Below are 115,343 nucleotides of genomic sequence, written 5' to 3'. Positions count from 1 at the left end.
ATAGTCCAGCGACCAGAGCTAAGAATACTAATACGAGTACACTACACCAAACGAAAGTTTTAATTCTGCCATGATCTTTTTGTTGATGTATGACCTCCGAACGAGAAAATTGACTTGGTGTACCACATTGAGTACAAAAAGCTTCACTAGACTGTAACGCATTTTTACATGTTGTACAGTATTTCCCCATATTCCTTCCTCCAATAAATCTTTTTCACAATTCAATTATATTTAAAACTTTGATAATTTTCTACATAAAACGTTTTAAGAAACTGTAAAGTTGTTAAAGAAAACTAAAAAAGTACCTCAGTTACCCTGAAGTACTTCAAAGTTTCACGTAAAACATAATACGATGACTAGTTCATTTTAATAATGATACGTCCCGCATCACCATTTGCGAGTTCGTCAAATCCTTCATTAATCTCATCTAAAGTTAATGTTTTACTTATTAATGGATCGATATTTAAACGTCCTTTTTGATAAAGATTAGTAAAACGTGGTATATCTCTATCTGGAACACAACTGCCAACATAAGATCCTTTAATTGTTCTTTCTTCAGCAGCTAGCGTTACTTGTGGAAAGGCGAATTGTTGACTTGGATCTGGCAATCCTGTCGTAACAGTTGTGCCTCCACGTTTAGTAATAGCGTATGCAGTTTCCATTGCTAGTGTGACTCCTGCTGTTTCAAATGCATATTCTACACCGCCATCCACATATGATTTTATTTTATCTACTATATCTTCATCTTTAGAATTAAATACTGCTGTCGCGCCTAATTCTTTAGCAATATCAAATTTGTTTTCATTAATATCCAAAGCAATAATCTCATTAGCGCCTGCAAGTCTAGCTCCAATAATAGCATTTAAACCAATACCACCGAGTCCAACAATCGCGACGTTACTGCCTGGTCTGATTTGCGCTGTGTTCATAACAGCACCTATTCCTGTAATTACTGCACAACCAAAGACTGCCGCACGTTCAAACGGAATCTCTTTGTCTATTTTGACGATTGAGTTTTCAGAGACAACTGCGTATTCTGCGAAGCCTGAAACCCCTAAGTGATGGTGAACTTCACCTTGGTTGTTAGATAAACGAATACCACCCTCTAACATTTCACCTTTTTCATTCGATTCTGCACCGTTCTCACACAATGCTGGTCTTCCTTCACGACACGGGAGACAATGTCCGCAACTTGGTATGAAGACGCAAACGACATGGTCTCCTTTTTCGAAGCCAAGCACATCACTGCCAGTTTGTATAACTTCTCCAGCAGCTTCATGTCCCAACGCCATTGGCATAGGTCTAGGGCGACTGCCATTAATCACTGATAAATCCGAATGACATAGACCCGCAGCATGAATTTTTATAAGTACTTCGTGTGCACGAGGTTCGTCTAGTTCAAGTTCTTCAACTTTCAGTGGTTGCGATTGACTATAAGGCTGCTCACTTCCCATTTCATATAATACCGCTGCTCTTGTTTTCATAACTAACATCCCCTCTTTCTATTTCTCTCTACCCCCTTAGTACATTTTTTATACTTAACGCCTCCTTATACTCCCTGTAGTTACGCATTTATCAAATAAAAAAAGCTTCAATCGGAACTAAAACAAATAAAAAACGTTATCTCCGAATAAGCTTCAGAGATAACGTGAAAAGGTTATAAAATATGATTAATGATATCGAACTATAAGTTAATAATTATGCTCTGCTGTTGATGTAGCTGTCTGGGTTCACACTGTATTGGTTACCTACGCCACCTTGCATGCGTTGGAAGTGTAAGTGTGGTGCAGTTGAGTTACCAGTGCTACCTGATAAACCGATTTGGTCACCAGCGCTAACATCTTGTCCTTGTTGTACATTTAAGCTGTTCATGTGCATATACCATTGATAGTTATTGCTGTTTTTCTCTTGGATTGTAACTTGGTTACCGCCACCATAGTTACTCCAGCCAGCTTGTGTTACTGTACCGTCTGTTAATGAGTAAACAGGTGTGTTTTCAGGCATACCATAGTCTACACCATAGTGAGCGCCGCCACCGTGATATTGACCATATGGTTGGATTTTAGGATGTTTAGTTAACCAACCTGCATCTTGTGCTGTTGCACCGTCTGCTTGGTTAGAAGGTGCACTGTCACCAGATGTTTGTGCTGCTTGGTCAGAACCTTGTGTTGAGCCGCCGCCTTGTTGTCCTTGAGCTGCAGCATTAGCTTGTGTTGTTTGTGGTGCTGGTGCTTGTGTAGCTTCAACATTTTGTGCTGTACCTGCATCAGATGTAGCGTTTTGTGCAGGTGCATATGTTGTATTATCTTGTGATTGGTTATATGTGTTTTCGTATTGTGCGTTTGATGTATTGTTGTTATAAGTTGCGTTATTTTCTGAAGCTTTGTTTGGATTGTTTGCGATATCTTCTGCTGATGGTGCTTCATTTACGTCATAACCATTTGCTTGAACATCTGAATTTGATGCATTTGCTGAATAGTTATTGTCATCGTATTGGTAGCTAGGGTTTAATAAACTTTGTGGGAAATAGAAATAGTGTGTTGCCCCTGCTTCATCTACGATAGTGAATTGATATTCTTTATTATCAAACATTGATTGGTCCCAATTGCCATCTAATGTGTGGTGGTAATTACCTTGTGTATCTTTCGTGAAGTATGATCCATATGAATAACCTTTAGTCTGATCTGCTGTCTGTTGTGCTTGTTGTGTTTGTTGCGGTGCAACTTGGTTATTTTCAGCTGCGTCTGCGTGGTGACTGATAAATCCTACTGAAGAAACTCCCAAACCTACAATAGTAGCTGTTACTAATTTATTCATCATGTAAACTCCCGTCCTTAAAAATTTTATTGATTCGTTAATACGTTTTTCGTTTTTCTCTCAATCAAAATTACAAGACTAAAGGTAACACGGGAAGTACACTAAATAAAGGCGTATAATTGTTTTGTAAACAAATGTATTTTGCATGTAATATAGTTACTGAAATATTACTACCTTGTAAGTACTGTGAAGACGGGGTTAAAACGTCGTTCTTCTTTTCCTTTGTTATCTCTTTATTACTAAATTGAAATGTTTGAAACCCTTGATTTCCGGATATTTTAATAATGATTCTTGTGCGCAAAAGCCTTATAACCCCTGGGTTTGCCTTACATTTTCAATTTCAAAACCGCTTCTCTTCCATCCTCTATCACACTAACTACATACTCTTATTGTTTTCTTTACTTTGTTGATAATATCGAAATATAAAATACAAACCAGCTAAAAAGAATAGGAAAAGTACGCCATTACCTATAACTTTCGCAATAATATATGTCATTAAGATAAAGGAAAGAAACGCTAAAGTAATAGAAATAATTAAAACCAACCATCTTGTACTATCACTATTTTCTCTTCCAAGAAACACTCGACTTAAATGCGTCTTATAAAAATCTATCAATTTCAGATACAACTTCAGCATCGCTCCAACTGCTACTATAAAATAAACACCCAAAACTATGATTTTTAAAATGTTCCATATGAAACCGAACAGTTCATTCATGATGATAATCTCCTTTATATTTCTATCACCTGTAATGCATGACGCATTTCTTTATCAATATCTTTTGTCCGCCACTCTCTGAAGTAGCCTAATGAAACACAACTATAATGGATATTATCCTTTGTGATACTTCCTCTGAAATGAACATGTCCCATCAAACTATAGCGTATGGGATAGTTTTGATATAACTTCATAAAATCAGAAGTTCCGATAAATGCGTTGAAGTAATCGAAAATACGATGCGGCATTGGTACTTTAAAACTAGGGTCCGTCACCACATGTGTAATCAAAATAATATTTCTACCTTGAACCTTTTTCATATCCGCTTCTGCCAGTTCAGCAGCTTTACGAGATACTTCTCTATCCGGCATTCCCCAATCAACATGTACTTTATCTTGCCACGTTGCACCTTTAAAGCGTCTGCGCTCTAAATAATCAAGGCTATATTTAGGATTTGCGTAACTATAGTCATACCAACCGCTATTTCCGACAATTGCCCATTCATCATTAATAATGTAAGGATTGCCCATCAATTGTTCCGGCTTACTCATAAAGAAATCATGAATCACTTGTGTAGACGTACCATCTGTTGACCAATAATCATGATTGCCCGGAATAAAACGTACATCTATACCTGTTAATGCTTCCATTTGTTGGATGAAGATATATGATTGTTGATGATCATTCGAAATATCTCCAGCAATCACTAACAAATCTAATTGTTCTTGTTTAACAAGCTGCGCTAAATGTTCTGTATATTGTGCTTCAGTATAATCAGAAGGGCGATCGATATGTAAATCTGAAATGACTCCTATTTTCATTTGTTTGATCCTTCCTCTTTATTGAACGTTTATGTATTATTTTAGACTAATTAAAAAGGAGCACAAGCATTACATGCTCATCCTCCTTTATACTTACTACTATATAAATAGGAACTTAGTCTATCGTATTGAGTTGGATTAAGATTTTTTCTTGCGACTTATCTTGAATCAATTTTTCAAAACCATCTTCTTTAATATGGTCTAAAGTGATTTTGCTAGTAATGATAGGTTCTGACGCTAATGTACCGGAAGCTAATTCATTCATAACTTGATTGTATGTGTCATTACCATATCCAACAGAACCCATAATATTTACACCCGTAAACAATAAGTTTTGCGGTACATTGAATTCTAAACTTTGCGTGTGGAAACTTACAATCATGACTGTGCCTCTTACGCGTGTAGATTGAATAGATTGTGTAAATGTATCTGCCACACCGGCTGCTTCTATACTTACATCTGCACCTTCTGGATACATTTTTCTAATGGTCTCTACTGGATTTGTTTTTGTAGAATCAATCGTTGTATCTGCACCCATTGCTTCAGCTATTTTCAAACGTTCTTCAGCAATATCAATTGCGATTACTTGCTTTGCGCCTTGTGCTTTTGCGGCCGCAATAGAGAACAGACCGATTGGCCCAGCACCATAGACAGTCACAATATCCCCTTCTTTAATTCCAGCATCTTTAACAGCTTGATACGCAACAGATGCCGGCTCTACCAATGCTGCTCGTTCTAATGATAACTCTTCTGGTACTTTGAATACAGAATTCTGTGGAATGATTGTATATTCAGCAAATCCTCCATCAATCTGTGCACCAACCGCATCTAAAGTAACAAAGCGTTCATATAATGCATTCTCTTGATTTTCGAACATCATTGGATAAATACAAACACGATCGCCTTTTTTAAGCTCTGTAACATCTGAACCTACTTCTTCTACTACACCTGAAAATTCATGTCCAAGCACAGTTCCTCTCTCCATCGGTACTGAGTCTGGATGCAAATATGCGTGCAAGTCTGAACCACAAATACCTGCCCAAGCTACTTTCACTTTGACATCATCACTGCTCAGTTCTTTTAATTGTCTCTCTTGAACTCTAATATCTTTTTCGCCATACCAAACGGCTGCTTTCATTATGAATTCCTCCCTTTTTCTTTTGAAATTACGTTATAATGAAAACTTGTAATCTCAACTATAGACTGGTTATATGAGGGAATGAATTCTAAAGCAGAACTTTACTCGAAAGTTCTGCACACTTATATACAATTTGTGCAGAAAGAGGATAAACATGGATAAAAGAACAAAGTATACAATGGAACAAATTAAATCTACTTTATTAGACCTCTTAGATACACACTCCTTTGAAACCATCACTGTAACTATGATTTGTGAACAAACAAGTATTAGTAGACGTACATTCTACAATCATTTTTCAGACAAATTTGAAGTAATAGATGATATTATGAATGACTATACCCAAGCAATGCGCCAAGCCGCTTCAGAAAGTACGCCTGAAAACTTCAAACAAGGCATACTGAATGGCTTTAACTTTATTCATAAAAATAAGGTTGTTTTTATAAAACTTTATAAAAGTCCAGTCTCTAATCTATTTCTTACACGACTAGGTTCTGTCATTACTGAACTAGTAGAGCCTAAACTTAATCATGCTTACTTACAAATGCACAACATCTCAGTTCAAACTATCTTAGTTTTCTTAACGAGTGCAGTTTTAGGTATTGTTATTGAATCAGTTACTAAAAATGTTGAGGATTATACAACTAAAGTTGAAGAAATAGCCACACTAGTCAAACCTTATTTCAAAACTAAAACAATATAATTATAAGTAGAATTTTAAATGAAAAGGTTATTTTCAAATTAATAATAATAAAAATGGGTATCCGTATATTGGAGAGATTTGTGCAAACAGGCCTCTTCCGCTAAGCCCTATAATCCATACTTATATCGATGCAGAAAGGGTGATATAGTGGAACAATTTGAAGCTTCTGATAGTGCAGTAGATCTTGAGGATATTAATTTCGCTTGGGATCAACTTATTACTGACGAAGACGAATTGGTGGAGGCTGGCTATCCTCAAGGTCTGCTCGAAGAGTGGATAGAGGATGGTGTTATCAAGCCTTTCTCTCCCAAAGGCAATAAAAGGCACTTTTATTCAAAAGATGTCTTCGTTGCAACTGTTCATCATGTCTTACGAACATAGCATGGTGGGAAGCAATGGATCGACCAATGGTTGATCCGCTTCCTTTTATATAGATCATACATAACAAAAAAACTGCCAGTTTTTACACTGACAGCTTATACTTCTTATTTAGAACGATAATTGGATATATCTATGAAATCATTCATCAAGCTTTCTTTTTGTTCTTCTCTTTCTTTCTCTATATATTTATCAAATAACTTATAATCGATATTAGCAATCTCTTTTAAAAATTCTGGTTCTACCTGTAAATTATCCAACAACTTTTGTGGTGTAATAACTTTCTTTTTAAATAGTAAATCTAACAAACTATTCATTTTCACTGGATGCATAAGTTTAATTTCATCATCTAAAGGTTCCATCACTTTATAATTCTTCTTATAAATTGAACTCCAAAAATAACGATATTGCGAACTCGTAATCAAATCTAAATAATAGGCACGCATTCCCATCGCTTGAATAGAGACATACCATTTTTCTTTTAATACTTTAAAGTAATCTGGATTAGATTTTTTGGGTATCTTTCCAAAATCTTCTTTAAAATCTTGTTCTGGCAATAAAAATTCTGAAGCAAAAATATTAGCTTCATTTTCAATCTCTTTATGTTCTTCGTGCGTTAATAAGTCAAATTGAATATGCTTATGCAAGAGTAAATGTCCCAATTCATGAGCAATATCAAAATTTCTTCTTACTGCAACACCTTTATTACTACCCAAAATAATATAAGGGACGCCTGCTTCCGACCAAAAACTAAATGCATCTGCATCTTTATCTATACTTTTCTCATATATAATAACCCCTGCTTTTTCTAAAGTAAAAAGCAATTCCTGATTATATTTATCTTTTAAAAGTAATTCTCGAGCCTTTTGAGCAACACGTTTAATTATCACTCTGTTAGTAACATCTTGTTTAGTAATTTTCTCTACCTCATCTACCACATCTACAATATACATATAAGGCGACTTAATGAATGAAAATAGATAATCTGTAAGGTTTGTAAGATAAATCGCTTGATAAAATTGTTTGTTTAAATGTTTAGTTGATACATACTGATTACTTGCTCTAAATGCAATTGCATGTTTATCTACACTTTCTTTATGAAATTCTTCTTTTGGTTCGGTTAAAAAATATGAGGTTTTAACATTAAATTCTCTAGATAGATCATAAATTTTATTGATTTCAGGCATCATATTTTTAACTTCGTATTGCCAAACTGCCTGTTCACTAATTTGAATACTTTCAGCTAAATTTTTTCTGCTAAGCCCCTTTAGCAATCTAATATTTTCTAAGTTTTTACCTATAAACATTTTTTCACCTTTTCTTAATCAGAAGACTCTTCATCCTCGCCTTCATCATCAACTTCAAATCCGAATATATGTTGAGCATCTACTAACTCTTCTTCTTTATCATTAATTTGTTGAAGAACTTGTAACTCCTCATCTGAAATCAAGTAGTCTTCTTCCTCTTTAACTACCTTTTCTAATATAGGCGTTAAATCTTCCAATAAAACCGCTTTATTATTATGCGGGTTCGGTACCCATATTTTAATAGCAATGAGTTGTTTGGATTCAGCATCAATATCATAAGTAATTATATCAAAAGAAGGGCTAGTATTAATATCTCTGTTTTTCTCAAAATTAAATAATTCCAGCTGATGATCTCTACCTATTTCATCTTGTAATCTTTCAAAATCTACATTTTTATTCTGATCAATTAGCTCTCTTAAATATTTCTTTTCGCTATTTCCTGAATCATTTAAAGCTGTTTTTCCAAAAGTTACATTATCTTTATTAAAATATTGTTCATTTTTTATTATGAAGTACCAACCTTCTTTATTATTTATCCTCCCAGAATAAAATTTTAAATACTCCCATGTAGGACCAGCTTTTTGCTTGGTATGACCCTCAATAAGATTTTTGGTTTTTTTGCCACTTGGTCCTCAATATGATTACCTTTTATATATGCGTATCCACCACTAATAACCAGTGTCTGAAATGCTTCTTTCCTAACCTCAATATAATTCTTATAACCAGATACTACACCTTTTACAATTTCTTCTTTTAATTCTGTACTAAAACCCATCAAATGCCCCCTAATGTGAATTTACTTTATTTTAACTAAGTTTTTCTGTAAAATCAAAGAATTTTATAAAGTGTAAGGGTCTTTTTTGGTACATCTTTAAATAACTAACCAAGGGTTTATCCGCTTCCTTTTATATAGATCATACATAACAAAAAAACTGCCAGTTTTTACACTGACAGCTTATACTTCCTTATTGGAACTCAACAAATTTTTCATTTGGCATTCTAAATGAATCACGTGGTGCTTTAGCTTGTTTACCGATTGCGATAATCATTACAGGTACATAACGTTCTAATGGATAGCCTAGGACTTCACCAATTTGATTCGCTTCAAATCCACCAATCGGATTCGTATCATAACCATGTTGTTTCGCAATTAACATCAATTGCATAGCCATTAAACTACTATCGATTTTGACAATGTCACTCATTTGTTCTCGCGTTAAACTTTTATAACCGTTCTTTGCGAGTGGCAGGATTTGGTCTCTGACTTCTTGTGGCATCATACCTTTTTCAACTGCACTATCATAGATATATTCTGCATTCTCATAGCATTGCAAGTCGCCAAAGATAACGAGCATCGCAGAGGATGTGTCGTTCTGGTTCGTATTGAATTGAACGAGTGGTCTTAATTTCGCTTTAGCTTCATCACTTTCAACCACAGCAACTCTCCATGGCTGCATATTCACTGAAGAAGGTGCTGTCGCAGCTTTTTCCAATATCTCATTCATTTCTTCTTTTGAAATTTTAAACTCCGGATCGAACCCTTTTACAGACTTTCTACTATTTAGAATATCAGTAAAGTTTTCCATACTTTCACCTCATATATATTTTCTATACAATAGACTACAGGTTAAACTATGGTTTAAGGGAAGTGATTTGTTTGAAAAAGTACTCCATTCAAGAAGTTTCTGAGATGAAACATATCTCTAAGAGTAAATTGCGTTATTATGAAAAGCATGGTTTATTGATGAATATTGAAAGAAATGCAAATAATCAACGTGTATATTCTGAAACAGACATAGAAATTATCAGCTTAATTCAATGCTTAAGTTTACTCAATATGCCACTCAAGAAAATTAAGTATTACGTTGAACAACTTAACGAGAATAAAGCACAGATTTCAGATGTTTTAGAAGCACACCTTAAAGTACTTAAAGCAGAAAAAGATATAATCGAAATGCGTATTGATGTCATTGAAGAAAGATTACATCGCACTAAAAAAACAATTTAGTTATTCAAGTATGGAATCTTTCTTCAAGCATACTTATATAAAAACACCCCCTTACTCTATCGTGTGTAAGGGGGTATTCGTCTACTGACTCTATTTTTTTCTTTTATGTAGCTGTCTTGTCCATAAAAGATAACTTATGAATGGCTACCTTGCATCAATTGTATTTCGTTCTCTGCTTCTCTTCTTACTCTTGTTTTATCTGCTTCAACCCAACCTGGAATTAAGAACGCATCCACAATCACCCAAATCAACGTTGGAATACCAAATGTAAACCAAGCTGTTAATAATGTTAATGCAATCATCCCAATAGCTGATCCCGTTTTACCGAAATAGAAACGGTGTCCTCCTAAGCTTCCAAAGAAAAACCATAATACATAAGCAATCGCAGGTTGTTTTGCTTTGCTTGCGATTTGTGATTCAATAAAACTTTTTTCTTGTAAATTCATCAATGTTCCACCTTTCTGTATACTTCAATCAATCCTAATAAAAACTTAATAAATCTTACTATACACATCTAGGTGGTCAATTATTGTCCAGTAATGCAATCTTTTTTGTTTTTCCAAAATAATAACTTTTAAATCTTCATTTTATTTAACTTTCTTGCTTACCGTTTACTTACCTTTGTTTTTGTTTACTCATAGCAACTTTTGATTTGATTAATACGCTCAATAAAACTATCAATGTACTTTTGAGGTTCTAAAATACGTGCTAAAGGTGCCATTTGATAAGCAATATAGTATGCATCTAATTCCGTACAAGCGACTTTCACTATGATTTTTCCGTCCTGCGTACGGTCTAGTACCTCAACAATCTTATATTGTTGGCGGAACAATGCCATTTTCGATTCATCAATTTCAACCGTGACGAGTTCTTTGCTTTTGACTTCATCAAACTTATGATTGGAAAACATAAAATTTTCAATCAGGCGGACGCGCTCGTTATAAACTGTTTTTTCATATTCATAAGTAAACCAATAGTCATAATGCATGTACATCGTTGATAATGGTTTCACTTCAATATTACGTCCTTTGAATTTCATCCATACTAAGTATTTTTGACTAATCGCTTTTTCGATTAACATTAGAGTTTCACCTGGAAATGTTTCATCCCGGTTATTGAAATGATCCAACATTTCACTTAAAACTTTTCTATCTTCAATACGCATGCCCTGTATTTCTCTTCTGAATAAGTTATACACATCTACATGCAAGATAGGTGTTAAGCTTTTAATTTTTACCATAAGCCCTAACAGTGCTAAACCGCTTAAACTGTTAGAATGCGTGATTAATTCATAGCCGCCCTTTTTATGTACTACCTCAGTATTTCTATTATTCCAATATTCACTTTCATAGAAAAAATCATTAATCGTTCTAATATCCCTTTGAATCGACTTCGTACTTACATTCCCAAAATCAGAGAGATCTGATTTTCTAACTGTTTCCCCATTCAACAAACGTGTGAAGATATTCAAGACTCTTGTTGATTTATCCATGTTTACCATCTCCTACAGTTCAATATACAGTTATAAGTGGACAATCTTTGTCCATTACACAATCTTCTATGTTATTTATCAAATAACTCACTTTATTATTATGAATAATTACCTGTCTTACCCCATTGATAAACCATTATGAGCAAAACTGTTTATTTTTCTCTCAAAATATTGTTAAATGTAATTATAATAGTTACATTAAGAAGGTGAACACTGTGAACTTAGAATTTAATATTGCGGTACATGTGCTGGCTTTCTTAACGAAACATGCAGATGAACGTTTCTCAAGTAAAGCTTTGTCTGAGTTAGTTTGTATTAATCCCGTACAATTACGGCGTGTGACAGGAAAGTTAGTGGAACAAGGCTATATTGATACAGTTCGCGGTAAATATGGTGGCTATCAAGCTAATGTTAAAACAGCCAAAGCTGATTTAGCAGATTTGTTTCAATTATTTACTGCTGAACGGACACAAGGTCGTCTTTTTACAGGAAATTCTGCCAGTCATTGTGAGATTTCTCGAAAAATCGGGAATACTATGGCTAAACATCATGCGAAGGAACACGAACTGCTGATGCAGTATTATCGTGGTTTCACAATTGAAGAAGTTTTACGTGAAACATTAACAGCAATTTAAGAATTTGGAGGAAGATTTCATGACACATTATGATTTAGTGATTATTGGATTTGGTAAAGCAGGTAAAACGTTAGCTAAGTTTGCGGCGAGTGAAGGTAAAGCCGTCGCAATGATAGAGAAAGATCAGAAAATGTATGGCGGTACATGTATCAACGTCGGATGTATTCCGTCAAAAACATTAATACATGATAGTTTAGAAGGCAGTTCTTTTGCGAGTGCGTTTGATCGTAAACGTGAAGTTGTAGACGCATTAAATAACAAAAACTATCACATGTTGGCAGATACACCAGGGATTGATGTGATTAATGCTACAGCGCAATTTAAATCTAATAAAGAAATCGTATTATTAGATGAAGCAGGCCAAGAATTAGATGTCTTAACTGCTGAAGATATTTTAATCAATACAGGTTCTACACCGGTTATCCCAAACATAGAAGGTATTGGAGACTCAAAACACCTTTATGATTCTGCAGGAATTATGGACTTACCATTTAAACCTGAACATTTAGTGATTGTCGGTGCAGGTTATATCGCGTTAGAATTTGCGTCACTCTTCGCACGTTTCGGCGTTAAAGTGACAATGTTTGTACATCACGATACATTGTTGCCAAAAGAAGACCGTGAAATTGTTGAACTTATTGAAGAAGATTTGATTCAAGACGGTGTAAACATTGTCTATAATGTAGAAACACAACGCTTTGAAGATCAAGAACGCAGTACAATTGTGCATACATCACAAGGCGAATTTGAAGCAGATGCTGTTTTACTTGCGACAGGTCGTCATCCAAATACTTCAGACCTTGGTTTAAACCATACAGATATCGAAGTCGGCAAATGCGGTGAAATAGAAGTTAACGAACACCTACAAACAGCTGTACCAAACATTTATGCAGCAGGTGACGTTACTGGCGGCTTACAATTCACATATATCTCACTCGATGACTTCAGAATTATTAAAGACAATATCTTTGGTGAAGGTAAACGTACGACAGAAAATCGCGGCGTGGTACCATATTCTATGTTCATTAACCCACCTTTCTCTCGTGTCGGTATGACTAAAGATGAAGCACAAGCTGCAGGTTATGAAGTACACGAAACAAATCTTGCGGTTAAAAATATCCCACGTCATAAAGTAAATAATGATGCACGTGGTATGTTGAAAGCAGTCATAGATGCACAATCAGGTTTAGTACTTGGTGCAACACTGTATTGTCGTAACTCTGAGGAAATTATCAACCTTGTTAAACTAGCGATTGATCAAAACATCCCAGCAGAAGTATTAGCCAACAATATTTATACACACCCTACAATGGCTGAAGCCTTTAATAATATCTTTCAAGTTTAAGTTATAACGAAAGAAAGTGATGCATACTTTGTGTACGCATCACTTTTTTATGTTTATATAAGGTTGTTTTGTTTATCTATTTGATTGTTTCAGCTTATTGTCTTGTTTTGGAAATATACGTAGATGGTTTATCTTTGTCGTAAATTGTCAAACCTGTAATATCTTTCGTATATTTAGCAGGTACGAATAGACTCACAATGTATCCGAATAAGAATGCGATGAAGAATGAAATAATTGATACATAGAATGGTGAGTTCGCGCCACCGATACCTTTTAATAGGTAAGCGACAATAACACCTGTGAATAATCCGACTAAGACACCGAATGTATTCGCACGTTTTGTGAAGATACCAACCGCAAAGATACCTGCTAAAGGTACACCGAATAATCCAGTAACTAATAAGAATAAATCCCATAAGTTGTTAGAATCCGCAGCGATTAAGTAAATCGCAATACCATAGCTTAATAAACCTGCGATAATGATTGTCCAACGTGCAAAGCGAACGTTGCCTTTATCTGTACCTTTACTGAAGAAACGATCTTTAATATCTTCAGAAATACACGCAGAAATCGAGTTCAAACTTGAAGAAATCGTAGATTGCGCTGCCGCAAAGATAGCTGCGATTAATAATCCACCTACAAATGGCGGCATTTGAGTCAAGATAAAGAATGGTACCACTGAAGACGTGTTGAAATCTTGTGGTAACGCTGCTTCGTGTTCATAGAATGAATACATCATTGTACCCATTCCATAGAAGATCGGCGCTGAGATTAACGCTAATAAACCGTTAATCCATAATGATTTTTTCGTTTCATCAATAGAGTCTGATGCTTGATAACGTTGTACTACATCTTGACTGGCTGTATATTGATGTAAGTTGTTAAAGATGTTTCCTAGGAAGATGATCGGCAAGGCTGCCGCTGTTGTATTCAACTTCCAGTTATCTACACTCAATAACTTTTTCTCAGCTAATGCATCATGAAGAATTGTGCCGAAACCGCCTTTGATTTCCATCGCACCAATTACGATAATCATGAGGGCACCGCCTAAAAGGATAACACCTTGGATAAAGTCACTCCATACCACCCCTTCGAAACCGCCGAGGAAAGTATAAAGAATACATAAAATCCCTACTAAACTTGCGACTAAATAAGGATTAATGTCAGTAACGGCTGTAATCGCAAGTGTCGGTAAGTAAATAACGATTGCGATACGACCTAAGTGGAACACTACGAAGAGTAATGAACCGAGAACACGGACACTTGGACCGAAACGTGCTTCAAGATATTCGTAAGCTGACGTTACGCGAAGCTTCTTGAAGAACGGTACGTAGAATGCGATTAAAGCCGGGATAATTGCGACAATCGCGATATTCCCTGCGATATACGACCAGTCAGTTAAAAATGCTTTTTCTGGTGTAGACATAAATGTAATCGCACTTAACGTTGTTGCATAGATTGAGAAACCGATGGCCCACGAAGGAAGGCGTCCACTGGCTGTAAAGAAACTATCTGTGCTTTGACCTGCGCGCTTAGTAAAGTACGCTCCAATTATTAACATGACTACTAGATAGGTAATGACCGCTACCCAGTTCCATGTGCCAAAACCCACTTGTTGCATAAACAACACCCCTTAACGTTTTATGTCGGTATTACAAGTTGTATTTATCAATAAGATTATTTAACGCTTCTCTGTTTGATTCATTGAAAGGCGCAAATGGACGTTTCGGCACACCGCCGTCGATACCACGTGATTTTAAAATCTCTTTAAGTGTTGGGTATAAGCCCATGCTTAAAACACCTTCAATAATGTCATTTGTATCATGTTGAATTTGGTAAGCTTCATCAATTTTGCCTTCTTTAGCTAAATCGAAGATTTGACGTGCACGCACACCGTTCACATTATAAGTAGAACCGATGGCACCATCCACGCCTGAAATCGCAGCTTGAACTAACATTTCATCAAACCCTGATAAGATCAGTTTGTCTGGATATGCTTTTCTGATACGTTCTAATAAGAAGAAGTTTGGCGCAGTGTATTTCACACCAACAATTTTCTCGTGATTGAACAACTCACCGAATTGTTCGATACTGATGTTGACACCTGTTAAATCAGGAATCGCATAAATAATCATATTATTTTGAGTTGCTTCGATTAAATCGAAATAATATTGTTTAATCTCTTCGAATGAGAAAGGATAATAGAAAGGTGTTACTGCTGAAATGGCATCATAACCAAGTTCAGTCGCGTATTTACCTAATTCAATCGCTTCATTTAAATCTAATGAGCCTACTTGTGCGATTAATTTCACATCATCGCCGACTGCTTCTTTCGCAAGTCTGAAGATTTGTTTTTTCTGTTCTGTGTTGATTAAGAAGTTTTCACCAGAGCTGCCATTGACATATAAACCGTCTAATTTTTCATGTTCAATCGCGTTTCTCGCTATTTGTTTGAGGCCTTCTTCTTTCACTTGTCCTTGTTCATCAAATGGAACAAGTAACGCAGCATATAAGCCTTTTAATTTTTCTTCCATATCTAAATCCTCCAAGTTAAGTATTAATAGCACAATGGCTATCCTAAACATCCAACAATGTCCCTTGTTTATACTATATTTACACTTTCAATTGTAAACGCTATCATAACCCTACACAACTGGTTTTGAAAGATTGTAACAAAATATGGACAAAATAATGAAAATAATTTTCAAAATTGGATTTACACTTCCTAGTTGAAGTATGCTCTATATATAATGAAGTGGAAGCAGAGGAGGAATCATCTTATGAACCAGATCGCAATAGATATCGGAGGCACAAACATCAAGGCAGCCCTCATCAATGAAAATCAAGAAATTAAAGATTATAAGAAAATCTCAACACCCGATAATGTGCAAACACTGATTATCGATGAAGTGTATCAATTAGCACATGAACTTATTACCAAACATAAGCTAGAAAAACCCCATATCGGCATTTCCAGTGCAGGTGTTGTCGATTCAGAATTAGGAGAAATTGTTTATACTGGTCCAACTATTAAAAACTTTGATGGTACGAATTTTCGTCGTTCTTTAAAAGACTTATATTCATCAATGACCGTACACAATGATGTGGATGCAGCCCTACTTGGAGAATTATCACTCAATGATTATGAAGAGGATAATATTTTTTGTTTAACTTTAGGCACAGGCATCGGCGGTGCATTTTATAATCAACAATTAGGTGTTTATGGTGGTGCACGTTATCGTGCGAATGAAATCGGCTATTTATTATATCGAGACACTGATCAAAAAACGTTTGAACAACGTGCTTCAACGTCAGCCCTCAAAGCTTTGATGCAAGAACGCGATTTTCAATATGGTACTGATGTGCCGAAGTTATTTGAACTCGCACAAACAAATGATAAACAGGCACAAGCTATCTTAGAAGAATGGGCAACTTATGTCGCAGAGGGTATTGCGCAAATTCAAATCATTTATGATCCAGGCTTGATTTTAATCGGCGGTGGCATCTCATCACAAGGTGAAAATCTTATCCAATACATTGAACCTAAAATCAATCAATTCTTGCCGCCAAACTATGGACACGCACCTATCCAAACAACAAAAACTGAAAATCACGCTGCGTTATTTGGCGCAATTACCGAAGGTTAAAGAAAAACCGCGCACTATCTCAGAAGGTCTTAAACCCTTGATAGTACGCGGTTTATTTAGTGTTCCGTATGTCTTACAGCAGACAACCGTTAGCCTTACTTGTCTTCACCTTTCTCTAATACTGTGCGACGTGTACGTTGATAAAGTTGATTCATATAATCATTGTTCAATAATAAGTAACAGATAATGTCCATCAAAAATGTAGTCGCAGTTTGTGTATTAATAAAGCGTGCATCATTGACGTTCGACTTCGCAGAAGTAATCAAAACTAAGTCTGCATGTTTCGTAATCAGACTGCCTTTATAATTTGTGACCACAGCCACAAAGGCACCTTGTTCATGTGCAATCTTAGCCGCATCTGCCAATTCTTGAGTTTCACCGCTATTAGAAATACCGACAAACATATCTTGTGAAGATAACAATGAAGCTGAAATTTTCATTTGATGCGCATCCGTTGAGACATTACCTCGAATACCCATACGCATCGTACGGTAATAAAACTCACTCGCAGTTAAGCCAGAACTTCCTAGTCCTGCATAACTGACTTGTCTGCTGGTCTTTAAGTAATGCGCAAACCGTTTAATCTTCTCTTCTGAGATAAACTCTCCCGTTTGTTGAATAATATTTTGATGATAACGGTGTATCAATTGAACTAAAGGTGCATTCTCCACAACTTTCTCTGATTTTTCATGTTGTAAATTGAATTTCATATCTTGGAAATTATGATATTCCAACTTATTACTAAATCTAGTAATAGTAGCCGGAGAGGTGCCTATCGCATGTGCTAAAGAATTAATCGTTGAGAAACGATCATCTAATTCATTGGTACGGATAAACTCAATAATCTTCTTATCCATTTTAGTCAGTAAATGGCGGCTACGTTGAACACGATTTTCAAACTTCATGCCTCTTCACTCCCCTTAAGGTATTACATTTACTCTATTATATATGAAAATATTTTTCAAATGATAGTAAAGAATTGAATATAAATTTCATTGTGTTATGATATGAGTAACTTAACCGACAACCTTTGAACTACTATATTTACAAATTAACAATATTTTGGAGTGTGTGCTTATGTTACCACAAGGTTTAATCGTTTCTTGTCAGGCTTTGCCTGATGAACCGTTACATTCATCATTTATTATGTCGAAAATGGCACTAGCTGCGTACCAAGCCGGTGCAGTCGGTATTCGCGCAAACAGTAAAGAAGATATCATCGCAATTAAAGAAGAAGTACCGTTACCTGTTATCGGTATCGTTAAAAGAGATTATCCAGGTTCAAAAGTATATATTACTGCGACTTCAAAAGAAGTCGATGAACTGATTGAAAGTAAATGTGAGGTCATCGCGCTAGATGCGACAAAACAAGAACGTCCGAAAGAAACGTTAGAAGAACTTGTTGCTTATATTCGTGAAAAAGCACCAAACGTTGAAATCATGGCTGATATTTCCACAATTGAAGAAGCAAAACATGCAGATGAGCTTGGCTTTGATTACGTAGGTACAACATTACGCGGATATACAGACTATACTCAAGGTCATATCCTATATGAAAACAACTTCGCATTCTTAAGAGAAGTCTTAGATCAAGTAAATGCGAAAGTCATCGCTGAAGGTAATGTGATTACACCAGAAATGTATAAAGAAGTCAGTGATTTAGGTGTACACTGTACGGTTGTCGGCGGTGCGATTACACGTCCGAAACAAATTACAGAACGTTTTATTAACGCCGTAAAAGAATAGTCATACTACTTGGAGGATTAGAAATGCAACTCTACAACTTAAGAAATAAACAACTTGCCAGTCAATATGTCGCAATCGAATTCTTGAAACAAATTAAAGCACGCCCTGACGCTGTCTTAGGACTAGCTACAGGCTCGACGATGACAGATTTATATACTCAGCTCTCAGATTTATTAAATGCGAATCACGTCGATGTCAGTGGTGTCAGAACGTTCAACTTAGATGAATACGTTGGTGCAGGTCCAAAAGATCTGCATAGCTATTATGCGTACATGCATCAACGTTTCTTTAACCAAAATGAACAATGGAATGAAGATAATATCTATATTCCGAGCGGTGTAGCTGAAGACTTAGATCAAGAAGCAAAACATTACGAAGATGCGCTTAAAGCTGTCGGTCAACCTGACATCCAAATTTTAGGTATCGGTGAAAATGGTCATATCGGTTTCAACGAACCCGGTACGCCTTTCGATAGCCAAACAAGAGTCGTAGACCTTACACCTTCTACGATGCATGCGAACAGTGTCCATTTCAAACACTCAGAAGATGTACCGAAACAAGCACTGTCTATGGGTCTTTCTTCTATCATGCGCGCAAAACGTATTATCTTACTCGCATTCGGAGATAAGAAAATCGATGCGATACAACGACTCGTTAACGGTGAAACTACAGAAGATTTACCTGCGTCTATCCTTCACAACCACGATAATGTAGAAATCATTGTAGATGACGTCATTTATCAAGCGATTAAATAATGACTTACTATATTAAAATGCCTTTGAAGACAAAATGAATGTCCTCAAAGGCATTTTATAGTTAGAACCACTTTTTCTTCTTAAAGATTAACAACAATACCACTACGATAATGATAGAAAATGCGATGAAAATAAAGTAGTTGTACTGACCATGCAGCTCTGGCATGTTTGTGAAATTCATGCCATACCAACCCGCTAAGAAAGATAACGGGAAGAAGATGGATGAAATAATTGTCAGCACATTAATCACTGAATTAATACGACTTGAATGATAAGACTGATTATTGTCTTTAATATCATCCGTCAATGCTTCACAAGATTCTAATGTTGCATTTTGATGTTTCAAATGGTTATAAATTTGATGATACAAACGTGCTTTATCTTGACCGCTGTCATAAATATCTAATGTCTGAATCGCATTGACCATTTGTTCCATCGGCAGTAATATCCGCTTCAACTTAATAATCTCAGACCGTATCTCATACACTTGCTTCATAAATGCACGTCGTTGTTTACGATTCTCTTCTTCGTATTGAAAAGAAAACACCTGATCTTCAATCGCATTGACATAAGAGAAATAAGACTCTACAATCCCGTTCAATAACTTCAATGCGATTAATCCAGCATCTCGTTTTACTTTATTTGTCTTAACAGCATCAAACAACTGTGTCACCGTTTGAAGTTCAGCATCATGAACCGTAATCACATGATTACCATCTATCGTAATCCCTAATGGTTCCGCTTCAAAGTCCTTTCCATCTATCGCATGCATCAATAAATGTTCAACATCATTTTGAGCATCATGGTAGAGGTTCGGCCGTCTTAATGTATATATAGAAGCTGTAATCTCTTGAATATTCAATTCAAATGTTGTTGCGAGAAAATGCGTTTCTTCTTTCGTCGGCTGGATACAATCATACCAAGTAAACACACTTTCTTTTGGCACTTCTTCAACTTTATCTGTCGCAATAACTTCATGATCTGGTGTCACATATATACAACGTATCGCCATAGTGTACGCTCCTTTCTCTTTCTTATTTTGTATTTTAATTACCCTAATGAAAGAAAAGTTTCATATACCTACAAAAACACTATCTTCCCTGATGATTCAAAAGAAGATAGTGTCTGCCTACATTCATTTTATACATTTCTGCGTTTTTGATTTGCTATAAATAACACCAATGGTAAGACAACATAACCAATTACCATCGCAGTAATCGCGAAGTAATTCGGCTCAATATGATGTGGTGTCACAATAGAGAATTGACTTTTCCAATCAAACTTAACAAGTAACACTACGGTTAAAATTAGTGCGATAATTGGTAAAATCACATCTGTAAATTTATTTTTATAGACATTCGGTAATACTTCCCCTCGTGAACGATTATAATAAAACATCATCACACCGATAGGGACTACAATGAATTGAATAAAGCGTGAAATTGAACTTAATACAATGATACTCACCATATTATATTGAAAGGCCATCGGAATAATTAATGCGACTAAGAACGTCGTAATGAACGCATTGAACGGAAAATCATATTTCGTTCTTTGTTTAAACCATGCGGGTACTTGGTTTTCATTCGCAATTGCTTCTAAAATTCTCGGTGTTGAGAATGATCCTGCGATACTAATACCTACCATAGAGATTAAAGCACCATACAAAATAATATTCGAAATAATAGGTGATTCAAACACAGTAACTAAAGATACGACATGTTTGCTGGTTAATACTGCGGTCGGATTAATCATCATAATAACCGCAATAATACTAATATAAATCACCGCGATAATTAAAATGGCCAATGGAATCGCACGTGGCAAATTCTTTTCTGGTGCTTTCATATCCTCCGCACCACTTGCGACACTCTCAAAGCCCACAAAGGCATAAAATGCTGCAATAACTGCCATCACAAAAGTTGATGTATTTAATTGAGAAACATCGACTAATTGATTAATGTCATTAAAGTGAGAATGACCAGTCATCATAACGACGATAAAACCAACAATAATCGTTGTGATTAAGGCAGCGAGCTTACCAATTGTAGCTAAGTTATTGAAAAAGGCAAATACTTTATTACCTGTCACATTCACCAGTAATAACACCACCATTAAAATCAATAACCCGATAGTCACTGATACAAAATCTTGGGTGTTACCACCGAAAATTGCGAGTGTGGTTTTCACTACTGCGGTCGCAATGACCCCCCAAGCAATACTTGCCGCAACAAAGCGTGTAATTCCTACATAGAAACCTACATTTTCACCAAATGCTGCTGTGGCATAAGCATAAGATGCCCCGCTTTTATTCACATATTTCGCTGCGGTTGCGAAAGTAATCGCTAATACTGCCGCAAAGATTGCAGCGGCGGCATAAACTACTAAAGTATACTTACCTGCTTTTTGAATAACCGCTCCAGGTGATAAGAAAATACCTGAACCGATAATAGAGTTAATCGCTAAAAGGACAATAGACCAAAATCCTAGTTTTTTCATGCTGTCATCTTCTTTCAATTTGATCCACAAAATCTTTAAATAGAGCATCCATACTGTTTTCATGCCACAACATTTCAGGGTGCCACTGAATACCGACCATATATGGATATGATTCTGATTCAAAGGCTTCAATCACCCCATCATTAGATTGTGCCATGACTCTGAAGCCTTCTGCGAGTTGATTAACGACTTGGTGATGGAAAGAGTTCACATAGAATCGACCTTCAGGAAATAACGCACTTAGACGTGTGTTCGGAAAGACTCTGATTTCATGTGTCTTCTCAGTCGGGTTTGTTGGTTGCCAATGTCTGAGTGATTGTATTTGACGATATGACGTATCTTGGAATAAAGAACCACCGTGGAAAACATTTAAGACTTGTGCACCACGACAAATCCCTAGAATTGGTATAAAGCGTTCTTTCGCTTTCTCTATCAATTTAAAATCAAACACATCTCTCGCAAGTAATGTTTCACCTAATTTGACTTGCGGGTCTTCATTGTATAGTTGTGGACTGACATCTTGTCCTCCACTTAAAAGTAAAGCATCTACTTGTCTGATTTGTGCTTCTATAATGTCATCGTTATCTGTTATAGGAATAACCATCGGCACAGCGCCTTGTTTCACAATCGAGCGGATATAATCCTGATTGACATAACAACGCTTATAGCCTGGAAACATTCCTGCTTGATCCGTTAATATATTTGCGGAAATACCTATCGTTTTCATGATGTCTGCCTCCTGTTGTTGAATAATTTTAATTATAGTGAGACCGTCGGAATTGTCAATGTGAATTCATAATTTTCAGATATCATCCCAATAAAAAAGACAACCTCCAATTGGAAGTTGCCTTTTAGAATCTATAAATTAAATGATTTTTTGTAACTTTATTAATGCGTTTCTGATTTCTACAAGCTCTTCATATGAGAAAGTATCTGCGCATTTTTTACTAAAATCATGAATATAATCATTAATACTCTCTTTATATTCTAGTCCTTTTTCACCTAGACCAATGATGGATGAACGTTTATCATGGTCATCTTTATACAGATAGATATAATCTTTTTGTTTCAACTTTTGAAGTTGTTGGCTGATGGCACTTTTAGAGACATCTAAACGTTGTGCTAATTCACTTGGTTTCATATCTTGGTTTTCTACTAAGATGGTCATAATCACATGTTGCTGATTGTTTAATTTAAAATGTGAATACTCTCGTTCTTGCTGCATGTATTCTATCGCAATCTCTTCGTTAATTTTGGTGATTTCCTGAGCGACATGTTCAATTTGCGTTAGGTTTGATTGTGTCATGTTTACGACTTCCTTTTTTCACTGTTTTTAATTCAATAACTGTTGTTTGATCTGCTTGTGTTTCATTATAAGGGGCTTCTGTTGCGTTCTCAACGTTCACTTCAGTTGCTTCTGTGACTACAGTTTCTTTTTTCTTGAACCAGTTTTTCGGGTTTAATTTGCTTTTGTATTTTTTAACGACTTGTTTACCAAGCAATACGATTGATACTAAAATATTAACTTCTCCAAATACTAAGACACTGCCGATAATAATTCCTTTAAGTTTTAACGCAATCGGTAAGAATCCGATAAGTGCTGCAACACCGTACATCGCTGCTCCAATAATTAAAAGTGTAATTCCTATTTTAAATTTTTTCGATTTATTTTTAAGCATAATAACCGCCTACCTTTTCCTTGTTTTATTTAATTAGTTTAGTTAACTTAACTAAATTATAAGTGGTGTTTTAAAATTTGTAAACCCCTAAGCTCAACTTTTTTTAAATTTTTTGATTTGCTTCATATCAATACGCTTTAAAGCCTTGTCACTAAAGAATTTCTTTTAAAAATAAATATAAAAAAATCCTCTTTCATTAATGAGATACTCACATGAAAGAGGATGAAAAAGACTAATTTCATTTGTATTAAGTTAAAAGTTTACTTTGAGCCGCTTCGCCAAATTAATAATCAGCACGATAAACAACACTGTCAAAATAATACTGCCTTCGATACCCATCGTACCGCCAGTCAGTATGTTATCCGTATGATATTTCGTTTTAAACAAACTGAAATTCAGTTCATTTCCACTGACATTAATCCCATAAATACAACCTTGTACGAAGTTCCATATAATATGGAACCCAGCAACTGTCCAAATCGTACCGTCGATTCTGTAGATTAAAGACAAGACAATACCGACTAAGAATATATTCGTCACACCGACAATGGAAATATTAGGGTTCATCCCATGGAGTAAGGTGAAGACCACTGCTGAACACACAATCGCAAAACGATCACCATATCGCTGTGTTAAACGTGTTTGGAGATATCCACGCATCAAAAGTTCTTCTGCGCTTGCTTGAATACAAAATCCAATAAATGCTAAACCGATACCTAATAACACCGTTTGATTCAGCGTATTACCGACAATTGAAATATTTCCAAATAACACTAAAATTAAAATCACTACAGAGAAGACGATAAAGCCGAATAAGCCTCCGATACCTAGCTTTCTAAAAGCATATGTACGGTAAATACCGACTGAACTTAACGGAAGGTGCTCTCTGTTATGTACATACCAAAAGAGAATTAATATTGAAAATATAAATGGGACAGGAAGTAGAATGACTTCTTGAAGGGGATGATTTCTGACCATTAAATAAAAAGGTCCCGTAAATAACCCGCCACCTAGCATCATCAAGATGGATAAGAGTGAAAACTTAAGCCAACTTCCCTTATAATGTTGTGTAAATTGATTTTCCATAAGTTGTTCTCCATTATATAATTAGTATAGTTTATCTATTTAATTTTCTCACAATCGGATATCTACCGCAAATATTATTTTTTAACTTCATTAATCAAAGGACGTGACATCTATGACGCTATTTAACATCATCTTAGTACTTATCATGTTTTTAGCTATTGACTATTTGGCTAATCTCGGTAAAAAGAAAAACGCATTCCTACAAACAGCACTCTTAAGTACACTCTTAATCTTTACCGCTTTTATTGCTTTACTGCTAGGTGTATCTATTATCTTATTAATAAGTGCTGTCATTGACTTGGGTAATGATTTATTCATAACGGGACTCTTAATGATTTTAACAAGTGGAATTATTGAATTTTTCTTACTTCGTTATTTCATCAAACGTTGGTTCAATGATGTATGGACCTTAACTGTCGTTGAATATTTCATCCAATGGTTATTAGTCTATCTCACCCTCTATCAAGTAATGACACAGTCATTATCTAGAATTAAATTAGAAGTCGACATCCATACGCTGTTTCATATCTTGAATATCGAAGCTTTGAATTTAACGTTACTGCCTGTGCTTTTAATCAGTTGGATCTCCCTCATCATGCATAAGATTAATCTCAGACAATGAAAAAAACCTATCCTCGCATATATGGATAGGTTTTTGAAGTTCGTTTAATATTCAATGTCTTTTGCGAATGGGATAGAGATTTGCGCCCCTGCTTTTTGAACTGTATAAGATGCTGCTTTATTCGCAAAATCAATCGCAGTTTCTAAATTCATTTGTTTCACGTCAAACGCACTGACAAATGCGCCGATAAAAGTATCTCCGGCTGCTGTTGTATCCACAACATCAACTTTATATGCTTTGACTAAGCCAGAGTTGCCTTTGACTGCGTAATATGTTCCTTGTGCACCGATAGTAATTAATACTACTTTAATTCCTAAGCTTAAGAAATAGTCTGCGTTTTGAGCCATTGATTTTTCATCCGTCACTGGAATACCAGATAAGATTTCCGCTTCAAACTCATTCGGAATAATCACATCTATAAGCCCTAATAATTCTTCAGGTAATTTGCTCGCTGGCGCTGGATTTAAAATCGTTGTAATACCATGCTTACGCGCAATTTCAAACGCACGGATAATCGCCGGTATAGGAACTTCTAATTGTGCCACTACATAATCCGCTTCTTTAATCACTGCTTCAGCTTGTGCCACATCTTCAGGTGTAATATCCATGTTCGCACCGCCATAGACGTAGATGGTATTACTGCCGTCTTTATCTACTGTAATAAATGCTTGGCCCGTATCTGCTGTTTCTGATTCTGTAATATACTCGGTATTCATTCCTGCTTCTTTGAAACCTTCAAACATAAAGTCAGCTAAACCATCTTTACCGACTTTTGAAATAAACGTGGTATCTGCGTTCATACGTGCTGTCGCAATCGCTTGATTCGCACCTTTACCCCCGCCGTATTTCTTTTGTCCTTCTTTGACATGCAAGGTTTCACCAGGTTTCGCATAACGCTCAACAGTTAAGAACTGATCCACATTCGTTGAACCTAAAATTACTACTTTATTCGTCATACTGTATCTCTCCTCGCTTAAAATGTCACATTAGATTCTAAAATAATATTTGAAAATGGTGTGATTTCACCTGTACGTACATTGCCTTTATTTAATGGATGACTTAAGTAGGCTTTCATTTCTGTATGTGGAATAAATTCAATCTCTACATCATCCTCTAACAGTGCTTTAATTTGTTTTAGCTGCGCTGGGTTATGTGTTTTAATTTCTTCAGCTAAATAGATTTTTTGAATTTTCATTTCTGTTAAGACTGTTTCTAGTACATCGATAAAGCGCGGCAACTCTTTTGTGACCGCTAAATCAATTCTACGTGCATCATTTGGAATCGGCATACCCGCATCATTAATGGTTAATAAATCAAAGTGGCCGATTGTCGCAATGGCTTGTGAAACATGACTATTTAATACAGGGGTTTTCTTCATTTCTATTCCCTCCAAAATTATTTAATAAAGACTGTGACTGTTGCGGCAGCTAAAATTAACACTAAACCAACCATCGTAATCAACATTTCTTTCTTCGTCTTACGTTGATTTAAGAAATAAATACCTGTTAACGTCGCAAGAACCACTGACGTTTGAGATAAAATAAAGCCTGTCGCAAGACCGTTCATATCTGGTTGTGCTGAAATTAAGTAAGTTAACGCCGCAAATGCGAAGAAGAAACCTGAAATGATTTGAAGCCATGTAATCTTATTCTTAAATGGATTGTCTTTCTTCATCATTGTTAAACCATAGATTACTGCGACGAGAACCATACCCATAGCTTGAGGTAAGAAGGCTGCTTTTCCTCCGATATCTGTCGCTTGTGGTGCAGCTGAATATAGCCAATATCCAATTTCACCAATCAGCAAGATAACCACTGCTTTCTTTAAGTTACCGCTGCTTTGTTCCTCAGGATGTTCACTCCATACTGTCATACGTGCACCGATTAAAATCACAATTAACGCCACAAAACCGATGATTTTATTGCTTAGTCCTGGCCAGTTACCTAAGGCAAAGACACCCCATAATGAAGCACCAAGCAATTGGAAAGCTGTTGTGACTGGCATTGCTCTTGAAGAACCGATGAGTTCAAAGGCTTTGAATGTTAAAATTTGGCCGAAACACCAACCTGCCCCAGAAAGCAACGCAAACATTAAGTTCATACCTGTCGGGAAGTGTTGGGCTGTCAATCCCGCAAAGACTAACGCAAAGATTAATGTCCCTACCGTCGTTCCGATAATTTGATGGACTGGTTTACCTCCGAACTTTGACGCAATCGTCGGGAATAAACCCCAACCAAGCAATGGACCTAAACCAATAAGTAAAGCGACTAGATTCATGAATAACACCTCTATTTTTTTCTAAGTGGATTTAGTAAAACGTTTTACTTTACTCACATACTAGCACTTTTCATTTATTTTGTATACGTTTTCATATAGATTTAAGATTTTCGACACAATAAAAAACGAGTACACTTATCAAGGAATAAGCGCCCCGTCTTTGATGAATGATTATTGATTTAATTGTTGTGTTGTTTCTCTGACCACGAGTTCATTCGGCAATTCAATACGTTCTACCCCTTGGTCAGTCTCCGTAATTTTCTTCACGATTAATCTCAATGCTGTTTCACCAATTAACGCAATGGGTTGGGCTACTGTCGTTAATGCCGGTGTCATATATTGTGAGAAACTGATGTTGTCATAACCTACGACTGAAATTTCTTCAGGCACAGCTTTACCACGTTCTTTTAGACCTCGTATGATTCCGATTGCCATTTCATCGTTAATCGCAAAAACCGCAGTCACTTGACTATCGATGATTTGATCAACGATTTGTTTACCGCCTGAAGGTGACAGTTCTGTTTCTATCTTCAACGGTTTTTGAACATCATGGGATTCGCAGTAATCTTCAAAACCTTTCACACGTGCCTGCATATTCGACATCATTTCATACGGTTGTACAACGGCAATATGTTGATGATTTAAATCAATAAGATGTGCTGCCGCTAAAGCACCGCCTGTCTGTTCATCTGTTCGGATGATATCGGTATACCCATTATCTTCACTTTGGTCTAACACGACATAAGGAACATTGTGTCTCTCTAAATAATTATTCATACTTTCAGGTTGATCGATTAATCGCGCAATGACTAAACCGTCCATGCCTCTTTCAACTAGATGCTTGATGTTATGTTCTAGATGGTCACCTGAAGTACTTAAGAAGAATAAATCCACATAGTCCGGCTTATGTTGTTCCATACTCTGCATAATCGCTGAGAAGAAAGGGTTCGTTAAACTGGGGACTAAAACCCCGATTAATTTAATCGTATGTCCTCTTAATTGTTGGGCATTTTTATTTGGAATATAACCTAATTTATCTTTAGCTGTTAACACTTTATCAATTGTCGCTTGCGAAAAGCGTTCTTGTTTATGATTTAAAATGTGCGAAACCGTTGTTAAGGATACACCTGCTTCTTTTGCGACATCTTTAATTGAAACTTTCTTCATGAGTGCTTAATCCCCTTACGTTGACAGACTCGCTTACGCAAATGTGCCACCTTTTTATCTCTTTCATCATATCATCTCTGATTTCGTTTGTAGAGTTCAATTCAATACAAACAGCCTATATTGCGACATACAATACAGGCTGTTGTTTAAAATACTATGATTTTATATGACTCGCATTTTGAGCGTCTTGTTTTTTAAGTTCCTCGCAAATACTGTGATAGATACGTGCACAGTTCTGATGATCGATATGGTCGAAAATCAAGCTACGGTCATAGTGTTGCGGTTCATTGTGTTTTACTTTGTCGGTAATTTTACTGATTAATTCATTTTCTGAATACGTAATATCACCGATAAATGTTTCATTAATCGGTCTTAGAATGCCTTTTCTAAAGAACTTGTTCACATCAAAGTGATAGAAAATCACAGGTTTATCCATATAGTTAAAGTCCGTGCTGACTGTACTGAAGTCTGTAATCAGTAAATCATGTTCAATCAATAAGTCTTGAACAGTTTTCGTCCCAAGCTCTATAAAGTTCACATGTTTCAATTCATGTTCACTTAAGTAATCTTGGAAGAATTGTTGTGCTCTATAGTGCGGATAGAAGTTGATTTCTACACCATATTGTTCACTTAAAGCTTTTAATTCAGGATTGTTCAAGAAACTGATATAACGTCTTAAGTATTCACTTTTTTCAAAGGCTTCATTACTGTTCAACCAATCACGCCATGTCGGCATAATTAAGACTTTCTTCATTTGTGGTTTAGGTTCTAGCGGCAATCTATCATAACGTGCTAAGCCAGTCACTGCGATTTCTTCAGGTTCATATCCCATTTCATCAACTACGATATCGTATTTCTCATGATGACTAGAGACGTTGAATAAATCGAATGGGTCATCATAGAACTTCTTATGATATTCGACATTCTTTCTGCCGAGTACTCCGTGTTGTAAGAAAATTTTAATCGTTTCATCATAACCGAAGAATTGTGGTGCTGCTTTATATGGCATAATATTTTCAATATCATGTGTACTCATGACCACTTTCGCTTGTGGGGCGATACGTAAATGTTCATCTGAACCAAAGACTAAGACATTCTCCATATCTTTGATTTTTTCATAGTCTTTAGATTCGCCATCAATGACGTAATAAACATCCGCATCGGCATGTTCATAAAGCCACTCAAAGAGCTGAATGCCGCTTTCTTGTGCTGTATCCGTACGTTCTCCGACCATCCAGATATTCGGATTTTTATGATTGTGGTCATTTAAAATTTGAAGTTGACGTTCTGTCATTGTAAACGTTTCAAATTTGATGTTTTTAAATGGCGTCAATGTCAACATAAAGAACGTCGTGAGACCATTCTCTTCAACTGTTTTTAACGTATGGATGCCGTCTTTCTTATAGACCCCTTGACGGTATTTGATTTTTTCTTTTCTGATTAATGTATCTTCATCATAAATTGTGATGAAGACATCGATAATCGATTTATTTTCTGTCAATAACGTATTCAATTGGCCATAATCAATTGAGATATCATAAACGCCTCTCGCAATCGGTAAATGATATTGATTGCCTGAGATACGTTCTTCAAAGGTTAAATAATATCTGCAATGTTGATATAGCGGATGTGGCTGGAAGTACATATTCAAACTCTCTTCTGCCACTTGATTAATCCCTAATTTAAATTTAGGTTTACGGTGTGTAATGGTTAAACCGTATCGATTGCGGATTTGAAGCTGGTAAATTTCATGATCGATTTGATGTAAGGCATCAAACGGTCTTGTTTTACCTTGTAGTAAATAACAATGACCATTAATCTCAATAAATAATTTCTTCTTAATCGTTGTTTCTAAATGATCTAAAGCTAATTTAACTGTGACTTTATTACCCATCATCACTTGTGTCGGTAAGTAAACTGCGTTTTCGTAATCGACATCAATTAAACCTACTCGGATTTTATCCGTCTCATCAAAGCTGCCTTTGATGAAGAATGAAAGGTTGATATCTTCTGTGTTCATTAACTGAGTCATATAAACTTGGTCTACTGCGTAATACATACGATCAATCGAGAGTTGTTCATCCGTCCAGTCACATTCCATAAAGTAATGATGCACGATTTCTGGAGATTCAATTTTAGCTGGATACATCGTCGTCCCTTGTATCACATGTACTTTATAATTTTCTTTTTTCAAACGATCTTGGATATACGTGTAGTTAATCTTGTTATCTCTAAGATCTAGTACTTTCATATTTTGATCGTTAATTAAAAACACACTGTCTATGGGTGTTGAACTCGAAACTTCAATTGTGTCAGGACCTGCGCTTGTTAACGCGATAGGTAAAGCTTCGTTCACAAACTTGAAGCCTGTTTTAACTGGTTTAATCGTAATAGATTGATTAACAATCAGTTCGAAAATACCGTGATCCATATAGTATGTACGTCTTAATTCCGGTGCACGTGTCAGCCATAGGGCTTTTTGACCGTAATAGAATTTTATCGTTTGTGCAGGTTCAGCATGTGTAATAAAGTCGCTTTTAATTGCGACGGTTAATTCATTTTTTTGATGTGATAAGATGTCGAACGTAATTTCTTGTTCGTCTAAAGTAATCGAAAAGTTGCGTGTATTAAAATAGATGAAATTTTCGTGACTGCATTTAAAGATAATGGTCCCTGGTTCTTTAATAATGTCACGAATCATAAATTGTCTAGTTAATTTATATCTGATTTTTTCAAGCACTATTTAGATGACTCCCTTCAACTAATTTTCTTCATCATTCATCCCTTGCGTCTCTTTTACATCTTCAGGTGTTTCAATATCCACTTCTGAAAATGCTTGATGGCGTTGTTTTAAGAGACGTTTCCAAAACCATCCTAGTATCACTACAGGAAACAACCACAGGATGTTCTTCCTCATATCCCTCACCTCTATTTCTCATAAATTATAACATGGTACATTAAAAATATAACAAAATTTTTCGCATTATCTTTTTTAATGTGAAAAAAGATAATTAAAAACAACTAAAAAAGTTACTTTAAACCATTTCGGTATTAAAAAACACAGACTACAACTTTAACTTTTCATAAATTTTATTTCTGAGATAGATAAATGAACACTCAGTTCGTTTTGATTGCCTAAATCTTTTAATCTTTTTAGACTAGTACTGAGGTTAAAGAGAGGAGGCATCACCATGAATCATTGGGATGAAAAATTTGATTCCGACACATATATTTATGGTAAAGAAGCGAATCAATATGTTAAAAGCGTCTTTTTAGAAAAAGTAGATACACCAAAGAAAGTATTGATGTTAGCTGAAGGTGAAGGACGTAACGCAGTTTATCTTGCGACATTAGGCTATGATGTCACAACGTATGATTTATCTAAAGTCGGCATTGAGAAAGAATTAAAACTTGCGGAAGAAGCAGGTGTTACAGTCGATGCGAACTATGGTGATATCACTGCGTCTGATTTAACTGCAGAAAATGCCTATGATTATAGCGTGAATATCTTCGGACATGTTCCTCCAGAAGGTAAACGCGGGATGTTCAATAACTTAATCAAACCTTTAAAATCAGAAGGTCATAGTTACTTTGAACTTTATTCAACAGAACAACTCGAAAATAAAACAGGTGGCCCACCAAACAAAGCCATGCTTTATGAAGTAGATGAAATCAAAGGTTATCTTGAAGACCTTCCTGTTAAAATCCATAGTCTAGAAAAAAGAGATATTGAACGTAAAGAAGGCACTGCACACACAGGACATGCGAGCGTCATTCAAGGACATATTGAAAAGCTATAATAAATAAATGAAAAGCTGAGACATGTATTAAAGCATACTTTGTCTCAGCTTTTATTTGTCTTTTGAAATATTAATGATGTTTTGCGTGAAGCGAATGCGATTGTGATGAGCTCACACTTGTATTAGCAACCTTTTCAGCAACTATCGCTACTTTCTTTCATTTTCTAACACTTCGATTGACTGCTTATCTCTTAATACTTCATCAACATCGCTAGAAGGATATTCAAGACCTATTGGTAGCCCTGTTGGTAGTTTTTCAACTACTGATTTCCAATCAATAATACCTTTATCTAAGGATGTAACGATAAACTTACCGTCTTGTTCTGCTAGGTTTTTCAAGTGAATATAGGTAACATATGAACCTAATGTGTCAGCCGCATCAACTTCACTTTCTTGAACATATCGGAAATTACCCAAATCAAATGTATAACCTATATTTAATTTAGCTTTTTTAGCATCTTGTAAGAATTGATTAATTTTATTAATCGTTCCTGACTGTTGTGTTTGATCATTTTCAACCGTAAAGTTAAATGGTTGATCATTAATAAAATTCAGTTGTTTTAATTGACTAAAATGTCGATAATTTCCAATCGACATCTTGACGTTAGCCACATTAAGACGTTTAGCTTCTTCAAAATATTCGAAAATTTTAGGGTTTAATTCACCGTCATCTAAAAATATATAATCAGGCACGCTATAAAATAGCGTAATGTTTTTACTCTCCGCTGCTTTGCGCATCTCAGGAATTTCTTTGTCGATGTCCACGAAGTACTCTCTTCTAGGTTCAATGTTATTGAAACCTAAAGATAAAATATCATCAAAAAGTTCAACTTGCTTCAAACCACTGTTAATTTTTGCTTGAAATACTAAGGTATTAAATACTAAGTTGTTGTTCATTGTTGTTCAGTCCTTTACATAAATTAGTAAACCCATTTATCATTCTCATCCATATCATAAACTGGTTTACTCAAAATGTCGACGCTTTCATTTTTTATATTCAATGATTAAGACAAAAAAACAGACCTCTCTAAAGAAGAAGTCTGCTTGTTATCATAAGTCGTGTGTATAGAATGTGTTAGTTATTTAATACGTCCGCATATTCTGGTGTTTTATCAAAGACACTTTTCGCAAATGGACATAATGGAACGATTTTCATATTATTTTCTCTTGCATAATTGACTGCTGCTTCTACCATCGCATAGCCTACACGTTGGCCGCGTAATGCTTCTGATACTTCTGTATGATCAATAATAAATAGGTCTGGACCTGTTGGGACATATGTCATCTGTGCTTGATAGTTATTTTCGTCTTGGCCTACATAAAATTTATTGTGTCCGTGTTTTACTTCTGTCATTGAGATCACTTCCCTCTTTTTATTAATTTGATATTACCTTGTGCACCTCTTAAAAGCAAGAATATTAACTTATCTTACAATACTGATTACGATTCTCGATAGTATAACGGGTTATATTAATTTTAAACAACTTATTTGTGTGCTATATTGAACTTAAGTATTTGGCATAATATGAGGAGTGATAAAATGAGAAAGACTTATACTAGTGAAACAATTGATGTCTCTTTTGAACCTGCGCGTTGTATTCATGCAGCTGAATGTGTGAAAGGATTACCACAAGTTTTTGATACAAAGAAACGCCCTTGGATTGACCCTGCGAATGCGACAGCTGATCAAATCGCAGAAGTCGTAGAACGTTGTCCAAGCGGTGCGTTGGAATATCATCGTAAAGACGGTAAACCAAATGAACACCACGAACACACAGAAATCTCAATCGGCAAAGATAACCAAATTATTATTAAAGGTGAATTTACGTTAAACCATAATGGTGAAGTCATTGAATTAAACCGTGCGATTTTAAAAGGCGGTCCGAATGTTTCGGATAATCCGTTCTATACTTTAGGTTAATCATCATATTAACTACACTTCTCGACTTGTTTATAAAAGAGTTAGAAGTGTAGTTTTATTAAGTTTATGCTTTATTAATAAATCTTATTTAAATCTTGTTGAATACAGTATTCTCTTATAGTAACGTAAGAGTATATTATCTTATAAAAGGATGGCCATACATTGTGAAAAGAGTTATAAGCATCATTGTGTCAGTTATGTTCTTAATGAATATACTGATTGCACCTACCGCTCACGCTGAACGGACGCCAATAGACGTTGCGAAAGAAAACCATCAAACGATTCAAAAACAGTTTGATCCTAAAAGTGCCTATGTGACTACCGAACAGGGACAAATTTTGTATGATTATCACGGCACACGTAACATCGACCCTGCTTCTACCGCAAAGTTGATGACCATATACTTAATATTAGAAGACATCAAACAAGGTGACGCTCACCTGTCAGATAAAGTTAAAATCACACCAACTTATGAACAAATGTCTCAACTCCCGAATTTGACGACATTTCCTTTAAAAAATAAACAAACCTATACTGTAGACCAATTGTTGAAACAAGCCATGTTAGAGTCTAGTAACGCTGCGACATTAGTACTTGCACACCATGTGGATGGTGATATTTCTAAATTCACAGACCGCATGAACCACAAAGCGAAACAATTAGGGATGCATCATACACATTTTACTAATCCAAGTGGTGCGAATAACCAATTGATTCATCAATTTATCCCAAAGGCTTATAAAAGTGAAACAACTTCTCAAAGTACAGCACAAGACATGGCAATACTTTCTCAAGCAATCTTGAAACAGTATCCTGAGGTACTCAATTACTCAAAGTTAGAAACCGACAAACAGTATGGTAAAACACTAAAAAATACAAACTTATCGTTACCGCATGGTCCAGATGCATTAAAAATTGTAAATGCTGACGGTCTAAAAACAGGTACGAGTGAAAATGGCTACAATTTAGTATTAACAGCCAAACAAAAAGAACTACGTATCAACACAGTTGTTATGAATGTACAACCTTATCCTAATGAAGCTGCGAAACATGCACGCCAAAAGCTTGCGAATGCTTTAACGGAAGAAGCTTTCAAAAACTATGAATACCGTAAAGTTATCTCTAAAGGTGAACATGAAATTGATGGTAAGACGTATGAAGTAAAAAAAGATTTATATGATCTGGTGCCTAAAGATAAGGCTAAATATGACTTGAAAATTATTGAAGATGAACAATTAAAAGTAGACTATCCTAGAAAATTCCTTAAAGGTTATCATGCACCTTCTGTTGAAGTTGAGCCAGTAACGCACTGGGGTACTTTGATTTTAGGTGCGCTTGTCATGATTGGCGGTGTCATATTACTGACTGCAATCATCTATATTATTGTGAAACGACGTAGATAATCATTCTATATATAAAAATGAGCGGAATCTCACAGGTTCCGCTCATTTTTTCGAATCTATTTTGTTTTACGTGTAACATCTAGTTCTGTTTCATATTTAGGTAATGCTTTCTTGAACAAGTATTCACCATGACGTACAGACGCCAGGCAGTCTGAGCGACGTCTTTGTGCTTCAAATACTGTTGGCGCATCTACTACGATAAAGTTAGCAGGTTTGCCTTCATCTAAACCGTATTCATCTTCAATGCGCATTAATTGTGCACCGTTGTAAGTGATTAAATCAAAGTTGCGTGGGAAGTCTTGTTCACGCATTAATTGTGTCGCATGCAGACCATTATCTAAGATATTCATCAAGTTACCTGAACCTGCTGGATACCATAGGTCTACGATAGAGTCTTGACCAAATGCGACATTGATATCGTTATCTACAAATTCTTTTACGCGTGTTAAACCACGTCGCTTAGGATACGTATCTTGACGTCCTTGTAAGAATAAGTTCTCTGTTGGGCATGAAACAAAGTTCAAGCCAGATTGACGGAATAAGCCCATCATACGGAATGCATACGCATCATCTGCTGAACCGAATGAACAAGTGTGAGAAGCTGTCGTATAAGGGCCATAGCCTTGTTTCATTGCTTCTGCGTTCAATTGTTCAAGATAACGTGCTTCTGCATCATCTGTTTCATCACAGTGTACATCAATCAATTTGTCATATTTAATCGCAAGACGTACGATTTCTTTCACTGATTCTGCACCGTCTTCAGGACTCCATTCGTTATGTGGAATACCTCCGACACAGTCAGCACCTAGTTTCAATGCTTCTTCTACTAAGTCGCGGCCTGTTTTACCGTCTTCTTCGAATGAATACATACCGTTTTGTGGGAATGCGACTACTTGAATTGTGATATTGTCTTTCAATTCGTCTCTGACTTCAATTGCCGCTTTAATCCCTGTTAAGTTAGGGTCTGTACAGTCTGTTTGTGCACGGATATATTGTGTTCCGTAACTTGCGACATCATTGACTGCTTTACGCATACGTTCTTTCATTTCTTCTTTTGTCGTACCTTTTTTATAATCATTCCATAAATCAATCGCTTCAAATAGCGTACCTGATTCATTTTTGATTTTAGGATCTTGTCCTGTAAAGTAGTAATCTAAATGCAAGTGTGAATCTACATAAGGTGGTAGAACTAAACGCCCTTGTAAATCGATGACTTCATCAGCGTCACCTAAATCATTACCGAACGCCACAAACTTGCCGTTCTCTACTAAGATTTCAGATGCATCATCATGTTTATAAATCGATGCGTTAATAAATTTTTTGCTCATTTCCATTCCTCCATCTCTCTTACCTTCACAAACAAAAAATTATTCAGTATTCCAAAAATGTTACGTCTCAATTTTATCAACTTAAGATTCAATAAAGAAACTTAACGCATTGAGTTTTACCACTTCGAAGCTATTTTAACCATATGTTCAAGCCGACGCTCATATCAATATGTAAAAATTATTTTATATTTTATTTACTTTTATTTTATAATTTTTACATTATATAAATACAATATAAAGAACTAAACAAGCTGGAACTTACTTAGCCTTTAATAAAGGCTCACAATGGATCTTGTGAAACTCTAACGAACCTAAATGGTTAGTTAACTTCTGACTTAATTGTCCGTTAGTACAGAAGTTATTTTTTCCATCTTATTGATAGCTCCTTTTAGTAAAAAAGTCACTAAAACAACGGAACATACATTTTCAAAATTCAAATGAATTTCTATTGGTGTAATATCCATACTATCACCTCCCCCGATAACTCCATTTAAGGCTCGAGGCGGCTTCACATGCTTCTATCTATTTCATGCTAGGTTCTTTACCCTAGGATATCATGCCATATTTATCTATAAATTACTTTTATAATTTTTAAATGTAATATTTTTTCTCATAAAGTAAAAAAAGGGCTGAAACAGCTAAAACTGTCCCAACTCTTCATTTTCTTTTACATTTGCTTGAACTATTCGGACATGCGGTATGGATGATGCCAATTCAATTAATAAGACCTTAAAATCATAATATCATTTAACTTACGACTGTCCTTATTTTGACTAAATATCACTTGTAACAAATTTTCTACAGCTTTTATATACACAACTAATTCTCCTTTGATTGATATACAATAGTAATATATTGATAATTACAACAAAGGAGCATCAGTGTGGAAAAGCCAAAGACAATTCAAATGTTTGTTGAGAAGATGAATGAAAAAGCAGCTAGTATTAGTATGTCTCGTTCTATGTTTAAAAATCCTACGGGTTTAACGGAAAAGTATCAACTATCAACGAGTTATGATCTGTCATTGTTAACACTACATGCGAGTGCGAATGTGGATATTGTGAGAATTTGGAAGAAGAAGCATTATTCATTCTGGGTTAAGGGTCCTAATGCAAGACGTATGGATCTCACAACAAGAGTAGATAATGAAAAACTGAATCAATATTACGATATTTTAGGCGGCAAAACTGGAACTGTGGGCTTTATAAAAAACCTATGTCTTTTAATCTATGATGGTGAGACTGTCTATATCGTAACCTTGCTTAAAGCGAGAGGTAATCGATTCCATCAAGCTAAGTTACTTATTGATTATCTTTTAAATAAAGGTTCTCTAGATGGTGTAGATACAACAGCTTATACAGTTTTAAAATACCCGTCATGTAATCCTTATTTATTCACACGTTTCAAACCAGAAATTCTTATTTCTAAAAACGGTAATGCGCGCAATAACCCCGCAAGCCTAACTAAGCTATTGACGTTGTTGACCGCTTTAGATTATCCACTGGATTTAAATAAAAATTTAACTGTTAAGGCTGAAGACATGGCTGAAGATAACCTCAACGACATTAGAGAAGGAGATATTATCAGCTTAGATGATGCCTTACATTTAATATTACTGAGATCTTCAAATATTATGGCTAACATGCTTAGTAGATATGTCTCAGAGCACTATCTTTAACGCTTAAATACTTATATAAAAGTTACTAAATTAGCCTTATTTACGATAACCTTATTGCTCTCAATATTAATATAATAGTATTGATTAAGTAAGGAGGTTTTCTAAATGAAAGCAATCGTAGTAGGTAAAGATCATCAACCCCAAGTTACTGAGAGAACATTACGCCCTTTGAAATACGGTGAAGCATTATTAGACATGGAATGTTGTGGTGTGTGTCATACAGACTTACATGTTGCCCATGCTGATTTTGGCGATGTAACTGGCACTATTTTAGGTCATGAAGGTATCGGTATTGTAAAAGAAGTCGCTGAAGGTGTTACAAGCTTAAAAGTAGGAGATCGTGCAAGTGTGGCATGGTTCTTTGAAGGATGCGGCCACTGTGAATATTGTACTACAGGTCGTGAAACACTATGTCGTGAAGTTAAAAACGCTGGTTATTCTGTAGATGGCGGTATGGCACAAGAATGTATCGTTACTGCAGACTATTCTGTTAAAGTTCCAGATGGTTTATCATCAGAAGCTGCCAGCAGTATCACATGTGCAGGTGTCACAACATACAAAGCAATTAAAGAATCAGGCGTACGCGCTGGTGAATGGCTTGTCTTATTCGGTTTAGGTGGACTTGGAAACCTAGCTTTACAATATGCGAAAAAAGTATTTAACGCTAAAGTTATCGCAGTAGACATCAATGACAGTCAACTTGAATTTGCGAAACAATACGATGCAGATGTCACTTTAAACCCTAAAGAAGTGGATGTCGCAAAATACATTCAAGAACATGTAGGCGGTGCACATGCGGCAGTTGTTACAGCAGTTGCTAAACAAGCCTTCAACGCAGCTGTTGAATCTGTACGTGCTGGCGGTACTGTAGTCGCAGTCGGCTTACCAACAGAATCTATGGACTTATCAATTCCACGTTTAGTATTAGACGGTATTCGTGTTGTAGGTTCACTAGTAGGTACACGTGAAGACTTAAAAGAAGCTTTCCAATTTGGTGCTGAAGGTCTAGTCGTACCAAAAACACAATTACGTCCAATGGAAGATGTTCAAGATACCTTCAAAGAAATGGAAGAAGGTAAAATCAACGGCCGTATGGTTATTGATTTACGCCATTAATCATAATCTTAAAACACAACCAGTTTAAATAACACTTGATTAAAAATAGATAGAAGCTCTGAAGGAAATCTAATGAATGATATCTTTCAGAGCTTCTTAGTTTTTGTTCAATAAATATATTCAAATTAATCGTTTGTTATTCAACTTCTGCATCTTGTGCTAATGGATTATTTGAAACAACTTTACTACTTCCGCCATCACCGTAATTATTCGGTGCTTTGTCCCCTGGCAGTACCAATAAGTAGATGATATAAAGTGTAACTAAACCAGCAACCACAATACCGAAGACACCTGCGAATGCTGTGGCACCTAGTACCCAACCTTCGCTCGCATTCGCTGCCAAGACAACGCCAAAGAAGAAAACAAGTGTTCCAACTGAAGCGATAAAACCGCTGATATATGAAATAATCGCAAATAACATTGTACGGTTTGTATCATGTAAACGTCTAACCATCACAGTGAAAGATGGGATGATAATCGCAATGCCAAAGATACTGCTTAATAAGCCTCCTGAAAGTGCCCCTAACACAGTTGAAATTAAAAAGTTAATCCAAAATGGATGCCAATAATCCGCTCGATCTGAACGTCCATTCACATCTAAAAAGCGAATCCAAAATTGTTTATAGCTTTCAATAATTTGATTCGATTGATTCTCCATCGTATGCCTCCCCTTTATTTGTTAGGGTCATTATACCCACAACCAATTGAATATCTCAAATTAATTTTAAGTAAATAATTTGTTAATTCATATAAAGTGTTGCGTTCTTTAAGATAAACAAAAGTATAAAAAGAGACCTGAAATCAAAATTGACTTCAGGTCCTTTATTTACTGTGTGTATGTTGTTTTATCTTATTCTAAGACATCACTTTCTTCTGCTTTCTCTGACACTTTTCTCATAATCGGATCTGTGATTGGTTTAAAGATAATACCGATAATAAAGAATGCGATGCCAAAGATCAGAAGAATCACTAGTTTTTTGGTTAAAATTTCAGGCACAAAGCCACCGACCGCTTCTCTCATCACATCAATCGCATACGCAAACGGCAAGTATGGATGAATCGCTTGGAAGAAATGCGGTGTGACCTCAATTGGGAACGTACCGCCCCCACCTGCGATTTGTAGGACTAACAAGATAATCGCTAAGGCTTTACCAGGGTTTCCAAGTAATGATACCAGTGTATAAACTATCGTCACAAAGACGAGTGAGATAATTACAGATAACCCGATAAACCATGCGACATGTTCAACTTGAGCTTTCAAAATTACAATATCTCCAATAGAGACAATTAACGATTGAAGAATACCGATAATATAAAACAGACCAAGTTTTCCTAAGTAAGTTTCTCTAGTAGTAATACCCGGCAAGTCCGCAACATGCTTATTATCTGTCGTCAATAAGCTCACCATCAATAACGCACCAACCCAAATAGACAATGCTGTGTAGAATGGTGTACTTGCTGAACCGTAGTCTTTGACTGGGAAGATATCTTTTTCATGAATCTTAATCGGATTCGCAATGACATCTGCTTGTTTCTTCAAGTCATTTTTCAGTAAATCGACTAACTTATCTACTGCGTCATCATCTTCTACTTCATCAAAGAGCTTATTGGCTTTCGCTAAATCTTTCTCAAGATCTGGCAAGTCGTTTCTGATAAATTCAGCTAACTTATGCAGATCTTCTTTCGCTTGTGGTTGATTTTCATCTAACAATTGCACAATACGGTCATAACGATCAAACAGTGTCGGCAGATTCGCATTAACAGTTGCGGTAGTGTCCGCAAGTTGTTGTTCTAGACCAGGCAAGTCATTTCTCACGAATGATGCAGCACGTTCCACACCTTGCTTAAACTGCGGATAATAACGTTGTGCAGTCGCTACCGCATTTAAGTAACGTTGTTCTAATTGCGGTAAGACACTTTGGATTGTCTCAATACGATCACCTGCGACATCTAAAATAGATTGGCCTTCATCAATCACTTGTTGAATCGTATTCAGCTTAGATTGAACGGTAGAAAGTTTTGCCTCTCCTGTATTCAAGACAGCCATAATGTCTTGTGACACATTGATTAAGCGTTGATTCAAGTCTGATTTAATATAGTTTCTTAAATCACTTAATGCATCATTAACATTCGGAATTTCTTTTAATAATTTTACTGCTTCAGCTTTACCAGAACTACCTTGTTTCAAGGCATCTCTCAATTGATTTTGGAGCTTAATCACATGATTGACTCTGTTATTTGCTGCTTCTAGTGTTTGAATTTCTTTAGATAAGTCAACATGTTCACGATTTTCTAGTTCAGACAAGATATCAATCAGTTGTTGGTTAGTCTTGCTTGTCACTTGCAGACGTTCAATCAAGTTATCTAACGTACTTTCAAATTCTTGAGGTTTGTCAGACGCTAAAATACCATAAGTTACTTCTTCTAACGCTGCTAAATCTTGTTGGCTCGCTTCTGATTGTTGTTCTGTTTGTTGAGAAAGTGATAAGAGTGCTTTTGATAATGAAGACTCCATCGCATTCGCATCGTTTGGATTAATTGTATCCGTGTTATTTGAATTCTCACCATTAGTACTCATTTGTGAAGTACGTATGCCAGAGAAACGTCCATTGTTTGTCGTACTTTGCGGTGCAGTTTGTGCTCTTTCGTTTAATTCATTTTGCACATTTTGATCGACTTCTTGTGCGTTATCAATCACTTGTTGGTAACTGCCTACACGTTGTTTTACCGCTGATAAGTAACCTTGTGCTTCATTTAAACCTTGTTTGCCAGCTGTGACACCATTACTTGCGATGTCTACACCACGATTAATACGTGGGAAAGCTTGCGGTACATCATTTGAAGCGACATCTAAGGCACGCTCTATATTCGGTAAATATTCATTTAACGCTAAGATTAACTTCGCACGTTCATTCAATGCTGGAATGGCTGAATTCACTGCGTTTAATTTATCCTGCGCGTCTAAGATATCTCCTTTATATTGATTTAAACCTCGGAATTTATTTGCGTATTCATCTAATTGATCTTGGTTTTGATCAAGATACAGAATCTTTTTCGCAAACTCATTAATTTTCGGTACTGAATCATTCGCAGTCTTCACTGCTTTTTGAATTTTATTAATCGTTGGTATTTCTTCCTCAAGTTTTACACCTAAACGATTGGCTTCATCTAACAATGCTTTTGTCACTGTTTCATTAAACTGTTCATTCGCTTTTTGAACAATTGCACTCGTTCCGGCATCTGTCATTTTCGGCGCAATCGCGTTTAATTTCTGGTTCACTTTGTATTCAACGTTCGCTTGTTGCGGGTCTTTTCTCAGTGTGCCAGTAATTTCATGTGTAAACTTGTCTGGTATGTACATTGCGGCGTAATATTTACCCATTTTCAAATCATGGTCTGCTTTTTTCCGACTGACAAACTCCCAGTCAAAGTGGTCATCTTTTTTCAAGTTATCGACAATAGTGTCCCCGACATTGATTTGTTTGCCTCGGACTTTATCGCCATTATCTTCATTGACAACTGCGATTTTAATATTTTTGGTATTACCGTAAGGATCCCAAGTCGCATCTAAGTTGAACCATGCGTAAAAGGACGGCAATATCGCTATTCCGCCTAAAATCACTAAAACGGACGGGTGCTTGATAATTTTCTTTAAATCCATCAGGAACAGCTGTATCGCGTTCTTCATTTGTACACCTCTAAAATTTTTATATCTATTTTGGTTTCACATTAATTTCAAATTACTGTTTGTTTCTCTTGAATAAATTGATATAATGGCCTCATTAGTAGGGTCACTCTTTAAAAGTTAACAACTATCAACAACTAGTCATAATACTGCTTTTAGTGTACCAAGTCAAACATCCGTTTGTACACAGTAAACTAATATATTTTAAGAGAGGTATTTCCATGAAGAAACAAAAACTATTGGTCTGTATGCTTTCTACTTCATTGTTAGTTCCATCCTTCCCTTTAAGTGATGTACAAGCAGAAACAACAGATAAAGTCACGGCACCTTCACAGTCTGATGCATCATCTTCAGACCGTGCCTCAAACACTAAACAGGACACACAAGAAAATCAAAAAGAAACATCTAAACCACATAAAGCATCCAAAACGCAATCATCTGATTCAGACACATCTCTAAAATCAGATGAGAAAGATGAGGTTGAATCAGATTATGACGCACATACATTAGACTTCTTCAAATCTACACCGAAGCGAGATTCATCTAGCCGCTTCGAAAGCCTATTCAACCGTCTCTTCCCAAGTTATTCAAACCGTTCTGAAACTACGGATACCAATCAAGAGACAAGCGACTCTAACGCTAGCAATGAACAAGCTTTAGACAATAAAAATGAAACCTATTATCAAGGTCAGCCACAAACAAAAACACCGTCTGAAGAAACACCAATTGAAACAGACAAACAATCAGAAGACAGTACAACTACATCAAACGAAACAACACCTAAAGAAGATACACCTTCTAACCAAGAACAGTCATCTGACACATCTTCAAATACAACACCTGAAGCTTCTCAAGATGACCAAGATATCTTTAATAAACTAGATGAAGCCAGCAACAATGTCACAAACAATAATCAAGCAGATACTGAACAACCAACAGAAAACAAAGACTCGGCACACCCAAAACAAACTGATGACGCTAATCAAACGACACAACCTAAAGAAACAGAAACAAATTCAAACAATGAAGATACAGCTGATAATCAAAACACAGCTGATTCAACACAAACAGAATCTAAAGAGGATACAGATGACACATCTTCTAAAGCAGATGACCGTGTCTTAGAATCTATTTTGGATCAATACAGTGAAGACGCGAAACAAAATAAAGCAGATTATGACGCACAAAAACAAAATGACAACAAATCTAATCAATCATCTGAAGATACATCCAAACAAGAATCGAATCAGAACGACACAAGCAATGCTTCTAACCCACAATTACCTTCAAAAGCACAATTGGAAAATAAGAAAAAACCAGCACAATCTTTTGAAGATGGTCTAAACCGTTCAGATATCAGAACAACTGCGACATTTGAATTATTACCAAATCTCTCAAGCGATAACAGTGAATCTGGTGACATCGCAGTAGCTGAAAATAAAGACACACGAGACTTTATTAAAACGATTGCGAAAGATGCCCATGACGTCGGCCAAGATGAAGATATCTATGCCTCTGTAATGATTGCGCAAGCAATTTTAGAATCTGATTCAGGCAACAGTACATTAGCGCGTGCACCGCATTATAACTTGTTCGGAATTAAAGGGTCTTATAAAGGGCATTCCGCAAACTTCAATACATTAGAAGACAGTGGAAGCAGTATGTATCAAATTTCAGCCGCCTTCCGCAGTTACCCAAGTGAAAAAGAATCGCTTGAAGATTATGCAGACTTAATCAAAAACGGCATCGACGGCAATCCCACAATTTATCAACCGACTTGGAAAAGTGAAGCAGCCACGTATCGTGATGCGACAAGACATTTATCACGTACGTATGCGACAGATACACGCTACGCAGATAAATTAAATAGTTTGATTAAGCATTATGATTTAACGCGCTTTGATAAGAAAACAATGCCAGACCTTGCAGACTATCAACCAAGCGATGAAGATCATGAAGGCGACTTCAAACCGTTTGCGGAAACTACAGACAATATGCCTTATCCACACGGTCAATGTACATGGTATGTCTATAATCGTATGCCGCAATTCAACAAAACAATCAGCGGTGATTTAGGTGACGCACGTAATTGGAATAACCGTGCAGAACGTAAAGGTTACCACGTCTCTTCTACACCTAAAGCACATACTGCAGTAGTCTTTGAGGCTGGCCAACAAGGTGCAGACAGTATCTATGGTCATGTTGCTTTCGTAGAAAAAGTAAACGGTGATGGTTCGATTGTGATTTCTGAATCTAACGTTCAAGGTTTAGGTGTGATTTCGTATAGAACAATCGACGCAGAGGATGCTTCAGAATTAAGTTATATTGAAGGACAAGATAAATAATACAAAAGTAACGCTCCATTCAAAGGACCAAGAAATTGGTTTTGAATGGAGCGTATTTGTTTTAACTCGATTATGATTGATTAAGATTGTTTCGCTTTACGACGTTTCACAAACCATGTAAGGCCACCACCGATGATAATTAACGCAACACCTAATGGTAAAGCAGATTTTTTCGCTATTTCACCTGTAGCTGGTAAATCAAAGTTACCTTCGTCATCAAATAGCCCACTTAAGAAATCATCAGATGAACTGCCTAATGATAATGCGCGACCTTGTGATGGGTTCGGAATATCAGGGATACCATCTAATACGCTGCCACCATTCGCTAACTTGTCTAATAAACTTGGTCCACCGAATAAACCAGATTTACCACCTAGTAAGCCTTTATCTAGTAGACTACCGTTAGACTGACCTAGCAAGCTTGGTGTGTCTTTTAACGGGTCAAAGATATGACGGATATCTGATTTTAATCGCGTGATATCACGGTCCGCTTGAAGTAAATCATTTAACGGCTGATCAAGTCCTGATTTGAGGACACTTAACAATTCAGCTTTCGCATCGTCTTTTTTCGCAATCACATTCGCCAATGCACGTGCTTTCGCATCATTGAATTTTGTGGCTAAAATCGTTTCAATCGCTTGGCGTTTATTATGTGCTTGGTCAATCACGTTGCCGATAATCTCATCCGCTGAAACATCTGAACCGTAGCGTTGTTTTAATAGTTGAACGAGTTCAGCACTATCTGGACGTTTCGCCATAATTTGACGTGCCATATCTGCCGCTTCGTTCTTATCAAATTTCGTCGATAACAGTGTTTGAATTAATGCTTCTTTATCATCCGCTTTATCAAACATAGATTGAAGCAAGCTGTCACTTGTGAATGAACCAAGTCCGTCTAATTGACTCAACACTTGGCTCGCAATTTGCGCATCTGTTTTACCTTTTGTATCAATGCGGTCAATAAGTTGTTGTGCACGTTGTTCATCTACAGTGCTGCCGATAATATCTTTAACAGCTTGTTTTTTGTCAGACGCTGATTTTAAATGATCTGAGATAATCGCATCTTGTTGTTTCAGACTGCTTTTTGTTTTCTCAATTTCATTTTTTAACTGCTGTGCTTTATCTTGTGAAATTTCGCTGCGTTCAGCTAATCTATTTTCTAACGTTTGCAGATTCGCTTCTTTATTTTGGACATATTGATCTAAATCTTGTTTCGTTGTTTCTCGTGCAGTCGTCACACGGTCAATATCATGTCTAAGCGTACTCAATGCTTGTGAAGCTTGTGTATTCTCTTCGTTCGCTTTAGTTTCCTCATTGTCAGAGTGGTTCGCTTCACCATCATTTAGTTTCCCATTATCAACTTTATGAGAAAGTGCTTCTAAATCTGAGATAAATGCATCAATACTTTGATTGGCTTTTTCCTGATTTAATTGCGCATCTGCCACTTGTGATGAAGGGTTTGAATCACTTGATTGTGCTTGTTGTGAAGCTTGGTTTAAATCTTCACGCACTTTTTCTAATCGATCTGACACAGCAGTCTCTTCAGTACCTTGAGTAGTATTAGGTTCAGGTTGTGTCTCAGAACGATTTGCGTCTTCTTTTAATAGTGAAGCTGATTGTTCATCATTTTGAGTAGATGTATTGGATTGTGTTTTATTATATTTCTCTAAATCAGAAGTTGCTTTCTCTTCTTTAAGTTGCGCTTCTTTCTCTTTCACATCTTTTAAGATTGCGTCTATTTGTGATACACGCTCAGCCTTATTGATATCTGTTTTGAATTTAGTTTTGTCACTGTCATTCATTGTTTTAATACGATCGATTTCTTTTTTTGCTGCTTCTATACGCGACTTGAGTGTTGTAGTATTAGAATTTTGTGTAGCTTTGACATCTGTCTGATCTTCCGCAACCACAGTAGGTGCAGACGTTAAGTTATAACTTAATAATGTCGTACTTAACAATACAACAGCACTTGAAAACTTAAATGAATGGCTTAATTTATTTTTATGATTTAAATCAGGGTATCTCTCTTTTTTCATTCACTTCACCTTTCCTCATCACTATACAGTTATCATTATATTAGTTTACACCTATCATTCAAAGAGGAAACTCACTTTTTATACGATTTCTTAATATATACTACATTAATAGTTGCTTATGTTTTCACACTATGGAAACTTGCTTAAACATCCCCTTAATCTTAGAATTAATATGAGTAGATCAATACACGAGATGTATTGAATAATTAATGGAGTGATCAGTGTGAATGCTAAAATTGAGCAATTAAAAGAGATTATTGACAGTTCGAATAAAATCGTCTTTTTCACAGGTGCAGGTATTTCTGTTGCGAGTGGTATTCCAGATTTCCGTTCTGTCGGCGGTTTATATGAAGCTGTCGCAGAAAAAGGTTTATCTCCGGAATATTTATTAAGCCATGACTACTTACAAGATAATCCTGTAGGCTTTATGGACTTCTGTCATGAGTATTTATTATTTGCGGATAAAAAACCGAATAATGTGCATGAATGGATTGCACAGTTAGAAAAAGAAAATCGTTCACTCGGTGTTATCACACAAAATATTGATGGTTTGCATTCAGATGCAGGCAGTGAAAATGTAGATGAGCTACACGGTACTTTAAACCGCTTCTACAGCATCAACAATCCTAATGATGAGTATTCAAAACCTTACGTCATCAACCATCATTTACGTAACAGTGAACAAGACGGCAGTCCAATCAGACCAGATATCGTCTTATACGGCGAAATGTTAGACCAAATGACAATTATGAGCGCCATCAGCAAAATCAAACAAGCCGATACACTCGTTGTCTTAGGTTCATCACTCGTTGTACAACCTGCCTCTGGTTTAATCTCAAATTTTGAAGGTGAAAATCTTGTCATCATTAATAAAGATGTGACACCTTATGACAGTGACGCAGATTTAGTCATTCATGATGATATGAAACATGTCATCAACGAACTCAATAAAATAGATTAATCCAAGTGGTTAATCTCATAATATTAAGCAACCCTCTGAGCATAAACTTCATACTCAGAGGGTTTTGTTTATCTTAATTTAGACGTCCTTAATAACGGACAGTCTTCATTCATTTTTATTTTCCTAAAGCTTTCAGCGTATCTAACGCAACTTGTTGGGCTGATTGAGGGTTTTGACCTGTGATTAATCGACCGTCTGAGACTACAAAGTTTGACCAGTCGTCACCTTTCTCATAGCTTGCGCCTTTATCAATTAAGGCATCTTCTAATAAATAAGGTAAGTTATCTGTAACACCCATTTGTGATTCTTCACTGTTAGAGAAGCCTGCGACTTTCTTACCTTTAATTAAGTTTTGGCCATTATCTTTAATATTTAATAAACCTGCTGGACCATGACATACAGCTGTAACATAGCCATCGTTAGAATAGATTTTCTCAGCTAATTCAATGAGACCTTTATCTTTTTCAAAGTCCCATACAACACCATGGCCACCTGCGTAATAAATCACTTCATAATCATCTGGATTTACTTCTTCTAGTTTCAATGATTCATTTAACTGTGTCATGAATTGATGATCTGTATAATACTTCCAATCTACATCAGACATAAAGTCTTCTTGTAAACTTGCGGGATCAATGGGCACAAAGCCACCTTTAGGACTTACATAATCAATTTCATAACCTGCTTTATAGAACTCGTCCGCAAAGTGTACAACTTCTCCAAGCCAAGCACCTGTTGGACGTGGTAAATCTGGATATTTTGATGTGTTTGTGACTGCTATTAGAATTTTTTTCATTACGCTTCACCTCTCTCTATTTATTCACTGATTTGGAATTGATTAATCATAGCTCACAATTAAAATGTTCACTGCTGATCAGTTTTAACAATGATGATATTCAGAAATTTAATTTCGTTCACACCGTCATAATTGTTAAAAAACCCCTTAAAAGTTGTACGCTTTATTTTTGTTTTTTATTTTAAAACCGCGTCAAATCAACGTTTTTGACCTTTTTTGACTAAATCAATAAACCGCGTGAGCATAAGGTTTGTGTTAGTTGTGTATACGTTGTAGAATAATTGTAGACAACTTGGTTAGAAGAACTAAAGTTTGTCAGATTAATCAAGTTAGGAGGGATAGACGTGACAACAATCGAACAACACAATGGTTTCAAGCGGACGTTTCAAAAGGGTCATTTAACCTTAGGTTTAAGCATTCCTTTTGATAACTCTGAAAAAATCGCATTGTCGTTTGATCAACAAGCAGAATTAGCGCAGTATGCTGAAGAACTTGGATTTACAAGCCTATTTGTGCGAGATAACCCATTATATAGTCCACACTTAGGTCCAGTAACGACAAACTACGATCCGTTTGTATTTTTAACTTACCTCAGTGCTAAAACGAATAAAATTGCTCTCGGAACAGCTAGTATTGTTGCGACATTACGTCATCCAATTCACGTTGCTAAAGCAGCCGCTACTCTTGACTTGGTGTCAAACGAGAGATTTTTAATGGGACTGGCAACTGGAGACCGTTCTTTCGAGTTTCCAGCTTTCAAAGTCGAGGAGAAGAATTTGCATAATCATTTCAGAGATGCTGTTTCTTCTTTGAATGCACTGTGGCAAGACCATTCTCCAAACATTTCAAACTCAATCTTTGAGCTATATGAGGATTCTGGTCTGCAAGTTTTACCAAAACATCACCATATCCCGATTTTTGCGACGGGAAATGCGAAACAAGATTTAGACTGGATTAAAGAAAATATGGATGGTTGGATGTTTTATCCCCAAGAATTCCAAATGCAGAAAGCTTTACTACAAGCTTGGCATGATAATGATGTATTCAAACCATTCATGCATCCACTCGCATTAGATTTATCAAAAGATCCGAATGAAAAAATCAAACCCATTAAGGGTGGCTATAGATTAGGCAGAAATACTTTAATCAATGTATTAAAAGCATATGAACGTATCGGTACAAACCATATCATGTTGAAATTAGTCACACATGAAAGAACGTACCAAGATATTATGAAAGAATTGGGCGATTATGTGATTCCACATTTCCCACCAAACGTAATCAAGGAGGAACAATAATAATATGAAAATTTTAGATAGAATTAATGAACTTGCTAATAAAGAAAAAGAAATGGTATTGAGCACTTCAGAAAAACAAGAACAACATGAATTAAGACAAGAATACCTTAAAATGATTCGTGGCCAAGTTGTGAGCACATTCTCAACATTGAAAGTTGTAGATCCACTTGGCGAAGACGTAACACCAGATAAAATTTATGAATTACGCGAAGAAATGGGTACTTTAGACTTAAAACCTGAATAAAAATTTTAAAATAGATGAATAGCAAACCTAAAATAGTAAGGGTTGGACACTTCTGATGGAGTCGTCCAACCCTTTTTTCTTTGGATTAAGCAGGATGAATCGCTTCTACAAATGTAAAAGTTTCATCCTCATATTCAAATTTTAAAATACAACAATTCGTTATCTTTATTTGTTTTACCGCTTCTATCGGCAAACAATAATGCGCAAATAAGAATAAGATATCACCATGACTCGCTGCTACTACATTACGATGCGTCGTCTCTTTTAATACGCGATGTAATGTCTTCACAGTACGTGTTTGAACTTCTTCCATCGTTTCTCCGCCATAAGCCGCAAAGAATGAACCAAAATCAACTACGCCATTTTGATGTGGCGGATTCAATAATTCCGGCTCTCCTTCAAACAATCCATAATTCCATTCTTTAATCCCTTTTAATCTTGTATAAGGTTCATTTGGAAATAAAATTTCTAACGTATCAGAGGCACGTTCTTGTGTAGAAGAAAACAACTCATAATCTGTCAGGTTTAATTGATCGAAATACAGCTTCGCTTGTGCAGCTTATTGTTTCCCTAGTTCTGTTAACGGTGAATCTGAAGCACCTTGAATCTGATGTTTCTTATTAAATAACGTTTGTCCGTGTCTGATTAAATACAAAGTCTTTTTCATGTTGTCTGCTCCTCATTTTAGTCATTTCATGATCAGTGTGTCTTTGTTTGTACTAAAAATGATTGATATTCCCTTTCATCATATCGAATCTATGACATAGTGGGTGCTATACTTTTTTACGATTTTGATACATCTTTTAGTGGTTTCATCTGATTATGTAGCACTTTTGTTCATTTCGCACAAAATAGAGGTGTGAGTTTAGCACTTTATGCACTTCTAATATTCTGATTCCATGATAAGCTATAGATAAAGATTGTGAAAGTTTTCACAAAGTAATTAAAAGGAGCGATTGAATATGACAAAAGTATTAGTAGCAGGTGCGATTCCAGAGGCGGGATTAAATCAACTTAAAGAAAATTTTGAAGTAGATATGTACACTGGGGACAAATTAATCACTGAAGATGAATTGATTGAACGTATTAAAGATGCCGAAGGCTTAATCAGTTTATTATCTACAAATGTAAGTGAAAAAGTTATTGAAGCTGCACCGAACTTAAAAATTATCGCAAACTATGGTGCGGGGTTCAACAACATTGATATTCAAGCAGCTAGAGCACGTGGTATCGATGTTACTAATACCCCGATTGCTTCAACTAACGCAACAGCTGACCTGATAATGGGTATTTTATTAGCGGTAGCACGCCACATCCCTGAAGGCGATCAGTTATGCCGTACAAAAGGCTTCAACGGCTGGTCTCCACTCTTCTTCCGCGGACGTGAAGTCTCAGGCAAAACTATCGGTATCATCGGACTAGGTGAAATCGGTTCAGCAGTTGCTCGCCGCGCAAAAGGTTTCGATATGGATATTCTTTATTCTGGTCCATCTCGACATGAAGAGAAAGAACAAGAACTTGGTGCACGCTATGTATCACAAGATGAACTGTTGAAAGAAGCTGACTTCGTCGCAATCAACTGTTCTTATAACGAAAGCATGCGTCACATGATTGATTATAACGAAATTAAAAAAATGAAACCAACAGCGTACTTGATTAACGCATCTAGAGGTCCAATCGTATATGAAGCTGAATTAGTTAAAGCTTTACAAGATGATTTAATCGAAGGTGCCGCATTAGACGTCTTCGAATTCGAACCAGAAATTACTGAAGAACTAAAATCTATGGATAACGTGGTCATTACACCACATATCGGAAATGCGACATTTGAAGCACGTGATATGATGGCTGAAATTGCCGCAGGTAACGTTGTCAAAGCGCTCACAGGTGACACACCGGATTATATTGTAAATAAATAGGAGTGATAATCAATGGTCGACACACACCAACGCTTTTTTAACATGAAAGATCTACCACGCTTCTCTGAGGAAGCAGCACAAAAGACAGTCTTTTATCAATCTGAACATTCAGCTGGTGCCGTTTGGTGCATGAAACCAGGTCAATCTCTACAATGTCATACCCACCAAAACGCAGATGATGTATGGATTGTGACACAAGGCGAAGGCACATTCTATACAAACGGCGGTCAGGAAAGAACTATCAAAGCGGGCGACATCATTGTATCATTACCTGGCGAAGCACATGGTATGACGAATACAGGAGACGAAGACTTTATCATGCTTGGTTTCGCAACACCGATGCCATTAGACTTTATTCCATACGAACACTAAGTAAACCAACCAAAACTACTATCTTAAAATAAACCATAACCTAACCCAACTTGAGATGAATGATATTACCACCCATAATGTCATTCATCTTTTTTATGTTCTGACACGATTTTAAATTTCCGGTCTCATAGCGTGATAAGACATGCTAAGATAGAGGCATTACAATTTTAAAGGGAGTGCTCGATTATGGATTCATTGATCAGTTTCATTTTAATTTCATTGCTGATTATCGTTATTCCTGGCCCTGATTTCTTCATCGTGGCTACGAATACAATGAAAGGCAGTACTAGAAATGGCGTAATGGCTGCATTAGGTATTTCTTCTGCACATGTCGTCTACTCTGCGATTGCTGCACTTGGTTTAATCTTTATCTTAACGAGCTCATATTATGCGTTCATCACGATTAAGTTTCTTGGTGCCGTTTATATTGCTTACTTAGGTTTGAAAACTATCTTAAACGCACGTAAGGCAAGCCATATTACTACATCATCAACTTACCCTATCAGACACATCAGTTTGTTTAAATCGTTTAGACAAGGCTTTATGAGCACGATTTTAAACCCTAAAGCGATTCTCTTTTACATATCTATCTTGCCGCAGTTTGTGACTAAAAGCGAAGGTTCATTAAAAATTATCGCCCTATCAGCACTCTTTATCGCACTGGTCTTTATTTGGTTTTTCATATGCAGTTTCTTATTCACGCATATCAAGAAACTCTTCAATCAACCTACTTTCAAAATGGTATTTGACTATATCGTCGGTGTCATCTTAATCGGACTGGCAATCAGTATTTTAAAATTTGAACGTTAATTTACACGCAGTTTATTTAAAATGACCTGCGTTTTATGATTTGAAAAGCTTTATAAATCGTTAATCACTATAAATATTTATGATTATGTTAATATGGATGATGAACGTCAACTAATAATTTTACAAACATACTTTTACTGTCATTTATATATTTATTGAATACTTTAAGCATAATAGACACAAGTCAGGTAATACTACAAATAGAGAGATAGATTAAGAAAGAAGTGATTAAATGGCGATTACAAGAGGAATTAATCATATCGGGTTAACTGTGCCGGATATTGAAGCGGCAACACGGTTTTTCAAAGAAGCTTTAGACGGTAAGGTGGCTTACGATAGTCAAACAGAAATGGATCAACCTCGTGGCGGTAATGATGTAGAACGTTTCTTAGACCTTGAGTCAGGCGCTAAAATCATTAAAAAGCGTATGATGGTTTTCGGTAATGGCCCGAATATTGAAATGTTTGAGTTTGTCCATGCGCATCAACAAGCACCCGCTGCGCTTCAAGATATTGGGTTTACGCATCTTTCTTTTTATGTCGACGATTTTGAAGAAGCACTCGAGCGTATGGTAGAAGCAGGTGGCGAACCCGTTTCTGAACCGCATGAGAATACACGCTATGAAGATTCTGTCGGAAACGAAACTATTTACATTAAAGCACCATGGGGCAGCTTAATCGAGCTTCAAACCATCCCAAATGGTTACTATTATCCTGAAGATAGTGAAGCTGAGGTCTTTATTCCTAAAGAAGATTAAACTATGAAATTAAGATATCTGAATCGTGACACATAGAATATATCAGCTAAGCTGTTTTGATGATATTAAGTCGGTCATATCTTAAGATAGATATACTGTATATTTTAAAGAAAGGTGATTTACTTTGGGTAAATTAGATAATAAAGTCGCAATCATTACTGGAGGGTCTTCAGGTATTGGAGAAGCTGTCGCAAAACGATTCGCTGCTGAAGGCGCTAAAGTTGTGATTGTCAATCGTCATAAAGAGAAAGGCGAAAAAGTGCTCAAAGTGATTGAAGATAATGGCGGCACAGGTCTAGCGTTAGGCGTAGATGTGACGTCTAAAGATTCGGTGGAGGAAGCGGTTAAAACAATCAAAGATCAATTCGGCACAATTGATATCTTATACAATGGTGCTGGTGTTCATGATGGTTATAAAGATGCTTTAGAAACAGACGAAGACACATTTGATTTATTAATGGGCGTCAACGTAAAAGGTGCTTACCTATTCACACACGCTGCCTTACCGATATTCTTAGATAATAATAGCGGTGTCATCATCAACGTAGGTTCACAAGGTTCATCTATGGCAGGTGTCGGCGGCAGTACGTATGTCACTACAAAACATGCGATTGCTGGTTTCACTAAACAACTAGCCTATGACTTCGGTCACAAAGGTATCCGCGCAAATCTCTTGTCACCAGGATTTATCGAAACACCTATGACAGAGGGTGTTGATGAACAACGTACAAAAGATATTCCAGCTCAACGTGCAGGTAAACCAGAAGACCTCGCATCAGCTGCAGTCTTCCTTGCCTCTGATGAAGCAGCTTATGTCCAAGGCGCTGAACTTAATGTAGATGGCGGTTGGACTGTAGGAAGATAAAATAATGAATTAAGAAAATAAGCTTTAAAAGCACTGTATAACTGATTTAATCAGCCTTATACAGTGCTTTCTTACTATATAAGCAAAAAATATACAAGTATATTATTGTTTATTTTTATTTATTTGTACCACTAAGAAAGTTGTATCATCTAATTAATATGGTAACATTAAATAAGAAAATGATTTTTAAAATGGAGGAGATTAACTTTGAGCAGAGTTCGTGTAAGGAACTTGACCAAAGTCTTTGGCAGAAATAGCCAAAAGGCACTTAAAATGGTTAAAAACGGAGATTCCAAGCAAGAAATTTTAGAAAAAACAGGTGCCACTGTTGGTGTTTACGATGCAAGCTTTGATGTAGAGGACGGAGAAATATTTGTGATTATGGGACTCTCCGGTAGTGGTAAGTCTACATTAGTCCGCTTGATTAATCGTTTGATTGAACCTACTTCAGGAAGCGTGTACATAAATGAAGATGATGTATCAAAAATGTCTAAAAATGAATTACGCGAGGTGCGTCGGACTAAAGTCAATATGGTTTTCCAAAACTTCGGCTTATTTCCTAAACGTACTGTATTAGAAAATGCAGAATATGGATTAGAAATACGGGGTGTAGAAAAAGAAAAACGCCGTAAACAAGCAGAAAAAGCTCTAGAAGATACTGGATTACTTTCATTTAAGGATCAATATCCTAATCAGCTTTCTGGCGGAATGCAGCAACGTGTAGGTCTAGCACGTGCACTCGCAAATGATTCTGAAATATTATTGATGGATGAAGCTTTCTCAGCACTTGATCCTCTTATCCGTCGAGATATGCAAAATGATTTACTCGAACTACAGCGAAAAGTAAAGAAAATTATTATCTTTATCACCCATGATTTGAATGAAGCTTTACGCATTGGTGACCGTATTGCTTTAATGCGTGATGGAAAAATTATGCAAATTGGTACTGGTGAAGAAATTTTAACGAATCCAGCCAATGACTTCGTCAAAGAATTTACAGAAGATGTTGACCGTTCTAAAGTACTGACTGCAGAAAATATTATGGAACCACCACTTACGATTAATGTCGAAACAGAAGGCCCTAACGTAGCCTTGCAACGTATGCGTCAAGAAGAAGTCAGCATGCTGCTAGCCATTGATCGTAACCGTAAACTAAAAGGTAGTATCTCTGCTGAAAGTGCATTAGAAGCCAGAGAGAAAGGTCTATCTTTAAAGGATGTTACGAATGATAACGTTCAAAAAATTAATAAAGACATGTTCGTTAGCGATATTTTCAATATTATTTATAACTCCCCTGCACCGCTTGCAGTAGTAAGTAAAGAGAATGAACGTGTGATTGGTGTCGTAGTCAGAGGTAGTGTTATCGGGGCAATGAGCACCAAAAATATCACTGTGGGAACAGATACTTCTTCTGATTCTGAGAAAGAAGAGGTGAATGCAGATGCTTAACTTTTCAATGAAACAATTACCTTTTGCAGAATGGATTGACGCTATCGTAGATTGGCTGACTGATCATCTGTCAGGTTTATTTACAGTATTAAGGATTGCTGGAGAAGCAGTGATGAACTTCATGACTATGATTCTAACAGCTATTCCTCCTTTTGTTATGATGGCTATCTTAGTCATCGCAGCTTTCTTTGTATTCAAACGTAAGTGGGGCTTTGCCGCATTCACTTTAGTCGGCTTACTGTTTATTTATAACCAAGATATGTGGACCGATTTAATGAACACAATCACTTTGGTCATTATTTCCAGTTTAGTCGCTGTTATTATCGGAGTACCTTTAGGTATCCTGATGTCTAAAAGTGATATAGTAGAAACAATTATCAAACCTATATTAGACCTTATGCAGACAATGCCTGGGTTTGTATACCTCATCCCTGCTGTCGCATTCTTTGGTATCGGTATGGTACCAGGGGTTTTCGCATCTGTTATCTTCGCATTGCCACCAACGGTCAGAATGACGAACTTAGGGATTCGTTCTATCTCTACAGAGTTAGTGGAAACATCTAATTCATTCGGTTCTACTGCTTGGCAAAGATTATTTAAACTTGATTTACCTATGGCAAAAGAAAACATATTCGCAGGTATTAACCAAACGATTATGTTAACACTTTCTATGGTAGTTATTGCTTCTATGATTGGGACACCTGGACTTGGGCAAGGTGTTTTAGCTGCTGTACAACGTTCAGAAGTCGGTAACGGTTTTGTGTTCGGTATTGGAATTGTAGTCCTTGCTATTATTATCGACCGCTTCACTCAAGCTTTAAACCGTCCTAAAAACACTAGAATGAGTAACAAGAAAAAATGGATTATCACAGGCATTATTGCACTTATTGCTTTAATTGTTATTTTGCTTTCTATTTTCTTCTCACCAACTAAATCTTCAAACAAAGGTACAATCACGTTAGCTTATGCGCAACAAGATGATCAAATTGTTTCAACAAACGTGATGAAACAAGTGCTAGAAGAAGAAGGTTACACAGTTAATACAACATCTTTAGATATCCCTGTGGTTTGGGAAGCTGTAGCTAAAGGAGAAGCGGATGCTATGACTGAACCATGGCTTCCTGTCACACATGAAGCACAATATAAAGAATTCAAAGACGATTTAGATGACTTAGGGCCACATATTGACGGTAAAGCTAAGCTTGGACTTGTCGTTCCTTCATACATGGATGTAGACTCTATAGAAGATTTAGACAATCAAGCTAAGAAAAAAATAACAGGTATAGAACCAGGTGCCGGGATTGTTAAGGCCACAGACAAAACAATCAAATCATACCCTAACTTAAAAGGTTGGGAACAAGTCATCTCTTCTACAGGTGCAATGAACGCACAATTAAAACGAGCTGTTCAAAATAAAGATGAAATCGTGATTACAGGTTGGAGTCCATACTGGATTTTCCAACGTTACGACTTAAAATATCTAGATGATCCAAAAGGAACTATGGGTAGAGCTGAAAGCATCCATACGATGACACGTAAAGGATTAAAAAAAGATATGCCAGAAGCCTATAAAATCCTAGACAATTTCAAATGGGATGTAAAAGATATGGAATCTATTATGTTAGAAATTGAAGATGGTAAAGATCCAGAAAAAGCAACAAGCGAATGGATTGAAAACAATCGAGATAAAGTAGACAAATGGAAAGAGAAATAAGATTGTATAGTCATAAACTTTAAAGCTATACACATAATAAAACTCTGCAGCATCACTGACTTAACCAGTGTACTGCAGAGTTTTTTCTTTCAAAATATCAATATCTCAAAAAATAATAAATACCAAATGCTACAAGATAAATAACTAAGAATATCACAAAGTTCAACACTATCTTTACAGGCCATGATTTTGAGCCAAAACATTTCTTAGTTATTGTAGAGCTAATCAACGTTGCGAAGAATACGGTAATACCTATAAAGATTATTAGTGAAATGTCTTCCATACACAGAGAACACCTTTCTTAGTTCCCTTAATAATTATCCCAATTTAACTTTAACATAATATACGAAGATAATATTATGATGGTTTTCAAACATTATCGACTGTGGCTTTCTCATTATTCATATAGCCTTCTATTAACTTCTCTTCTAATTTATTTAAATCGTTCTTAAGAAACTTATCGAATGCTTGTTTAACTTTTTCTAGCACTTCTTCATGACTCATTACGCCTTCATTAGAATGTGTATAAAAATTCTTAGAGTAAATTGTGTGACGTTTACGTGTTAATTTTTTTCTGAAGACTTTAAATACCTTACTATGTTGAAGCGCAATATTAAGCATATCTGTCCTTACTTCATTTTCTCCTGGACCAATCAATAAAGTAACCCCTGTGAAATGACTATTATTCTTAATCTCAAACAGAAGGATTCTACCACTATCAGTCCAAGGGATTTCAGTATTATTTTTAGGCATAATACGTTCTAAATTTTTAGTTGTAAATCTGATATAACCTTTGCTACTTTGATCTAAGATTAGGTTTTCATGTTCAGGTATATATGTCTGCAACATTTTAGAGATTTCACTTAATGTATCTGGTTTATATTCATAGATTAAATCCAATGCTCTCTTATGTTTGGCATAAATCTCACCACAAATTTTTTCTAATGCTTCGTCTCCCACGATATGCCTCCTTAAAATATCAATATACTGTTCAATAAAATCTACTGCTTGTGGATTCATCATTGCTTTTTTATTCACCATAGTTTCATCGATACATTCAATGATTTGGTTATAAGAGATATTGGACCATACCTCAACACTACTAGCTTCTTCACCGTGTGGTGTTAAGAATATAAATAATTTCTCATAACCACTATAGGATTGTTCCACCTTATCTTGATACTTCTTCAATTGATGCTTAGATTCTTTACTCCATATCTTGTTTTCAATCACAATAAGCGTTTGATTTTGTTCTGACACGACTAATAAATCAATGTTATTCCACTCTCGTAACACTTTCGCATCGTCAAAGTCATTTAATAATAAATTAAAGATTGTTTGTTGATCTTTTTTGGACTCTGAGCATTCAATATAAGCTCGAATTAAACTTTTAATAAAGGCATCGTCAAGCCCATGAATCTCATTTGGATTCAATAACCAAGCCAACATATTACTGTGACGTATTTCGGTGTTCACAACACCAAGTATTTCAAACAAATTAAACTGGTTGGAATACTTTTCAATTTCTTTTAAAGAATCAATGTCTTTCAGAAATTCCATTAATGCTTGTTCATCATTATTCATTCAGCTGCTCCTTGATGTTTTCTTTATCTATATTTAAAGCTTCTTTTAGTCAGCTATGCCATTTATAAGCACAACTTCTAATTTATTCATTTATTATATCATCAATACTTTCAATTTAAGTATCGCTTTTCCTAAGTAATTTAAGCGGATTTATCCACTTATCTCCATGCATCTTAATAAAGAGAAACATCTACTTTATTAGTTATTTCAATTTAGCAACTCTAACTTTATTACATAAAACTAAAAAGTTCTCTATTTATTAAAAAAGTTCTATGAAAGGTTTGTTAAATAGATTATTCTATTAATAACAACGTTAAAGATGGGAGATAGTGTATTGAAAAAGATTTTTGTTAGTTTAGGAATTGTAGCACTTGTAGCTGCATTAGGCATTGCGATTGTCTTTGCGTATGGCAGTTATAAAGATTTGGAACTAAAAAAAGAAGAAACTAAAGTAGCTGAAGAAAAAGAGAAAAAAACAAAAGAGAAACAAAAGAAAAAAGAACAAGAAGACAACGAAAATAACACTGAAGCAGTGAATAGTGAAGAAAGTAATACACAAGAAGCATATGACCAAACACAAAACGATACTACCGCTTCCCAAGCACCTCAAGCACCTGTAAAAGAAACTCAACCTGCACAAAATCAAAACAATAATAACCAAGCATCTTCTAAAAACACATCAGAATCACCAAGCAGCTCTTATGATCCAGATGCTGAGTATGCAAAACAAAAAGAAATGTATGAAAAAGCTGCCAGAAGAGAAATTCCTGAGCCAGGCGCAGACATTTCTGGCGACAATTCACAATTAATGGAACGTGATCCAAGTACGCTTACGAATGATGAAGTTGAACAAAGAGATAGAAGAACAAATGCGATGGAAGCGGAAAGTCAATAATCTAACGTAATACACATATAATAAGGGGAACTAACATATGAATAAGCTTTTAGTAATTTTATCCGTCGTATTAGTACTCGGAATCATAGGTGCTGTAGGTTTCTTTGGATACAACAAATATCAAGAAGTCGAATTAGAGAAAAAGAAATTAGAAGCACAATTAAAACAAGGTGAAGAAAATGATGAGTCAGAAGCTGAGTCTAATAACACTGAAAACATAGGTCAGTCAGACGAACCGACAAGTAATCAACAAGAAGTACAAGCTACTGACGGAAGTGAAACTGTTAAAATTAGTGGCGGTTCAGGTAGTGGTACTGCTAATAAAGAAGAATTCTCTGATTTACAAGTGAACAGAGATAATGTCTTCGATTATCTAATCGCTGCCATTAATCAAAGTGAAGGCGGAGACGCTTCAAAAATTAAGTTTCAACAACCAGAACTAATTATGCAAGATGGCGGAATGTGGAAAATTCCTGCGAATAATAAATCAGGACATGGTTCTTATACTTTCATAGTTAATCAAAATGGTACAGTAGAATTTTGGGATGGCATGATGAATGATAAGTTCGATGAAATACATGTGACTTTACCTTAATAAACGAGGATTGAGTGTGATTGCTCAATCCTTTTTTTGCCCTCCTTTATTACAACTAATGCATAAGTTTGACGTTATAAACTCTATGACTGAGAATAGATATGATTCAAAAGTGATAAAGAGATTGTTTTAAATGGCTAAAATAAGGAGGATTCATAATAAATGGGCGTTTTTGATGTAGATTATAATAAGATTAACATTTTGAAAGATATGCCTTATAAGGTCGAAATCACACATCATACATGGATTACCATGTCAGATGGCACAAAGCTTTCAGCTAAAATTTGGTCACCTGTTATGGAAGGTGTGAATAAAGGAACGGTATTAGAATATTTACCATACAGAAAAGATGATTTCACTGCTTTAAGAGATGAAATTAGGCATAAATACTTCGCAGGACATGGTTATACTGCGATCAGAGTAGATATTAGAGGTACTGGAGATTCAGAAGGTATCATTGAGGATGAGTATCCAAAATTCGAACAAGATGATGGTGTAGAAGTCATTGAATGGATTGCGAAACAACCTTGGTCTAATGGTTCTGTCGCGATGATTGGTAAATCATGGGGCGGTTTCAATGGTTTGCAGATTGCCACAAGACAACCCGAAGCCTTAAAGACTATCATCACATTATGTTCGACAGATGACAGGTACGCAGATGATGTTCATTATCGCGGCGGCACAATGATGGCTTCAGACATGTTGTGGTGGGCGTCTACGATGTTTGCGTATAATGCTCGTCCTCCATTCCCTAAATTTGTCGGTGATAGATGGTATGATATGTGGCTAGATAGATTAGAAAATACACCACCATTTGTAGAAAAATGGGTAGAACATCAAACAAGAGACAGTTACTGGAAACATGGTTCAGTCAATGAGAATTACTCTGATATTCAAATTCCAGTTCTTACAATGAGCGGTTGGGCAGATGCATATCCAAACGCTGTCTTTCGTTTAATGAATAACTTAAACGTACCTAAAAAGGCCATTGTCGGTCCTTGGGCACATGAGTTCCCTGATCTTGCGATACCTGGCCCTCAAATAGGTTATCTTCAAGAAGTATTAGAATGGTTAGATAAATGGATGGGCTCAAGTAAAGATACAACACATCAAGATGAATTCTTAGTATATCTTCAAGATTCAGTAGAACCTCAAACCTCTTATTCATACCGTGATGGTAAATGGTTAGATTTACTACAAGAACAAGTCAATTATCAGGATATCTTACATGATTTAGAAGGCTCAGTCAGATTATTAAACCGCCAACATCACGGCCTTTATTCAGGCGTCTTTTGTCCATTTGGTCAAGAAGGAGATCTACCGGATGATCAAACAATTGATAATGCGTTAGCAACGACAGTGTTACTAAAAACACGAGATACAGACATCAATATGATTGGCATGCCTATCGCAAAATTACGTATGAAATCAGATAAACCACAAGCCAATATTCATGTCAGATTGTCAGATGTACATCCTAACGGTAAGAAGACTTTAATTACAAGAGGACAGTTCAACATCAATCATCATAAGAGTCATGAGTTCCCTGAAGCTTTACCTATTGATGAATATGTCGATGTTGAGTTCCCATTAGATGTAATCGGTTATCATTTACCGAAAGGACATCAACTAGAAGTTTCAATGGCACCAACATATTGGCCTCAAGTTTGGCCTTCTACAGAAATTGCAAACTTAGATGTTGATTTAACGCATTCAAACATTGAAGTGCCTTATGTGAATGACTTCAAAGCAGTTACTTTAAATTATCCACATTCAGAAACAGCAGAACCTTTAGAGAAAGAAGTTATCAGAGAAGGCAGCAGAACAAGAAATATTATTAAAGCATTAACAGAAGACAAGTGGGTGTTAGCCGATTACTCAGATGAGGGCTTAAGAAACCTACCACATTTAAATATTACGTATGGTACAGAAAACTATAATGACTTTGTGATTGTAGAAGATGATCCATTATCTGCTTATGTTAAATGTACATGGGATGTCATTGTTAAAGATGATGATATCGATACAAGAGTTGAAACGATCAGTGAGATGTGGTGTGATGAAACATACTTCTATCTCTACAATAAAGTCATTGCTTATAACAACGATGAACACTGCTTTGAAAAAGAATGGCACAAAAAGTATAAACGTAACTTTGTATAAAGTTAAGAGGGTGAGACAAGACGTCCCACCCTCTTTTTCTGGTTAAATATAAACAGTTCAATATGAACTTTTTAACTACTTACATCAAGCCTTTTAACATACCGTACCAATACATTCTTGGTAAGATATCTTTCTTCAAGATATACATACTTCTACGTTCTTTAGCTTGGTTAAATGGCATCGTTTCTCTTGGTTTTTTATTATAATCAAACTCAGCTAACATCATCGTATTATAACTTGTCACGATTGGACATGATGTATAACCATCATAATGATGTGTCAGCATTTCTTGATTCATCACTTGTAGTAAGTTATTCACAACAACTGGTGCTTGTTTTCTAATTGCGGCACCTGTTTTAGATGTTGGTGAGTTAGAAGCATCACCTAACGAAAAGACATTGTTGTATGTCTTGTGCTGCATTGTCGTAGGGTCGATATCTACCCAACCTGCTTCATCTGCTAACGCACTGTTTTTAACGACATCTAATGGTCCCATTGGCGGTGTGACATGTAACATCTCATAATCTAATGTTTTAGTCTCACCAGTTTGTAAGTTTTCAAAAGTTGCTTTTCTTTGTTCGCCATCAATTGCGATTAAGTGGTGTTGATAATCTACGTTAATGCCTCTTTCTTCAACAATACGTTCTAAAGGCTTTTTATATTTATCTACTTCGAACATCGCAGGTTTTGCGGTCTCAAAGATAACATTCGCTTGATTGCGCATATTATGTTTTCTGAAGTAATCCTCAGCTAAAAACATAATTTTCATAGGTGCCCCACCACATTTAACCGCTGTATTCGGATGGGTGAATATCGCATTTCCGCCTTTAAAATTAGACAATTGATTCCATGTTTCTTTCGCATATTGTGGTGCATAGTTAGAGCACACACCATTTTTGCCGATATTTTCTTTAAGTCCTTTCACATCAGACCAATTCACTTGTAAGCCTGGACATACCACTAAATAGTCATAACTGACTTGTTTCTCATTATCTAGTTGGATGCGATTCTCTTTTGGATTAAATTGCTGAACAGCTTGTTTAATCCAATCAACACCCTTAGGAAGTACTTGTTTCATACTTTTACGTGTGGATTCTAATTTTGATGCCCCTGCGCCTACTAACGTCCATAAAGGTTGATAATAATGATCTGACGCAGGATCAACAATTGCGATTTGTCCTTTTAAATCTTTTCTCTGTCTTAAAAGACGCGCTGCCACTATGATACCAGCTGTACCGCCACCTATAATGACTACTTTATAATGTTGAGCCATCTTTACCACGTTCCTTTATTTTATGATTGATGACTGATCTAGATTAGCTTCTCAAAAATACCTACAGGGGTATATTAAAAGATACATCGATATAAGTCAAATGCCCTAAGGGGTATTTGTTTGTATATCAATGATGTATAAATAATAGATTCCATTTAATCCCCTTAAAAATAATCCTATTATATATTTTACCCTCACAGTTACACGAAACACTTAATAGACCCCGTTATTTTTCATAAATTCTTTGTTTATAGTAAAAACTACATAACTGGCATCATTAAAAATAAAAAAACGACTATTCATTATTAAAACAATCGCTAATATTGTCTAATAAGTGAATAGTCGTTTATGACAAAACTCTTTATTTAATGTTCTTGATAACTTCCTGACGTAGTTTACCTCTTAATTCTGCCATCGTATTCAGGTTATACTTTTGATATTCTCCAGAAGCAATTCTAAAATCATGTACACCTAATACTTCATTTTTACTGTTTAATACTGCTCCGCCTGAAGATCCAGGTTCAGCCATCATCTGATAATAACCAATAGGATTCACATTACGTGCCATCATAGAGTATTTACCAGTTGAATGATACATCGTACCCATTGGATCATTTTTAAATTTTCCAGCCGGTAAACCATAATGATACATATAGATAGGTGTATTCGCTTTAATTTTCGTGATTGATGTTTCTGGTGCGATTTTACGTACGGTCATATATTTAGATAAATCTTCTTTTGTATACAATAACGCGACATCTCCATATTGAAGCATCTTAACGCCTGTAACGGTAACAGTACGCGCTACTTTCGAACCTTCTCGTAATAAATCTATTCTCAAGTTTTGTACTTTTGAAGGTGTCATCGGTTTACGTGCTTGTGAATCGTTGACCACATGATTCGCAGTTAGAATTGTGTGTTTTCCAATTGCGGTACCTGTGCCATAAGTCAGCTTTTTAGTCGTTGGATTGTAGTTAAATATCGTCGCAATATTAGCTGCTTTAGCTGTTGTATGATTAATCGTTACCCCTTTATTACCAGAGGCTTTCATAATTTTTAATGCATCATTAATACCTGAGGCATAGGTAGTCTGCCCGAAGTCTCGAACATTCTCACTACCAGGTATCCCTTTTGGCCAAAGTTTTGGTGCTTGATTATAGTAATTGCTTACTGGAGCTTTCGGCTTAGGCGCAACCTTAGGTACTGGCTTTGGAGCTGCTTTAGGTTTCGTTGTGACTACTACTGTTTTCTTTTTAACAGGTGCTTTCTTTACTGTTGTAGATAACAATTGAACTTTTTTCTTTGGCACTGCTGATGCTTTCTTTTTAGAAACAACTGGTGCCTTTTTCTTACTTACTGTTTTAGCTTTTGGTTTTGATTTAGTGTTTGCTTTTGGCTTTGCTTTTACTATTTTAGATTTTGACACTACTTTTGATTTTTTAGTTACAGGTGCTTTTTTAGCAACTTTTTTAACAGCAGGTTTAGATTTTTTAACTGAGCTTGATAAGTGTTGTGGTTTGATCCCTTTCGGACTCGTAAAAGTTGTTTTAGCCTTTGTTTGTTTAACGTTTGAAGGTACTGCTTTTATTGGTTTAACTGGTTGCGTTTTAATTGGAGATGCGTTTTTAATACTTTTAACTGGTGGCGATACTTTAGTATTCTGTTTTGTGATCACATTAGATGTTTTTTGAAGTGGTTTATTAGGTACAACCGAAGGTGTTTGTACCGCTTCAGTTGATACAACTTGAGGTTGTTTTAACTCTGTCTGTTGCTTTGGCATTATTGGAGAATGTGTAGCTTCAACGCTATTTTGTGTAGAAAGTTGTGGCTCATTCTGTGAGAGATTTGTAACCTGTTCTTCGCTTCCTATAGCCGCTTCTTTATCAGTTGTAACAGCTGCTCTCTGATTAACTTGTCCCTCGATCTCTTGATTCGTTTCTGACGCGTGTGCACTGTTATTTTGAATCACGAACACGCAACCCATCAACATTAAAATTAATATAAAACTATATACATATTTACCCATTGAGAATCCTTGATTCATCAGACCTCATCCCCTTATTTCTATCTATGAAATGGGCACACCCTTGTTTCCTCATAAGCATATCCTTTTTAACTAGGTATAGCAATATATTTTTAAAGGTTTAATCGACTATTTTTAGTAGTCAAAATGTTCCAGAAAAATGGAGTGTTAATTAATAAAAAATTCGATTGAGAGATAACCGCTAAGTTATCTCACCAACCGAATTAATGAGGTTTCTATTCATGATTATGAAATAGTAATTGAGTCATTATTTTATTTATAACGTCACTGCTTTGTCTCATCTCCTTTTTGATCTACTACATAGTCTTGTCGTGGCATCATTGATTCTAAGGCATGTCCTTCTATATCTACTTTTGGAAGAATACGTTTCAACCATTTTGGTAAGTACCATGATGTTTTACCAAATAACACTGTGAGGGCTGGAATAATCATTAATCTAACGACAAACGCATCAAACAGTACACCAAACGCTAAGGCAATACCCATTGTCTTAATCATGACATCTTCTTGCGTTACAAATGCCATGAATACACTGAACATAATCAGTGCAGCCGCTATGATAACTGGGCCACTTTCTTTAATACCTACTTTGATTGAATGCTTGTTGTCTTTTGTACGGCTATATTCTTCATGTACACGAGACATTAAGAACACTTCATAGTCCATCGCTAAACCGAACAAGATACCAATAACAATAACAGGCAAGAAAGCAAGCACAGGTGCTGTTTCATGTACACCAAACAGTTAATTTAAGAAGCCATCCTGCATAATAAAGGTTGTGAAACCGAGTGTAGCAGTTAGTGATAAAATGAATCCTAAAACTGCTTTTAACGGAATGAGTAATGAACGGAATACAACCATGAGTAAGATAAATGCGAGTGCCACAATGATACTAGCAAAGACAGGAATCGCATCATTTAATTTCTTAGACATATCGATATTAATCACGTTTTGTCCTGAAATTTCTGTATCAAAGCCATATTTACTTTTCGCTTTATCATGATAGTCTCTTAAGTCTTTTACTAATACATCTGTTTTTTCTGATTGCGGACCATGTTTAGGAATAATAGTCATTAATGCATAGTCATTACTCTTAGACATCATTGGAGGAGCTACAATACTTACATTTTTCATTCCATTGACGTCTTTCATCACTTGCTGTAAATCTTTTTGTAATTCTTCAGGTTGATCTTTTTTATTTTTGACATTGATTAACATCGGAATTTGTCCGTTGAAACCTTCACCGAACTTATCACTCATAATGTCATATGCTTTTTTCTCTGTTGCATGCGGTGGTTTCACACCATCATCTGGAATACCTAAACGCATATGCGTCACTGGAATAGATGCAGCACCTAAAAGTACGAGACCTAAAATCACTGCAATAATAGGTTTACCTACCACTAATTTAGACCAGAATGTATCTGCTGATTGATTCACTTTTTTCTTAGTTTTAGGTTGAATACGTTTATGGAAGACACTGATTAATGCTGGAACAAGTGTTAACGCACTAATCACCGCAAATAACACACTGATCGCAGACATATATCCCATAATACTTAAAAATCCAATACCTACTAAACCTAAACCACAAACTGCGATAATTACTGTAACACCTGCAAAGACAACTGCACCGCCAGCTGTACCAATTGCGAGACCAATCGCTTTAATTACGTCAGGTTCTTTTTTAATAATTTAACGATAGCGGAATAAAATAAAGAGTGCATAATCTATACCTACTGCGAGTCCTATCATCACTGCCAATGTCAACGTCACATTAGGAATTGCAGTGAAGTGCGTCAGCAATCCAATAATACCTACACTTGTTAAAAGTCCTAAGACTGCTGTCACAATCGGTAATCCTGCTGCGATAAATGAACCGAATGTAATTAACAATACAATGAATGCGACCGCAATACCGATTAATTCAGATGCGCCACCCATTTCAGTTGCGGCTGCCATCCCTGTTCCTGTTAATTCTGTTTGAATATGATGTTTATCTTTAAGTTCACTCACCTGATCTTTGACTTTATCAATGCTTTTCACATCCATCGCTGCAGCACTGACTTTATATTGAACATCAGCGAAAGCTGTTGTTTGATCTTCACTTATTTGTTGATACTTATAAGGATCTGTAACACTTTCTACTTGTTTATCTTCTTTTTTAATATCATTTAAGGTTTTCTGAACATCTTTCATGACTTCAGGTTTCATAATTCCTTTTTTATCATCGGATTTCAGAACGACTCTAATACCAGCCTTTTCATTATCTACCTTAAATTCCTTTTCAATCTTTTGGTTTGTTTCTATAGACTTCATACCCGTCATCTTAATATCATTTTCAAATTGCGGGGGTTTAACTGCCATTGTAATTACTAATGCGGCTAAAACCGCAATCCATAAAACGATAGAGAGCCATTTATGTTTTGCTGTAAAAGTACCAATTTTATATAAAAATTTTGCCATATCATTTTCCCTCCCAGTAAAATATATAGTGTAGCTTAATCTACATAGTAGTTTTAACTACGCTATAAGTTTACCAAGCACTAAACAGCATTCATATCCTCAAACAAATAGCTATGTATGTATAAACTACATTACGGAGTAAATGTTGTTTTAGAATAACTTAATAGCTCATACAATAAAAATAGTTCAATAATACTCTAAAGTAGTAAATAGACTTATCGAAATGGGAGTGATAAAATGAATTGAAATAAATTTTGGCAAATAGGATCTATATGATGAAGCGATATGTCTATGAAAATAACGTTAAATTAATCAAGTCATTATATGATAGCGAGTTTTGGCAAATATTGAGAGAGGACTTAAAATATTATCATCAGAATAATAAATATAAGAGAGATAGTTCACTTAGTAAGCTCAACTCTTTAATTGAGGCAATCTATGTAGATTCAGATAGGATAGATAAAGCTTTAGTAGCTGAAATGAAGGATTTTTATAATGAAACTCAAAAAGCTCAATATTCAAACAATCAATACTTTCTCAGTATTAATAACCAAAATTGCAGTCTTGATGGACTTGTTGGATGGAAACAACTTTTTAAGTTCTGAAAAGGTCAAAAGCAATAGTTAGACGATTATGCCTTAATTAGAGGAAATAAAATGGGTCATTTAACCTTTCCAGCTCAAAAAAACTCTATAAACCAAATCAAAGGAATACTGCTCGGTGATAGAATTGATTATACTCTTTTTGATATTAAAGAGTTTTATAATTACAAACCTGAATTAAGATTACAGAAAACTTATAGTCAAAAAACTACGCGAGATTGGCTAAAATCATTTAGTTCTTTCAATCACTTTATAGATAGCATGAGATTAAACTATTTTGTATATTCAAATACTGCAGTTTCATCAGAATACAATGTTATCGATCTATCTAAACCATATAAAAATACTTCAGATCATTGCTTAGAAGCAATTCCTAAAAAAGCTAAGTTTGAAGAGAACTGTGTTGCTAACATTATTCATTACATTAAGAACTGCGGAGAAGGTTTATCTAATACTCATTTTGATTTAATGTATAAATATCAATCTTAATTAAAAAGCATCCTATCTAGTTTTCACTTTTTAAGTGTCTACTTGATAAGACGCTTTTCATCACTCTATATCTTCATAATTTTTTACAACCGGCAAATTATACTCGATTAAATATTATATTTTATTAATTATCATTCGTTTCTCCATGATATGCTATTTTCCTAATTAACTCATTAGTAATTACTTCTTTATTATTGATAGCATACAAGAGTAATTGCTGTTGTTCTCTAGTAAGCGTCATGCCTTCTAAAGCAACGTTACTTACAATCTTCTGATTAGTTTTTGAATCAAGTGTAATCACCATAATCATCTCCAGTTAAATTTATAAAAATTTATTAAAAGTTCATAACTACTACACATTCCTTGGTTGTGATTTTATAATAATTCTGAAATTTCATTATCCCATTCATTTATTTTTCCTATAATTGCTTCATGTTCTTCGCTTTTATTTGATAATTGTCTTAATATATGAACTTCATCAAGTTTATATAAAAATAAGATGATTAACTTTGCTGTCTTAACTTTTTCATTTAAGTTCAAATAATCAAATATGTTTCTATCAGTTATGCCTTTAATATTATCGCTTTCATGACTTTCATTGTTAAGTATTAGTCTGAAAAGATAATTTTCAAAAAATAAACTTAGTTTTTCTGGCTTTATGCTTTCTATTATAATTCTTTCTGTCCTCAATTCATCAATTCCACAGCGATATTTAAACGTACTAAATGCTTCACATACCCTTCTCATTGAGTTACCAATATAAGTTTCTGATTCATTTGCATTCCCATTAGCAAAATCGTAAATTGAATTTAGTTGATTTTTATACATATTACTCAGTTTATTTTTTTTGTCTGAATCCAAACCTTTTTCTGACAATATATACTTATTTACTTTAGAAGCTAACTTTTTCCCGTTTCTTAATACTATATCTAAGAAAACTTTTTCTAAGTTGAAATAGACTTCCATATCATGTGTAGTAATTAAAATTTGAGATTTTATATTTCCTTCATAAATTTTGTTGAATTGTCTTCTAATGTAATTATATATACCAATTTTATTTTCATAGTCAAAACTTGAAATTGGATCATCTAGCACTAAAAAAATATGCTCTTTAAAGAACTCGTTAACTCGTTTATCTTTATTTATTATTGAAAAAAAGTAAACCAATGATAATACATTTTTTTCACCAGTAGAAAGTTTAGATAATGGGACATTTTTCCCTCTCACTAAGAGAGTGTAATATCCTGTTCTCGATTCAAGAACTAAACGCTGTTTATCGAGAAATATAAGAGCCAATTCTTTATTTATACTGTTCAAAGCTATTTCTGTTCGATTTAACTTTGTCTCAATAGTATTCTTTTTCTCTTCCCTTCTTTTATAAATTTTTTTGGTTTTATTTAACATATATTCATCAAATTCATTTCTGAAAACTTTCTCTAGATATTCTCTATATTCATCTTTCACTTCTAAATAAGCAATCATATTGTTAGTTTTATTAAAGTTTGTTTTATGCTCGCTTAATTCTTCTATTTGCTTATTAAAGTTTCTAATCTCATTATTGACAACTTCAATTTCCACATTTATCTCTTCAATAATTTTATTATATTCATTGTCATTAAAAGAGTACTCGTTAGTAAGATTGTTTGTTTTTAAGGTTAAAAGAGATTTAATCTTCAAAGTTTCATTTTCAAGCTCATTTAATAAATTATTAATTTTACTAGTTTTTATATTAGGTATTTCCAACTTTTGAAACTTCTTGGGGAGTTTTTCTATCACGCTATTAATATTTTGAATCTTCTGATCAATGATATCATTTTCAAAAACTTGTTTTATCTTTTCCCTTAAAACCAACACATAGTCTTTATCTAACGGTCTAAAACATGTTTTGCATATTTTTGGGTTTTCTTGTAAATACTCATCTAATTCTTCTAGATATTTATTTCCGAATATTTCAAATATTTCTTTCATATTTTCATCTAAGTTTTCAGAAAAACTGATTGCTGATTTGTCTGATAGTACCTCTTTAATTTTGTTTCTTAATCCCGCTTTAAACTTATTATATTTTTGAATTTCATTAATTCTATCTGCATCTGTAAAAGAGTTTATTATCTGTTGGTGTTCATTGAGTTCATTAAATAGTGTTTCTATACTATTATCATTTTCATATTGCAAAATTTCTTGTAAGATATCTTCGTCTACCCGTTTATTTTGTTTATATTTAGATTCTATTCTATTTGCTCTCTCAGACCAACTGTCCCCTCCTCTCAATATTTTCAATACTTTATTTATCTCTTTTTTTCTATCAAATTCGTTAACAAAATTTTGATATTTATTTTTTAACCTTGCGACTCTTTCAAGACTTTTTTTGTTGTTCGTCAGTAAATTTGTTAAGTCCTCTTGATCACCAAACATCACAATAGCTTCTAAATTTTCATTTTCACTGAATTTAATTTTATTTTCTATAAATCCATCATCATATATAAAAAAATTCGGTTCTGAGTTTTCGTTTTCAAAATAGTCAACTTTTATCTGTAATGATTCATTAAATAACTCTTCAGCTTGGTTATTTCTGTATTCACTTAAAGCTTTTGCTATAGTGGACTTTCCGCTACCATTCCTTCCAAATACAAGAAAGTCTCTAATTACATCACCATTTCCATTTTCAAAGTTTAAATTTATTTGCTCGTAAGGTAAGTAGTTATTATTAATTTCAATGTTTTTTATACTCATTTAATCCCCTCTTCAAACTAGATTGTTTACCTAGGTTAATAATTTTACAAAATAAGAATTCTGCTTAACTTGCTAAATCTATCTAGACTTTTCGTATAGGTAGAGATTAAAAAAAGAACACCTATTTAAAAACGGTGTTCAATTGTTACTCATACGAATAAAACTCTATTTCTTTGTTTTTCTTAATATCTTTTGTATATTCTTCTTTAGTTAAATAATTAATGTCTTTTTCTTTAGCAAAGTTTACTAATTCTTCTTCACTATCCAAAACTTTTGCTAAATAACTTTCCCCTGTAAATCGACCCTTCATACTTGTATACATTACATAATACTTACCATGAAATTCTTTAGCTGACTTTTTCTTTTTTGTAACTGTATCCAGAGCTTTCTCCATATTAACTGCTATTCTTTTTACAACAGGAACAACAACACTATTGCCAGCTTGTTTATATAATTGGCCGTTCGACATATTTTCAGGTAACTTGAAATCCATTGGAAACCCTTGTGCATTAAATGTTTCTCTAGGAGTTAATTTTCTTATACCGCTATCAGAAAGAATAATTGGAACATTGTGTCCTCCTGTTCCCATATTAGCAGTTAAAGTTGGTACTACTCCTGTCTTATTTTCTCTGACATACTGTCTTCTCCATTGATAAATAGAATACTTTTTTGTAACTTCATCAGACAATTTTTTATAAAAAGGTTGTCTTCCTTCTCTATAATAATATCTATCATCTTTTTGAGATGAAAAATCAATAATATCAATTTGGCACTGGTCAATAATATGTGTATCACTATAATCAGTCGAAAATCTCTGCCATATTTGCGAATCACCAAAAGTATATTTATAAAACTTCGCACCATCATTCCAAGTAAATGATTTATCTGTCATATAGGGATTTTGAATATTGTTAATATCAATTAGTGGATAGGCACATTCTTGCAAAACGAATTTACCTTTATCCCTAGTTATATAATGATATATATTTTTATCTTCAGATAGTCCTAACCTTTCGTAATCAGATCGCATCCTCTCATTTTTTAAACTTGAAATTTTATAAGCTAAATCTTCAAGATTACCTTTTAATATATATGGTTCAATTTCTTTTTGATAACGTTTTAACTGCATCACTTTTTGATATGATGGTGAGGTATTCATCCATGTTTTTAATCCAATTCCTATCCTTTCATTTCCAAATTCAGATAGAATATCATGTGGTGTATTTCCTATATCTACATTTTTAGAATTGAATGATTTTGCATAAACCGTTTCTTGAAATTTAGAGTCTAGATAAGGTATCATGTCGCCTTTTTTCTGTCTGAAAAGATTAGATAAAGCACCATAAACTTTTAAGAACTGAATATATTGATCTTGACCTTCTTTTGTATATTTCTCCCAAACACTCATGATTGTCACCCACTTTAATTTTTATTTAATTATAACAAAAAAGCACACTGCCTTTTAACAGTGTACTATATATATTATTTGTATGAATATAAATCTACTGAGTACTTAATACTCTTTAATAATAATCCAATAATCCTCAACATCAAATCCATATTCCTTTAAGTTTTTAAGCCCTTTTTTATTTAGTTGAAAAGTACAATTTGGACATTTAACTTTATCAATATATTGATTACCAGCTATTGTATTGCAGGTTTGAATATAACCATTTTCATCTTCAATCATATGCTCTTCACTATAGGTGATTTCATCACTATAGTAAGTTACTAATGATTCAGCACCACAACATGGACAATTTAAAATAGCATTGGTAGATTCGAAGTCATTTACAAGTTCTGCTTTTGCTAATTGATAAGCGATTTTGTTTTTTTGTTCGACAAATGTTCCAAAAACTTTACCATAATGACTATAATAAGACGCTCTTCCTAGTTCTTTAAGCACAGCAACTTTACCGATATCTATTTTTTCTTTTTCAAACTCTTTTATTATTAATTCTAATGGATTAATTTTAATACTATTTCCTTTAAACACCCAAAGTTGAGTTTTTTTATACTTTTCCATATAATTTGAACACTTTAGAAACTTAACTGCTAGCGGTAATATATACTTACCAATTAAATAGTCATATGCTTCATACGTAAGCATATTTTCCCCTTTATGCCATATACCATTTCTTATATCATTCAATAAATCCAAAGAAGCTTTATGATTTTTTATAAAGCCAAAATGAATATTTGGTTCTAAGCTAATTAATTTACAAGTTCTATCAAGTAGCGATTTGAAAGCTAATGTATTATTGTTTAATTTTTCATTATCCTCTAATGGTTTATTTGTAATCAATTTTACTAATACCTTAGATTCTCTTGTAATGTCTATAGGTAGCAACTTATGCTCATTTTTTAGTAATTCTTTTAACAACAACTCAAAGAAATGATGAAAGTGTAAAATCGTTTCTGAAAAATTCTCATAGTAATCTTTACTATATGTTTCATGATACGTTCTTTTATCAAACTGTTCTCTAACACTTGCATAACTACAAAAATATGACTTTATCGCAATGTTTAAAGAATTTAACACGATATCATTATTATCATCATCTAATTTGAACAAATTATTTTTTATCTCTTTAATTTCCATATATTCCTCCATTATTCTCTCATATTATTAACTCCATGATGATATTCGTATCACTTATGATAAGCTTCCCCACGCATGATCTTGAATGCTCTGTATACTTGTTCAAGTAAGATGACACGCATCATTTGGTGAGGGAAGGTCATTTTGCTGAAGGATAAGGCGTAATTACTTCTGTCTAGGACGTCTTGATGCAGGCCGTTTGATCCTCCGATGATGAAAGTGAAGTCGCTTTGACCTTGAACCATACGTTGTTGAAGATTTTTGGCTAATCCCTCTGATGTTAACATGTTACCTTTAATCTCTAATGTAATGACTGTGGATTGTGGTTTTACTTTCGCTAACAGACGTTGTCCTTCTTTTTGTTTCACTTGTTCTATTTCTTTATCGCTCATATTTTCTGGTGCTTTTTCATCAGGAACTTCGATGATTTCTATCTTTGTATAAGCACCTAAACGTTTTTGGTATTCTGCAATGGCTTGTTTCCAGTATTTTTCTTTTAATTTGCCTACGGCAAGTACAGTTATCTTCATCACATTCTCCTTATATCTGAATAGTTATTCGAGTTATCCACAGGTTATCCACCTATTCACAGCTTACTGTCTTAATAAGTGGCTTATGTATATAAATTCACTGCTATTCTTGTGTATTTTACCCACATTTCTGTGGTTAACTTGTAGATATGTGGATAACTCTGTTAATAATGTGGGTATTTCTCTGTGGATTGTGCACAATTGTGGGTAACTTATCCTCATTTTGTGCATAACTTTGAGGTCAGTCTTACATAGTTATTCACAGTTTTACGCTTTCTTTACACAAAATTGTGAATAACTACCCTACGTGCACACTACCTTAGAAATTATACATTTTCTCCCTAAGTTTTATCTACACTTTTTCCGTTTTTTGCGATGACTTTTGCGTGTTTTTTTACTTTTCTTCGTAAAAAAACAGCCAATGAAGTGGTTCGCTTCATTGGCTGTCTCAAACTTATTTATATTGTATAAATCGGTGTAGGTTCTGCTTTATCTGTATCGCATAGTAGAACTTCTTTATTTGTATCAATATCATGATGATTTAAGACTTGTCCTACACTCATACGCGCTAAGTCTTTCATATTGTTATCTTGTGATAAGTGAGAAAGATAAATACGTTTCGTGTTGCCTGTAATGACATCACACATTGCCATTGCTGCATCTTCATTTGAGACGTGCCCCATATCACCTAAGATACGTTGTTTAGTTTTCCAAGGGTAACGACACATGCGCAACATATCTACATCGTGGTTACTTTCAAACATGAAGGCATCACTGCCTCTGATCATGCCTTTCATACGGTCTGAAACATAACCTGTGTCTGTAATCATTGTAAATTTCTTGTAGTTATTATGGAAAATATAGAATTGCGGATCAATCGCATCATGCGACACATTGAATGATTCAATATCAAATCCAGCTAATGAGTGTGTTTCATATGGATTGAAAATGAATTTTTGATCCATTGGAATCTTGCTGTCTTTCTTTTCTATCGCTTGCCAAGTTTTTTCGTTGGCATAAATCGGTAATTTATATTTACGCGCAAGCACACCTAATCCTTTAATATGGTCAATGTGTTCATGCGTGACTAAAATCCCATTTAAATCTTGAATATTTTTATCAATCTTACTGAAGAGTTCTTCCATCTTCTTGCCAGTTAATCCAGCATCAACGAGCAGGCTTCCTTTATCACTTTCTACATAAGTGGCATTGCCTGTACTACCACTCGCAAGTACGCTCATACGTATCAAGCGATTCACCCTTTCTAAGTTTCTAACTGTTTTCATTTATTTTGGACATCCGAATACATTTTAATTATTATCTCAAATTATGAGCTGTTTGTTAAAGATACGGCTTGGTCATACTGCCGTTTGAGTGGCCGAACAGTGCCGTCCCTCATCTTTTTTAATTTTTACTTATCTATTGTACACCTAATTGATACAGCTGCCCACCATATCAGCTGAAATTGTTTCACACATTGAACATCCTATGTATAAGAGGAGTACCATCAGATTGATCTCATGATACTCCTCTTTGCTTATTTTATATTGTTGGTTATCTCACAATAATCTTCGGATTTTTTGAAGTCGCTTCAACATAGTACGTTTTCGTTTTGGTACTGCCAGCGTGATTAACTTTAATCTCCCAACTTGCTTGGAGAACTTGAACATTGGTTTCTCTCACTACTGAGTAATATCCTAAACGAATATTAGTGACTGCGTCATTACGTTTTAAATAACGGTTGAAGTATAAAGCTTCAATCGCATTACGCGCACTGATGACATGTTGTGCTTCGTTATTTTCACCTTTTGAAGTACTGAGCTCATGGAGCGCTGTTTGGCGATAACTGCTCGCTTCTTCGTCATCATTAATTTTAAACTTCAACATCGCTTTATCATTGTTCATAATCGGTAAACCATTAAAGGTTTGTTCGAACGTTTCTTCGTTATCATCTGTACTAAATAATTGGTAATCTTCACCTTTATAAATATTTTTCTTCATGTACATTTTAAGGCTGGTTACTTGATCATTGCTGACGCTAATCGGTGGGCTGATGTTACCTTGTGCGATTTTACCATCATCTTCTGTTTTAACTTCGTCTTTTGATTTCGCGTAATTCGTGAAATCTTTAGAACGGCCTGTGACTAGTTGAACTTTCAATCCTCTGACATCTGGTAATTCTTTAGGAATACTGATTTCTTCTTGTCTGAAGTTGACTTCATTATTCCCTTCAGCATCATTAATGTAAGATTTGTTGATTTTATTCACATACATCACAGCTAACATTATATTGATGATGAGAAACACGAAAATGAAGAGTGTCTTTGCGTACTTCCAATTCATGACTTAAGCCCTCCATTCTCGTAAGCATACCATTCACCATCATACTGCACATACCACTGTGGTACATACTCACTATTACGCTGAACTTCCATGTCATCTTCTTCTCGATCTTTCATCGTATAACCAATCGTGATATTCGTTATTTTCTTAAAGTCGATGGATGGATTATTCGCTAAGTTAGAACGTACTGTTTCTGCGCCAGGGAGTTTTTCCTTTTCTTCACCGCTATCAATGGTGATATTGCTTTTTAATAAAGAGCGTCCATAACTGAAAATACCTTTCTCACCCCAAGCCACTTGGATGGTACTTAAGTTATTTTCGTTAAATACAGGTACACCATTTAAAAACATTTGATAAGTTAACTCACCAGACTCATCATCCGTATCAAAGAGGCGGAAATCATCTGTAAAACCACCATGTGCGTTAATAAAGTCAAACGTACTAGGAATCGTTTCTAACATATTCTTAGATTTTGATTCATCTTCAGATAAGTTCATATAACGATAGAGTTCATTTTTAGAATCATATGTTGCGACACCTGTATTATTGTTGTAAGTCGTATTACCGCTTTTCGTACTACGCACCACTACAGAATCATTAAAGAGTATAAAATTCATCGTTTCCACACTAATGTGATTAAAAATCGTACGGTACGTTTTTAAATGTTGCGGCTTTTCAGGCGCAAAGATATGCGTTGCCGCATCAATTGTATTTCTATTCGTAATAATATCTGCGAATGGTATTAAATTTGGTTTGATTTTACCTACTAAGTCATTAACCTTGTTGCTTGGAATAGATGTTGTCATACGCATCACACGGTGATGGTCACTGCTGATGGCGTAAATGACTGCTGTATCCTTTTGCTCTGCATCAATCAATAAACGATTGAACTCATACTTATTTGAGACCTTCGCATCCATATTCAAAACTTGACCCAAATACATAGATAAAGGCATATCATACGCAAAGTCTAACACCAAGAAGTTATCGCTGAGTTCCGGAATAAATAGGTTATGCGCATGATAGACTTCATGAGCATCTTCAACCTCTTGATTCTTTAATACCTTCACAATATTACGGTTAATCGTACGGGTTTCTAAAGCACCTGTGAACTTATCATCATTCGAATACACCACTTGATACGGCGAAATAACACTCGCCATAGGTTCTGAATTCGCTTTGCCGATGGTATTCTGATTTGTTTTCTTATTATCTTGGCTTTCAAGATTCGCAAGGTCTGGTGAGAAATTCCACATTAAATATGTCAGCACAATACTCATTAAGACTAAAAGTGTGAGAATCACGGATTTTGCTGCTTCTTTATGCCTCATCCCAATCACCATCTTCTATAACTTCACACGGTAATGTGATGAAGATTGAGGTACCTTGTCCCTCGACACTATTTGCCCAAATACGTCCGTTATGTGCTTCCACAATTTCTTTTGAAATCGCAAGACCTAAACCTGTACCGCCCATCTTACGTGTACGTGCTTTATCTACACGGAAGAAACGATCAAAGATTTTATCCACTTTATTAATCGGAATACCAATACCATTATCTTTAATACGAATCGTCATGCGGTTATACAATGGATTCGGTTTCACGTGAAACTCAACACGCTTGCTGCCGCGTGAGTATTTCATCGCATTCGTAATGACGTTATCAAACACTTGCATCATCTTATCTGGATCAATTTCCGCAAAGATTGTTTCATCAGGAATGTCACGCACAAATGTTACATCTTTTGAAGCCATCTCATGACGGTTGATGATTTTATTAATGAACATATTAAAGTCCACAATTTCTTTAGTGATTTGTTCTGTATCATTATCCATACGTGATAAATTCAATAAGTCATTAACCAAGCGAATCATACGTACCGTTTCTTCTCTTGTTACAGATAAGAACTGCGGCGCAATTTCAGGATCTTGCCAAGCGCCTTCTTCTAGAGCTTCTAAATAACTGTTCATCGAAGTTAATGGCGTACGCAACTCATGTGAAACATTCGCAACGAATTCACGACGTTCTTGTTCTACTTGTTGTTGTTCTGTTACATCATGTAACACCGCAATGTAACCTGTCACAAAGCCTGTGTCTTGTACAATTGTACTGAAGCTGACACGCGCAATAATACCTTCCGCTTCATTAATATCTAACAAGAAGCTATTATTATTTTCCTGCATCTCATCTAACGCGAATTCATCTTCTAAATCTAAGACACCCAACATGTTGTAACCCATAACATCTTCTTTAGACATACCTAACATCTTTAATGCCATATCGTTCACAATACGCACACGTCCACGTCTGTCCGTCGCAATGACCCCATCACTCATATGTGTGATAACTGAGTCCAAACGACGTTTCTCACTTTCCGTATTCGCTTGTGCTTCTTGTACACGTTTTGACAAGTTGTTGAAGGCTAATGCCAGTTCACCGATTTCATCATTACCATAGATTTTTACACGTTGCGTATAATTACCTTTTGACATTTCAACCGTTTGGTTACGCATATCCGTAATCGGTTTAGTAATCGTACGCGCAATGAAGAATCCGAGTAATCCTGTGATAAATAAAGAAATCGCAGTACCTACAATGAAGATTTGGTTAAAGTTGTTTAATTGATCATAAACACTATCGATATCCGCTTCAATATAAATATCACCGATAACACCTTTAGACGACTTCACAGGCAAGTTATAAATCCATACACGCTGTTTACCTTTACCATAGTCTTTCAACATCGTATGGTCATTCGCTTGTCCTAATGAAAGTGCCTTTTGAATAGAGGTATCATTGGCTTTTTGATTAATGATACTGTTAGAAGATTGTTTCGTCGACGCGACTATAATTTGATCTTTATCAATATAGTTGATTTGTTCAATTTCTTGGCGGTTCGCATATTCATTAAGTAATTCTTGAATCTCTTTTTGCGTATTGACTGATTTGTCTTCTTCATTGACCTTCTCCACGTTGATCTCAATTTGTTTCGCATACTGCGAAATATTGTTTTTGAATGTTTGTGTTAATTCACGTTCTAAGTTATTGGTAAAATATAAACCAATAATCTGCATCCCAATAATAATTAACAAGACATAAACAATCACGAGCTTCGTGTGAAGGGACTGAAATTGTTTAAGCCATTTCATATACTATGGCCTCAGTCGTGCTGCTGCAAGAAGTATCCGACACCGCGGCGTGTCACGATATATTCTGGATGTGACGGATCATCTTCGATTTTTTCTCTTAAACGACGGATTGTAACATCGACCGTACGTACGTCACCGAAGTAATCATAGCCCCATACCGTTTGCAGTAAGTGTTCACGTGTCATAACTTGTCCCATATGGTTCGCTAAATAATGGAACAATTCAAATTCACGATGTGTCAATTCAATATCTTTGCCGCGTTTCTTAATAGAATACGCATCTGGGTAGATGACAATATCTTTAATTTTAATTTCGTTCGGCGCATTATTTGCTTCTTGCGGTTGTGTATATTGACGACGTAAGTTCGCTTTCACACGTGCAATCAATTCACGTGTGCTGAAAGGTTTCGTCACATAGTCATCCGCACCTAGTTCTAAACCAAGCACCTTATCAATTTCTGAGTCTTTTGCCGTCAACATAATAATCGGCATTTCATATTTCTTACGTACTTCACGGCAGACTTCCATACCATCTCTGCCTGGAAGCATAATATCTAAGAGTACGATGTCTGGTTCTTCTTCATAAATTAAGTCAATCGCATCATTTCCGTCATATGCACAAAAGACTTCATAACCCTCTTTTTTCAAGTTAAATTCTAGAATATCAGCAATAGGTTTTTCATCGTCTACTACAACTACTTTTCTCGCCATAATCCTAAACCTCATTTCTAATCATAATCGTACATGAATAATTTTATTTAGACATAAGTATCTACTATATAATTTACCATTTCTAGCACGCCAATTCTATTTTTCATACCAAATTAATTCTATTATTGACTATCTATTTTTTCGGGTAAAAGACATTATGTGAAGATATTGTAAATTTTATGTGGATTGCAGAAATGGAGATGTCTAAAAGAGAGGATTCATGCATGTTTATGCTATTGTAACATTTCATTACATTTTATACCTTGATTTTGTTTTTTAATAGCACGTTATCTAATTATAAAACTAACTATCTTAAACATAAAACAAGAAAAAGACAAAATAAAAATGCCCACCCTATTGGATGAGCATTGTACGGTCTCGACGGGAATCGAACCCGCGATCTCCTGCGTGACAGGCAGGCGTGTTAACCGCTACACTACGAGACCTAAAATGGTGACTCCTACGGGACTCGAACCCGTGTTACCGCCGTGAAAGGGCGGTGTCTTAACCGCTTGACCAAGGAGCCGTTTTTCAAGCACAAGATAGATTATAGCACAGCTCTTTAAAAAAACACAAGCAATTTTTAAAGTTTTTTTGTATAATTTTTACATAACCCATTTTAGGAGGCAAATTATGAATCAATCCACGCACTCTGGGGGTCATACAAAGAAAGAGAAAAAACTGTCTCTCACACAAATTATTATACGTATCCTTTTCTTAACGATAGGTTCAATGCTTACGGCAGTAGGACTTGAACTCTTCTTAGTTCCAAATAAATTGTTAGATGGCGGGATCGTCGGTGTTTCGATTATCTTATCTCATCTAACAGGTTTATCACTCGGTGTGTTTATCTTTATTCTTAACTTACCGTTTTTCTTCTTAGGTTATAAACAGATTGGTAAAACATTTGCGGTATCTACGCTTTATGCGATTACTGTCTTATCTATCGGAACTATGTTGCTCCATGATATCCCTGCAGTCGTTAGAGAACCTTTACTTATCACCATCTTCGGTGGTGCCATTGTCGGTATCGGTGTCGGTTTAGTCATCCGAGCCGGCGGTAGTATGGATGGAACAGAAATTATGTCCATTCTCGTGCATAACCGTTTGCCATTTTCAGTCGGTGAAATCGTGATGATCTTCAACTTCTTTATTTTCGCAGTCGCTGGTTTTGTATTCACATGGGAAAGTGCCATGTATAGTGTTGTCGCTTATTTCATCGCTTTTAAAATGATTGATTTAATTTTAATCGGTTTAGATGAATCAAAAGCGGTCTGGATTATTAGTGATGAGTATAAAGAAATTGGAGAAGCGATTAACGACCGTTTAGGGCGTGGTGTGACGTACTTACACGCAGAGGGTGCCTATACAGGCGATCCGCGTAAAGTCGTCTTCACGGTCATCACACGTGTTGAGGAAGCGAAATTAAAAGAAGTCGTTATTCAAATCGATCCGAACGCCTTCTTATCCTTCGGTAATGTTTCTGAAGTACGTGGCGGACACCATCGTAAGAAAAAAATTCATTAAACTTCATCATAAGCTTTATGAATACAAAAAATGCAATGCAGGTTCATACCCGCATTGCATTTTTCTATATCATTGATTTTAAGTTGCTGTAATTACAACTTATTATTTTTAAATTATGACCATAAAGGTTTTAACATATTTGTTTGTGTACGGTCTGGACCTACAGAGAAGATTGAGATACCTACGTTACATAACTCAGAAATACGTTCTAAGTAACGACGTGCGTTATCTGGTAATTCTTCTAATGATTGTACGCCTGTAATATCTTCAGACCAACCTGGTAATTCTTCGTAAATTGGTTTACAACGGTTCAACGCGTTTAAGTTTGCTGGGTATTCAGTGATTTCTTCACCATCTAACTCATACGCAACACAGATTTTAACTGTATCTAAACCAGTTAAAACGTCGATTGAGTTGATAGATAAGTCAGTAATACCACTTACACGACGTGAATGACGTAATACCACTGAGTCGAACCAGCCGACACGACGTGGACGTCCTGTAGTTGTACCATATTCACGACCCACTTCACGGATATGATGACCATCTTCATCGAATAATTCAGTAGGGAATGGACCATCACCTACACGTGACGTATACGCTTTACATACACCGATAACTTTAGATACTGATGTTGGTCCGATACCGCCGCCGACAGTAACGTTACCAGCAATTGGGTTACTTGATGTAACGAATGGGTATGTACCATGGTCGATGTCTAACATAACCCCTTGTGCACCTTCGAATAATACACGTTCATTAGCTACAAGTGCATCATCTAATAATTTAGGTGTGTCTGTTACATATTCTTTTAAGCGTTGACCAGCTGCATAGTATTCTTCGAAGATATCTTCGAAAGCTGGTGCTTCTTCATTAAACATACCTTTAAAGTATGCTGCTTTGTGTTCAAGATTTGCTTTTAATAAGCGTTCGAATGTTTCTTTGTCTAATAAATCCGCCATACGGATACCGATTCTTTGTGCTTTATCAACGTATGCTGGGCCGATACCTTTCTTAGTCGTACCGATTTTGTTATCACCACGAAGACGTTCTTCATACTCATCTTGTAATAAGTGGTAAGGCAAAATAACCTGTGCACGATTTGAAATGCGCAAATTATTTGTTGGAATGCCGCGTTCATTTAATGCGTCCAACTCTTTTAATAATGCAACCGGATCAACTACAACACCGTTACCGATAACAGATAGTTTATCTTGATAGAAAATGCCTGATGGCACTAAGTGTAATTTATAAGTTTCTCCGCCGAATTTGATTGTATGTCCTGCGTTATTTCCGCCTGAAAAACGTGCAATAACGTCCGCTTGTTCTGCTAAAAAGTCTGTGATTTTACCTTTACCTTCGTCTCCCCATTGTGTCCCAACAACTACGATTGATGACATAAGAGCACCTCCAAGTTATTCTCAATTAACCATTCAATATTCTATCAATTGTAAGCGTGTAATGCAAATAGAAAACGAACATTAAATATTACAGATTTTTGGCAGTTCAGTGAACACTCAAACTTTCACAAAAGTGATATAAACCCTTTAATACCAATGTTTTATACCGTTTATCACACTTTATATTATACATACTTATTGACAATATAACCCTTTTAAATCGACTTAAAACCGTACATTCAAACTTAACATTAGTTTATTGTACGTAAAAATATTTTTAAATTCGTTTCTATCTCGCCTTATTTTTTCTAATTTCCCATTAAAAAAAGACCAAAACGCGCGTTTGGTCTTTTTAAATTCATCTATAATTTCATTTTTAATTTTTACATCATATCTGCATGTGCATAATCAATGTCCGTGAATTTGTTGTACTGCTTCATGAAGTGCAATTTAACAGTTCCTGTCGGGCCGTTACGCTGCTTCGCAATAATGACTTCAATTTCACCATTATCATCATTTGTGACAGGTTCCATGCCGCCATCGTCATCTTCTTCACCGTCTTCACGATTATAGTAATCATCACGATATAAGAAAGCAACGATATCCGCATCTTGCTCGATAGAACCTGATTCACGGATGTCACTCATCATTGGGCGTTTATCTTGTCGTTGTTCAACACCACGAGATAACTGACTCAGTGCAATAACCGGACATTCTAATTCACGTGCAATCGCTTTTAACGTTCTTGAGATTTCAGATACTTCTTGTTGACGGTTATCAGACATACGAGAACCGCTTCCCATAATCAACTGTAAGTAGTCGATCACAATCATATCTAAACCATGCTCTTGCTTGAGTCGACGACACTTAGAACGTAAATCTGTAATTCTGATACCCGGTGTATCATCAATAAAGATTTTCGTTTTAGATAACTTACCGACTGCCACTGTGAAACGATTCCAGTCTTCATCTGTCATCGTCCCAGTACGTAAACGGTTCGAGTCTACATTTCCTGAACTACAAATCATACGTGTTGCTAATTGGTCTGCACCCATCTCTAGCGAGAAGATACCGACCGTATAATTACTTTCATGGGTCGCAACTTTTTGCGCAATATTCAATGCGAAGGCAGTCTTACCTACCGAAGGACGTGCAGCTAAAATAATTAAATCATTTCGGTTAAAGCCTGCAGTCATCTGGTCTAAATCACGATAGCCTGTCGGGATACCTGGCGTTTGACCACTATTTTGGTCTAACTCTTCAGCATTCTCATAGACTTGTCCTAAGACGTCTCTGATATCTTTAAACCCTTCAGATTCTCTCGTAGATGCGAGTTCTAAAATCTTACGCTCTGCATCACTTAAAATATCATCTAAATCAAGTTCTGAATCATAACCGTCTTTCGCGATTTGATCTGCGACACGAATCAAATTACGTTTCGCAGCTAATTTATAAACAATCTCGCGATAGTACTCAATATTTCTTGTCGTCGGCACATTGCTAGCGAGCTCCGCAAGATATTGCGGGCCGCCCGCTTCACTCAATGTCCCTTCAGATGTCAGCTGGTCCATTAAGGTTACGACATCTATTTCACTATTTTCCTCAAAGAGGTGCATCATCGCACGGAAGATGTGTTGGTGAGCGCCTCTATAAAAGGACTCAGGAAGTAAGACTCCCTGAGTTTCCCCCATGAGCTGTGGATCAATAATAATGGCACCTAAGACAGATTGCTCAGCTTCGTTGTTATGCGGCATCTGGTTTTGTTCATACATTCCATCCATTTTTTGATTACACCTCTAATTATTTCATTGCTTATTTTTGTTCAACAGTGTGAACACGGATTGTACCATCGACTTTTTTGTCTAATTTTACTGGTACATTTGTATAACCTAAGGCATGGATACCGTTAGGTAAGTCCATTTTACGTTTATCAATTTTGATATCGTGTTGTTTTTGTAAGGCTTGTGCAATTTGTTTTGTGCTGACAGAACCGAATAATTTGCCGCCTTCACCTGATTTAGCTGTGACTTCTACTTCGATGTCTTCAAGACGTTTTGCTAATGCTTTCGCATCTTCGATTTCTTGTTCTCTTTCTTCTTCGGCACGTTTGTTTTTAAGTTCTAATTGTTTCAAGTTACCTGGTGTTGCTTCTACTGCAACATTTTTCTTGAATAAGAAGTTTTGTGCGTAGCCTACAGGTACGTCTTTAACTTCGCCTTTCTTACCTTTACCTTTAACATCTTGTGTGAAAATTACTTTCATTGTCCTTCACTCCTACTAATTTGTTCATCTATTGCTTGTTGTAATTGTTCTACTGCTTCATCTACTGTTACACCTTTAATTTGCGTGGCAGCATTTGTTAAATGTCCACCGCCGCCTAAAGCTTCCATTGTCAGTTGGACGTTGATAGAGCCGAGTGAACGGGCTGAAATACCCACTAAGTCATCTTCTCGTCTAGCCACTACATAAGAGGCCTCTACACCATCTAAACTTAACAATTCGTCTGCAGCTTGTGCAACTGTAACAGGGTGATAGATTTTATCATTAGATCCGTGTGCCACCGCAATACCATTGCTTTGCAGTTTCACAGTACGGATAAGTTCTGAACGATTAATGTACGTATCAATATCATCTTTTAAGAAGTGCTGCGTCAAGATCGTATCTGCACCATGTGCTCTTAAGTAACTTGCCGCATCAAAGGTTCTTGAACCTGTACGTAATGTGAAGTTACGCGTATCGACAATAATACCTGCATACATAATCGTTGATTCTAATCTTGTCAGACGTTGTTCTGTCGGTTGGTATTCAAGGAGTTCCGTCACAAGCTCAGCTGTAGAGCTGGCATAAGGTTCCATATATACCAATAATGGATGAGAGATAAAGCTTTCACCACGACGGTGATGGTCGATCACGATTTTACGGTTTGCTTTATTTAAAATGTTCTCATCTAATACCATTTCTGGTTTATGTGTATCAACAACAACTAATGTCGTTTTCGATGTCATAATATCCCACGCATCATCTGATGTGATGAAACGTTCTTTTAATTCTGGTTTCTTATCAATTTCATCCATCACACGACGTAATGTCGGATCGATATCTTCTTCATTTAACACAACATAAGCATCTAAGTTATTCATCATCGCAAAGCGTGAAACACCGATAGCTGCACCGATTGCGTCTAAGTCAGGACGTTTATGTCCCATAATGATAACTTTGTCGCCTTCCATCAAGATATCTTTTAAAGCATGTGAGATAACACGCGCACGTACACGTGTACGTTTTTCCATCGGGTCAGTCTTACCGCCATAGAATCTTACATTACCATTGATATGTTTGATTGCGACTTGGTCACCACCACGGCCAAGGGCTAAGTCTAAACCTGATTGTGATAATTCCCCTAAGTCAATCAAGTTCTCTGAACCTTCACCGACACCAATACTTAATGTCAATTGTGCGCGGTAACCTACACTCTTTTCACGTAGGTTTCGCAACAAGTCGAAATTTGATTCTTCTAATTGGTCAAGAATACGACGGTTTAAATACGCTACGAATTGGTCTGAACTATAACGCTTGAAATAGATATCATACTCAGAAGCCCAACGACTGATGACACGTGTGACCATAGAGTTGATTTCAGAACGCTGTGTATCGTTCATATTTTGTGTGATTTCATCGTAGTTATCAAGGAATAAGGTTGCGATAACTGGTTTTGATTCTTCATATAATTCATACGTGTGTATTTCTTCGGTAATATCAAAGAAATATAAAACATGTTCATCTTCTGAATAACGCACACGATAATGATAATTGCCATCTGTAATTTCAATCTCTTGCGTCTTCTCTAATTGTTTCAGAATGTTCGGGTACACTTCATTTATCGGATCTGAGATAACATTACGATCCAATCGTTCAGACATGAAATGGTTCATCCATTCTACATCTTCATTCTCATCAAGAACAATGATGCCAATTGGCAAACTTTTAATCGCGATACTATTGCCAGCTGATATCTGTCCGCTTAAATCATCTACATATTGATCTAATCGTATGAATGCATTACGAAACGCAAATGCACTGATAATAATCATCACAAGTAAGACTGCAGTTGCGATACCAGCAATCAATTGGTTAAAGATAAACCAAACAACAACTAATGCGATTGCAGTTAATACCATAAGCAAGAAAGGAATAAACAGTGCTTTCTTCGTAGATTGACGATTCATTCTGTCACCTCAAATCATTTTTTAATAAATCGTTTTAAATTGAATGTAATATCTACAACACCCAGTAAGCCGATAATCGGTATCACAGGTGTCAGTAAAAATCCTATAACCATTAATAAAATGCCCACACCTACCGGCATACGTTTCGCTTTCGCAAAGTAAGCAATGAAACTTAAACCTTGGATGAACATAATGAATGATAAGATAACTTGCATATTTAAAACGATACTTTGGAACGTGCCAGGTTGCGTTGCGAACATGACACAAAGTAATACTATAAAGTAAATGTATGCGAGTACACGTTTAAACTGCCATGCATATAACGGTTTAAACACTGGGGTTGCTATTTTAAACTTACGTAAAATCGGAAACGATACAATCAAGTTAATGAGTATCATAATAAAAATAACGATAATCGTATAACTAGGTAATTGAACTGCTAATTGTCTAAAACCTTCTTCTAACACACTACGTGAAGAAGCATCTAGTCCACTCATTGCCATTGCTTGATACATTTGATCTTTAAATGGTTTCACAAGCACTTGTGAAAGCGGAAGTTTATCGAAGACTTGAAGCAGCATAAAGCCTGCCAAACTGATGATACTCATATATGTAGTTGCGATATAGAGTATACGTTCTTTCGATGTACGTTCTTTTAATAATTGCCCTACTATCAAACTCAAAATCAAAATGAAGATGATATAACTCAGTACACCCTCACTTCCGAACAGGACAGTTAAAATAACTGTAATCAGTGCGGCAATACCGAAAGACATAATAGACTTATGCCATAGAATAATACCAGGCACCGTTGCAATAAAAAATAAGATGAGTCCGGCAACCGGTATAACATAGGTGACTGCCACAATAATCAGCAATGCCAATGTTGCAAGTAGCGTCGCCTTCAGGTCTATTTTTGCAAACAAATTCGCCACTCCTATACTTTAGTAACTATAAGAATTATTTTAACATAGTTGGCAAGAATCACCTACTTGATATCACTAGCTTGCTACATGTTTTTAACAGCATAGATAAAGTTCAATTTCTTCAGTTGTATCTTATCAACTATACCCAATATTTTATAATGTTTCCCTTCAGAAAAGTGAGGTATATAATAAATAAAGCATTTATATTATAACAACTATGGAGGAGATTTTATGACAGCTGGAAGTATCGTTACATATTCTATTGTAGGTTTGTTATTAATTGCAGCGATGATCATTTTATTTATTGAAACGAAAAAACCTAAGCAAGTAAGAAATCAAAAAATGACGACCATCGCTTTATTACTCACTACCGCATCAACTCTAATCATCTTCATTTTTAGTTTGATTCAATCACTCTCTTAACTAAACAAGAAAGACTTGGACTCTATCCATTTGTTAAATTTTTATTAATTCCCGAAAACGCTATCGTAATATATTGCAAACCACGTTATAATGAGAGTGATAAAAAAAGATTTAAACGAAGAAGGAGTACCAGAAGTATGCAGAAAGTTTTCTTAGCTGGAAGCAGTCTTGCGCTGTTCTTCACAAGCATTTTATGTTTCGTATTGCATGCCTTAATTAAAATGAGCATTACAGGTCTCATCTTTTTAAACGCAGGAAATTTTCTGATTCCACTAGGTTGTGCATTTGTGACACTAAGTATTATGAGTGTCATCGCATTTCTATATGTTGATACCGCTGAGCAATCAGAAACACAAAACCAAGAGTGATAAAGTTAGACTGACGCTTGTCTGAAGTAAGACATCCATTCGTCTACAAACTCTTTAACAGCAACACTTTCAAACTATTCTATTTCAACTGATTATCCTTAGAGGGTAGTCGGTTTTTCTTTGTGTTTCAGGAAATAACAAGACGGGAAATATTAATTTTCCATATAAAAAGAGGACGCTATGTTGGTAAGGCATAGCGTCCATGTGGTAGGTAAATATATATATTGGAACGAGGTTGGATCATCTTAATTCGTTTTCCAACTACTCGATGATCCCATTTATTTTGTTGCAGGGCCGATTTTTTCTTTTCCGCCCATGAACGGTACCAATGCTTTAGGAATCGTAATTGATCCATCAGCGTTTTGGTAATTTTCAACAATTGCTGCAAACGTACGACCTACTGCTAAGCCGCTTCCGTTCAATGTATGAACTAATTCTGGTTTAGCATCTTTGTCGCGTTTGAAACGAATGTTAGCACGACGTGCTTGGAAATCTGTCATGTTAGAGCATGAGCTGATTTCTTTGTAGTCTTGATAACTTGGAAGCCAAACTTCTAAGTCATATGTTTTACTTGAACTGAAACCTAAGTCGCCAGTACAAAGAATGACACGACGATATGGTAATTCAAGTTCTTCTAAGATTGCTTCTGCGTCGCTTGTTAACTGTTCTAATGCATCCCAAGAATCTTCAGGTTTTTCAAAACGTACCAACTCAACTTTATCGAATTGGTGTAAACGGATTAAGCCACGTGTGTCACGTCCGGCAGAACCCGCTTCACTTCTGAAGCAAGCTGACTGTCCAGTGAACTTGCCTGGCAATTTATCTGCAGACAAGACTTCTTCGCGGTAGAAGTTAGTTAACGGTACTTCCGCAGTAGGAATCATGTAAAGTCCTTCTTTTTCAATCTTGAATAAGTCTTCCTCGAATTTTGGAAGTTGACCTGTGCCATACATAGAATTTGCATTCACAAGTTGTGGTACCATCATTTCAGTATAGCCGTGCTGTGTTGTATGTTTTGTTAACATGTAGTTCATTAATGCACGTTCTAACTGTGCACCTTCATTTGTTAAGAAGACGAAACGCGCACCAGATACACGTGCAGCACGTTCGAAATCTGCCATACCTAATTCTTCAACTAAATCCCAGTGTGCTTTCGCTTCAAAGTCGAATTCACGAGGCGTACCCCATTTTTTCACTTCAATGTTTTCTTCATCAGTTTCGCCTTCTGGCACATCATCATGCATGATATTAGGGATTGTAGATAATTTATAATGTAAGTCATCATCCACTTCGTTTAACTCAGTATCGATATCTTTGATTTTATCGCCAAGTTCTCTCATTTGTTTAATGACATCATCCGCATTTTCTTGATTGCGTTTTTTCTCAGCGATTTCACCGCTTACTCGGTTACGTTCAGCTTTCATTTCTTCTGCTTTACCGATTAACTCACGGCGTTTACCATCAAGTTCTAATACTTTGTCCACGATTTGTGGGTCCATTCCGCGTAATCTTACTTTCTCTTTCAAGCGATCCGTTTCGTTTCTAAACAATTTAATATCTAACATGTGTCAGTCATCCTTTCAAAATAAGTGTCGGGGTATTTAAATTCAAATTAATAATATAATTAGAGCAGCTGAAAAAAGAATAAAAAAATACCACGCCCCTACAAGGGACGTGGTATTACGTGTTGCCACCCTATTTAACAGTATGTATCAAATTAATTGATGCACACTGCACTCTCTCTAAAATAACGGTTAAACCGGTTGTTCTCTCAAATGCAGGTAGATTCGTCACGTAGTCTTAATTGCTTATTCACACCAACCATAAGCTCTCTGGAATTAATAACTAGGATTACTTATCCTGCGAACAATGTCTTATGAACTTAACTTCACTATAGCAAATAGTTATTTAAATTGCAACTCAAATATAAAATTTTTCTGAATTCAAGAAAAATTCATGTTATTTGCATTCTGCATCAGTATACGCTGCTTGCTGTAAATAACGCGATACTTGCATGATATCATGATGGAATTGACGGTCTTCTGTAATGGATGGCGTAATATTTCTTAACGTCTCATATTTCTCAAGTGAGCGTGGCGATAATTGATCAATACCTTTTAATTCTACCGCTTGCAGCGCAATAATTAATTCAATCGATAACACTCTACGCGCATTATCCACAATTTGATAGCCATGTCTTGAACCAATTGTACCCATAGAGACATGATCTTCTTGGTTCGCAGATGAAGGAATAGAATCCACACTCGCAGGATGCGCCAATGTTTTATTTTCTGATACTAAACTCGCTGCCGCATACTGCATAATCATCGCACCACTTTGTAAGCCTGGTTCAGGACTTAAGAAAGCAGGTAAACCACCATTCAATTGTGGATTTACTAAACGTTCTAAACGACGTTCTGCGATATTCGCAAGTTCACTTACCGCAATTTTCAAGAAGTCTAACGCATATGCAACAGGTTGACCATGGAAGTTGCCGCCTGAAATAACTAATGTTTCATCACCTTCATGGAAGATTAACGGATTATCATTCGCCGCATTCATTTCACGTTCTAATTGTTGTTTCACAAATTTCAATGTTTCAAAGCTTGCGCCATGAACTTGCGGAATACAACGTAACGTATACGCATCTTGAACTCTGATTTCACCTTGTGTCGTCGTTAACTGAGAATCCTCTAACCAATACAACATACGATCTGCGACTGCACTTTGTTCAGGGAAATTACGCGCATCATGTACTTCAGGACGATACGCATCCGTAATACCGTTTAACGCTTGATGTGTTAACGATGCAATCCATTCTGATTGATAAGCTAACGCTTCCGCTTCAATCCAGCTGATGACACCTTGTGCTGTCATAGCTTGTGTCCCGTTAATCAACGCCAAACCTTCTTTGGCAGATAACGCTAACGGTTCACGACCTAATTCATGTAAGACCTCAATACTCTCTTTTTCTTCTTGTTGATAAAAGACTTTGCCTTCTCCAATTAAAGCTAACGCAAGATGAGATAGAGGTGCTAAGTCACCTGAAGCGCCTAATGAACCTTGTTGTGGAATAATCGGAATAATACGTTCATTAATAAAATAAACTAATTGATCAACTAAATCAGTTGTGACACCTGAATGACCTTTCAACATTGTATTCAAACGTAAAATCATCATCACAAGTGCAACATCGTGAGAAAACGGATTACCTGTACCGCAAGCATGTGAACGAATCAAGTTCACTTGAAGTTGATTATATTGCTGCGGATCGATTAAGACATCACTAAATAAGCCGAAGCCTGTTGTAATTCCGTAAATCGTTTCTTTATTTTTAATAATATCTTCTACAATGGCACGACTTTGTTTAACGCGTTCCATCGCATCAGATGAGATTGTTACCTTATCTTGCTGGTGTAAAAATTTTTTTATATCTTCAATTGTGAGCGATGCTCCGTTTAATTCTAGTGTCAATTGAATTACCCCCTCAGAAAATAAATGTATACAATTATCCCAAGTATACGCTTACATTTTTAGAAGGACAATAGATTCTGCCAAAGCCGTAGCGTGTTAATACGTCACTAGTTTAGCACGCTAAATTTAAATAACAGTTTTCTATCCAGCCAGACAATATGAGTTAAACAAAGGTAATCTTCACCCGTTCATCCTTACGCTCACAAGACTTTACAAAACGTTCAATAAGTCTTCGCAAGGAAAGTGTTGACTTACCTAAACGATAGGTATAAGATGTTGTAATGCATTGAGAAACAATCAACATTACAGGTATGAAAGGCTCACTCCAATGACAGGGGTGTGCTTAAATTTTATAAATAATCAAATACATCGAAAACCTAAAGCTCCATTGTATGAAGCTTAAGTGTAAAATGAATGGGTTATGGAGGGATTATGGTGGAAATTTTAACAGATGTTACGATTCCAAAACGAAAAGATGAGACGCACAAAGGAGATTACGGCAGAATCTTATTAATTGGCGGAAACGCAAATTTAGGCGGCGCAATTATTATGGCTGCACGTGCATGTGTGTATAGCGGAAGCGGTTTGATTACAGTTGCAACACACCCGACAAATCATGCAGCTTTACATTCACGCTGTCCTGAAGCGATGGTCGTGGACATTAATGATACGAAGATGTTAACAAAACTTATTGAAACATCAGACAGTATTTTAATCGGCCCTGGACTTGGCCTAGACTTTAAAGGCAATAATGCGATGACATTCTTACTTCAAAATATCCAACCGCATCAGAACCTGATTATTGATGGTGATGCGATTACAATTATGAGTAAATTAAAAGTAGAAGTACCTAAGTGTCAAAATGTTGTGTTCACACCACACCAAATGGAATGGGAAAGATTAAGCGGCATTCCAATTGAGGAACAAACTTATGAACGTAACCGTGAAGCTGTAGATCAAATACACTCTGCAGTTGTCTTAAAACAACATGGCACAGAAATCTATTTAAAAGATAACACGTACAAATTAGAGATTGGTACACCAGCTATGGCTACTGGCGGTATGGGTGATACATTATCAGGTATTATCACAAGTTTTATCGGTCAGTTTGACGACTTTGATTATGCGGTTAAAACTGCGACTTATGTGCATAGTTATATTGGTGAACACTTATCTAAAGAAATGTACGTTGTTCCGCCATCAAACTTAATTGCGGAAATCCCATATGCGATGAAGCGTTTAGAAGAAAAAGAAAATTAAACTTAATCTATTAAGAGTAATAAAAAAGCTTTCTGCTTAACCTAGTGGTTTTGCAGAAAGCTTTTATTTTATCTATTCACTTAAATTATTCTTCTTCGTTATCTTCATCTTCTGAATCTGCGTTTTCAATATCTTCGTTCACGCGATCCATGAAGTCTTGTCTTAATTCAGTGCGTTCACCGTCTTCTTCTACAGTTTCATCTAATTCTTCTGTATGAATTGTACGGTCATCATCTTCTGATTCGACGACTTGTTCACTGATTGTTGGTGTTGGACCATTTTCACCTGGTTCAGTTTCATCTTCAGAAGTACCTTCTAATTCATCTTCTGGTTCTTCTTGAACTTTCGCAACCGTAGAAACAAATTGTTCATCACTCAAGCGGATTAATCTTACCCCTTGTGCTGAACGTCCGTTTTGTGAAATGTCACCGACATCGATACGGATAATCACACCATGGTTTGTGACAATCATTAAGTCCTCTTCGCCTGTTACTGTTGTGATGCAGACGATATCACCATTTTTCTCAGTAATCGTAGCTGTTTTGATACCTTTACCGCCACGGTTAGACACACGGTATTCTTCAAGTGGTGTACGTTTACCGTAACCATTTTCAGTGACTACTAATACTTCATCTTCACTATCGCCATTTGCGACTGCGAGTCCGATGACTTCATCACCTTCACGTAAAGTGATACCTTTTACGCCGGCAGCTGTTCGGCCAAGTGGACGTAAGAGTGATTCTTTGAAGCGGATAAGTGATGCACGTGATGTACCAAGTAAGACATCTTTTGAGCCATCTGTAAGACGTACTGCTACGAGTTCATCTTCATCTCTGAAGTTGATCGCAATCTTACCGTTTCTATTGATGTGTGAGAAGTTGCTTAGAGATGAACGTTTCACGATACCGTGTTTCGTTGCGAAGATTAAGAAGGCATCTTCTTTCTCTAAATCTTTCACCGCAATCATCGTACTGATGACTTCATCATTTTCAAGCTCAATTGCGTTGATAACTGGAATACCTTTAGACTGACGTGAGAGTTCCGGCACCTCGTACCCTTTAAGTTTGTAGACACGTCCTTGGTTCGTAAAGAACAATACATGGTCGTGGGTACTCAATGTGACAATTTGACTCACGAAGTCTTCTTCTAATGTATTCATACCTTGCACACCGCGACCGCCACGATTTTGTGCACGGTACGTAGAAACAGGTAAACGTTTGATGTAGTTATTATGACTTAATGTGATTACAATTTGTTCTTCTGGAATTAAGTCTTCATCTTCAATATGGTCTAAACCGCCAAGTTGAATTTCAGTACGACGTTCATCACCATATCGTTCTCTGACTTCGATTAATTCGTCACGAACAAGTTGTAATAATTTTTCTTCGTCAGCAAGAATCGCTCTTAATTCTTCAATGTACGCAATCAAGTCGTTATATTCAGATTCAATTTTATCTCTTTCTAAACCTGTTAAACGTCTTAAACGCATATCTAAGATAGCTTGTGCTTGACGCTCAGATAATTTGAAGCGTTCTTGTAAACGTTCCATTGCTACTTTATCTGTATCAGATTCACGGATTGTTGTGATGATTTCATCAATATGGTCTAACGCAATACGTAAACCTTCTAAGATATGTGCACGGTCTTCAGCTTTTTTCAAGTTGTATTCCGTACGTCTACGCACGACTACTTTTTGATGTTCTAAGTATTCGACTAATGCTTCTTTTAAATTAATTAATTTCGGTCTGCCATTGATTAAGGCAATCATGTTCACACCGAATGAAGTTTGAAGTGGTGTTTGTTTGTATAAGTTATTTAAAATAACACTCGCATTCGCATCTTTACGGACATCGATTACGACACGTACGCCAGTACGTAAACTTGTTTCATCACGTAAGTCTGTAATACCATCGATTTTCTTGTCACGTACTAATTCTGCGATTTTCTCAATCATACGCGCTTTGTTGACTTGGAACGGAATTTCAGTCACAACGATACGTTGACGACCGCCGCCGCGTTCTTCAATTTCAGCACGTGCACGCATTTGAATAGATCCACGTCCTGTTTCATAAGCACGACGGATACCGCTCTTACCTAAAATTAAACCAGCAGTCGGGAAGTCCGGTCCAGTGATGTCTTCCATCAATTCTGCGATTGTGATATCAGGATTATGACTTAAACTTAATACACCATTGATGACTTCTGTCATGTTGTGAGGTGGAATATTCGTCGCCATACCTACTGCAATCCCTGCAGCACCGTTCACTAAGAGGTTAGGGAAACGTGCCGGTAAGACTTCCGGCTCTCTTTCTGTACCATCATAGTTATCGATAAAGTTGATTGTATCTTTATTGATATCTCTTAATAATTCAGTCGCAAGTTTTGTCATACGTGCTTCTGTATAACGCATTGCTGCTGCACCATCGCCATCCATGGAACCGAAGTTACCTTGACCGTCTACAAGAGGATAACGATAGCTGAAATCCTGAGCCATACGTACCATGGCTTCATAGATAGATGAGTCACCGTGAGGGTGGTATTTACCCATTACGTCACCTACGATACGTGCGGATTTCTTATACGGTTTATCAGGCGTCATCCCTTGTTCGTTCAACCCGTACAAAATACGACGATGTACCGGTTTCAAACCATCTCTGACGTCTGGCAAAGCACGAGATACGATAACACTCATCGCATAGTCTAAGAACGATTCACGCATCTCGTTACTAATATTTCGTTCAATTATTCTTGATTCAGGATATTCAGCCATCAAGATTGCCTCCTTAAGTTATTAATTCCGTAGCTGTTTCGCTGATTCATAGCTTCCAAAATTAGAAATCCAAGTTCGCGTAAACCGCATTTTCTTCGATGAATTGACGACGGTTTTCTACAACATCGCCCATTAACATTTCGAAAGTTAAATCCGCTTCAATCGCATCTTCTAATGTCACTTGTAACATTGAACGATGTTCTGGATTCATTGTTGTTTCCCATAATTGATCTGCATCCATTTCACCTAAACCTTTATAACGGGCAATAGACCATTTCGGTGTCGGTTTCAATTCAGATTTCAATTTCTCTAATTCACGTTCGTTAAAGACATAGTATTTCTGTTTACCTTGTGTCAATTTGAATAAAGGCGGTTGTGCAATGTATACATAACCCGCTTCAATCAACGGACGCATGAAGCGATAGAAGAATGTCAATAACAGTGTTCTGATATGCGCACCATCCACATCGGCATCTGTCATGATAACGATTTTGTGATAACGTGCTTTCGAAATATCGAATTCTTCTCCGATACCGGTACCGAATGCAGTAATCATAGAACGGATTTCATTATTATTTAAGATTCTGTCTAAACGTGATTTTTCAACGTTCAAGATCTTACCACGTAGCGGTAAAATCGCTTGTGTTCTTGAATCACGACCAAGTTTTGTAGACCCCCCGGCAGAGTCACCTTCGACGATGAAGATTTCACTCTCTTCAGGGTTTTTACTTGAACAGTCAGCTAATTTACCTGGTAAGCTTGAAACTTCTAATGCTGATTTTCTACGAGTTACTTCACGTGCTTTTTTAGCTGCGATACGTGCACGAGAAGCCATCATACCTTTTTCGACAATAATACGAGCAACTTGTGGATGTTCTAACAAGAAACGCTCCATATCCTCTGTGAAGAGTCTGTCTACGATTTGACGAACTTCAGAGTTGCCGAGTTTTGTTTTTGTTTGTCCTTCGAATTGAGGGTTGCTGTGCTTAATTGAGACAACCGCTGTTAAACCTTCACGTGTATCTTCACCAGATAAACGCTCTTTATCATCTTTCATAATGCCTTGTTGAATACCATAACTGTTCAATACACGTGTTAACGCACGTTTAAAGCCGTCTTCATGTGTACCGCCTTCGTAAGTATGGATATTGTTCGCATAAGATAATAAGTTTGTTGAGAAACCGCTGTTGTATTGCAATGCAATTTCTACTTCCACGTCATCTTTACGGTCATGTAAGTAAACTGGCTCATCAAATAAAGGCTCTTTATTCTCATTGATCAACTCAACGTAAGATTTAATACCGCCTTCATAGTGATATGAGTCTTCTTTTACTTCTTCACCGCGTTCATCACGTAAAGTAAGCTGAATGCCTTTGTTTAAGAAAGCCAACTCACGAATACGTTTTTGAAGCAATTCATACTGATACGTTGTTGTTTCAGTAAAGATTTCAGGGTCAGCTTTAAAGCGGATTTCAGTTCCTGTATGTTCTGTTTCGCCAACCACTTTTAAATCATATTGAGGAACCCCGCGTTTATACGCTTGGTTATAAATTTTATTATTACGGTGTACAAACACTTCTAATGTTTCAGAAAGTGCGTTAACAACTGAAGATCCTACACCATGCAGACCGCCTGATACTTTGTATCCGCCACCGCCGAATTTACCGCCGGCATGCAATACAGTTAAGATAACCTCAACTGCTGGACGGCCCATTTTTTCTTGAATATCAACTGGAATACCACGGCCGTTATCTGTTACACGAATCCAGTTATCTTTCTCGATAATGACTTCGATTGTATCAGCATAGCCAGCCAATGCTTCGTCAATACTATTATCTACAATTTCCCATACAAGATGGTGCAGACCTCTTTCTGAAGTCGATCCGATATACATACCTGGACGTTTACGAACGGCTTCAAGTCCTTCTAATACCTGTATTTGTCCAGCACCATAATCTTCCGTGTTGTTCACATCTGACAATGCTTCCACCTTCACTTTCTATCACTTGATAATTTCACCTTGATTGATTCGGTAAAGTTTTGCATGTTTCATAATTTCATGATCAATACCTTCTACAGACGTTGTAGTCACAAATGTCTGCACCTTATCTTGAATTGTACTCAGCAGGTGAGTCTGACGAGAGTCATCTAATTCACTCAGCACATCATCAAGCAATAAGATAGGGTATTCGCCGACTTCTTTGTTAATCAGTTCAATCTCAGCCAGCTTAATTGATAATGCAGATGTCCGCTGTTGACCTTGTGAGCCATAAGTCTGAGCATCCATCCCATTAACGTTAAAACCTAAATCATCACGGTGCGGACCATAAAGGGCCACGCCGCGTTCTATTTCTCTGTCCATATTGTCAGCCATCAATTGCTGCACTTCTTCAAACAAAGCAGCTTCATCCTCAGTATCAGACAACTTCAAGCTCGGACGATATTTAACCTCTAAGCTTTCTCTGTTGTCTGTAATGCTGGCATGAATCGGTTGTGCAAGCACTTCTAATTCCTCGATAAAGTGCGCACGCTTCAAAGTGACTTTAAGCGCATACTCCGCAAACTGCTGATTTAATACCTCAAGCATTGTGCGGTCTGTTTTCTGCTTAATCTGAAGCTGTTTTAAGTAATTGTTCTTTTGTTTCAAAATCCGTTGATATTGAGACAAATCATTCAGGTAAACCGCAGACATCTGACCTAGCTCCATATCAATAAAGCGACGTCTGACTTGCGGTGATCCTTTGACAATATTCAGGTCCTCTGGGGCAAAAAGAACAACATTCAAGTGTCCGATATATTGTGTCAGACGATGTTGTTCTAAATGATTTACTTTAACCTTTTTGCCTTTTTTAGTTATAAACATGGTCAATGGCATCTTCCCATGTCGATAACTCAGCTCACCTTCTATTTTAGCATACTCAGCCCCAAAGCGTATGAGCTCTTTATCATTTGAAGTTCGATGGCTTTTCGCTAATGCAAGTGTGTAAATGGATTCTAATAAATTAGTTTTGCCTTGCGCATTTTCACCAATCAAAATATTCACATCTGGATGGCAATCCAATGCGACTTCTTCATAATTGCGATAATTTTCAAGTTGGAGTGCATTTAATTTCATTGGTCACCTTGATGAGCAATTACAAAAGAACCCACTTCAGGTATTTCAATTTGATCGCCATCTTCGAGTTTTTTACCACGACGTGTTTCACGCTCACCGTTTAAGAAAACTTCGAAATCTTTTAAAAACCATTTTGCCTGTCCACCTGATTCAATAATGCCTTCAGTTTTCAGGAATTGTCCTAAAGTAATGTCACCTTCAACCATGATTTTTTCAGTCAACACACTCACTCCATTTCTTTATAAGGTCATTAATATATTATACCTTTTTTCGTAATAAATTTCATGTTTGAGCGGTTGAAATCTAGCGTTTTCTCATCATTTTTTCACGTTAATCTCATATTTTGAATTTTTCAGCGTCTTTAACACTCATTTTTCGCATTTTAAAAGGTGACATTGAACATTTTAAGCGCATCGATATTTTTATCCTAAATAATTTTAAAATGCATTCAGCGACATCTGAGACACTTTAAAATGAATTTCACGTTGTTATTTTGAATCTGGCATAAAAAAACGGAAACCCTGCAAAGAGGATTTCCGTTTTTTTAAAGTGAATGTCACCTTTTGTTTTTGAGATTAGTATGTTCTGATTGGCAAGATTAATTGCACAACTGAATCGTCATCTTTTGGTTTTAATGTGAATGGTTTCATCGTACCGAAGAATTCAACTTCTACTTCGTCATTATCGATTGCTTTTAAAGCGTCCATCATGTACTTAGAGTTGAATGAGATTTTCAAGCTGCTGCCTTCCACACTGTTTGCATCAACATCTTCTTTTACCGTACCGATTTCTGGTGATGTAGAAGAAAGTTCGACTTCTTGATTGCCAGTGCTTAATTTGATTACGTTATTACCGCCTTCACGCGCAAGTAATGACGCACGATCAATTGCGTGATAGAAATCACTGTTGCTCATTTCAATTTTTGTTTCGTAGTTCTCTGGGAACAAACGAGATGTATCTGGATAATGTCCTTCAAGCAATCTTGAAATGAAATTGATGTTGCCGACTTTGAATAACACTTGGTTAGATGCGAAGAAGATATTAATGTCATCTTCTGAATCAGTGACAATTTTATTAAGTTCAGCTAAAGCTTTACCTGGAATGATGACATTTTTATTATCAATGTCTTCGTCTTCTAGTTTAAGTTTACGAACTGCTAAACGGTGTGAGTCTGTTGCAGTGCATATTAATTCATTATCTTGAATCAACCAGTTCACACCAGTTAAAACTGGCCGTGTTTCTGAGGTGGACACTGCGAAGTTTGTTTGTGCAATCACGTTTTTAAGTACTTTAATTGGTAATTGAATTGCGTCATCTTGAGAAACTTGAGGTAATAGTGGATATTGATCTGGGTCTAAGCCGCTCAAGTTGAACTCTGAATGACCTGAAGTAATCAATGTTTGGAATTGCTCATTTGTTGATAACTTCACATCTTTGCCTGGTAATTTTTTAATAATATCTACAAAGAAACGACCAGGAAGTACAACGGATCCTGTTTCAGCAATCGTTACAATCTCTTCTCCGTCAACTTCTTTAGGGATTGAAATTTCAATTGAAATCTCAGAATCTGAACCTGTTAAAATAATGCCTTCTTCTTTTGCATCGATTTTGATACCCGTTAAGATCGGCAATGTTGTTCTTGGTGAAATGGCTTTTAATGTGTCATTTAATTGATTTATGAAATAGTCTCTTTTAATCGTGAATTCCATCATAAATTTTAAACTCCTTTCAGTTGTTTATAACTTAATTATATAGGTTTTAAAACCGTAGTAATAGTAGTAGGGGCTGTGGATAAGTGGATAACCGAGATAAAACCTTGTCACACAAAGTTATACACATGTGGATAAACTGTGTATGGTGTGTACAACTTTTACACATTGTCCACAATGACGATTTAGTTCGCTGTATTATAACAGCTTCGATTTCTCACTTATTTTTACCCGAATTGCTAGTAAAATTATTTAAATGTTTACTGATTTCGAATTTCTTTCTCCAAATTTTCAACTTCTTGTTTGAAAATCGGATCTTTTTCCATATCTACCCGAATTGTTCTATGAGCATGAATCACAGTTGTATGATCACGTCCCCCGAACTCTTCTCCGATTTTAGGAAGGGAGAAATCTGTAAGTTCGCGTGATAGATACATCGCGATTTGACGCGGATAGGCAATGGATTTCGTACGTTTTTTTGCAATGAAATCTTCTTGGCGCACATTGTAATATTGACCGACTACTTTTTGAATATCTTGAATTGTGATTTTCTTAGATTTCGGTGTTTGAATAATATCTTTTAGTGCTTCAGCAGTCAGTTCAGTCGTAATCGGTTCACCTTGTAATCTTGAATAGGCGATGACACGTGTTAATGCACCTTCTAATTCACGAATGTTCGACTGAATTTGATTTGCGATATAGGTTAAAGATTCTAATGGAATATCCACATCTTCTTCCTCTAATTTTTTCTGCAGAATAGCCATTCTTGTTTCATAATCAGGCGGTGTGATATCAACGATCAAGCCCCATTCGAAGCGTGAACGCAGGCGATCTTCTAATTTCGAAATTTCCTTTGGTGGTCGGTCACTTGAAATCACAATTTGTTTTTCTGCTTGGTGTAAGTCATTGAAAGTATGGAAGAATTCTTCTTGTGTTTGTTCTTTGTTTTGAATGAATTGAATATCATCAATCAATAGAACATCAATGTTTCTGTATTTTTCACGGAATTGTTCCGTTTCGTTATCACGAATAGATTTAATAAATTCGTTCGTGAATTTTTCACTTGATGTGTAGATAACTTTCGCATCTTTATTATTTTGTAGAACGTAATGACCGATAGCATGCATCAAGTGAGTTTTGCCTAAACCTACGCCTCCGTAGATGAAGAGTGGGTTGTAAGCTTTTGCGGGTGCTTCCGCGACTGCAAGACTTGCAGCATGAGGGAAGCGGTTCCCAGGTCCGATAACAAAAGTTTCGAATGTGTTGTGTGCGTTAAATTGATCTTCGCTGCTGTTTAGGAAACCAGGAGTTTCCGTTTCTTTTTCTGGCTGTTTGTCTTTTTGATCATCTTTAAGTTTTTTATCAGCTGTTAAATCGCTTTGAATGACAAATCGAGGCTTAAGCGGCGTTCCAATCGCTTTTTCGAATAAATTTTCTACAATATCCATGTATTGCTTCTTTAGAAAATTTTGAATGAAGTTATCTTCGACTAAAATAATCGCTTCAGAATCTTCGATGTCGATCAGCTTTGTTTTTGGAGGCTCAAACCAAGTTGAGTAACTGACTTCTGCCAATTCGCTTTTAGCTAATTCAAGAACTTTTTCCCAAATTTCTTCTTTTGACATATAAACTCCATCTTTCTTTAAAATTTTTTGACTTATACACAAAATCACACCCCGTGGATAACTTTCCACACAGGCTGTTAATAATTATCCACAAGTTAATCACAATCGGTGGATAACTTTATTTAATTTTGCGTTATACACAGAAAAAATGTTGATAATTGTAAGTTGTAAACCGTTTATTTATCAAACCTTACAAGACTTATCCACACAATTATACTTATTAACAAATCTACCTGTCAAACTCTTGTGGATATGTGGTTTTTATGTGCAAACGTCTGTGTATAGTAACATAATTATCCACAGAATGTCACTGTTCATCTGTGAATAAGTGGATAACTTTTTGAATATATCTCACTTAAAATGTACTTGCTTTATAAGGTTGAATTTGTTATATTTTAGTAGTTGCTTGAATTATGACTAAGATATTGATAATTGAACTAAGTAAGGTAAGCCTTTTGATACAGATGCTTAACCTTTCGCAGACACCGTAGAAATACTTCGGTGATACTTGGTAGAAGGCTGTAATATCTCGGTTATATTAGATGAGGCTGTAGATGCAGATCTTTTCCAAGACTCTCATCACATTGTTAAGATGAGAAAGCGACTATAAATGAAGATAGATTCGATATGGAGGTGTTTTTACATGGTAAAACGTACTTATCAACCAAATAAACGTAAACACAGTAAAGTTCATGGTTTCAGAAAACGCATGAGCACTAAAAATGGCCGTAAAGTATTAGCGCGTCGTCGTCGCAAAGGCCGTAAAGTTTTATCAGCATAAGATCACTGACCTATCAGTGGTCTTTTTTTTGCTTTCATGCAGGTAAAAAAGATACACGGGTTGGAAAATACAGTTCTGATTCTTTACACTAGAACTTAATGATAGGGTAGGGGAGCAGCAAGAATAGAAAAATAAGTGAGTGATGGAAGTGGAAAAAGCATATCGCATTAAAAGAAATAGCGATTTTCAAACGATTTATAGAAGAGGAAAGTCATTCGCAAATCGCCAATTTGTCGTTTATGTCATGCCAGATAAAAATTTGACTCATTTTCAATTAGGAATCAGTGTTTCTAAAAAACTCGGCAATGCAGTGACACGCAATCGTATTAAAAGGGCAATCAGAGAAAACTTTAAAGTACATAAAGAAGATATGATTGCGAAAAAGATTATTGTTATTGCAAGACAACCTGCAAAAGATATGACTGTACTGGAAATTCAAAAAAGTTTAGAGCATGTACTTAAAATTGCAAAACTATTCAATAAGAGAATAAAGTAGACTAACCGAAGTATTATATCAGACAAACGTCAGTCTAACCTCCATAGAATTCGAACACATATGTGGCAATTTACAATAAAAGTCATTACAATTATAGAGTTAGAAATTTAAGTAGAGGAGGCGAAGCAGCATGTTGGATTTAGATACAATTACCAGTATTTCTACTCCGATGGGAGAGGGTGCGATTGGTATTGTCCGTTTATCAGGAAGTCGTGCAATCGAAATCACTGATAAACTCTATAAAGGAAAGAAACCATTAGCTGAAGTAGATTCGCATACAATTAATTATGGACATATTGTCGATCCTGATACGAATGAAGTAGTAGAAGAAGTAATGGTATCCGTGCTGCGTGCACCAAAAACATTTACAAGAGAAGATATCGTAGAAATTAACTGTCACGGCGGAATCTTAACGATTAATCGTGTATTAGAACTTACAATGACGGCTGGTGCTAGAATGGCTGAACCTGGGGAGTATACAAAACGCGCATTCTTAAATGGCCGTATTGACTTATCTCAAGCTGAAGCAGTCATGGATTTCATTCGTTCTAAGACAGACCGAGCGTCTAAAGTTGCGATGAATCAGATTGAAGGACGTTTAAGTGATATGATCAAGCGTCAACGTCAATCTATTTTAGAAATCCTAGCACAGGTTGAAGTGAATATTGATTACCCAGAATATGACGATGTAGAAGATGCGACAACTGAATTCTTATTAGAGAAATCAGAAGAAATCAAATCAGAAATCGATCGTCTTTTAGCAACAGGTACACAGGGTAAAATCATGAGAGAAGGACTTTCGACAGTTATAGTCGGTAAGCCTAACGTCGGTAAGTCTTCTATGTTGAATAACTTAATTCAAGATAATAAAGCGATTGTGACAGAAGTTGCGGGTACTACGCGGGATGTCTTGGAAGAATACGTCAATGTGCGTGGTGTACCACTTCGTCTCGTCGACACAGCAGGCATCCGTGAGACTGAGGACATTGTAGAAAAAATCGGTGTGGAACGTTCACGCAAAGCTTTAAGTGAAGCAGATTTAATCTTATTTGTCTTAAACTACAATGAAGCATTAACAGAAGAAGATGTTAAATTATATGAAGTCATCAAGAATGAAGATGCGATTGTGATTGTGAATAAAACAGATTTAGAACAACATCTTGATTTAGATGAAGTTCGTGATATGGTCGGAGATATGCCAGTCATTGAAACATCTATGTTAAAACAAGAAGGCATTGATCAATTAGAAGAACAAATTCGTGACTTGTTCTTCGGCGGTGAAGTTCAAAACCAAGATATGACTTACGTTTCAAACTCAAGACATATTTCATTGCTGAAACAAGCACGTCACTCGATACAAGATGCAATAGATGCAGCAGAAGCTGGTATTCCTATGGATATGGTTCAAATTGATTTAACTAGAACTTGGGAGATTTTAGGAGAGATTATCGGTGCTTCTGCAAGCGACGAATTGATTGACCAGTTATTCAGTCAGTTCTGTCTCGGAAAATAAAAAGGAGGACAAAGTATGGCTTTGGATTATGATGTAATTGTCATCGGTGCTGGGCATGCCGGTATTGAAGCAGGACTTGCTTCTGCACGACGCGGCGCCAACACATTGATGCTGACAATTAATTTAGATAACGTTGGTTTTATGCCATGTAACCCATCAGTAGGGGGACCAGCTAAAGGGATTGTTGTTCGTGAAATCGACGCACTCGGCGGTCAAATGGCTAAAACAATCGATAGAACGCATATTCAAATGCGTATGTTGAATACAGGTAAAGGACCTGCAGTACGTGCATTACGTGCACAAGCAGATAAAGCTTTATACCAACGTGAAATGAAGCGTGTATTAGAAGATGAAGAAAACTTGCATATCATGCAAGGAATGGTAGACGAATTAATTATTGAAGATGACGAAATTAAAGGTGTGCGTACGAATATTGGTACAGAATACCGTTCAAAAGCCGTTATCGTCACAACAGGTACATTCTTACGCGGTGAAATTATTTTAGGTAACTTGAAATATTCAAGTGGCCCTAATCACCAATTACCATCTATTACACTAGCGGATAACTTACGTGAACTTGGTTTTGAAGTCGTACGTTTCAAAACAGGTACACCGCCACGTGTAAACTCAAAAACGATTGATTATGATAAAACAGAAATTCAACCAGGTGATGATGTAGGACGTGCATTCAGTTTCGATACAACTGAATATATCTTAGATCAATTACCATGCTGGTTAACTTATACAAATGATAAGACACACCAAGTGATTGATGACAACTTGCATCTGTCAGCGATGTACTCAGGTATGATTAAAGGTAAAGGCCCACGTTACTGTCCATCTATTGAAGATAAATACGTGCGTTTCCACGATAAACCACGTCACCAATTATTCTTAGAACCAGAAGGTCGTGACACGAACGAAGTATATGTTCAAGGTCTTTCAACAAGCTTGCCAGAACATGTACAACGTGAAATGCTTCAAACGATTCCTGGCTTAGAAAAAGCAGATATGATGCGTGCGGGTTATGCGATTGAATATGATGCATTAGTACCGACACAATTATGGCCGACACTTGAAACTAAGAAAATCAAAAACTTATACACTGCAGGTCAAATTAACGGAACTTCAGGTTATGAAGAAGCGGCTGGCCAAGGTTTAATGGCGGGTATTAATGCGGCAGGACGTGTATTAGGCACAGGCGAAAAAGTATTAAGCCGTTCTGATGCTTATATCGGTGTCTTAATTGATGACTTGATTACAAAAGGTACGAATGAACCTTACCGTCTATTAACATCACGTGCAGAATATCGTTTATTATTACGTCACGATAATGCAGACCTACGTTTGACTGACCTAGGTCATGAATTAGGCTTGATTTCAGAAGAACGTTACGCGCGTTTCAATGAAAAACGTGATCAAATCCAAGCTGAAATTGATCGTTTATCTAACATTCGTATTAAACCGAATGAACACACACAATCTGTGATTAAATCACGTAACGGTTCTCCATTAAAAGACGGTATCTTAGCGATTGAATTACTACGTCGTCCAGAAATGGATTACCAAGCAATCCTTGATATCTTAGAAGAAGAACATCAAATTCCAGCTGACGTTGAAGAACAAGTTGAAATTCAAACGAAATATGAAGGTTATATCAATAAATCATTACAACAAGTAGAAAAAGTAAAACGTATGGAACAGAAGAAAATTCCACACGACTTGGACTATAGTAAAATTGACAGCTTAGCAAGTGAAGCACGTGAAAAATTAGCAGAAGTTAAACCATTAAACATTGCACAAGCGTCACGTATTTCAGGCGTTAACCCTGCTGATATTTCAATTTTACTGATTTATCTAGAACAAGGTAAGCTTGAAAGGGTGAAATAAATGAGTGTTGAATGGTTGGCTGACAAGCTAGAAACACACGGCATTACATTGAACGACCAACAAAAACAACAGTTTCAAACTTATTATGAAATGCTTGTAGAGTGGAATGAAAAAATGAACTTAACAAGCATTACAGATGAATCAGAAGTATATTTGAAACACTTCTATGATTCAATTACAGCCGCATTTTATGTGGATATGACAAAAGAACTCAGCATTTGTGATGTAGGTGCTGGTGCTGGGTTCCCAAGTATCCCGTTAAAAATTGTCTTTCCACAGCTGAAAGTGACAATTGTAGATTCGTTGAATAAACGTATCCAATTCCTAAATCATCTTGCCGATGCTTTAGGGTTACAAGGTGTCAGCTTTGTACATGAGCGTGCAGAGAACTTTGGGAATACCCGTGGAGACAACCGGGAGTCTTATGACATTGTGACAGCACGTGCAGTTGCACGTCTCACAGTGTTAAGTGAGTTATGCTTGCCGTTAGTGAAAACAGGCGGTCATTTCGTAGCGATGAAATCTTCTAAAGGTGAAGAAGAGTTAGAAGAAGCACGCTTTGCGATTGGGGTCTTCGGCGGCAGAGTTGAAGCGATCGAAACTTTTGAATTGCCTGAAGATGCAGGTGAGCGTCAAATTATTATCATTGAAAAGCGTAGTAAAACGCCTAAAAAGTACCCGAGAAAAGCCGGAACGCCTAACAAATCTCCTTTACTAAAATAAAAATAAATATTAGTATATAATTATATTTAGAGGGAGAGATTGCGGAATGAAAAAGCCTTTTTCTAAACTATTCGGTTTAACAAATAAAGATGAAGAAATGACAGGCGCTACTGAAGATGAACGCAATAATCATGTTGAATCAATTCAAATTGAAAAGATTGTGCCGAACCGCTATCAACCAAGACAAGTCTTTGATCAAAGCAAGATTAATGAACTTGCGGAATCCATCCAAGAACATGGATTGCTACAACCGATTGTGGTACGACCGATTGAAGAAGGAATGTATGAAATCATAGCTGGGGAACGTCGCTTCAGAGCTATGAGCAGTATTCATATGGCTTATGCAGATGTGATTATTCGTGATATGACGGATGAAGAAACAGCAGTCGTCGCTTTAATAGAAAATATTCAACGTGAGAATCTATCAGCAGTTGAAGAAGCGGAAGCCTATCAGAAACTGTTAGAGCTTGGAGACACAACACAAAGTGAATTAGCACAAAGTGTTGGTAAAAGCCAAAGCTTTATCGCAAACAAATTGCGTTTACTGAAACTTGCCCCTAAAGTGCTTGCGAAACTTTCAGAAGGCAAGATTACAGAACGTCACGCACGTGCTTTGTTAAGTTTATCTCACGAAGAACAAGAAGAAATGGTCCAAATTATTATTGATCAACACTTGAACGTGAAACAAACAGAAGCGAGAGTCAAAGCCAAAGTAGGACCTGAAAAAGTTAAAGCAGTGCCGCTTCAATTCGCCAAAGATTTGACGAAAGCACGCGAAACACTACAAAACAGCTTTGAAACTATCGAACAAAGCGGTATCCGTGTCGAACAAAAAGAACGCGACCACGATGATTATTTAGAAATTAAAATCAGAGTATATAAACGTTAACAACCATTCGCCTCGTTGCGAGTGGTTTTTTCATGCTTTCTTTTAATTCAGGACAATATGTGTCCCGTACCTTCTATATAATGAAATTATATATTCAAATATACAAAGAGGAGCAAGCTATCTATGAAATTTAAACATGTATTGACTACCGCTGCAGCACTTTCAATTTTACTAGCAGGTTGCGGCTCAAATGAAAAACAAGAAGATACGCAAAAACACGAAGAAAAAGACAAAGCAAACCATCAAAAAACAGAGAAAAAAGAAAACACACAACATGAACAAACATCAAAACATAAAAAATCACATACTCATAAACAAACGACAGAACAAGCTATCAGCCAACTGACACCACAAGAAAAGGTCGCTTTAGCGTTATATGCACCTAAAACAGCTGAATTTACAGTGACAGCAAATGAATTATTAAACCACAGCTATGTCCAAAATACGAATGGCGGTTCGCGACAACGAGAAATTCAGCAATTAACACTTTATACAGGTAGTTCTGAAATCGTAACAAATAAACCTCAAAATATGGTAATTTATGGCACAACTAACTCTAAAGGTCCATTTGCGGCAGTTATTGGTGTGAGTGATACACAAGTGTTGGTATCAGGGACACAAGGTATCAATCCATATCAACAGTTAGCGAACATGGGAGCAGTTTATAATATTAAAGATCTATATAAGCAATACAAAGATGAACCGAACTTTACACATGTGGCAAATTTAATCCGAATCACAAATCAAGATGCACAATCAGCAGTACAAGAAAGCAACAGTAATTCTAGCTCTGAAAGTCATTCATCTTCTTCTGAAGATAAAGTAACACGTGAAAATGTCATTGATAAAGTAGAAGAGTATGAAGGTCACAAATTAGATACAAGCACGTATACGTATAAAGAACCTGAACAAAAGAGTGATGGAAGCTGGGGCTTCTCATTTGTAGATAAATCAGGTGATTTAGCAGGATCATACATTGTGAATGCGGATGGTTCAGTGGAGAAATTTGATTCAAAAGGCCAACCTGAATAAAGAATATTGACTCTACGGCTTTTAGTGAGCTGTAGAGTTTTTCATTTTAACTTAAATTGATAAATGTCAGAATTTTTAGTACAATAGAAGTCATTAAAACTTATCTAGAGAAGTAGAGGGAATTGGCCCGATGACGCTTCAGCAACAGAAGATCCAGGCATTGAATCTGACTGTGCTACATCCAACAAGTATAACTTGAAAGATAGGTGCCATATACATAGAAAGCTATATGTCGCTTATAGGTGATATATAGCTTTTTTAATAGGCGCATCAAACAAAGGGGGAACTTAAATGGTGATTTCAAGAAGATTAGCGAAGATACCAGATAGTTATTTCGGAAAAACAATGGGGAGAAAGATAGAACATGGTCCGCTTCCTCTCATCAATATGGCAGTAGGCATCCCAGATGGGGAAACACCTAAAGGCATTGTCGATGAATTTGCGAACGCATTACGTGTGCCTGAAAACCAAAAGTACGGTGCGTTTCATGGTAAAGAAAGCTTTAAGCAAGCAATTGTTGATTTCTATAAACGACAATATAATGTTGAATTGGATAAAGATGATGAAGTCTGTATTTTATATGGCACAAAGAATGGATTAGTAGGTTTGCCGAATTGTATTGTTAACCCTGAAGATTACGTTTTATTGCCAGATCCAGGTTATACAGATTACCTAGCAGGGGTGTTGTTCGCAGATGCGAAACCTTATGCGTTAGAGTTAGAACCACCATATTATCAACCTGACTTTGATAAAGTGCCAGGGGGAGTCTTAAGTCAGACTAAATTGATTTATTTAACGTATCCTAATAACCCGACTGGATCAACTGTTACACAAGATGTCTTTGATGATGTAGTTCAAAAGTTCAGAGGTACACAAACGAAAATTGTACATGATTTTGCATATGCAGCGTTCGGTTTTGACCATAAAAATCCGAGTATCCTACAGACAGCTGGAGGCAAAGAAGTCGCAATCGAGGTGTATTCACTTTCTAAAGGCTATAATATGTCTGGCTATCGTGTCGGTTTCGCAGTCGGCAACAAAGATGTGATTCAAGCTTTGAAGAAATATCATACACATCACCATGCGGGTATGTTTGGTGCGCTTCAAGATGCGGCGACATTTGCGCTTAACAACTATGATTATTTCTTAGATAAACAAAGTGAAGTCTTTAAAGCACGTCGCGATCGTTTCACTGCGATTTTAGATGAAGGAAACATCCCTTATGAACCGATGACAGGTGGCATCTTCTTATGGTTGAAAGCACCAAAAGGATATGACGGAGAACAATTTGTGGAATTCTTACTTCAAGATCAATCTATTTTAGTGGCGCCAGGTATTCCATTTGGTGAAAATGGACGTCATTATGTAAGGGTGTCTCTTGCGTTAGAGGATGAGCAATTAGATGAAGCGGCGAAGCGGTTGAAATCACTTAGTGCGATGTACAAAGAATAATCTTTTATTTAAGTAGTGAATAAAATCCCTCATAACGTTGTTATAGAGACGTTTATACGTATATTATTGATTATAAGAAGTTTCAAAAGGTGTTATGCTATTACTGTAATAAAAACACTCAGGAACTCTGGAAAGTAGCTGAGTGTAAAAATGTTAGGCGTATGGTCTAAGCCATATTCTACCTAGGCTTATGAGATAGGGGTCGGGACATAAATGTTCTGACTTCTAATA

At 36.0% G+C, this 115,343-nt stretch carries 103 protein-coding genes, 2 tRNA genes, 2 pseudogenes and 1 riboswitch (1 of these 108 running past the window's edge); of the genes and pseudogenes, 42 read left to right on the top strand and 65 right to left on the bottom strand.

Annotated features, from left to right (window positions below; translation table 11 throughout):
- From HMPREF2603_RS12785 to HMPREF2603_RS12760, 6 genes are all read right to left on the bottom strand, one after another.
- Positions 1–190 carry the 5' end (the start) of a hypothetical protein gene (locus HMPREF2603_RS12785; protein WP_060803813.1) on the bottom strand. 470 nt of this gene lie to the left of the window's left edge, so 190 of the gene's 660 nt are visible here — the first part of the coding sequence; it begins with the start codon at positions 188–190; its stop codon lies off the left edge, out of view.
- Between the two features lie 166 nt (positions 191–356).
- Positions 357–1,484 carry a zinc-dependent alcohol dehydrogenase family protein gene (locus HMPREF2603_RS12780; protein ID WP_060803812.1) on the bottom strand — a complete coding sequence of 376 codons (1,128 nt, stop codon included), beginning with the start codon at positions 1,482–1,484 and terminating at the stop codon, positions 357–359.
- A 214-nt stretch (positions 1,485–1,698) separates the two neighbouring features.
- Complete coding sequence (locus HMPREF2603_RS12775) at positions 1,699–2,820, bottom strand: M23 family metallopeptidase (protein ID WP_002480205.1); 1,122 nt, start codon at positions 2,818–2,820, stop codon at positions 1,699–1,701.
- Between the two features lie 373 nt (positions 2,821–3,193).
- Positions 3,194–3,535 carry a hypothetical protein gene (locus HMPREF2603_RS12770; protein ID WP_060803811.1) on the bottom strand — a complete coding sequence of 114 codons (342 nt, stop codon included), beginning with the start codon at positions 3,533–3,535 and terminating at the stop codon, positions 3,194–3,196.
- A gap of 14 nt (positions 3,536–3,549) precedes the next feature.
- A complete protein-coding gene (locus HMPREF2603_RS12765) occupies positions 3,550–4,356 on the bottom strand; it encodes a metallophosphoesterase (RefSeq protein ID WP_060803810.1) in 807 nt (268 codons plus the stop codon).
- Between the two features lie 115 nt (positions 4,357–4,471).
- Positions 4,472–5,494 (bottom strand): zinc-binding dehydrogenase, encoded by a 1,023-nt coding sequence (locus HMPREF2603_RS12760; RefSeq protein WP_060803809.1) that lies wholly within the window; start codon positions 5,492–5,494, stop codon positions 4,472–4,474.
- Between the two features lie 154 nt (positions 5,495–5,648).
- Here HMPREF2603_RS12760 and HMPREF2603_RS12755 point away from each other — a divergent pair, with 154 nt between their 5' ends.
- Entirely contained in the window at positions 5,649–6,197 is a 549-nt protein-coding gene (locus HMPREF2603_RS12755; protein ID WP_060803808.1) for a TetR/AcrR family transcriptional regulator, read from the top strand.
- Positions 6,198–6,344: 147 nt separating this feature from the next.
- Positions 6,345–6,578: a hypothetical protein gene (locus HMPREF2603_RS12750; RefSeq protein ID WP_060803807.1), complete on the top strand. Its 234-nt coding sequence runs from the start codon at positions 6,345–6,347 to the stop codon at positions 6,576–6,578.
- Positions 6,579–6,682: 104 nt separating this feature from the next.
- On the opposite strand, the gene HMPREF2603_RS12745 is transcribed toward HMPREF2603_RS12750, so the two are convergent.
- From HMPREF2603_RS12745 to HMPREF2603_RS12735, 4 genes are all read right to left on the bottom strand, one after another.
- Positions 6,683–7,882 carry a spr1629 family repressor/antitoxin gene (locus HMPREF2603_RS12745; RefSeq protein WP_023014819.1) on the bottom strand — a complete coding sequence of 400 codons (1,200 nt, stop codon included), beginning with the start codon at positions 7,880–7,882 and terminating at the stop codon, positions 6,683–6,685.
- 14 nt (positions 7,883–7,896) lie between these two features.
- Positions 7,897–8,079 (bottom strand): hypothetical protein, encoded by a 183-nt coding sequence (locus HMPREF2603_RS13495; RefSeq protein WP_060803806.1) that lies wholly within the window; start codon positions 8,077–8,079, stop codon positions 7,897–7,899.
- Positions 8,080–8,435: 356 nt separating this feature from the next.
- Positions 8,436–8,657, bottom strand: a complete 222-nt coding sequence (locus tag HMPREF2603_RS13160) for a hypothetical protein (protein WP_060803805.1) — start codon at positions 8,655–8,657, stop codon at positions 8,436–8,438.
- Positions 8,658–8,847: 190 nt separating this feature from the next.
- Positions 8,848–9,468 (bottom strand): nitroreductase family protein, encoded by a 621-nt coding sequence (locus HMPREF2603_RS12735; RefSeq protein ID WP_023014821.1) that lies wholly within the window; start codon positions 9,466–9,468, stop codon positions 8,848–8,850.
- A 71-nt stretch (positions 9,469–9,539) separates the two neighbouring features.
- Between HMPREF2603_RS12735 and HMPREF2603_RS12730 the strand changes: the two genes are divergently transcribed.
- On the top strand, positions 9,540–9,890 hold the full coding sequence (locus HMPREF2603_RS12730) for a MerR family transcriptional regulator (RefSeq protein ID WP_060803804.1): 351 nt from the start codon (positions 9,540–9,542) through the stop codon (positions 9,888–9,890).
- Positions 9,891–10,024: 134 nt separating this feature from the next.
- On the opposite strand, the gene HMPREF2603_RS12725 is transcribed toward HMPREF2603_RS12730, so the two are convergent.
- Positions 10,025–10,336: a TM2 domain-containing protein gene (locus HMPREF2603_RS12725; protein ID WP_002480213.1), complete on the bottom strand. Its 312-nt coding sequence runs from the start codon at positions 10,334–10,336 to the stop codon at positions 10,025–10,027.
- A 185-nt stretch (positions 10,337–10,521) separates the two neighbouring features.
- On the bottom strand, positions 10,522–11,382 hold the full coding sequence (locus HMPREF2603_RS12720) for a WYL domain-containing transcriptional regulator (protein ID WP_070502124.1): 861 nt from the start codon (positions 11,380–11,382) through the stop codon (positions 10,522–10,524).
- Between the two features lie 215 nt (positions 11,383–11,597).
- On the opposite strand from HMPREF2603_RS12720, the gene hypR reads away from it, so the two are divergent.
- Positions 11,598–12,017, top strand: coding sequence for a redox-sensitive transcriptional regulator HypR (gene hypR, locus HMPREF2603_RS12715; RefSeq protein WP_002480215.1), 420 nt, complete (start codon positions 11,598–11,600; stop codon positions 12,015–12,017).
- A gap of 19 nt (positions 12,018–12,036) precedes the next feature.
- Positions 12,037–13,362, top strand: coding sequence for a hypothiocyanous acid reductase MerA (gene merA / locus HMPREF2603_RS12710; RefSeq protein WP_070468841.1), 1,326 nt, complete (start codon positions 12,037–12,039; stop codon positions 13,360–13,362).
- Between the two features lie 94 nt (positions 13,363–13,456).
- Here merA and HMPREF2603_RS12705 read toward each other — a convergent pair whose 3' ends face one another.
- Entirely contained in the window at positions 13,457–14,983 is a 1,527-nt protein-coding gene (locus HMPREF2603_RS12705) for a sodium:solute symporter family protein (RefSeq protein WP_002480217.1), read from the bottom strand.
- Positions 14,984–15,014: 31 nt separating this feature from the next.
- Positions 15,015–15,896: an N-acetylneuraminate lyase gene (locus HMPREF2603_RS12700; RefSeq protein ID WP_002480218.1), complete on the bottom strand. Its 882-nt coding sequence runs from the start codon at positions 15,894–15,896 to the stop codon at positions 15,015–15,017.
- A gap of 246 nt (positions 15,897–16,142) precedes the next feature.
- Here HMPREF2603_RS12700 and HMPREF2603_RS12695 point away from each other — a divergent pair, with 246 nt between their 5' ends.
- Entirely contained in the window at positions 16,143–17,009 is an 867-nt protein-coding gene (locus HMPREF2603_RS12695) for an ROK family protein (protein WP_060803801.1), read from the top strand.
- Positions 17,010–17,104: 95 nt separating this feature from the next.
- On the opposite strand, the gene HMPREF2603_RS12690 is transcribed toward HMPREF2603_RS12695, so the two are convergent.
- Positions 17,105–17,914, bottom strand: a complete 810-nt coding sequence (locus HMPREF2603_RS12690) for a MurR/RpiR family transcriptional regulator (RefSeq protein ID WP_023014827.1) — start codon at positions 17,912–17,914, stop codon at positions 17,105–17,107.
- 172 nt (positions 17,915–18,086) lie between these two features.
- On the opposite strand from HMPREF2603_RS12690, the gene HMPREF2603_RS12685 reads away from it, so the two are divergent.
- Entirely contained in the window at positions 18,087–18,755 is a 669-nt protein-coding gene (locus HMPREF2603_RS12685) for an N-acetylmannosamine-6-phosphate 2-epimerase (RefSeq protein WP_060803800.1), read from the top strand.
- Positions 18,756–18,778: 23 nt separating this feature from the next.
- Positions 18,779–19,510, top strand: coding sequence for a glucosamine-6-phosphate deaminase (nagB, locus tag HMPREF2603_RS12680; protein ID WP_023014828.1), 732 nt, complete (start codon positions 18,779–18,781; stop codon positions 19,508–19,510).
- Positions 19,511–19,571: 61 nt separating this feature from the next.
- On the opposite strand, the gene HMPREF2603_RS12675 is transcribed toward nagB, so the two are convergent.
- From HMPREF2603_RS12675 to HMPREF2603_RS12650, 6 genes are all read right to left on the bottom strand, one after another.
- The gene (locus HMPREF2603_RS12675) at positions 19,572–20,522 is read right to left on the bottom strand and encodes a CorA family divalent cation transporter (RefSeq protein ID WP_060803799.1); all 951 of its coding nucleotides are present in this window, start codon (positions 20,520–20,522) and stop codon (positions 19,572–19,574) included.
- Between the two features lie 128 nt (positions 20,523–20,650).
- Positions 20,651–22,009: an APC family permease gene (locus tag HMPREF2603_RS12670; protein ID WP_060803826.1), complete on the bottom strand. Its 1,359-nt coding sequence runs from the start codon at positions 22,007–22,009 to the stop codon at positions 20,651–20,653.
- Positions 22,010–22,013: 4 nt separating this feature from the next.
- Positions 22,014–22,736 (bottom strand): gamma-glutamyl-gamma-aminobutyrate hydrolase family protein, encoded by a 723-nt coding sequence (locus HMPREF2603_RS12665; RefSeq protein ID WP_060803798.1) that lies wholly within the window; start codon positions 22,734–22,736, stop codon positions 22,014–22,016.
- A 138-nt stretch (positions 22,737–22,874) separates the two neighbouring features.
- Positions 22,875–23,315, bottom strand: coding sequence for a MarR family winged helix-turn-helix transcriptional regulator (locus HMPREF2603_RS12660; RefSeq protein ID WP_002480227.1), 441 nt, complete (start codon positions 23,313–23,315; stop codon positions 22,875–22,877).
- Entirely contained in the window at positions 23,287–23,688 is a 402-nt protein-coding gene (locus tag HMPREF2603_RS12655) for a transporter suffix domain-containing protein (protein WP_002480228.1), read from the bottom strand. Before HMPREF2603_RS12655 ends, HMPREF2603_RS12660 begins: the two co-directional genes overlap by 29 nt.
- A gap of 252 nt (positions 23,689–23,940) precedes the next feature.
- The gene (locus HMPREF2603_RS12650) at positions 23,941–24,774 is read right to left on the bottom strand and encodes a CPBP family intramembrane glutamic endopeptidase (RefSeq protein ID WP_060803797.1); all 834 of its coding nucleotides are present in this window, start codon (positions 24,772–24,774) and stop codon (positions 23,941–23,943) included.
- Between the two features lie 112 nt (positions 24,775–24,886).
- On the opposite strand from HMPREF2603_RS12650, the gene HMPREF2603_RS12645 reads away from it, so the two are divergent.
- On the top strand, positions 24,887–25,396 hold the full coding sequence (locus HMPREF2603_RS12645) for an SA1002 family membrane protein (protein ID WP_002480230.1): 510 nt from the start codon (positions 24,887–24,889) through the stop codon (positions 25,394–25,396).
- 44 nt (positions 25,397–25,440) lie between these two features.
- Here HMPREF2603_RS12645 and rbsK read toward each other — a convergent pair whose 3' ends face one another.
- From rbsK to HMPREF2603_RS13490, 6 genes are all read right to left on the bottom strand, one after another.
- Positions 25,441–26,352 carry a ribokinase gene (gene rbsK, locus HMPREF2603_RS12640; protein ID WP_060803796.1) on the bottom strand — a complete coding sequence of 304 codons (912 nt, stop codon included), beginning with the start codon at positions 26,350–26,352 and terminating at the stop codon, positions 25,441–25,443.
- Positions 26,353–26,369: 17 nt separating this feature from the next.
- On the bottom strand, positions 26,370–26,774 hold the full coding sequence (rbsD, locus tag HMPREF2603_RS12635) for a D-ribose pyranase (RefSeq protein WP_060803795.1): 405 nt from the start codon (positions 26,772–26,774) through the stop codon (positions 26,370–26,372).
- Between the two features lie 17 nt (positions 26,775–26,791).
- Complete coding sequence (gene rbsU, locus HMPREF2603_RS12630) at positions 26,792–27,673, bottom strand: ribose/proton symporter RbsU (RefSeq protein ID WP_060803794.1); 882 nt, start codon at positions 27,671–27,673, stop codon at positions 26,792–26,794.
- A 171-nt stretch (positions 27,674–27,844) separates the two neighbouring features.
- Positions 27,845–28,840 (bottom strand): ribose utilization transcriptional repressor RbsR, encoded by a 996-nt coding sequence (gene rbsR, locus HMPREF2603_RS12625; protein WP_060803793.1) that lies wholly within the window; start codon positions 28,838–28,840, stop codon positions 27,845–27,847.
- 154 nt (positions 28,841–28,994) lie between these two features.
- Positions 28,995–31,580, bottom strand: a complete 2,586-nt coding sequence (locus HMPREF2603_RS12620) for a CDP-glycerol glycerophosphotransferase family protein (RefSeq protein ID WP_060803792.1) — start codon at positions 31,578–31,580, stop codon at positions 28,995–28,997.
- A 21-nt stretch (positions 31,581–31,601) separates the two neighbouring features.
- The gene (locus HMPREF2603_RS13490) at positions 31,602–31,757 is read right to left on the bottom strand and encodes a hypothetical protein (protein WP_156423339.1); all 156 of its coding nucleotides are present in this window, start codon (positions 31,755–31,757) and stop codon (positions 31,602–31,604) included.
- Between the two features lie 274 nt (positions 31,758–32,031).
- On the opposite strand from HMPREF2603_RS13490, the gene HMPREF2603_RS12615 reads away from it, so the two are divergent.
- Positions 32,032–32,640 carry a class I SAM-dependent methyltransferase gene (locus HMPREF2603_RS12615; RefSeq protein WP_060803791.1) on the top strand — a complete coding sequence of 203 codons (609 nt, stop codon included), beginning with the start codon at positions 32,032–32,034 and terminating at the stop codon, positions 32,638–32,640.
- A gap of 147 nt (positions 32,641–32,787) precedes the next feature.
- On the opposite strand, the gene HMPREF2603_RS12610 is transcribed toward HMPREF2603_RS12615, so the two are convergent.
- Complete coding sequence (locus HMPREF2603_RS12610; RefSeq protein WP_060803790.1) at positions 32,788–33,537, bottom strand: sugar phosphate isomerase/epimerase family protein; 750 nt, start codon at positions 33,535–33,537, stop codon at positions 32,788–32,790.
- Positions 33,538–33,715: 178 nt separating this feature from the next.
- The gene (locus HMPREF2603_RS12605) at positions 33,716–33,994 is read right to left on the bottom strand and encodes a GNAT family N-acetyltransferase (protein WP_057510675.1); all 279 of its coding nucleotides are present in this window, start codon (positions 33,992–33,994) and stop codon (positions 33,716–33,718) included.
- 186 nt (positions 33,995–34,180) lie between these two features.
- Here HMPREF2603_RS12605 and HMPREF2603_RS12600 point away from each other — a divergent pair, with 186 nt between their 5' ends.
- Both HMPREF2603_RS12600 and pbp4 read left to right on the top strand, forming a co-directional pair.
- Positions 34,181–34,561: a (4Fe-4S)-binding protein gene (locus HMPREF2603_RS12600; protein ID WP_002480240.1), complete on the top strand. Its 381-nt coding sequence runs from the start codon at positions 34,181–34,183 to the stop codon at positions 34,559–34,561.
- Between the two features lie 164 nt (positions 34,562–34,725).
- Positions 34,726–35,964 carry a penicillin-binding protein PBP4 gene (pbp4, locus tag HMPREF2603_RS12595; RefSeq protein WP_060803789.1) on the top strand — a complete coding sequence of 413 codons (1,239 nt, stop codon included), beginning with the start codon at positions 34,726–34,728 and terminating at the stop codon, positions 35,962–35,964.
- Positions 35,965–36,020: 56 nt separating this feature from the next.
- Here pbp4 and HMPREF2603_RS12590 read toward each other — a convergent pair whose 3' ends face one another.
- Together HMPREF2603_RS12590 and HMPREF2603_RS13755 are read right to left on the bottom strand one after the other, a co-directional pair.
- A complete protein-coding gene (locus HMPREF2603_RS12590; protein ID WP_023014842.1) occupies positions 36,021–37,292 on the bottom strand; it encodes an amidohydrolase family protein in 1,272 nt (423 codons plus the stop codon).
- Positions 37,293–37,627: 335 nt separating this feature from the next.
- Positions 37,628–37,756, bottom strand: coding sequence for a hypothetical protein (locus HMPREF2603_RS13755; protein WP_023014843.1), 129 nt, complete (start codon positions 37,754–37,756; stop codon positions 37,628–37,630).
- Positions 37,757–38,175: 419 nt separating this feature from the next.
- Between HMPREF2603_RS13755 and HMPREF2603_RS12585 the strand changes: the two genes are divergently transcribed.
- Together HMPREF2603_RS12585 and adhP are read left to right on the top strand one after the other, a co-directional pair.
- The gene (locus HMPREF2603_RS12585) at positions 38,176–38,970 is read left to right on the top strand and encodes a D-alanyl-D-alanine carboxypeptidase family protein (RefSeq protein ID WP_060803788.1); all 795 of its coding nucleotides are present in this window, start codon (positions 38,176–38,178) and stop codon (positions 38,968–38,970) included.
- 105 nt (positions 38,971–39,075) lie between these two features.
- Positions 39,076–40,086, top strand: coding sequence for an alcohol dehydrogenase AdhP (gene adhP / locus HMPREF2603_RS12580; RefSeq protein ID WP_060803787.1), 1,011 nt, complete (start codon positions 39,076–39,078; stop codon positions 40,084–40,086).
- Between the two features lie 136 nt (positions 40,087–40,222).
- On the opposite strand, the gene HMPREF2603_RS12575 is transcribed toward adhP, so the two are convergent.
- Both HMPREF2603_RS12575 and HMPREF2603_RS12570 read right to left on the bottom strand, forming a co-directional pair.
- Positions 40,223–40,744 (bottom strand): DUF805 domain-containing protein, encoded by a 522-nt coding sequence (locus HMPREF2603_RS12575; RefSeq protein WP_060803786.1) that lies wholly within the window; start codon positions 40,742–40,744, stop codon positions 40,223–40,225.
- Between the two features lie 192 nt (positions 40,745–40,936).
- Positions 40,937–43,774: a YhgE/Pip domain-containing protein gene (locus HMPREF2603_RS12570; RefSeq protein WP_060803785.1), complete on the bottom strand. Its 2,838-nt coding sequence runs from the start codon at positions 43,772–43,774 to the stop codon at positions 40,937–40,939.
- A gap of 218 nt (positions 43,775–43,992) precedes the next feature.
- Here HMPREF2603_RS12570 and HMPREF2603_RS12565 point away from each other — a divergent pair, with 218 nt between their 5' ends.
- Positions 43,993–46,116 carry an amidase domain-containing protein gene (locus tag HMPREF2603_RS12565; RefSeq protein WP_070468843.1) on the top strand — a complete coding sequence of 708 codons (2,124 nt, stop codon included), beginning with the start codon at positions 43,993–43,995 and terminating at the stop codon, positions 46,114–46,116.
- Between the two features lie 80 nt (positions 46,117–46,196).
- On the opposite strand, the gene HMPREF2603_RS12560 is transcribed toward HMPREF2603_RS12565, so the two are convergent.
- Entirely contained in the window at positions 46,197–48,152 is a 1,956-nt protein-coding gene (locus HMPREF2603_RS12560; protein ID WP_060803783.1) for an LPXTG cell wall anchor domain-containing protein, read from the bottom strand.
- 223 nt (positions 48,153–48,375) lie between these two features.
- On the opposite strand from HMPREF2603_RS12560, the gene HMPREF2603_RS12555 reads away from it, so the two are divergent.
- Positions 48,376–49,113, top strand: a complete 738-nt coding sequence (locus HMPREF2603_RS12555; RefSeq protein ID WP_180363549.1) for an NAD-dependent protein deacylase — start codon at positions 48,376–48,378, stop codon at positions 49,111–49,113.
- 115 nt (positions 49,114–49,228) lie between these two features.
- On the opposite strand, the gene HMPREF2603_RS12550 is transcribed toward HMPREF2603_RS12555, so the two are convergent.
- A complete protein-coding gene (locus HMPREF2603_RS12550; RefSeq protein ID WP_060803781.1) occupies positions 49,229–49,909 on the bottom strand; it encodes a type 1 glutamine amidotransferase domain-containing protein in 681 nt (226 codons plus the stop codon).
- Positions 49,910–50,253: 344 nt separating this feature from the next.
- On the opposite strand from HMPREF2603_RS12550, the gene HMPREF2603_RS12545 reads away from it, so the two are divergent.
- Positions 50,254–51,207, top strand: coding sequence for an LLM class oxidoreductase (locus HMPREF2603_RS12545; RefSeq protein WP_060803780.1), 954 nt, complete (start codon positions 50,254–50,256; stop codon positions 51,205–51,207).
- 4 nt (positions 51,208–51,211) lie between these two features.
- On the top strand, positions 51,212–51,451 hold the full coding sequence (locus HMPREF2603_RS12540) for a DUF896 domain-containing protein (RefSeq protein WP_002480257.1): 240 nt from the start codon (positions 51,212–51,214) through the stop codon (positions 51,449–51,451).
- A gap of 85 nt (positions 51,452–51,536) precedes the next feature.
- Here HMPREF2603_RS12540 and HMPREF2603_RS12535 read toward each other — a convergent pair.
- A pseudogene (locus HMPREF2603_RS12535) lies at positions 51,537–52,118 on the bottom strand (histidine phosphatase family protein).
- A gap of 295 nt (positions 52,119–52,413) precedes the next feature.
- On the opposite strand from HMPREF2603_RS12535, the gene HMPREF2603_RS12530 reads away from it, so the two are divergent.
- From HMPREF2603_RS12530 to HMPREF2603_RS12500, 7 genes are all read left to right on the top strand, one after another.
- Positions 52,414–53,370, top strand: coding sequence for an NAD(P)-dependent oxidoreductase (locus HMPREF2603_RS12530; RefSeq protein ID WP_060803779.1), 957 nt, complete (start codon positions 52,414–52,416; stop codon positions 53,368–53,370).
- A 12-nt stretch (positions 53,371–53,382) separates the two neighbouring features.
- The gene (locus tag HMPREF2603_RS12525; protein WP_002480260.1) at positions 53,383–53,742 is read left to right on the top strand and encodes a cupin domain-containing protein; all 360 of its coding nucleotides are present in this window, start codon (positions 53,383–53,385) and stop codon (positions 53,740–53,742) included.
- A gap of 186 nt (positions 53,743–53,928) precedes the next feature.
- Complete coding sequence (locus HMPREF2603_RS12520; protein WP_002480261.1) at positions 53,929–54,552, top strand: LysE family translocator; 624 nt, start codon at positions 53,929–53,931, stop codon at positions 54,550–54,552.
- Between the two features lie 232 nt (positions 54,553–54,784).
- Positions 54,785–55,309: a VOC family protein gene (locus HMPREF2603_RS12515; RefSeq protein ID WP_002480262.1), complete on the top strand. Its 525-nt coding sequence runs from the start codon at positions 54,785–54,787 to the stop codon at positions 55,307–55,309.
- Between the two features lie 124 nt (positions 55,310–55,433).
- Positions 55,434–56,174 carry an SDR family NAD(P)-dependent oxidoreductase gene (locus HMPREF2603_RS12510; RefSeq protein ID WP_060803778.1) on the top strand — a complete coding sequence of 247 codons (741 nt, stop codon included), beginning with the start codon at positions 55,434–55,436 and terminating at the stop codon, positions 56,172–56,174.
- 207 nt (positions 56,175–56,381) lie between these two features.
- Positions 56,382–57,623 carry a quaternary amine ABC transporter ATP-binding protein gene (locus HMPREF2603_RS12505; protein ID WP_023014854.1) on the top strand — a complete coding sequence of 414 codons (1,242 nt, stop codon included), beginning with the start codon at positions 56,382–56,384 and terminating at the stop codon, positions 57,621–57,623.
- The gene (locus HMPREF2603_RS12500; protein ID WP_070468845.1) at positions 57,616–59,337 is read left to right on the top strand and encodes an ABC transporter permease/substrate binding protein; all 1,722 of its coding nucleotides are present in this window, start codon (positions 57,616–57,618) and stop codon (positions 59,335–59,337) included. Before HMPREF2603_RS12505 ends, HMPREF2603_RS12500 begins: the two co-directional genes overlap by 8 nt.
- A gap of 369 nt (positions 59,338–59,706) precedes the next feature.
- Here the strand turns inward: HMPREF2603_RS12500 and HMPREF2603_RS12495 are convergent, their stop codons facing one another.
- Positions 59,707–60,921 carry a PDDEXK-like family protein gene (locus HMPREF2603_RS12495; protein ID WP_060803776.1) on the bottom strand — a complete coding sequence of 405 codons (1,215 nt, stop codon included), beginning with the start codon at positions 60,919–60,921 and terminating at the stop codon, positions 59,707–59,709.
- Between the two features lie 334 nt (positions 60,922–61,255).
- Between HMPREF2603_RS12495 and HMPREF2603_RS13485 the strand changes: the two genes are divergently transcribed.
- From HMPREF2603_RS13485 to HMPREF2603_RS12480, 3 genes are all read left to right on the top strand, one after another.
- Entirely contained in the window at positions 61,256–61,816 is a 561-nt protein-coding gene (locus HMPREF2603_RS13485) for a hypothetical protein (protein WP_060803775.1), read from the top strand.
- Between the two features lie 37 nt (positions 61,817–61,853).
- Complete coding sequence (locus HMPREF2603_RS13750; protein ID WP_231724094.1) at positions 61,854–62,411, top strand: hypothetical protein; 558 nt, start codon at positions 61,854–61,856, stop codon at positions 62,409–62,411.
- A 162-nt stretch (positions 62,412–62,573) separates the two neighbouring features.
- Positions 62,574–64,574, top strand: coding sequence for a CocE/NonD family hydrolase (locus HMPREF2603_RS12480; protein ID WP_060803774.1), 2,001 nt, complete (start codon positions 62,574–62,576; stop codon positions 64,572–64,574).
- Between the two features lie 79 nt (positions 64,575–64,653).
- On the opposite strand, the gene HMPREF2603_RS12475 is transcribed toward HMPREF2603_RS12480, so the two are convergent.
- The 3 genes and pseudogenes from HMPREF2603_RS12475 to HMPREF2603_RS12465 all read right to left on the bottom strand — a co-directional run.
- Positions 64,654–65,847, bottom strand: a complete 1,194-nt coding sequence (locus HMPREF2603_RS12475; protein WP_060803773.1) for an NAD(P)/FAD-dependent oxidoreductase — start codon at positions 65,845–65,847, stop codon at positions 64,654–64,656.
- Between the two features lie 361 nt (positions 65,848–66,208).
- Complete coding sequence (locus tag HMPREF2603_RS12470) at positions 66,209–67,891, bottom strand: trypsin-like serine peptidase (protein ID WP_060803772.1); 1,683 nt, start codon at positions 67,889–67,891, stop codon at positions 66,209–66,211.
- Between the two features lie 318 nt (positions 67,892–68,209).
- Positions 68,210–70,357: pseudogene (locus HMPREF2603_RS12465) on the bottom strand (MMPL family transporter); the annotation flags it as partial.
- 275 nt (positions 70,358–70,632) lie between these two features.
- On the opposite strand from HMPREF2603_RS12465, the gene HMPREF2603_RS13745 reads away from it, so the two are divergent.
- The gene (locus HMPREF2603_RS13745; protein ID WP_231724093.1) at positions 70,633–70,962 is read left to right on the top strand and encodes a hypothetical protein; all 330 of its coding nucleotides are present in this window, start codon (positions 70,633–70,635) and stop codon (positions 70,960–70,962) included.
- A 51-nt stretch (positions 70,963–71,013) separates the two neighbouring features.
- Entirely contained in the window at positions 71,014–71,448 is a 435-nt protein-coding gene (locus HMPREF2603_RS13740; RefSeq protein WP_231724092.1) for a DUF6994 family protein, read from the top strand.
- Between the two features lie 124 nt (positions 71,449–71,572).
- On the opposite strand, the gene HMPREF2603_RS12455 is transcribed toward HMPREF2603_RS13740, so the two are convergent.
- The 12 genes from HMPREF2603_RS12455 to HMPREF2603_RS12400 all read right to left on the bottom strand — a co-directional run bounded on the left by HMPREF2603_RS12455 (position 71,573) and on the right by HMPREF2603_RS12400 (position 84,039).
- Entirely contained in the window at positions 71,573–71,752 is a 180-nt protein-coding gene (locus tag HMPREF2603_RS12455; RefSeq protein ID WP_060803771.1) for a hypothetical protein, read from the bottom strand.
- Between the two features lie 71 nt (positions 71,753–71,823).
- Positions 71,824–74,178, bottom strand: a complete 2,355-nt coding sequence (locus HMPREF2603_RS12450) for an AAA family ATPase (protein ID WP_060803770.1) — start codon at positions 74,176–74,178, stop codon at positions 71,824–71,826.
- A gap of 145 nt (positions 74,179–74,323) precedes the next feature.
- The gene (locus tag HMPREF2603_RS12445) at positions 74,324–75,586 is read right to left on the bottom strand and encodes a DNA cytosine methyltransferase (protein ID WP_060803769.1); all 1,263 of its coding nucleotides are present in this window, start codon (positions 75,584–75,586) and stop codon (positions 74,324–74,326) included.
- 105 nt (positions 75,587–75,691) lie between these two features.
- Positions 75,692–76,780 (bottom strand): hypothetical protein, encoded by a 1,089-nt coding sequence (locus tag HMPREF2603_RS12440; protein WP_060803768.1) that lies wholly within the window; start codon positions 76,778–76,780, stop codon positions 75,692–75,694.
- A 50-nt stretch (positions 76,781–76,830) separates the two neighbouring features.
- Positions 76,831–77,310: a 23S rRNA (pseudouridine(1915)-N(3))-methyltransferase RlmH gene (gene rlmH / locus HMPREF2603_RS12435; RefSeq protein ID WP_057510708.1), complete on the bottom strand. Its 480-nt coding sequence runs from the start codon at positions 77,308–77,310 to the stop codon at positions 76,831–76,833.
- Between the two features lie 458 nt (positions 77,311–77,768).
- A complete protein-coding gene (locus HMPREF2603_RS12430) occupies positions 77,769–78,569 on the bottom strand; it encodes an MBL fold metallo-hydrolase (RefSeq protein ID WP_031262349.1) in 801 nt (266 codons plus the stop codon).
- 295 nt (positions 78,570–78,864) lie between these two features.
- Positions 78,865–79,653, bottom strand: a complete 789-nt coding sequence (locus HMPREF2603_RS12425) for a two-component system regulatory protein YycI (protein WP_023014864.1) — start codon at positions 79,651–79,653, stop codon at positions 78,865–78,867.
- Positions 79,650–80,984: a YycH family regulatory protein gene (locus HMPREF2603_RS12420; RefSeq protein ID WP_070502122.1), complete on the bottom strand. Its 1,335-nt coding sequence runs from the start codon at positions 80,982–80,984 to the stop codon at positions 79,650–79,652. The genes HMPREF2603_RS12425 and HMPREF2603_RS12420 overlap by 4 nt, the downstream gene beginning before the upstream one ends.
- A complete protein-coding gene (gene walK / locus HMPREF2603_RS12415; RefSeq protein ID WP_060803767.1) occupies positions 80,974–82,803 on the bottom strand; it encodes a cell wall metabolism sensor histidine kinase WalK in 1,830 nt (609 codons plus the stop codon). The genes HMPREF2603_RS12420 and walK overlap by 11 nt, the downstream gene beginning before the upstream one ends.
- A gap of 11 nt (positions 82,804–82,814) precedes the next feature.
- A complete protein-coding gene (gene yycF, locus HMPREF2603_RS12410; RefSeq protein WP_002480279.1) occupies positions 82,815–83,513 on the bottom strand; it encodes a response regulator YycF in 699 nt (232 codons plus the stop codon).
- A gap of 373 nt (positions 83,514–83,886) precedes the next feature.
- A tRNA-Asp gene (locus HMPREF2603_RS12405) sits at positions 83,887–83,959 on the bottom strand.
- A gap of 5 nt (positions 83,960–83,964) precedes the next feature.
- Positions 83,965–84,039, bottom strand: a tRNA-Glu gene (locus HMPREF2603_RS12400).
- A 107-nt stretch (positions 84,040–84,146) separates the two neighbouring features.
- Between HMPREF2603_RS12400 and HMPREF2603_RS12395 the strand changes: the two genes are divergently transcribed.
- Complete coding sequence (locus tag HMPREF2603_RS12395) at positions 84,147–85,040, top strand: YitT family protein (protein WP_002480280.1); 894 nt, start codon at positions 84,147–84,149, stop codon at positions 85,038–85,040.
- Between the two features lie 113 nt (positions 85,041–85,153).
- Here HMPREF2603_RS12395 and HMPREF2603_RS12390 read toward each other — a convergent pair whose 3' ends face one another.
- The 5 genes from HMPREF2603_RS12390 to HMPREF2603_RS12370 form a co-directional block, all read right to left on the bottom strand.
- Positions 85,154–86,440, bottom strand: a complete 1,287-nt coding sequence (locus HMPREF2603_RS12390; protein ID WP_002480281.1) for an adenylosuccinate synthase — start codon at positions 86,438–86,440, stop codon at positions 85,154–85,156.
- Between the two features lie 383 nt (positions 86,441–86,823).
- Entirely contained in the window at positions 86,824–88,221 is a 1,398-nt protein-coding gene (dnaB, locus tag HMPREF2603_RS12385; RefSeq protein WP_002480282.1) for a replicative DNA helicase, read from the bottom strand.
- A gap of 31 nt (positions 88,222–88,252) precedes the next feature.
- A complete protein-coding gene (gene rplI / locus HMPREF2603_RS12380; RefSeq protein WP_002480283.1) occupies positions 88,253–88,702 on the bottom strand; it encodes a 50S ribosomal protein L9 in 450 nt (149 codons plus the stop codon).
- A complete protein-coding gene (locus HMPREF2603_RS12375; RefSeq protein WP_060803766.1) occupies positions 88,699–90,666 on the bottom strand; it encodes a DHH family phosphoesterase in 1,968 nt (655 codons plus the stop codon). The genes rplI and HMPREF2603_RS12375 overlap by 4 nt, the downstream gene beginning before the upstream one ends.
- A 14-nt stretch (positions 90,667–90,680) precedes the next feature.
- Entirely contained in the window at positions 90,681–91,607 is a 927-nt protein-coding gene (locus tag HMPREF2603_RS12370; protein WP_172954256.1) for a DUF2232 domain-containing protein, read from the bottom strand.
- Between the two features lie 216 nt (positions 91,608–91,823).
- Here HMPREF2603_RS12370 and HMPREF2603_RS12365 point away from each other — a divergent pair, with 216 nt between their 5' ends.
- Both HMPREF2603_RS12365 and HMPREF2603_RS12360 read left to right on the top strand, forming a co-directional pair.
- The gene (locus HMPREF2603_RS12365; RefSeq protein WP_060803765.1) at positions 91,824–92,015 is read left to right on the top strand and encodes a hypothetical protein; all 192 of its coding nucleotides are present in this window, start codon (positions 91,824–91,826) and stop codon (positions 92,013–92,015) included.
- Between the two features lie 137 nt (positions 92,016–92,152).
- Complete coding sequence (locus HMPREF2603_RS12360) at positions 92,153–92,383, top strand: hypothetical protein (protein WP_002480287.1); 231 nt, start codon at positions 92,153–92,155, stop codon at positions 92,381–92,383.
- A 278-nt stretch (positions 92,384–92,661) separates the two neighbouring features.
- On the opposite strand, the gene serS is transcribed toward HMPREF2603_RS12360, so the two are convergent.
- Together serS and hutH are read right to left on the bottom strand one after the other, a co-directional pair.
- Positions 92,662–93,948, bottom strand: a complete 1,287-nt coding sequence (serS, locus tag HMPREF2603_RS12355) for a serine--tRNA ligase (protein ID WP_002480288.1) — start codon at positions 93,946–93,948, stop codon at positions 92,662–92,664.
- A gap of 394 nt (positions 93,949–94,342) precedes the next feature.
- Positions 94,343–95,857, bottom strand: a complete 1,515-nt coding sequence (gene hutH / locus HMPREF2603_RS12350; RefSeq protein ID WP_070468851.1) for a histidine ammonia-lyase — start codon at positions 95,855–95,857, stop codon at positions 94,343–94,345.
- A 435-nt stretch (positions 95,858–96,292) separates the two neighbouring features.
- Here hutH and HMPREF2603_RS12345 point away from each other — a divergent pair, with 435 nt between their 5' ends.
- The gene (locus HMPREF2603_RS12345; protein WP_023014869.1) at positions 96,293–97,117 is read left to right on the top strand and encodes an NAD(P)H-hydrate dehydratase; all 825 of its coding nucleotides are present in this window, start codon (positions 96,293–96,295) and stop codon (positions 97,115–97,117) included.
- Between the two features lie 85 nt (positions 97,118–97,202).
- Here HMPREF2603_RS12345 and gyrA read toward each other — a convergent pair whose 3' ends face one another.
- From gyrA to dnaA, 6 genes are all read right to left on the bottom strand, one after another.
- The gene (gene gyrA / locus HMPREF2603_RS12340) at positions 97,203–99,887 is read right to left on the bottom strand and encodes a DNA gyrase subunit A (RefSeq protein ID WP_057510711.1); all 2,685 of its coding nucleotides are present in this window, start codon (positions 99,885–99,887) and stop codon (positions 97,203–97,205) included.
- A gap of 61 nt (positions 99,888–99,948) precedes the next feature.
- Positions 99,949–101,877: a DNA topoisomerase (ATP-hydrolyzing) subunit B gene (gene gyrB / locus HMPREF2603_RS12335; protein WP_031262353.1), complete on the bottom strand. Its 1,929-nt coding sequence runs from the start codon at positions 101,875–101,877 to the stop codon at positions 99,949–99,951.
- 12 nt (positions 101,878–101,889) lie between these two features.
- A complete protein-coding gene (gene recF / locus HMPREF2603_RS12330; RefSeq protein ID WP_002480293.1) occupies positions 101,890–103,002 on the bottom strand; it encodes a DNA replication/repair protein RecF in 1,113 nt (370 codons plus the stop codon).
- Positions 102,999–103,208, bottom strand: a complete 210-nt coding sequence (gene yaaA, locus HMPREF2603_RS12325; RefSeq protein WP_199790672.1) for a S4 domain-containing protein YaaA — start codon at positions 103,206–103,208, stop codon at positions 102,999–103,001. Before yaaA ends, recF begins: the two co-directional genes overlap by 4 nt.
- 369 nt (positions 103,209–103,577) lie before the next feature.
- The gene (gene dnaN, locus HMPREF2603_RS12320; protein ID WP_060803763.1) at positions 103,578–104,714 is read right to left on the bottom strand and encodes a DNA polymerase III subunit beta; all 1,137 of its coding nucleotides are present in this window, start codon (positions 104,712–104,714) and stop codon (positions 103,578–103,580) included.
- A gap of 257 nt (positions 104,715–104,971) precedes the next feature.
- The gene (gene dnaA, locus HMPREF2603_RS12315; RefSeq protein ID WP_023014873.1) at positions 104,972–106,336 is read right to left on the bottom strand and encodes a chromosomal replication initiator protein DnaA; all 1,365 of its coding nucleotides are present in this window, start codon (positions 106,334–106,336) and stop codon (positions 104,972–104,974) included.
- Between the two features lie 643 nt (positions 106,337–106,979).
- Here dnaA and rpmH point away from each other — a divergent pair.
- The 8 genes from rpmH to HMPREF2603_RS12275 all read left to right on the top strand — a co-directional run bounded on the left by rpmH (position 106,980) and on the right by HMPREF2603_RS12275 (position 115,112).
- A complete protein-coding gene (gene rpmH / locus HMPREF2603_RS12310) occupies positions 106,980–107,117 on the top strand; it encodes a 50S ribosomal protein L34 (protein ID WP_000240855.1) in 138 nt (45 codons plus the stop codon).
- A 142-nt stretch (positions 107,118–107,259) separates the two neighbouring features.
- Entirely contained in the window at positions 107,260–107,613 is a 354-nt protein-coding gene (gene rnpA, locus HMPREF2603_RS12305; RefSeq protein WP_023014874.1) for a ribonuclease P protein component, read from the top strand.
- Positions 107,614–107,746: 133 nt separating this feature from the next.
- Entirely contained in the window at positions 107,747–109,126 is a 1,380-nt protein-coding gene (gene mnmE, locus HMPREF2603_RS12300) for a tRNA uridine-5-carboxymethylaminomethyl(34) synthesis GTPase MnmE (protein WP_096754688.1), read from the top strand.
- Positions 109,127–109,141: 15 nt separating this feature from the next.
- Entirely contained in the window at positions 109,142–111,016 is a 1,875-nt protein-coding gene (gene mnmG / locus HMPREF2603_RS12295) for a tRNA uridine-5-carboxymethylaminomethyl(34) synthesis enzyme MnmG (protein ID WP_002480299.1), read from the top strand.
- Positions 111,017–111,739 (top strand): 16S rRNA (guanine(527)-N(7))-methyltransferase RsmG, encoded by a 723-nt coding sequence (gene rsmG, locus HMPREF2603_RS12290; RefSeq protein WP_060803761.1) that lies wholly within the window; start codon positions 111,017–111,019, stop codon positions 111,737–111,739. It abuts the gene before it with no gap.
- Positions 111,740–111,785: 46 nt separating this feature from the next.
- Complete coding sequence (gene noc, locus HMPREF2603_RS12285; protein ID WP_023014877.1) at positions 111,786–112,628, top strand: nucleoid occlusion protein; 843 nt, start codon at positions 111,786–111,788, stop codon at positions 112,626–112,628.
- Positions 112,629–112,751: 123 nt separating this feature from the next.
- Complete coding sequence (locus HMPREF2603_RS12280) at positions 112,752–113,660, top strand: hypothetical protein (protein WP_060803760.1); 909 nt, start codon at positions 112,752–112,754, stop codon at positions 113,658–113,660.
- A 97-nt stretch (positions 113,661–113,757) separates the two neighbouring features.
- Positions 113,758–113,869, top strand: a riboswitch (SAM riboswitch).
- Between the two features lie 82 nt (positions 113,870–113,951).
- Positions 113,952–115,112 (top strand): aminotransferase class I/II-fold pyridoxal phosphate-dependent enzyme, encoded by a 1,161-nt coding sequence (locus tag HMPREF2603_RS12275; protein ID WP_070468855.1) that lies wholly within the window; start codon positions 113,952–113,954, stop codon positions 115,110–115,112.
- Positions 115,113–115,343 lie beyond the last annotated feature (231 nt).

It is taken from the genome of Staphylococcus sp. HMSC055C03, assembly GCF_001809385.1.
Taxonomy (GTDB): domain Bacteria; phylum Bacillota; class Bacilli; order Staphylococcales; family Staphylococcaceae; genus Staphylococcus; species Staphylococcus simulans.
The sequence above is the reverse complement of the archived record's forward strand: the minus strand, read 5'-3'. Positions and strand labels throughout refer to the sequence as shown.

Excerpts from the sequence above, each read along its gene's own strand:
- HMPREF2603_RS12780 (WP_060803812.1), bottom strand. The coding sequence starts at position 1,484 with ATGAAAACAAGAGCAGCGGTATTATATGAAATGGGAAGTGAGCAGCCT.
- HMPREF2603_RS12775 (WP_002480205.1), bottom strand. The coding sequence starts at position 2,820 with ATGATGAATAAATTAGTAACAGCTACTATTGTAGGTTTGGGAGTTTCT.
- HMPREF2603_RS12770 (WP_060803811.1), bottom strand. The coding sequence starts at position 3,535 with ATGAATGAACTGTTCGGTTTCATATGGAACATTTTAAAAATCATAGTT.
- HMPREF2603_RS12765 (WP_060803810.1), bottom strand. The coding sequence starts at position 4,356 with ATGAAAATAGGAGTCATTTCAGATTTACATATCGATCGCCCTTCTGAT.
- HMPREF2603_RS12760 (WP_060803809.1), bottom strand. The coding sequence starts at position 5,494 with ATGAAAGCAGCCGTTTGGTATGGCGAAAAAGATATTAGAGTTCAAGAG.
- HMPREF2603_RS12755 (WP_060803808.1), top strand. The coding sequence starts at position 5,649 with ATGGATAAAAGAACAAAGTATACAATGGAACAAATTAAATCTACTTTA.
- HMPREF2603_RS12745 (WP_023014819.1), bottom strand. The coding sequence starts at position 7,882 with ATGTTTATAGGTAAAAACTTAGAAAATATTAGATTGCTAAAGGGGCTT.
- HMPREF2603_RS13160 (WP_060803805.1), bottom strand. The coding sequence starts at position 8,657 with ATGGGTTTTAGTACAGAATTAAAAGAAGAAATTGTAAAAGGTGTAGTA.
- HMPREF2603_RS12735 (WP_023014821.1), bottom strand. The coding sequence starts at position 9,468 with ATGGAAAACTTTACTGATATTCTAAATAGTAGAAAGTCTGTAAAAGGG.
- HMPREF2603_RS12725 (WP_002480213.1), bottom strand. The coding sequence starts at position 10,336 with ATGAATTTACAAGAAAAAAGTTTTATTGAATCACAAATCGCAAGCAAA.
- HMPREF2603_RS12720 (WP_070502124.1), bottom strand. The coding sequence starts at position 11,382 with ATGGATAAATCAACAAGAGTCTTGAATATCTTCACACGTTTGTTGAAT.
- merA (WP_070468841.1), top strand. The coding sequence starts at position 12,037 with ATGACACATTATGATTTAGTGATTATTGGATTTGGTAAAGCAGGTAAA.
- HMPREF2603_RS12705 (WP_002480217.1), bottom strand. The coding sequence starts at position 14,983 with ATGCAACAAGTGGGTTTTGGCACATGGAACTGGGTAGCGGTCATTACC.
- HMPREF2603_RS12700 (WP_002480218.1), bottom strand. The coding sequence starts at position 15,896 with ATGGAAGAAAAATTAAAAGGCTTATATGCTGCGTTACTTGTTCCATTT.
- HMPREF2603_RS12695 (WP_060803801.1), top strand. The coding sequence starts at position 16,143 with ATGAACCAGATCGCAATAGATATCGGAGGCACAAACATCAAGGCAGCC.
- HMPREF2603_RS12690 (WP_023014827.1), bottom strand. The coding sequence starts at position 17,914 with ATGAAGTTTGAAAATCGTGTTCAACGTAGCCGCCATTTACTGACTAAA.
- HMPREF2603_RS12685 (WP_060803800.1), top strand. The coding sequence starts at position 18,087 with ATGTTACCACAAGGTTTAATCGTTTCTTGTCAGGCTTTGCCTGATGAA.
- nagB (WP_023014828.1), top strand. The coding sequence starts at position 18,779 with ATGCAACTCTACAACTTAAGAAATAAACAACTTGCCAGTCAATATGTC.
- HMPREF2603_RS12675 (WP_060803799.1), bottom strand. The coding sequence starts at position 20,522 with ATGGCGATACGTTGTATATATGTGACACCAGATCATGAAGTTATTGCG.
- HMPREF2603_RS12670 (WP_060803826.1), bottom strand. The coding sequence starts at position 22,009 with ATGAAAAAACTAGGATTTTGGTCTATTGTCCTTTTAGCGATTAACTCT.
- HMPREF2603_RS12665 (WP_060803798.1), bottom strand. The coding sequence starts at position 22,736 with ATGAAAACGATAGGTATTTCCGCAAATATATTAACGGATCAAGCAGGA.
- HMPREF2603_RS12660 (WP_002480227.1), bottom strand. The coding sequence starts at position 23,315 with ATGACACAATCAAACCTAACGCAAATTGAACATGTCGCTCAGGAAATC.
- HMPREF2603_RS12655 (WP_002480228.1), bottom strand. The coding sequence starts at position 23,688 with ATGCTTAAAAATAAATCGAAAAAATTTAAAATAGGAATTACACTTTTA.
- HMPREF2603_RS12650 (WP_060803797.1), bottom strand. The coding sequence starts at position 24,774 with ATGGAAAATCAATTTACACAACATTATAAGGGAAGTTGGCTTAAGTTT.
- HMPREF2603_RS12645 (WP_002480230.1), top strand. The coding sequence starts at position 24,887 with ATGACGCTATTTAACATCATCTTAGTACTTATCATGTTTTTAGCTATT.
- rbsK (WP_060803796.1), bottom strand. The coding sequence starts at position 26,352 with ATGACGAATAAAGTAGTAATTTTAGGTTCAACGAATGTGGATCAGTTC.
- rbsD (WP_060803795.1), bottom strand. The coding sequence starts at position 26,774 with ATGAAGAAAACCCCTGTATTAAATAGTCATGTTTCACAAGCCATTGCG.
- rbsU (WP_060803794.1), bottom strand. The coding sequence starts at position 27,673 with ATGAATCTAGTCGCTTTACTTATTGGTTTAGGTCCATTGCTTGGTTGG.
- rbsR (WP_060803793.1), bottom strand. The coding sequence starts at position 28,840 with ATGAAGAAAGTTTCAATTAAAGATGTCGCAAAAGAAGCAGGTGTATCC.
- HMPREF2603_RS13490 (WP_156423339.1), bottom strand. The coding sequence starts at position 31,757 with ATGAGGAAGAACATCCTGTGGTTGTTTCCTGTAGTGATACTAGGATGG.
- HMPREF2603_RS12615 (WP_060803791.1), top strand. The coding sequence starts at position 32,032 with ATGAATCATTGGGATGAAAAATTTGATTCCGACACATATATTTATGGT.
- HMPREF2603_RS12610 (WP_060803790.1), bottom strand. The coding sequence starts at position 33,537 with ATGAACAACAACTTAGTATTTAATACCTTAGTATTTCAAGCAAAAATT.
- HMPREF2603_RS12605 (WP_057510675.1), bottom strand. The coding sequence starts at position 33,994 with ATGACAGAAGTAAAACACGGACACAATAAATTTTATGTAGGCCAAGAC.
- HMPREF2603_RS12600 (WP_002480240.1), top strand. The coding sequence starts at position 34,181 with ATGAGAAAGACTTATACTAGTGAAACAATTGATGTCTCTTTTGAACCT.
- HMPREF2603_RS12590 (WP_023014842.1), bottom strand. The coding sequence starts at position 37,292 with ATGAGCAAAAAATTTATTAACGCATCGATTTATAAACATGATGATGCA.
- HMPREF2603_RS13755 (WP_023014843.1), bottom strand. The coding sequence starts at position 37,756 with ATGGATATTACACCAATAGAAATTCATTTGAATTTTGAAAATGTATGT.
- adhP (WP_060803787.1), top strand. The coding sequence starts at position 39,076 with ATGAAAGCAATCGTAGTAGGTAAAGATCATCAACCCCAAGTTACTGAG.
- HMPREF2603_RS12575 (WP_060803786.1), bottom strand. The coding sequence starts at position 40,744 with ATGGAGAATCAATCGAATCAAATTATTGAAAGCTATAAACAATTTTGG.
- HMPREF2603_RS12570 (WP_060803785.1), bottom strand. The coding sequence starts at position 43,774 with ATGAAGAACGCGATACAGCTGTTCCTGATGGATTTAAAGAAAATTATC.
- HMPREF2603_RS12565 (WP_070468843.1), top strand. The coding sequence starts at position 43,993 with ATGAAGAAACAAAAACTATTGGTCTGTATGCTTTCTACTTCATTGTTA.
- HMPREF2603_RS12560 (WP_060803783.1), bottom strand. The coding sequence starts at position 48,152 with ATGAAAAAAGAGAGATACCCTGATTTAAATCATAAAAATAAATTAAGC.
- HMPREF2603_RS12550 (WP_060803781.1), bottom strand. The coding sequence starts at position 49,909 with ATGAAAAAAATTCTAATAGCAGTCACAAACACATCAAAATATCCAGAT.
- HMPREF2603_RS12540 (WP_002480257.1), top strand. The coding sequence starts at position 51,212 with ATGAAAATTTTAGATAGAATTAATGAACTTGCTAATAAAGAAAAAGAA.
- HMPREF2603_RS12530 (WP_060803779.1), top strand. The coding sequence starts at position 52,414 with ATGACAAAAGTATTAGTAGCAGGTGCGATTCCAGAGGCGGGATTAAAT.
- HMPREF2603_RS12525 (WP_002480260.1), top strand. The coding sequence starts at position 53,383 with ATGGTCGACACACACCAACGCTTTTTTAACATGAAAGATCTACCACGC.
- HMPREF2603_RS12520 (WP_002480261.1), top strand. The coding sequence starts at position 53,929 with ATGGATTCATTGATCAGTTTCATTTTAATTTCATTGCTGATTATCGTT.
- HMPREF2603_RS12515 (WP_002480262.1), top strand. The coding sequence starts at position 54,785 with ATGGCGATTACAAGAGGAATTAATCATATCGGGTTAACTGTGCCGGAT.
- HMPREF2603_RS12500 (WP_070468845.1), top strand. The coding sequence starts at position 57,616 with ATGCTTAACTTTTCAATGAAACAATTACCTTTTGCAGAATGGATTGAC.
- HMPREF2603_RS12495 (WP_060803776.1), bottom strand. The coding sequence starts at position 60,921 with ATGAATAATGATGAACAAGCATTAATGGAATTTCTGAAAGACATTGAT.
- HMPREF2603_RS13750 (WP_231724094.1), top strand. The coding sequence starts at position 61,854 with ATGAATAAGCTTTTAGTAATTTTATCCGTCGTATTAGTACTCGGAATC.
- HMPREF2603_RS12480 (WP_060803774.1), top strand. The coding sequence starts at position 62,574 with ATGGGCGTTTTTGATGTAGATTATAATAAGATTAACATTTTGAAAGAT.
- HMPREF2603_RS12475 (WP_060803773.1), bottom strand. The coding sequence starts at position 65,847 with ATGGCTCAACATTATAAAGTAGTCATTATAGGTGGCGGTACAGCTGGT.
- HMPREF2603_RS12470 (WP_060803772.1), bottom strand. The coding sequence starts at position 67,891 with ATGAATCAAGGATTCTCAATGGGTAAATATGTATATAGTTTTATATTA.
- HMPREF2603_RS13745 (WP_231724093.1), top strand. The coding sequence starts at position 70,633 with ATGAAGCGATATGTCTATGAAAATAACGTTAAATTAATCAAGTCATTA.
- HMPREF2603_RS13740 (WP_231724092.1), top strand. The coding sequence starts at position 71,014 with ATGGGTCATTTAACCTTTCCAGCTCAAAAAAACTCTATAAACCAAATC.
- HMPREF2603_RS12455 (WP_060803771.1), bottom strand. The coding sequence starts at position 71,752 with ATGGTGATTACACTTGATTCAAAAACTAATCAGAAGATTGTAAGTAAC.
- HMPREF2603_RS12450 (WP_060803770.1), bottom strand. The coding sequence starts at position 74,178 with ATGAGTATAAAAAACATTGAAATTAATAATAACTACTTACCTTACGAG.
- HMPREF2603_RS12445 (WP_060803769.1), bottom strand. The coding sequence starts at position 75,586 with ATGAGTGTTTGGGAGAAATATACAAAAGAAGGTCAAGATCAATATATT.
- HMPREF2603_RS12440 (WP_060803768.1), bottom strand. The coding sequence starts at position 76,780 with ATGGAAATTAAAGAGATAAAAAATAATTTGTTCAAATTAGATGATGAT.
- rlmH (WP_057510708.1), bottom strand. The coding sequence starts at position 77,310 with ATGAAGATAACTGTACTTGCCGTAGGCAAATTAAAAGAAAAATACTGG.
- HMPREF2603_RS12425 (WP_023014864.1), bottom strand. The coding sequence starts at position 79,653 with ATGAATTGGAAGTACGCAAAGACACTCTTCATTTTCGTGTTTCTCATC.
- HMPREF2603_RS12420 (WP_070502122.1), bottom strand. The coding sequence starts at position 80,984 with ATGAGGCATAAAGAAGCAGCAAAATCCGTGATTCTCACACTTTTAGTC.
- walK (WP_060803767.1), bottom strand. The coding sequence starts at position 82,803 with ATGAAATGGCTTAAACAATTTCAGTCCCTTCACACGAAGCTCGTGATT.
- yycF (WP_002480279.1), bottom strand. The coding sequence starts at position 83,513 with ATGGCGAGAAAAGTAGTTGTAGTAGACGATGAAAAACCTATTGCTGAT.
- HMPREF2603_RS12395 (WP_002480280.1), top strand. The coding sequence starts at position 84,147 with ATGAATCAATCCACGCACTCTGGGGGTCATACAAAGAAAGAGAAAAAA.
- HMPREF2603_RS12390 (WP_002480281.1), bottom strand. The coding sequence starts at position 86,440 with ATGTCATCAATCGTAGTTGTTGGGACACAATGGGGAGACGAAGGTAAA.
- dnaB (WP_002480282.1), bottom strand. The coding sequence starts at position 88,221 with ATGGATGGAATGTATGAACAAAACCAGATGCCGCATAACAACGAAGCT.
- rplI (WP_002480283.1), bottom strand. The coding sequence starts at position 88,702 with ATGAAAGTAATTTTCACACAAGATGTTAAAGGTAAAGGTAAGAAAGGC.
- HMPREF2603_RS12375 (WP_060803766.1), bottom strand. The coding sequence starts at position 90,666 with ATGAATCGTCAATCTACGAAGAAAGCACTGTTTATTCCTTTCTTGCTT.
- HMPREF2603_RS12365 (WP_060803765.1), top strand. The coding sequence starts at position 91,824 with ATGACAGCTGGAAGTATCGTTACATATTCTATTGTAGGTTTGTTATTA.
- HMPREF2603_RS12360 (WP_002480287.1), top strand. The coding sequence starts at position 92,153 with ATGCAGAAAGTTTTCTTAGCTGGAAGCAGTCTTGCGCTGTTCTTCACA.
- serS (WP_002480288.1), bottom strand. The coding sequence starts at position 93,948 with ATGTTAGATATTAAATTGTTTAGAAACGAAACGGATCGCTTGAAAGAG.
- gyrA (WP_057510711.1), bottom strand. The coding sequence starts at position 99,887 with ATGGCTGAATATCCTGAATCAAGAATAATTGAACGAAATATTAGTAAC.
- recF (WP_002480293.1), bottom strand. The coding sequence starts at position 103,002 with ATGAAATTAAATGCACTCCAACTTGAAAATTATCGCAATTATGAAGAA.
- yaaA (WP_199790672.1), bottom strand. The coding sequence starts at position 103,208 with ATGGTTGAAGGTGACATTACTTTAGGACAATTCCTGAAAACTGAAGGC.
- dnaN (WP_060803763.1), bottom strand. The coding sequence starts at position 104,714 with ATGATGGAATTCACGATTAAAAGAGACTATTTCATAAATCAATTAAAT.
- dnaA (WP_023014873.1), bottom strand. The coding sequence starts at position 106,336 with ATGTCAAAAGAAGAAATTTGGGAAAAAGTTCTTGAATTAGCTAAAAGC.
- rpmH (WP_000240855.1), top strand. The coding sequence starts at position 106,980 with ATGGTAAAACGTACTTATCAACCAAATAAACGTAAACACAGTAAAGTT.
- rnpA (WP_023014874.1), top strand. The coding sequence starts at position 107,260 with ATGGAAGTGGAAAAAGCATATCGCATTAAAAGAAATAGCGATTTTCAA.
- mnmG (WP_002480299.1), top strand. The coding sequence starts at position 109,142 with ATGGCTTTGGATTATGATGTAATTGTCATCGGTGCTGGGCATGCCGGT.
- rsmG (WP_060803761.1), top strand. The coding sequence starts at position 111,017 with ATGAGTGTTGAATGGTTGGCTGACAAGCTAGAAACACACGGCATTACA.
- noc (WP_023014877.1), top strand. The coding sequence starts at position 111,786 with ATGAAAAAGCCTTTTTCTAAACTATTCGGTTTAACAAATAAAGATGAA.
- HMPREF2603_RS12280 (WP_060803760.1), top strand. The coding sequence starts at position 112,752 with ATGAAATTTAAACATGTATTGACTACCGCTGCAGCACTTTCAATTTTA.
- HMPREF2603_RS12275 (WP_070468855.1), top strand. The coding sequence starts at position 113,952 with ATGGTGATTTCAAGAAGATTAGCGAAGATACCAGATAGTTATTTCGGA.